Consider the following 115,343-nt stretch of genomic DNA (forward strand, 5'->3'; position numbering starts at 1 on the left):
CGACCGCATGACCATCGTTAACAATTTTCTACGTCCTATCCAAAGTTTCATTAAACCCGGATTCAGGCTGAAAGTAGTGGGTACCGACAGAAACTACTATAACGAAGCCGTTTCCTACAATAAAAAGCACGCGATAAGCGGCGAATTTCCGAATGCGCAGCTAGATTATCCTAAAGCAATGTTGAGCATGGGAACACTGTTAAAAGTAGAAAAACCACAGATCCAGCTTATAGGGACAGCAATTGAATTCAGCTGGGGAGTTCCTGCGGATCTACCCTGGCGAAATTTAAACGATCGGGCAATGGTATTGCTCTATTGGCCGGATCAGCATCAACACACCCATTGCCTGAGTGGATCACACAGAAAGGATGGAAAACACAGCATCCAGATTAGCCCTGATCTTGCCAATCAAAGAGTAGAGGCTTACATCTCCTTTATCAATGATGATGCTTCAGAAATTTCAGACAGTGTTTATGCGGGAAGTATAGCTAAGCAAGAGCTGCAACCTGTACCTGTATTAGAAATCGCTGATTCCAGTGCAAAAGAAGCTAAAACTGTGAAGAAACATCATGAAGCTGGGATAAATCAAGTACCCAAGCCAAAAACCACACCTAAAAACACAGGGAATACAAGAATAAACGCAAAATTAAAATCTCAACTACAGCCCCACTCAAAGATTAAAATCCCGGACAAACCGAATTAGTCAGATTTACCCGCTTTTATTACCCGGACTCGAATTGACTGGACTAGCAGTTACCCTGCTCTCTGGCTAAGTTATGGCAAAAATCAGCTTAGACTTATCTCCACTTTGCATCAAGATCGGTTTCGTCTCTATTCGTATGATAATGGCTCTGGCTTAGTCTTCTTTTAAATATTGACTGTAAATTCTTTCAGCAGTCTCTATATTTCTTGGGTCACCGGTAATCATTAAATCTGCATAAATAAGCAAGATGGGTGCAACCGGAAGATTTGTTGTTTCATCATCCTGCCAAAATTTCTCATAGAACTGAATATTTCCTTTTGCATCTGGTAATAATCTCCATTTTTGCATCAAAGCAGGTTTAGATTCTGTAGTATAAACAGTAAATGCTTTCGCATTTAAATAATTAATGATTAGGCCTGCGCCTGGTTCACCACCCCAGACCGTTTCGCCAGCCCTCACAGGAAAGTTAGCTAAATTCATTAAATCTGTAGGTTTATTTAGGTTCATATAGATTTTACTCATGACCACCTCATCGAGTACAACAGCATTTTTTAATGGGCTCATAGTACGAATATATCTAGTTGTTGGCTAATTTGGCTATTTATTTATCGGATAAAAAAAACAGTTCTTTTTTTCAGAAATAAACAGGTTTATCTCCTAATGATGCCGATCATCTTTTGAGGTCACAAATTGTGACCTCAAAAGATGAAAACTCCGTTTGTTTTACCATGAAAGTATTTTTTATTACGCCTGGCAAAGCAAGCCAAAACAACCAGAATGGTACCCGGGCGCCCGGGTAACTGCTGCATCATTTACAAATGGACTTAGCAAAACCAGTATTTTAACGGTAAATTTGTCTCATGGAAATGGAACACCACAATTCTACAGAACTCATACAGGCTTATACAGAAATTGATGCGGCACAATTGAGCGCACTTCAGCAAGAAGCATCAACATTAATCATAGATGTAAGAGAACGTCATGAAGTACCAATACTAAATGGGGAAATATTCAAAAAGGCACCTATGTCTGAGTTTGCTGATTTTTTAGCTACAGATATCGGGGAAAAGAACATCGTGTTCATTTGTCAGCATGGTATACGAAGCGTTGCAGCGGCAGAGGCACTACATGAAAAATATGGTCAGGAAAAACATATCTACAGCCTGAAAGGGGGCATTGCGAAATGGAGGAATTACTTTTTGTAAACCTACATCCATAAAAAAACCTGTCTCGAAAGAAACAGGTTTATATAAATTAGTCAAGGAGAAACTAAAGGTTTTTAGTGATCTCTTCGCTTAAAGGTTTCACTTTAGAACGGAAACGGTGTACCAATTCTCCTTTTTCATTGATTAAGAACTTCTCGAAATTCCAGTTGATATCACCAGTAAAATCAGGATTCGCAGCGGTAGTCAGGTATTTGAACAATGGATTTATATCATCACCTTTAACACTCACTTTTTCACTTAATAAAAAGGTAACCCCAAAATTCTTTTTACAGAAATCCTGAATCTCAGCATTGGTGGCTAACTCTTGTCCGCCGAAGTTTCCAGCTGGAAATCCAATTAACACTACATTTTTACCATATTGCTTGCTCAGTTTTTCTAGTTCTTCATATTGCGGCGTATAACCACATTTAGAAGCTGTGTTCACAATCAGGATTTTCTTTCCTTTGAATTTCGACAACTTCACCTCTTTACCATCGATGGTTTTAAAGCTGAAATCATAAATACCTTTTGCCGGCGGGGTAAAGATCAGGCTCAGTAATATTAATAATGTATTCATAGTTTGATTTTTTATAAATGTATAAACGAAGTTAAGCACAAAAAGATTGTTTGCACTAAATAATAACGTTAAAAGTAATACAAAACCCTTCTTAACGTTGAAACCTGCTGAAGAATGGAACTAATCATATCCTATTCAATTAATAAAAAAAAACACCTTACAACCGGTAAAGCCCATAAATAAGCTATATATCACCACTTTATACCACCTAAAATGAGGCTTTTTCAAATTTATTTACTATAAAAATCGTATCGGATTTTGAAATTAGCCTTATTTATAGCTTTATTTGCAGAAAAACGTTCTGAATGGCGAAGAATTTATTAATAGTTGAGTCACCTGCAAAAGCTAAAACCATTGAAGGGTATTTAGGAAAAGATTTCCTTGTTAAATCAAGTTACGGACACATCCGGGATTTGGTTAAGGGGGATATGGGCATCGATGTGGCCAATAATTTCGCACAGACCTATGAGGTCCCTGCCGATAAAAAGCATGTAGTAGCCGAACTTAAGAAGTTAGCCAAGGAAGCCGAAATGGTATGGCTAGCGTCCGATGAGGACCGTGAAGGGGAAGCAATTTCCTGGCACTTATTTGAGACATTAGGACTAAAAGAAAATAAAACCAAGCGTATTGTATTTCACGAGATCACTAAGCCTGCGATATTAAAGGCGATAGAAAATCCACGTACAATCGATTATAACCTGGTAAATGCCCAACAGGCACGCCGTGTATTAGATAGATTGGTAGGTTTTGAGCTTTCTCCGGTACTATGGAAAAAAATCAAACCATCTTTATCCGCTGGTAGAGTACAGTCGGTGGCTGTACGTTTAATTGTAGACAGAGAAAGAGAAGTCAATAAATTTAATGCAACAGCTGCATTTAAGGTATCTGCACAATTCGGAACCGGAACTGGTAAAGAAGTGGTTAAAGCAGAATTGCCACAACGTTTTGAAAAAGAAGCAGATGCGGAGAAATTCTTAAACGACTGTATCCAGGCAGGATTCAGCGTAGCTAGTCTAGAAACCAGACCTGCAAAAAGAAACCCTGCTCCTCCGTTTACTACCTCTACCTTGCAACAGGAAGCTTCCCGTAAACTGGGATATTCTGTATCGAGAACGATGCAAATCGCGCAGAGACTGTATGAAAGTGGACATATCACCTATATGCGTACCGATTCCGTGAATTTATCGGAAACCGCATTACAGGCAGCAGCAGCAGAAATTAACTCTGCATGGGGCGAGAAATACCATCACCTGAGAACTTATAAAACGAAATCAGCAGGCGCACAGGAAGCTCACGAGGCCATCCGCCCTACTTATTTCAACCACCATAGTGTTACCGGCGACAGTTCAGAACAACGTTTGTATGAATTGATCTGGAAGCGTGCCATCGCTTCGCAGATGTCTGAGGCACAGTTTGAAAAAACTACCGCACAGATTGCCATCAGTACCCGCAAAGAGCAATTAGTTGCAGAAGGTGAAGTATTGAAATTTGACGGTTTCCTGAAAGTATACCTGGAATCCAGCGATGACGATGATATCGAAGATTCAGAAGACAGCAAAATGTTGCCTCCACTGGCTAAAGGTCAGGAATTGACTTTAAGAGAAATGAATGCAACAGAGCGTTTCTCCCGTCCGCCGGCAAGATATACAGAAGCCAGCATGATCAAGAAACTGGAAGAACTGGGTATCGGTCGTCCGTCAACTTATGCACCAACAATTTCTACGATTCAAAACCGTGGTTATGTGGTCAAAGAAGATCGTGATGGTCGTCAGCGTTCTTTTACGTCAATTGTATTGGCTAACGGCGCAGTTAACAAGCAGATTAAAACAGAAATTACAGGTGCAGAGAAATCAAAACTCTTCCCAACAGATATAGGTGAAGTTGTAAACGACTTCCTGGTAGAACACTTTAAAGGTATTGTCGATTTTAACTTTACTGCGAATGTAGAGAAGGAATTTGATGAGATCGCGCAGGGTCTGCAGGAATGGACAAAAATGCTCCACTCCTTCTATACACCTTTCCATCAGGAGGTAGAAACGACTTTAGAAAACGCAGAACGTGCAAACGGAGAACGTTTATTAGGTGTTGATCCTGTTTCCGGAAAGAACGTATATGCTAAAGTGGGTAAATTTGGTCCATTGGTGCAAATCGGTCAGAATGACGATGAAGAGAAACCGCGTTATGCGAGTTTAGCTAAATCTCAGTCGGTAGGTACAGTGACACTTGAAGATGCTTTAGAGCAATTCAAACTTCCTTTCCAGCTGGAAGACTATGAAGGTAAAGAAGTTTCTGTAGGTGTAGGCCGTTTTGGTCCTTACGTGAAATGGGGAGATGCTTATATCTCTATTCCTAAAAATGAAGAGCCTTTATCGGTAGACAGAGACCGCGCAATAGAAATTATTCAGGAGAAAATTACTGCTGATGCTCCTGTTGCACATTACGATGGCTTACCTGTAACTAAAGGAAAAGGCCGTTTCGGTCCTTTCATCAAATGGAACGACTTGTTTATCAACGTACCAAAAGCCTATAACTTCGAAGAGCTTTCTACCGCAGACATCAATGAGCTGATTGGTAAAAAGGTAGAGAAAGAGGCAAACAGATTCATCCAGCAATGGAATGAGGAGAAAATTGCCATTGAAAACGGCAGATGGGGACCTTTCATCCGTTTCGGTAAAGACATGCTGAAACTAGGTAAAAACCCGGCTACAGGTGAGAAATATACACCCGAAGATCTGGCTTCCGTTTCTCTGGAAGAGGTGAAAAAATTAATCGTTGAGCAGGTTCCAAATGCGTTTGAACCTAAAGCAACGAAGAAAAAAGCAGCAGCAAAAACCACTACAAAAGCGGCGAAAGCACCTGCAAAAAAGAAACCAGTAGCAAAGAAATAGAATGTAGGTAGCCCCTACGGAGCATAGTTATGAAAAAAGATCTCCCGGAAAATATAGTAGAAGGTGTTGCCATTGCTGTAGTATTGACCAGCGAAAGTCCAGAGTTTAAAAACTGGACGGTATACCTGGTGAACCTGAAAAATGACATTTTAGAAAATGTGATGATCAGTTCCAAAGGTTACGGTGAAAAAGACGGTAAAAAAGTGCAAACTTCTGTGTTACGCCATTCTCTGGGAAATGTCCTGCCGCAATCTTTTGTAGGTGTGGAAGCAATTGCTCCGGAAGTACTAGGGCTAACCAACGAATATTGGCTGAGCTATTACCTGAACAATGTGATGTACGATAAGAAATTTATTTTTCTTCCTGAAAGCATCGTTGATGAGAATCTAATCCGTATTCCTCTGGTAAACAAGCCAGGAGTAATGATAAAATAATTTCGGTTTACTTTCCGATACCAATCCTTTTTGGTAATTTTCATGTCCATCTTTACCTATAAGAACAGATACATGAAAATTACGCGAAAAGGATTTTTTATTGGCGGAGCTACGCTCGTCATTATTGGTCTTGCCACCTTCTTTTTTCTAAAGAAGAAACCTGGAAATGAAGATAACCAGGCCTATGCTAAATACATAGAAGCCTATACTTCAGGTACCATATCCAAAAAAAGCAACCTAACCATCAGATTGGCCAGTCAGGTGAAAACCATGGGCGATATTGGTGTAGCCGATACCAGAGACCTGTTTAGCAGCTCCCCTTCCATCAAAGGAAAAACCTACTGGATTGATGCACAAACTATAGAATTCCGTCCGGATGAACCACTTAAGTCCGGTGAAAATTACGATGTTACCTTTCACCTTGATGAAGTAACCCAGACAGAGAAAGGTTTGGAAGACTTTGATTTCAACTTTAATGTGATCAATCCAGGCCTGGATCTGACACAGGAAGGATTGGTTTCCCAGAATAACACTTCACTTGATTACATGAAGCTGAATGGAGAAATCAACACTGCCGATCAGGAAGATCCGAAACTGATTGAACAGTGCTTAAAAGTTGATTTCCCGGGCGCTTTAAAAGTAAAATGGCAACATTTCCCGGCGAAAAACACCTCCAGCTTCACGATAGACAGTATTCCTAAAGCTAAATCAGAAAGACGGTTAAGCTTAGATTGGAACGGCGATCCGATTAATGCGGGTAGAATAGGACAAGAAGAATTGGTAGTACCTGCCAAAGGCGTTTTCAAGATTCTGAATATGAAAGCGGTTCAGGATATGGAGGATTTTGCCCTGGTACAGTTCTCTGAGCCAGTCAATGTTGGTCAGGATCTGAATGGACTGATTACCTTGTCGCAACTGACAAACCTTAGGTTTACCATTGATGCCAGTCAGGTGAAGGTGTACAGTCCGGATAAACTGGAAGGAAATTACCAGTTTACGGTAAATGAAGGTATAGAAAACATCAATAACGTAACACTGACTTCGGGCAAAGCCGCCAATATTGTTTTTGAAAACAAACTTCCTTCGGTAGAAATTTCAGGTAAAGGCACGATTCTTCCCAATTCAGGGAAACTGGTGTTACCATTTGATGCGGTGAACTTAAAAGCCGTAGATGTTACAATCATCAAGATTTATGAGAACAATATCCCTCAGTTTTTTCAAGCCAATGGATTTGATGGTAATCAGGAATTGCGTCGCGTAGGTAGACCGATTGTTCAGAAAACCATCCGCCTGGATGAGGACAAATCGCTGAACCTGCATAAGAAGAACCGGTTTACGCTGGATTTAGATAAGATCATCCGTACAGAGCCTGGTGCCATGTATCGGGTAACGATTGGTTTTAGAAGTGCTTACAATCTTTTCAAATGCGCTGAAGGTGAATCAAAAGAAACGAATGAAGATGAATTTGAGGGATATGGCAGGAATAATCTGGATGAATTTGATGATTTCTGGCTGAGATACGATAATTATTACCCAAGTGGTTACAGCTGGCAAGACAGAGATAACCCTTGTACCCCATCCTATTACAGAACTGAAAGATTTGCCAGTCGCAACCTGATCGCCTCTAATATCGGTCTGATTGCGAAAAGTGGTAATGATGGGAGCATGCTTATCGTTGCTACAGATCTGCTGACTGCCAAACCGCTGAGTGGTGTATCCATAGAATTACAGGATTACCAGCGACAAGTCATTGAAACGGTGAAAACTGATGGCAATGGTATGCTGAGCATCGACTTAAAAAGAAAGCCGTTTTTATTGGTGGCTAAAATGGGCGATGAACGTGGATACCTTAAAGTTAATGATGAGAATGCGCTTCCACTGAGCAGGTTTGATGTGGCAGGCGACGTGGTGCAACATGGATTAAAAGGATTCATTTATGGAGAACGCGGTGTTTGGCGTCCCGGAGACTCTCTATTCTTATCCTTCATTCTGGAAGATAAACTGAAAAAACTACCTGGTGCTTATCCGGTTACTTTTGAATTATACAACCCTAAAGGGCAATTGGTTAAACGACAGGTAAACGGGAAGCCCTTAAATGGATTTTACGCGTTTAGAACGGCTACAGAAAGCACAGCGCCAACAGGTAACTGGATGGCGAAGGTGAAAGCTGGTGGCGCGGTATTCTCTAAAGCCCTTAAAATTGAAACGGTGATGCCGAACAGGTTGAAAATCAATTTCAATTATGGGAATCGTCCCTATCTGGGTACTGGTGGTGCATCTACCGCTACATTATCAGCCAACTGGTTATTCGGTGCGCCGGGTAAACACCTGAAAGCAAAGGTAGATGTGAGTCTGAACACGATGAAGACAACTTTCAAAGGATATGAGGCGTATAGCTTCGACAATCCAACAGTAGTTTTCGAGTCGCAGGTGAAAACCATTTTTGAAGGAACTTTGAATGAAAACGGAACGGCTACCGTAAATACGAATATTAATGAGAATAACCTCGCCCCTGGTATGTTAAAAGCCAATTTCGCGATCAAGGTATTCGAAGCCGGTGGTAATTTCAGTATTGACAATTTTAGTATCCCCTACCATGTTTACTCCGATTACTATGGAATTAAAACTCCGGAAGGCGACCGTTTAACAGGAATGTTGCTGACTGGTAAAGACCATAAGATCGACATTGTCAATTTAAACCGGGACGGAAAACTACTTGCAGGCAGCAAGGATGTAGATGTAGAACTTTATAAGGTACAATGGCGCTGGTGGTGGGAACGTGAACAGGAAGATGCTTATGCAAATTTCACGCAGAACGCTTACAACAAACTGGTTACCAAAGAAAGCATTTCCCTGAATAATGGAAAAGGCAGCTGGAACTTAAGAATTGATGAGCCGGAATGGGGTCGTTACCTGATTCTGGTTAGAGATCGTAAAAGTGGTCATGTGACCGGGAAATCAGTTTATATCGACTGGCCGGGATGGGCAGAACGCGAACAAGGGCAAAACCCTACGGAAGCATCTATGTTGTCTTTTACTGCCAATAAAACCAAGTTTAAGGTGGGCGAAGAAATCGTATTAACGATACCTTCAGGCAAAGATGGCAAAGCTTTAATCTCTATAGAAAACGGTAGCAGGGTGATAAAAACCTTCTGGACGGACACTAAAGCCGGACAAACGCAGTTTAAATTCAAGGCCGAGAAAGGCATGACGCCGAATGTTTTTGCCAATATCACTTTATTACAGCCTCATGCGCAAACGGTAAATGATTTACCTATCCGCATGTATGGCGTTATTCCATTGCTGATTGAAGATCCGGAAACGATCTTAAAACCTGTGATCAAAATGGCGGATAAGCTGAAACCGGAAACGGAAAGCAGCATCACCATTAGCGAGCAGAATGGTAAAGCAATGACTTATACCATCGCTATTGTAGATGAAGGCTTACTAGACCTGACAAGGTTTAAGACACCAGATCCTCATGCGGTTTTCTATGCCAGGGAAGGATTGGGTGTAAAAACATGGGACCTTTTTGATTACGTATTAGGAGCATGGGGTGGCAATCTGGAGAGAATTCTGAGCATTGGTGGTGATGGTAGTATCAACAGAAACCTGAACCCGGCTAAAGCAAATCGCTTTGTGCCGGTGGTAAAATATATGGGGCCATTTAGTTTGCCAAAAGGCGGCAGCACTACACATAAATTCAAACTGCCTCAATATATTGGTGCGGTGAGAGCAATGGTGGTTGCCGGTCAGGATGGCGCTTATGGCAACGCTGAGAAAAGCGTACAGGTGAAAAAACCTTTGATGTTACTGGCAACGCTTCCAAGGGTCATCGGCCCTGGAGAAACCTTTACCTTGCCAGCAACAGTTTTCGCAACAGAGAAAAACCTGAAAAACGTAACACTGCAATTGCAGGCGAGCAATCTGCAGGTGATCGGAAGTAAAACCCAGCAACTGCTATTTAAACAGCCAGGTGAGCAAATGGCTTATTTTGAAATTAAGGTTCCTGAGATCACCGGTATTGCGAAAGTAAAACTGATCGCCCAAAGTGGCAGCGAAAAAATAGCTTATGATGTGGAACTGGATATTCGTAATCCAAATCCTTATGTGAGCAATGTGGTTTCGGCTATTATAGAACCTGGGAATAGCTGGGCACAGCCTTATGCGCCAATCGGCATGGTTGGAAGTAATTCCGGAAGTCTGGAATTGTCGGCTATCCCTCCCATCGACCTAAAAAAGCGCCTGGGTTATCTGATGCAATATCCACATGGTTGTGTGGAGCAAACGACCTCAGGGGTATTCCCACAGTTGTTCCTGAATAAATTAACACCACTTACAGAACAGCAGAAGACAACTACAGAACGAAATATCAAGGCGGGCATCAATAAATTGCGTGCTTTCCAAACCGGTGACGGCGGACTGGGCTACTGGCCTGGTGCAACCAGCGCTGACGAATGGGGCAGTATTTATGCTGCACACTTCCTGATCGAAGCTCAAAACGCAGGATACAGCTTGCCGGTAGGTATATTAGACGAGCTTTTACGCTATTTAAAAGGTAAAGCTTCAAATTGGGCGCCTAACAGCAGCAATTTCTATGGGGCTGATCTTACTCAGGCTTACCGCTTATATACGCTTGCATTGGCTAAAAAGCCTGAAATGGCAGCAATGAATAGACTGAAGGCATTCCAATATTTGTCTGTAGCCGGAAAATGGCGTCTTGCAGCGGCCTATCAGCTCGCCGGACAAGCAGTAGCAGCAAATGGTTTGACCAAAGGTTTGTCTATTGAGGTACAACCTTATCAGCAATTGGGTGGCACTTATGGTTCTGACTTAAGGGATGAGGCCATGATCTTAGAAACCCTGACTTTATTGGGGCGCAAAGCGGAAGGTGCTAAATTGCTGCAACCAGTAGCGTCCAAATTGGGGGCTAACGAATGGTATAGCACGCAAACGACTGCTTACAGTCTGTTGGCGATTGCTAAATTCTGCGGTGCCAATACGGCTTCTAATAACCTTAAATACAGCTATATTGTTGACGGCAAAAAAGGAAGCAAGGACTCTAAAGACTTCCTGAACAGCATTCCGTTAACCTTTAAAACCCCTTATCTGTCAGTTACCAATACTGGTAACCGCGTGTTGTTTGCCCGTTTGATCTTACAAGGCCAACCTGCTGCCGGTCAGAATACCTTCCTTCAAAATAACCCGGAAGCACTCGACATGAGCATCAGTTATAAAACCTTAAATGGCAAGCCAATTGATCCTTCGCTGTTAAAGCAAAGTACAGACTTTTACGCGGAGGTTACGATTAAGAACCCTGGTAAGATGGGTTATTATGAGCAAATGGCCCTAACACAGATTTTCCCTTCCGGATGGGAAATTATCAATACCAGAATCAGTGATACGGAAAGCGCGATTGCCTCGTCCCCTTATATTTACAGGGACATCAGAGACGACCGTGTCTTTACCTATTTCAACCTGAGGGAGAATGAAACGGTGACTTACAAAGTGTTGTTAAATGCGGCTTATATTGGTCGCTATTACTTATCTGCGGTACAGTGTGAAGCGATGTATAACAATAACATTAGCGCCACAACACCAGGCAAATGGGTACAGGTAATTAAATAGAATGTTTAAGAAAATATATGGAGAACCGAAACTACTGATCAGTGATTTGCTTTGTTTGCTTTTGCTGCTGTGGTTTTGGTTCTTCTTACCATCAAAGTTGTTTTTAAGCCCCACTTCTTATGTGGTGGAGGCGTCTAACGGGGAATTATTGAGTGCGGCTATTGCAAAGGATGGTCAGTGGCGATTTCCGGTCGCCGATACTATTCCTGTAAAGTTTCAGCAGTGTATTGTGGCTTTTGAAGACCAGCGGTTTTACCAGCATCCGGGAATAGATGTTTTGGCAATGGCCAGGGCAATGCAGCAAAATCTTAAGGCCGGTTCGGTAGTCAGTGGTGGCAGTACGCTAACCATGCAGGTGATCCGCTTGTCCAGAAGGGAAAGTAGAACCCTATGGCAAAAAATAGTTGAGGTAGCTATGGCTATCCGTCTGGAATTCAGTAATTCTAAACAAGATATTTTAAAGTTATACACAGCCAATGCGCCCTTTGGAAGTAATGTTGTTGGCCTGGATGCCGCTTCCTGGCGCTACTTTGCCAGGGCTCCGGAAAGTTTATCCTGGGGGGAAATGGCTACGCTTGCGGTGCTTCCAAACAGTCCATCTTTAGTCCACCCGGGAAAGAACTCTGTTAAGCTGATCAGGAAGAGAAATGATCTTCTGGATAAAATGGCTGCCTTAAAAATCATTGATCAGGAGACGGCTAATCTTTCTAAGTTGGAGCCGATTCCGGGGAAACCATTGCCCTTGCCACAAAATGCACCGCATTTGTTGCAGCGCTTTAAAGCAGAGCGAAGCCAGTTGAAAATCCCGGAGACGAGAATCACTTCTACCCTCGATTATAATTTACAGTTGAAGGTCAGCAATCTGTTGAAACGCTATCAAAACAGGTATCGTGCCAACGATATCAATAACATCGCAGCCCTGGTGCTGAATGTGAAAACAGGTACCGTGCAAAGTTATGTGGGCAATATTTATCAACCGGAAAACAAGGAGTTGCAAAGTCATGTAGACATGATCAAGGCCGCCAGAAGTCCCGGGAGTACGCTGAAACCTTTGTTGTATGCCAGTATGCTGAATGATGGTTTTATCCTGCCCCGTACGCTGATTCCTGATATTCCAACGCAGATTAACGGCTATTCGCCACAAAATTATGACCTGGGTTATGATGGTGCCATTCCGGCAAATCATGCCTTGAGTCGTTCCTTAAATATCCCGGCAGTTAAGATGCTGCAAAACTATAAGTATCAGCGCTTTTATGATCAGTTAAAAAAACTAGGCATCAATACGTTGAACAAGCCTGCGGATCATTATGGCTTGTCCATCATCCTTGGTGGCAGCGAAGTTACGATGTGGGATCTGGCGAAAACCTATATGGGCATGGCGAGGTCTTTAAATCATTTCAATGATTACCAGGGCCGCTATAATCCCCATGATTACGATGCACCGGTCTATGTAAAAGGTAAAATTATTCCTCGTATGCCACAAGATGATGCTCAGATTAATGGCGTATTAGATTACGCTTCCATATGGAATACCTTTAATGCCATGGAAGAAGTGATGAGACCTGGTGAAGAAGGGCTTTGGGAACAGTTTTCCTCTTCGCAAAGGGTGGCCTGGAAAACGGGTACCAGTGTGGGTTCCAGAGATGCCTGGGCTGTCGGACTAACGCCGGAATTTGTGGTTTGTGTATGGGTGGGCAATGCCGATGGCGAAGGTCGGCCCGGTTTAACGGGTGTAGATGTTGCTGCGCCGGTATTGTTTGATATTTTCAGGGAGCTCCCGAATGCCAAATGGTTTACGACGCCTAAACATCAGCTGAAAAAGATGATGGTATGTAAACAAAGTGGTTATAAGGCCGGAGAGTATTGTAAGCAAACTGTTGAAGAATTGGTGCCGCCAGCAGCCGAAAAAACAAGTATTTGTCCATATCATAAGCTGATTCACCTGGATAGAACGGCTACATATCAGGCTACAGACAATTGCGAGCCTACGGGAATGATGGTACATCAGCCCTGGTTTGTCCTTCCTCCTGCGATGGAGTACTATTATAAGGTCAAAAACAGCGATTATAAGCTCTTGCCAGCATTTATGCCGGGTTGTGGGGATGCAGGGAGTAATTTTGTGATGGAAATGATTTATCCCAAGCAGCATGCTCAGATTTATATTCCACTGGAATTAGATGGTGCCAGAGGTAAAGTGATCTTCAATGTATCCCATCGCAATAATAACGCGAAGATTTACTGGCACATTGATGAGGAGTATATCGCGACGACCAAAAACTTCCACCAGCTGGCTTTTAGTCCGGCGCCGGGAAGGCATACGCTGACTTTAGTGGATGAAGATGGCGAAAGACTTGTGCAGTCCTTCACCATCCTCAGCAAGGAAAAAGACTAATCGTTTTTAAGGAGTTTTCTTTCGATGCCGCCTATCGTGATCAGGTATTGAGCGATCATATAGGTGGCCATAATCAGGACTCCTGCAAAGTCAAATCCTTTAACAAACTTGTTATAAGCAAGTGTGGCATCGGATGCCAGGAAAAACAGGGCGCCGAAAAGGATCAGGTTAAAGCTCAGTACATTTACCCTTTGGTTTCTAAATGCAGCCATCATCATCATTAGACTGATGACAAAGGTGTAGACCATAACGGGAAGCTTCATGTCACCTAAATGTGGCCTTAAGTAAAAATAGAAGCCGATACTGAAGGTTGCACATAAGATAATGGCCAGCCTCGCTCCTTTCTTATCCAGCTCCTGCGCAGAGCGGAAATCCAGATAAAAGGCACTGATGTAAAGGATATGACCGATTAAAAATGCGACTAAACCATACATAAAGAAGCCCGGGTTTTGCCAGACAAACATCAGGAAAACGTCTCCCAGTAATGCGAAAAACAGTCCGGCAAAGAGGCGTTTATGGAAGCGGCCTGTTAAATTGGTGCTTACATAGAACATCACCATCAGGGAAATTACAATACAGGGTTTGATGAAATACCTGAGGGTAGTAAATTGTTGGAATTCCGCTACAATCTGTAAGATAAAGATCAGGGCAAATAAGAGGTTAAACTTCAGGTATTTCTTCAGCATTATTGTTGTTTTTTTGAAGGTTATAAAACCAGACTACCGAGCAGATGTTCAGGCCGGAAAATATGACCTGATATCCTACCGGAAAATCCTGCAGCAAAACTATTAAAATCCCCAATACCAGACGAGCATATTCGAGTTTTACCTGCCATTTCTTTTCTTCCAGCAGGGCTGAACAGGTAACTAAGGTTAAAATCACGTAAACCACCCCCGTTCCCAGAGCTATTGCAGGAAGTGTCGGATATAAAAACAGAATGGCTATGGCCGCAACAAGGCCGGTTACAAACTGAAACACCACATAAGGCACCAGCTTCTGCTGGTATATGGGATTGTATTTCTGATAAAGGGAAGCGTCAATTTCCGGAGCGCTTTTAAAACCACCAAGATGTGCAGGAAACCAGCCGGGAGGTTTGATAAATACATTGATTTTATCGGCCCATCGCGGACTTTGTTTCGCAGTATTCCAAAGCTCATCCCAGTAATGAACATTGGCCCATAAAGGGTTCCAGCTGGCTAGCGGCGTAGTAATACCATAGTAAACGTCTTCTTCTTCCTTTTGGAAAGTCCCGAATAAGCGGTCCCAGATAATCAGCGTTCCTGCATGGTTTTTATCAATGTATTTAGGGTTGGAGCCATGGTGTACGCGGTGATGGGATGGCGTGTTCAGGATATACTCTAAAGGCCCCATGCTTTTGATCAGTCTGGTATGTATCCAGAATTGATATAAGGTGTTAAAGGAGCTCAGCGTTAGAAACATCAATGGATCAAAGCCAAGGAAAGCCAGTGGCAAATAGAACACCCAGGAAAACCAGCCTTGAAACCAGGACTGTCTAAGCGCTACAGTGAGGTTGTATTCTTCGGATTGATGGTGTACAATATGTGCTGCCCATAAGGCGTTAACCTGGTGACTCATGCGGTGAAACCAATAGTAAAAGAAGTCGACTCCGATGAATAGTAAAATCCAGACCCAGATATTTTGTGGCAGGTCAAATAACCGCCAGTGTTCGAAGATGTACATATAGCCAAAAAACACAGCCGTTTTCATGAAGATCCCGGTGATCTGTTGCCCTATTCCCTGACTCAGGTTGGAAATAGAATCATTGAGGCGGTAGTACCCGAGCTTTTTATAGAAAGACCAGGCCAGTTCGATTCCTATAAGGATAAAAAACACAGGGACAGACAATGCTATATAATCGACTTTCATACAACTAATTTAATAAAATACACGATAAATTCTTTACCGTTAAAGTATTATGTTAGAAACAAATTCTAAACTGAGGCGTTATTTACCCGATAGATTATCGCTAAATGTGTTCCTTTAAAAAACATGCCCATGAAAAATGAAGTGCCAAAACAGGAAGAAGGGTCCGAAATGGATGTTTTCGAGAAAGTCTCTTTTAAAGATGAGGCAAAGGCAAAGGCTTTTTACCCGGTGGTTCGTGGGCGCTTGCTGGAAGTCTACAACTGGGATAAATGGTGTGGATTCCCTTCGGCTACTTTTATCCTCACAGATCCTTTTGGAAAAGAGATCAGGCGGCAGGTAATGGAAGGTGATTATTTTAAAATCAATATTCCGGGTCCGGGTACTACCAAAGGCGATGGATTTGATTGGGTGCTGGTGGAATGGATCAGGGAGGAACAATCCCCGACTGAGCAAGTGATTGCCATCAGGGTGAGACCGGCGCCAAATCCTTTGCATCCAGATACGGAAACTGCTCATTTTTTCAAAGATAAAGCCACTTCTACTTTTAAAGTTTATAGAAAAGGAATGGAGGTTCATGCGGAAGTGCATGGCAGAAATGAGATTCCGAATTCGGAAAGTGCGGTATTAGTGAACAACGTTAGAAACGTGCTGGTTGGCTGGATGGCGAAGATTGGATTCTCTTATCCGCAGTGGAAAAGCCTGGTTACCGGACTGTTAGACATAAAAAAGCAGGGAATATAATTCGCATTATATTCCCTGCCCTATATGGATCTACTCTAAAAGCAGAGTTAATTGTCTGTAAAAAGAAAAAAGCTATTAATAGCTTTTCTCTGTACGGTTATTGCGTTTAAAGCCACCACCGCCTCCAGCGCCACCAGTACCTGGTTTCTCTTGAGCTTCAGCAACTTTAATTCTATTACCGTTGTAATCGCCACCGTTCATGCGTTTGATTGCTTCTTTTGCCTCTTCTTCTACCGGCATTTCCACAAAACCAAACCCACGACTCTGACCAGTTTCGCGATCTTTGATAATTCTAAGTGATTTTACTTGACCGAAATCACCAAAAACGGCTGTTAATTCATCTTCCCCTACTTCTAACGGAAGGCCTGTAATAAATATCTTCATTAATGTTTAAAAATTTGCACAAAGTTAAGCATTTTTAGCTTAAATTCCAATGCTAGTGTCAGTTATAAGTATAATTATCTAATTACTTTTCAAACAGCCGGCGGTTATTTTTTGTTTTAAAGCCAGAAAATATTTTAATTAAATAACCGTTTTTAAGCGTCAGGTAGACCTTAAATGAAGATCAATAAAAAGTCAACCCACTCATTATGTGTAGACAACAGGGCTTTTCTGAACGCAGAAAAAAAAACAAAGAATTTTTGATTGTTAAATACTTTAAGTATTCTTAGCGCCTAAATTGTGGCCGATTTCTTTTCCATGACAGGGGATTTTATGCGATTGCAGTCACTGGTTTTCCTTAATTTTAAGCGTTTTTGCCACTTTCTCCCCTGCTTATGTTCAGATTTCGGCTCAAAAAGCTCAGATTTCTATCTGGAATAGATAGCGTATAAAGATCATATCAGCATTTTATGGAAGATACCGGAAAAGGAACAGACGATAGCTGATCTATTCCTTTTCTGGTATCGGTTTAGAGAATATCTCTGAAAAATTCTTTTAACTTAAGTCTTTCTTAAATAACCATATTGTTCTCTCCCAGGCCAGTTTTGCAGCTGCTTCATTGTACCTGGTAGGCGATGTATCGTTGTTAAAGGCATGGTTTACGCCTTCGTAAATGAAGAGTTGATAAGGAATCTGGTTTTGTTTCAGCGCTGCTTCGAATTCAGGAATCCCTGCATTGATTCTTTCATCTAAGCCTGCGTAATGGAGCATGAGGTCTGCTTTGATCATCGGTACATCCGCTGCTTTAACCTGTGCACCGTAATAAGCGACAGCCGCTTGTAAGGTAGGATCATTTACTGCCAGTTTATTGGCCATCCCTCCTCCCCAGCAGAAACCGACACAGCCTACTTTTCCATTTCCATCCGGATGTTTTCGTAAGTAATCCAGTCCGCGGAGGTAATTTTGCAGGGTTTCGTCCGGATTCAACTGCCCGATCAGCTCCCTTGCTTTATCTTCATCTGCGGGAGTGCCCCCAAAAGGAGACAATCCGTCTACTCCAAGTGCTAAAAAGCCTTCAGCAGCGACCCTTTTAGTAACCGCTATGGTGTGCGGGTTGAGTCCGCGGTTTTCATGAATAACCAGGACAGCTCCTAAGTTCTTCTTCCCTTTTGGTTTAGCCAAAAAGCCTTTCATTTCACCATTAACACCTTTATAAGTGATGTTTTCTGTACTAAGCTCCTCTTCATTTATGGTAGCCGCAGAAGCGTAGTTGTTTTCCAGCAAAGGCAGTACCGTTAATGCCATAGCCGTACTGCCGGTTAAAAGTGCCAGTTTTTTAAGGAAATCTTTCCTGTTTATGTTGCTATGGGTGTACTGATCGTAAAGATTGATAATTCTTTGATCCATGTTGATAAATTTTAAACCGTTAAAACTGATTCCAATATAAGGTTTTTTAGCATTTAAAATCGGTTTTATACCCGCTAAAAAAGGCCTTATCCTGCTGAACAGAAGAAAATTAAAGAAAAATATCCGGGGGTTTTGATAGATTTCCCTGCTTAAATATTAAATTGGTTTAATGTTTGTATTCCTCTGAGGATCAATCTTAATTATAAACCGCGTATCAAAAAAGAAAACCATGAAAAAAGTACTTTCACTATTCACCATGCTGTGCTTCTTTGTAAGTTTAAGCATGGCCCAGACTGTGGTGCCAACTACAGCCAGTAAACAAAAAGCTAAAGCTAAGAAAGAAGTGAGTCAGGCGGCGGCTGATGCAAAAAAAGAAGCAGCGGCGGCTAAGAAAGAGGCAGCAGCTAAGAAAAAGGAAGCGACGGCAGCTAAGAAAGCAGCAAAAGCTGATGCGGATAAAGCAGCGGCATCGGGGGCTAAATTGAAAAAGGATGGCACACCGGATAAGCGCTACGCTGCAGGAGCCAAAGAAACCAAGGCAGCAGCGGCAACTAAAAAAGACGCGACGGTAAAAGCAGCAGCGGCAGCGAACACACCGGGTCTTAAAAAAGATGGTACCCCTGACAAACGTTACAAAGCGGCAGCGGCACCAGCAACAACCACGACGACTACAACCACTACAAAGGCAACGACTGCTAAAAAAGCAGCAGCTACTACTACTGTAAAAGACTACAAACCTACTGTGGACAGAAGTCTTAAAGGACCAAACGGGGAAGAGATATTAACCGGCCCGAGAGGTGGTAAATACTATATCAACAAAAACGGCAATAAGACTTATATTAAAAGAGAAGGCTAATAAACGGATAAGCTGTAAAATATAAAGGCGACAGGAATAAATCCTGTCGCCTTTTCTATGTCTTTGTAAGATCGTTTTAAATTAACCTACACGGTAAACGTTAAATTTATCGTTTCTAACTGGTTGTCCTTTGATGCACAATGCTTCGCCTTTGTTGTTTCTTGTTGCTTTGATCACGAAAGGCTCGTCTGATTGTTGGGCAGCTTCATAAGCCAGTTTCAATCTGTCAATATAAGTATCTGCGTCTACTCTCCATTTTTTATCCTGATACATGAAGTAGGCAAAAACGTTCCTTGTTTTTCCTTTTAGTTTTCCATCTAATCTGATGTGAGCCACATTGGCTTGCTTTAAAGGTTCCACAACCTGCTTATAAAAATCAGTGAAATTTTCGAACGTTGGTATCGTATTAATAGTGCTCATGTAATCTTTTTTCTTCAAAAATACATAAAATCTTTTGATCAGGCAGAAAGCCGTCGATTTATCCGGGATATTATTCGCTCCCAACGCTTAAATCTGGATTTTATGATGCATAACAATAAGTAAGTTTTGTTTTTTGATATCTAAATTGTATCCTTGCTTGCAAATCATAAAGCAGTAGACAGTTTATTTGTGGTCGAAAATCAAAGAATTTATAAGAAAATTGTAATTTTTGTTTTAAAAAGTAATATATTCAAACTTGTAGGACCTCAAGTTTTGTTTTCTGTGTTTATGATCTTAGCTTTGGGAAGTTTTTGATGATTTGACAAATTTGTCAAATAGAATAAACGATTTAACGGGAGAAATTATACAATACAGAGCTAATGATTTTTCGATCAAACCGACAAACATCAACAAATAGCTCCGTGATCTAAACATACAGTACTAGCATGCGCAAAAAATTACACGATAGGATAGCCGCTTTTAAAGACGCTACAGCAATCAAGGAAAGAGGCTTATACCCTTATTTCCGAGCCATTGAATCAGGACAGGATACAGAAGTGGTTATTGATGGGAAAAAGGTGTTGATGTTTGGCTCCAACTCCTATCTGGGACTAACTAATCACCCGAAAATCAAGGAGGCTTCAAAGGCTGCAATTGATAAATATGGAACGGGTTGTGCCGGCTCAAGATTCTTAAATGGTACATTAGACATACACATCGAACTGGAAAGAAGACTTGCTGCTTATGTTGGCAAGGAAGCTGCAGTACTTTTTAGTACTGGATTTCAGGTGAACCTGGGTGTGATCTCTTGTCTTTTAGACAGAAATGATTACCTGATTCTGGACGAATATGACCACGCTTCTATCATTGATGGTAGCCGTCTTTCGTTTTCAAGATCTATTAAATACGCCCATAATGACATGGAGGATCTTCGTAAGAAATTAAGTCGCTTACCGGAAGATGCCGCTAAACTTATTGTTGCGGACGGTATTTTCAGTATGGAAGGTGATTTAGTAAAATTACCGGAAATTGTTAAACTAGCCGAAGAATTCGGTGCTAACATCATGATGGATGATGCGCACAGTTTAGGTGTAATCGGTGTGAATGGTTCAGGAACTGCTTCGCATTTCGGTTTAACTGATCAGGTTGACTTAATCATGGGTACTTTCAGTAAATCTTTAGCTTCTCTTGGTGGTTTCATCGCCGGTACAGAAGAAACTATTGAATATGTGAAACACAGAGCACGTTCATTGATGTTCAGCGCAAGTATGCCTCCTTCGGCTGTTGCCAGTGTAATCGCAGCTTTAGACATTATTGAAGCAGAACCAGAACGTATTGACCAGTTATGGGCAAATACCAATTACGCGAAGAAACTATTATTAGAAGCTGGATTTGACATCGGTCATACCGATAGTCCAATCATTCCGGTATACATCAGAGACAACGACAAAACTTTCCTGATCACCAATATTTTAAGTAATAACGGTATTTTCGTGAACCCTGTAGTTTCTCCTGCGGTACCTTCGGATGCTTCATTACTCAGATTCTCATTGATGGCAACACATACATTTGCACAGATCGAAGAAGCGGTAGAAAAAATGGCACTTGCCGCTAAAGAAGTGGAATTAACTCCATCTCAGGTCGCAATATGAAAAACATCGTTGCTGTAAACGACAAGAAACAGCTGGCATCTTTTATTGATTTCCCGCACGATTTGTATAAAAACGACTCGAACTATGTTCCTGAACTTTTTATCGCGCAACAGGATATGCTTACCCCTGGTAAGCATCCTTTTCATGAGCATTCTACTTTACAGCTTTATCTGGCTTATGAAGGGGATAAAATCATTGGAAGGATTGCCGCTATTCAGAATAATAACCACAATAACATCAATAAAACAACTGAAGGTCATTTTGGCTTTTTCGATTGCATCAATGATCAGCAAACGGCGCAGCTATTGGTCGATACCGCTGCAAAATGGTTAAAAGAAAGAAACATGACCAGCATGATTGGTCCGGTGAATTTCTCTACCAATGACATTTGTGCCTTGTTAATTGAAGGTTTTGATGGTCCTCCGGTAGCCATGATGCCTTATAATGCACCTTATTATCAGCAATTGCTGGAGAATACAGGTTTAGCAAAAAAGGTAGATTTAAGGGCTTATAAATTCATTGCCGGTGATTATAATGACCGCTCTTTAAAGCTGACCGAAGCCATTCGTGAACGCTTGAAACGCAATAACATCATCATCAGAAAGATCAACATGAATGATTTCTGGAATGAGGTGGTGAAAGTACGCGAAGTATATAATGGCGCATGGGACCACAATACAGGTTTCGTTCCGGCAACAGATAAGGAGTTTCATTATCTGGCAAAGGATTTGAAAATGATTGTTGACCCCGACTTTATCTATGTAGCGGAGCAGGATGGTAAAATGGTAGGTATTTCTTTATCTATTCCTGATATCAACCAGGCTTTGATTAAGATCAAAAGAGGCCGTTTACTGCCTTTCGGTATTTTCAAATTGTTGTGGTACAAGCGCAAAATCAAGGGCTTACGGATCATGGCTTTAGGCGTGTTAGACGGTTACCGTAAAATGGGCATTGAAGCTTGTCTTTATGGATTAACCATTAAAACATTCCAGGAAAAGAAGTTTGATTACGCAGAAGCTTCCTGGACTTTAGAACACAATACGATGGTAAACAGCGCTATTGAGCAAATCAATGGTAAACTTTACAGAAAATATAGAATTTTCGAGAAATCAATATGATAAAAAAGGTATTAATTACCGGTGCAACAGGATTTGTGGGTTATCATTTGATCGAGAAAGCATTAGGAGCCGGACTGGAAGTGCATGCAGCAGTCCGTCCGGGTACTGATAAGTCTCATTTGAAAGATTTTGACATCCAATACACTACGTTGGATTACACTTCCGTAGATCGTCTTAAAAGCGCTCTGGAAGCCCGGCAATACCATTACATCATCCATGCCGCAGGAATTACCAAAGCAAAGACCAAAGCTGCTTACAATAAGGTCAATGCAGAGTTTTCCAAAAATCTGGCAATAGCCGCAAGTACGGCTAATATTGAACTGCATAAGTTTGTATTTGTGAGTAGTCTGGCGGCAATAGGTCCTTTAACAGATTTATCTGCCGAGATTCAGGACGATACTCCGGGGCATCCGGTCACCAATTATGGTGCAAGCAAGCTATTAGCAGAGCAATATTTATCAGCGATACCTAACCTTCCTTTACTGGTTATCCGCCCAACAGCGGTGTACGGGCCAAGGGAAAAGGATTTATTCATCTTGTTTAACACAATTAATAAAGGGTTAGAGCCTCATATTGGTCGTTTCCAGCAACAGCTGAGCTTCATTTATGTCAGAGATCTGGCTTCGGTGATTGTCAAAGCGCTCTCTTCTCCCCTTGCCGGGAAAAGTTATAATGTTTCTGACGGCCATATTTATAGTCGCTATGCCCTGGCAGATGTGATTAAAAAGGCGCTGAATAAGAAAACCATTAAGTTTCATTTACCGGTAGCGGTGGTGAGTTTTATGGCGACCATGATGGATGTTTTCTATGCAAAAAGTAAGCATACCCCAACATTGAACAAAGAAAAAATGGCCGAGCTTACTGCCATTAACTGGGCATGTAATATCGGCCATTTAAAAGCTGATTTAGGTTTTGAACCTGGTTATAACCTTGAAAAAGGGTTAATAGAAACCGTCAGCTGGTATAAAGATAATAACTGGTTATAGTTTTATGATTTGGTACCCGATTCGAGTTCCACTTTAGATGCTAAAAATGTAAGGTATTTTTTATCATCTTCAAATAAGTCTTTACCTTCTAACTTATAAGCATGATGCAGGTAATCTGTAGCATGCTTTTCTTCACCTAGCTCCAGGTAACTTTGTCCCATACGCAATAACACGAATGCATTCGGATCTTCCTCACCATAAATCTGATAAGCACGGTGTAAATGGTCTAATGCCTCTTTGTACTTTTTCTCCGCAAAGTAAGCATCACCAATAGAAGCTGAAATCCATGCAGTAGCTTCCCAATCGTCTTTTGGTGCTGGTAAAACTTCTAAAGCTTTAGTGAATGCAGCAATTGCTCCTTCATAGTTTTCCTTGTCCATCTCGGCATTTCCTTCTTCACAGTACTTGTCTAAAAGCTCATGCTCTTCTTCAGTAAGCTCCAGTTGCTCTTCGTCTTCATTAGGAACAAATGTTTCCTTGAAAGCGATAAACTCCGGATCATCCATTAAAGCGATCTTCAGGTAGTCCGTGTTTTCATCGATAAAAATCTTGCTACCTTCTTTCTCATAAGCGATCAGAAAGTTTGCTCTTGCATTGTCCAGATCTTTTAAAGCATAATAAATTGCTCCGGTCGTCAGGAAGTGACGTGTTGAATTGATCTTTTCATGGGCCATCTTTTCTTTCAGATACTCGGTTTCTTCAAGGAAGAAAGGCAAGGCCTTTTCTAAAGCTCCCGTTTGCTCATAAAAAGAATAAATGCTGTCGAGCACTACTCCTCCTATACTACTGTTTTCCTTAGGTCCTGCTATTGACCCATTGATCTCCATTAACAATTGTTCCGCGGCATCAAAGTTTGAAGCCTCCGTTAAATCATAAACCTGGTCAATCTTATTGAAAAACTCTTCCTCTTGTTCGGCGTTAAAATTCCCTTGTGTAGACATATTGTTTAAACTTAAATGGTTTACGAATGTGACTAATATACTACTTTTGCTGTTCCATTTGTTTAATGATTTTATTTACTTCAGTCTCTGTTGCGCGCAACTTGTTCTGGCAGAATTCAATGAGTTCTGATGCACGCTTTACCTTTTCTGCCAAAACATCTACAGAAACAGACTCTGTCTCTATTTCTTGCGCGATTTCTGCCAGTTCTTTATAAGCTAACTCATAAGTTAAATTCGTTTTCATCGTATGCTGATTTTGATTTTACTGTTGTTTTGATTTCTGAATTGGCCAATCTGACGGTCAATTCCTCCCCTATACCTATCTGATCGGCATTACTAACGATTTTCCCGTTTACCTTTAAGATCGCAAATCCTTTGTTCAGGATGTTTTGCGGACTCATGATTCTCATAACAGATTGGAAATGGGCAATGTTTCCTGCTTTATTCAGAAAATACATTCTGCTGTAGGATTGCATGTTCTGCGCGAGGTTGCTCAGGTCTTTTCTTTTATTGGAAATGAGTATCCTGGGATTGGTCAGGATGAACCCTGACAATTGCAAAATGCGGTTATGGTGGCCATGCAGGAGATTTCGGCTGGTATTGATGGTGGATTGATTGAGTTGCACCAGCCGGTCTTTATGGTGATTGATCATTTGATATGTTTTGATCAGGATCATTTTCTGGATTCCGGTTAACCGGTCTTCAAAGTTGCGGTTATGGGAAATGATAAACTCTGCCGCTTTAGTAGGCGTTTTCGTTGAGGTATGTGCCATTAAATCCGCAATCGTCTCGTTTTTCTGGTGCCCGATACCAGTGATCACGGGAATGGGGAATTTGGCAATCGCACGGTTTAATTCGTAGTTGTCATAGAGCAGGAAATCGGTCTGTGAACCTCCACCTCTGATGATGATTAAAGCATCATACGGTTTTTTAGATTCGTATACCGCGATGATCCGGGCCAGAAACTGTTTTGCATTCCCATCACCCTGCACGAGTGCAAAGTAATCGTCAATATCGAATTTGTAGCCAAAAGGATTGTGCTCCAGACTGTGTCTGAAATCCTGAAATCCCGCTGAGGTATCAGAAGAAATGACCGCAATCCGCTGTATTACCGGGCTTAGTATTAAGCTATTGTTTCTGGTCAGGTAACGGTCTCCGTCTTTTTGAATGAAACCCGGGTTATCACGAAGTAATCTTTCCAGTGTTTCTTTTCGCTGCTGCTCAAATAAGCCGAGCGTGAAATTGGTATCAATGTCGAGCAGGTTCAGTTGCAATCCAAAAGCCGGATTATATTGAACAGATACCTGTACGAGTACGTTGATGTCGTTTTTAAACTTCTGTCCGGTCGCTTTTTCGAAATTGGCGATGTTGACAGAAGCATTCCCCCAGGCCCTTCCTGCTACTTTAGCAAGGATTCTTGCCGCAGTCTTGTCTTTTTCGACCAGTTCAAAATAGTGGTAATTACTTTGTGGTTTATAGGTGTAATTGGTGATGTCGGCGATGATCCAAAAGGTTTGCTGTCCAAAAACACCATCAATTGCCATTTGAATCTGGCGGGTTAATTCGGATAGTTTTATGGAGGGGATGGTGCTCAATGGTTCGATATATCTGTGATTATGGTCTAAAGTTAGGAAATCTAAAAACAAATCAACTCTTTGATAGTTTATAATGCAGTAACGACGCTATAAATACGGATATGAACGAGGATACGAAAATAATACTGGGCATTTTTGCAGGTTTAGCAGCAGGTGCTGCTTTAGGTTTATTATTAGCCCCTGAAAAAAAAGACGGGCATTTGGATGGCCATGACGTTGCTTTGGCAACCCCCGGGCATCAGGACCACACCACAGAACAATTACAACACCTGAAGGATATTAAAGATCGCTTGATGAATACCTTTGAAAAAGATGACTTCAATGATCATGTAGAGCATGTATAAGCTCTTTTCTATTTGCGGCAAAGTATCTGGCCGGGAAAGTATGGTGTTAAGGATCGAAAAACAGGGATGATGGTAAAAAGGTACAATTACAAAGAGATTAACGGTCTGAAAGATTTAAAGCAGAAACAAGCTGAATTGTTGTTGGATCAGGAACATTACGAGGAAAGACTCAAAGATGGTGTGAAGACCTATATCCATCAATTTAGCCCGGGATATATTGCGAAGAAGTATACCCGGAAACCAAAAGAAAAGGCGGTTTCTTTATTTAATAAAGTAAAATCCTGGTTTGGTAAAAAACCAAAAAACCTAATCGAGCGCACGTAGGCGACTTCCATTAGCGTTTACCTCTAAACTATGTTTTACCCCACATTTCAGGGCGAAATTGTTCTTTTGATGTCCGACAGGAAAATCATAGGCCACAGGATATCCGTAATGACCCACTTTCTCCTGTACGATATCATAGATCGTTTTTCCAAACTCCTCACCGGGATCATCGGGTTTTGCTTTGAATCCGCCAATAATTAAGCCGGCTAAACGGTCCAGCTTTCCTGTTCTTTTCAGGTTCCAGAACATGCGGTCCAGGCGGTAAAGGTATTCTCCGGTATCCTCCACAAACAGGATTTTGCCATCGGTATTCAGGTCGGATTTTGTGCCGGCCATGGTTTCTATGATACTTAAATTTCCACCCACCAGAATTCCCTCAGTTTTGCCGGGTTTATTGATCCCAATAATGGGTCCCTGGTATTGAAGGTGCTCTCCTTTTAGTGTTTTTTTGATCGACATGATGGTTTCCAGCTGCACAGCATCTGCGAAAGCGGGATCCGTAGGAAAAGAATTGCACATCTTTGAATGTATGGAAGCAATTCCAAACTGGCGGTTTAAATGGCAGTGTAAAACGGTTATATCGCTAAAACCAATGATCCATTTGGGCAATTTCACAAAGGTATTGAAGTTCAAAAGGTCTATAATCCTAACCATGCCATAACCTCCCCTTGCACACATGATGGCCTTAATTTGTGGATCATCCATCATTTCCTGAAGATCAGCCGCCCGCTCCTGATCCGTTCCGCCCATGGCAAAATCTCTTTTATCGATGGCCTTACCGATTTTAATCTTAAAGCCCCAGCTTTCTATCATGGCAATTGCCGGTAGAATTTCTGCTGTGGTAATAAATCCCGCCGGACTGGTGATTCCAATCGTATCTCCTGCTTTTAAATAAGGTGGTTGTTTTACCGGAGGCTCCTCAAAAGATTTGGTTTTCGATCCAAAGGAAGCATTAACAGGGAGGGTTAATCCTGCGCTCAGCATAAAAGAGAGAAAATGTTTCCTTTTCATATGGGGTGTTACTTTAACTTTTTCCAGAAAGAATTGCTGAATTGGGTATTGCAATGATAAGGCTATTTCAGGAAATACCGAATATCTACTCCATCGTTTTCGTAATTTTTCTATGTTATTAAGTTCTTAATTAAAGCGGTTTTGAAGTAAGAAAAGTATATTAGCTTATTGCAACCCGCCTGTTTAACAGGTTTAGCCAAATAAAACCTAACCAAGTATGAATAAATATCTGATCCTTGCCTTTTGTGGGTTTAGCCTGCAATTAAATGCGCAGACTAAACAAGTCAGTTTCCAGCCACAAAAAAAAGGGAAACAGGTAGACGTTATTGTCGACGGGAAGTTTTTTACCAGCTTCATGTATCCGGATAGCCTGGAAAAACCGATTTTATACCCGCTTCAAACTGCAAGCGGCCTTACCCTGACCAGAGGATTTCCTTTAAACACCAGAGATCAGGAGCGCACAGATCATCCACACCATGTGGGATTATGGCTTAATTATGAAAGCGTAAACGGCCTGGACTTCTGGAACAATTCCTATAACATTCCTGAGGCGAAAAAAAGTAAGTATGGCTGGATCAGAGCGGTTCAGCTGAAGGATGTTAAATCCGGCAGTAAAAAAGGAGCACTGAGCTATACCGCAAATTGGGAAAGACAGGATCGCAAGGTTTTACTGAAAGAGAAGACGACGTTTATCTTTTCCGGCGATGAACATACACGGACAATTGACCGGGTAACCACGCTTACTGCTGTAAAAGATTCGGTAAAATTCAAAGATGTTAAAGATGGTATGATTGCCCTCAGGGTGACCAAAGAGTTGGAAATGCCTTCCAGTCAAACGGCCGAATTTACCGATAGCCAGGGCAACCGGACAAAAGTTTCTGCTTCTGGTAATGGTGCAAACGGCGATTACCTGACCAGCGCAGGAAAAAAAGGAAATGATGCCTGGGGAACCAGAGCAAACTGGTGCTTACTTGCCGGCGTTAAAGACCAGCAGGAAGTTTCCATTGCAATCATTGATCACCCGAAAAATCCCGGATACCCAACTTACTGGCATGCCAGAGATTACGGTCTGTTTGCCGCAAATCCTTTAGGCCAACAGGTATTTAGCAATGGTAAAGAAAATTTAAACCTTAGCCTTGCCCCCGGCGAATCCATTACTTTTCGCTATCGTGTATTCATCAGCTCCGGAGAAAAGCCAAAGGCCGAGGTGTTAAACCAACAGGCATTACAGTTCAGTAAAACCGCTATTTAGCAATAACCTTAACCACCTTACCCCGGTATACTTCCTGCCGGATAAAAACCTAAACCACACAAATGAAAACTAAACCAGTACTACTTTTAGCTGCCTTGCTATGGGCAGGGAGCCCGAATGGCTTACAGGCACAAACTCAAAAATGGCAAAACTTATTCAACGGAAAAGACTTGCAGGGATGGAAACAACTCAACGGACAGGCAAAATATGAAGTTGTTAACGGAGAAATTGTGGGCACCACAGTTTCCAATCAGCCAAATTCGTTCTTAACTACTGAAAAGAATTACGGGGATTTTATCATGGAACTGGAACTGTTTGTAGACGATTCTATGAACTCCGGTGTGCAGATCCGAAGCGAAAGCAAGTCGGATTACCAAAATGGCAGAGTACATGGCTATCAGATTGAAATCGATCCATCCGACAGGAAATTCAGCGGCGGGATTTATGATGAGTCCAGAAGAGGATGGTTATATCCAATGGACATCAATCCAAAAGGAAAAATGGCCTTTAAAAATCAACAGTGGAACAAATACCGTGTAGAATGTATTGGCAATTCGATCCGTACCTGGGTAAATGGTATTCCTGCTGCTAATGTGGTGGATGCAATGACCCCTACCGGCTTCATCGCCTTACAGGTTCATGGTATCGGTAAAAATGATGCACCAGGGAAACAAATCCGCTGGAAAAATATCCGAATTCAGACGGAAAACCTAAAACCATCTAAAACGGATCAGATATTTGTCGTTAATCTGGTACCAAACGACCTTTCTAGTCAGGAGAAGGCTGAAGGATACTCGTTATTATGGGACGGTAAAACGAGTAAAGGATGGAAAGGCGCGTATAAACCCGGCTTCCCACAAAGTGGATGGTCGATTAATAATGGAGAATTGAGCGTACAAAAATCTAATGGCGCAGAATCTACCAATGGCGGTGATATCGTAACAGAAAAACAATACGGAGCTTTTGAGCTTAAATTCGACTTTAAACTTTCTGAAGGCGCGAACAGTGGTGTGAAGTACTTTGTAACCTTAACAGAAGGAAATAAAGGCTCAGCTATTGGTCCGGAATATCAGATTCTTGACGATGTGAGACATCCGGATGCGAAACTTGGAAAAAATGGCAACCGTACATTAGGTTCGTTATATGACCTGATGACCAGCAAAAAAGTGCCAAATGCACAACGTAAAATCGGCGACTGGAACAGAGGACTGATCCGTGTTTTTCCGGATAACAAGATTGAATATTGGTTAAATGGTTACAAAATTCTGGAGTATACCAGAGGATCGTCAGAATTCCTTGCCCTGGTAGCAGACAGCAAGTATAAAGACTGGAAGGATTTCGGAATGGCCGCCAAAGGACATATCCTATTGCAGGATCATGGTGATCAGGTATCTTTCAGAAGCATCAAATTGAAACAACTTTAATCCCCCTATTTTATGTTATCTTCAAGAAGAAAATTCATTAAACAGTCTGCGATTGCAGCCGCCGGAACCTATATGGGAACCATGGGTTTAAGTGCGAAAAGCTACGGAAATATCATTGGTGCCAATGATCGTGTCAGAGTTGGTGTGGTCGGTTTTTCCGATCGCTTTGCCAGTTCCCTCCTGCCGGGTTTCCTGAATCATCATAAAGAGCTCAATTTCGATATTGCCGCGGTGTCAGATTTATGGAATTACCGCCGGGGTTTAGGTCAGGATCTACTTAAATCAAAGCTGGGTCATGACATTACCGCTTGTCGTAATAATGAAGAATTATACAATTTAAAAGATATTGATGCAGTCATTGTTAGTACAGCCGATTTCCAACACGCTGTACACACCATGGAAGCTATTAAAGCCAAATGTGATGTATATTGTGAGAAACCTTTCGCTGAAACGATGGAGGATGCCAGAGCTGCTTTAAAAGCCGTTAAAGGTTCTCAGCAAATCGTTCAGATCGGTTCTCAAAGGAGAAGTGGCGGGAATTATAAAGCCGCTTCAAAGTTTATTCAGGATGGCAAGTTTGGCGATATCACCATGGTGGAGCTCAGCTGGAATGTAAATCAACCCGGAAGATGGCGCAGACCTGATTTAGTAGCCAAACTGAAACAGGAAGATACCGATTGGAAACGCTTCCTGATTAACCGGCCTTTTGAAGAATGGGATCCGAGAAAATACCTGGAGTATCGTTTATTCTGGCCTTATTCTTCCGGAATGCCGGGACAATGGATGTCGCACCAGATTGATACGGTTCACTGGTTTACAGGTTTAAAACACCCACGTAGCGTAGTGGCCAATGGGGGCATTTACCAATGGAAAGACGGACGTAGAAACTGGGATACCACTACGGCGGTGTTTGATTATGGACCGGATAATAATGCAGAGAAAGGTTTTCAGGTGGTCTTTACTTCCAGAATGCACAATGGTGATGAAAACCCAGCAGAAATCTATTATGCGAATGGTGGTGAATTAAACCTAAATACCAATACGGTTTCTCCAAAAGGTGGACTAAAAGCTGGTCCGGCTAATGCCATGAAAATGCAACCTAACCTGCTACCGGAATTAAAGTTGTCGGATATGGTAGAAAAAGTAGCGGTATCTGCGAATACCGGTGGTGATAAGCTGACTTCCGCACACATGCGAAACTGGATGGAATGTATCCGTAGCAGACAGCAAACGAATGCGCCGGTAGAAGCTGGTTATTACCACTCTATAGCAAACATCATGACCAATGCTGCCGCCAGAACAGGTAAAAAAGCGGTGTTTGATGAAGCAACACAAGAGGTAATGGTAGATGGTAAGCCTTTCAAATATTAATGATGTTCAGAAGGAAATTTATACAGAATAGCGGCATTCTGGGCGCCGGGCTATTATTACCTGGTGAGCTTATTGCTGCAGCCGGATATGATCACGCTGCTCCTGAAAACAGGATTAAAATAGGTGTAATCGGTTGCGGGGACCGTGGAAAAGGATTAATCCATATCGCTAAACAGTTGCCCGAAGAATTTGAGCTGGTCGCTATTGCAGATGTGCTTGATTTTAGAATCAATGAAACATTAAAGCAACCAGGTGCTGTGGGTGTGAAATCTTATGCCGATTACCGGGATTTGCTGAATGACCCGAAGATTACCGCAGTGTTCATCTCCACTCCTTTGAACATGCACTTTCCTATTGCTTCGGCGGCTTTAAAGGCGGGAAAGCATGTTTATCTGGAAAAAACCATGACTTACGATATTCCGGAAGCCTTTGCGCTGGTGGAGCTGGTAAAAAAACACCCGGAACAAACCCTCCAGGTGGGCCATCAATATCGCTATGCGCCTATCTATTATAAGGTTAAGGAGATGATCGACAATGGGTATCTGGGAAAAGTAACACAGATTGAAAGCCGCTGGGACCGCAACAACAACTGGAGACGACCTATTGCAAACCCTGCACTGGAACGAAAGGTGAACTGGCGGATGTATAAGGAATATTCCGGTGGACTGATGGCTGAACTGCTCTCCCACCAAATGGATTTCATCAACTGGGCTTTTAATACCCATCCTCAGGAAATCATGGCCACAGGTGGCATTGATACCTATAAAGATGGCAGGGAAACCTACGATAATGTTCAGGTGATGTTTCGTTATGAGGGTATGATTGGTAATTTCGGGACTACATTGGGTAATGAACGCGATGGTTACCTGTTTAAGCTGAAAGGTACCAAAGGAACCATTTCTTTACTGGTCAATGAAGCTATATTTTATCCGGAAAAAAGCCATAAGAAGGAGTTGGAAACTGTTGACGGCGTAACCGGGGCAACCAAAATAGTCTGGGATAAAAACGGTGGGGTTCCCATTAAAACGGATCTGCCAGCCAAAGACGGCACCTATTACTCCCTTAAAGATTTCCATAAATCTATTCTGGAAAAGAAACAGCCAGATTCTAATGTCATTACCGGTGCTACCACAGCATTTTGTGTGCATCTGGCGAATAAAGCACTTTATGGCCAGCAAATTGAGCGCTGGGAACCAAAATACAATCTATAACCGGATGCCTGACTTTCCCACTCAGGCATTTTTTTATGTTTTCTGCTCCTGCTGGCTTACCTGTTTTTCTGTGGGCTGCGATGATCGCAGCTGCATCATTGAAACGATAACTTCCCCTTAATCAGAACTTAGCTCTAAATGCAAAAAGCGGCTTCTTTTATGGAAAGAAGCCGCTTTTTTACTTTTAAATAGTTGATCTACCAGAAGGCAGAATATAAAGCCACCAACATGGCAAAGATGATTAAGGCACCCACTGCAAATGAAGTAGAAACTTTAAACATTTTAGCATCGATCTCTAATCCTTTGGTTACAACACCTTTTTTACCTTCATAAATACTAATCAGGTACATTCCCAGAATACAAACCGCGAAAACGATCAGCATTCTATCCATGAATGGAATCTCAAATACACCGCTTGAATTGGCAATTGCCCATCCGTATTCATGTAATGAAGAAAGGTCAACCCATCCTGGTAAGAATTTAAGGAGTACTGAAACCACAAAACCACCTACAGTAGCGAACATTGCCGCATTTGAAGTTGTTTTCTTCCAGAAGAATCCAAGGATAAACATCGCAAAGATACCTGGCGATACGAATCCGGTATACTCCTGAATGTATTGGAAACCTTGTTTTCCTTCTCCCATTAATGCATCACCTACAATCAGAGAAAGTACTACTGCCATCAACATAGAAACCACTACAGTGATTTTACCTACGTTCACCATAGTACGTTCGCCTGCATTTGGGTTAAAAGCTTTTTTATAAATATCAAGGGTAAAGATGGTTGCGATACTATTGGCTTTTCCGGCAAGGGAGGCTACAATCGCTGCGGTCAATGCTGCAAAAGACAATCCTTTTAAACCGATTGGCAACAGTCCTAGTAATGCAGGATACGCCTTGTTTGGGTCTTCCACACCTGAAGCAGTCAATAAATCTGCTGCTTTGATACCACCCATGTTCTCTTTAACAATAAAATATACTGCGATACCTGGAATCACGACGATTACCGGCATCAGCATTTTAAGGAATGCGGCGAATAAAAGTCCGGCTCTCGCAACTGGTAAAGAAGCTCCAAGCGCTCTTTGTGTGATGTACTGATTACATCCCCAGTAACTTAAATTTGCAATCCACATACCACCAATTAATACACTTAAACCCGGAAGGTCCATGTAATTGGGATTGTCTTTTTTGAAAATCAGGTGAAAATGTTCCGAAGCACCGGTTCTTAGAATACCAAAACCTTTCAAAATCCCCTCGCCGCCTGAAATCAGGTTTAAAGCAAGATAGGTAGCCACTAAGCCGCCCAGAATCAAGAAGAACACCTGGATCACATCCGTATATCCAATTACTTTCATACCACCAAGGGTGATGAAAATAGCGAAGATTGCCAATGCAAGGATACAAGCGGTTAGGTCTAGTCCGGATATACCGCTGATGGCCAGGGCCCCAAGGTAAAGGATGGACATCAGGTTAACTACTATATATAACATCAACCAGAATACCGCCATAATCATCGCTACTTTTTCATTGTAACGCTGACTTAAAAACTGGGGCATGGTAAAGATCTTATTCTTTAGGTAAACCGGCATAAAGAACACTGCTACAATGATTAACGTTGCAGAAGCCATCCATTCATATGCAGAAATAGCCAGTCCGAGTTTAAACCCTGAACCACTCATTCCAATCATTTGTTCTGCCGAGATATTTGAGGCGATAAGTGAAGCTCCGATGGCCCACCAGGTTAAAGAGCCCTCTGCTAAAAAGTAATCTTTGGAATCTGCTGATGCAGTTTTCTTTTTGTAATAAATCCAGAAACCGTAAGAAGATACGATAATGAAGTAAATAAAAAATACGATGTAATCGTATTTGTGAAGTCCGCTCATTGTGGTTTAAATGTTGATTAGCTGGCTAAAATATAAATTTATTTGCCATAACTTTTCAGAAAACAACAGAAAATAGAAAATAATTAAAGGCCATCCATGAGAAGCCACTTACTTTATAAGCTGTCCCTGCTTTAAACCTGCTGGTTTATAGATGAATTGCAAATAAACCAGGGCAATCAGCGTAATTCCTGTACAGGCATAAAAAGTAACAGGTATCATGGCCAGATCATCAATAAACAACCAGCCGGCTAGTAGAGCACCCAAACCAATTCCGGCTTCGAGGGCGATATACATGGTGGCCATAGCTTTTCCGCGGTGATGCGGATCGCTGAGGTCAACTGTCCATGCAGTTGCTGTTGGAGACAACATTCCTGTTGCCACACCGTACAGTGCAGAAGCCGACATGAGCATGAAAGAGGTGTCTGCCAACGCGATCCATAAGGTTGAAGCCGCAAGGAGTACTAAGGAGAACTTTAAGATTACTGGTCTGCCGTAATTGTCGGAAGCCTTGCCTGCTACAAAGCGTATCAAAAGAGATGTTAAAGTGAACACCATAAAGAACATCCCTTTATTACTGGTGCCCAGGGCTTTACTCCAATCAGAAATAACCGTTAGGATAGCGCCATAACTGATATACGTCATGAAAATGATAATCACGGAAGGGATCACTCTCCATTCAATAATGTCTTTCCTGTTGATCTTTAAATGACTAAACCTGAATCTCTCTTTATTGGGAAGGGTTTCTTTCATATTCGCCAGGATCACAATAGACAATAAGGCGAAAAGAGAAGAACAATAGAAAAGGATATTGATATCGAAATGATCAGTGATTAAACTCCCGATTGCAGGGCCTATAGCTAGTCCGGTGCTAAAACAAACACCGTGTACACCCATGGCTTCTCCCCATCGGTTAACCGGCACCAGATCTGCTACATAAGCTGCGGTAGCTGTAGGTTTAAATCCGGTAGAAAAGCCATGAATTAATCTTAAGAAAAGGAAACCTGCAACGGTGGTTAGCATCGGGTAAAGGAATCCGCACAGGAAGCAAACCAGAGAGCCTACAGCCATTACCGGGACTCTTCCAATGGTATCCGTTAGTTTACCGCTAAAAGGTCTGGAAATCCCTGCAGTAAGCGTAAACAGGGCAATAATAAAACCTTTGTACTCCGCGCCACCCATCGACGTTAAGTAAGCGGGCAGCTCGGGGATCAGCATATTAAAGCTGGCAGAAAAAAGAAAGGAGCTTAAGCAAACCAGACCAAATTGAAAGGTATATATAGAACCGGAAGATTGTTGCATTGAAAAAGGATGAATAAAGGGCCAAAGATAAGAGAAAAACTGTTTTAGTACCCGGTTTGTTTTTAAACCGGGAAGAAGTACCGTAAATGTAGTTCAGCTCGCTAAACCCGCCCCTCAGTAACACCTGAGAGACCAGACAAAAAAACACCAATACTTCTATTTTTATTAGTAATACCCACTGTTAAACTAAAATATTTAGTATAATTGTATCCTCATCGATATCTGGTTGATTAATTATTAAATGGAATCTAATTCAAAAAGACATGGTAATTGTAAATGATTTGCTGCACGGAAATGTAGAACTTCCTGAAGTTTTTGCTGATCTATTGGCTAGTCCGGCTTTAAAAAGGCTGGCTGGGGTACATCAAAGTGGTGCGATATTTCTGGTTAATCCGGAGATCAGCCATACCCGCCTGGAACATTCAATTGGCGTGATGTTGCTGATCAGGAAGCTTGGCGGTACGGAACTGGAACAGATTGCCGGTTTACTTCATGATATCTCCCATACGGCCTTTTCACATGTAGGCGATTATGTTTTTAAAAATAAGGAAGAGGATTATCATGAGGAAATGTTTGCAGAGGTTCTGATGAACTCAGAGATCCCTGCTGTGCTCCGCAAACATGGTTATCATCTGGATCAGCTATTAGATGGCGGGTTCCCGCTTCTGGAGCAACCTTTACCACATCTTTGTGCCGACAGGCTGGATTATACCCTGAGGGACTCCCTGCATGCCGGATTGATCAACAGACCGGCAGCGAAATTATTCCTGGAGCATATCACCATACAGCGGGGCTACATCGTGGTGACCAATGAGGAACAGGTCACCTGGATCAATACACTTTATGAGCGTCTAAAGAAAGAGGTCTTCCAGCTTCCACTTCACCTTTATGCCAATCAGCAGATGGCCGTCTTAATCAGGGATTTTCTGAGAAATGGATTTCTTCAGGAAGCAGACTTATTTAAGGATGATACTTTTCTCTTGAACAAAATCAGGAGTATCGCTCTGGGATATGAGGCAATTAAAGCGATTAAGACCTTAAAGGGTTATCCGGCTTTCCTAAAAAATGGAAGCAATCTAACGACCAAACTGAGAAACCTGAAAGCCATGCTTTCTATATAAAACCCCTTTTATTTTACAACGGCTTTCTTTCCACCCAGATTAACTACTGCACCAATGGTGAAGATAGAATTTCCTGCGGTCATAAATTTCCGGTCTTTTAACCCGAAGTTACCACTGGAGGTATATTGTAGCTGTACGGCGTCACTCAACCTCATACGGGTAAAGAATACCGGTTCAATAAACATATTGTCTTCTTTGGGCTGTCCGATGTTATTACTCAGAAAGGTATTCATACCCACATGGCTGATTCTGATCGCAGTTCCATAGTTCAGCGCGTACCTGTTTCCGAATAGCTTTAGGTATTTGTTCTTTTTAGAACTGTAGTTGACCTGGATAAATGTTTTTGTAAAGGAAACCTCCTCCTTCACACTACTAATTAATACATTATCATCGTACTCCCTGAAATTACGATCAGCTCTTCCACCGCCATATCCTGCATAAATTTCAATAATCTGATCATTGTCTGGTCCAAAAGTATCGATATACCCCCCACCGAACTCTACTAATTTATGACGAAAGTCTTTGCTGGTTCGTTCATTCTTCATATAAGAACCGCTAAATAACACCCCGAAATGATTTGATACTGCATAAGCACCATTGATACTTGCATTTCCTTTCGGCGAGATGTGTAGCCCCGCACTCAGCTCCCCTTTTTCGCTCAACATAGGTGTATTAGGGACGTTAGGCATATATACTGAGGAGCAGGAACTCCACATAGCAGCAGCAAAAAACAGAGGGACTATCAGGTATTTATTCATAGATTCCGGCATTAACAGACAAATAATCAAACGTGATTTTTACTTGTAAATTTCCTAAAAGTAGGGATTTGGGGTCGAATTTCATCGAATAATACGGCCACTACAACCGAACAACCTACTGTACCGAAGAGCATTAGCTACATAAACACCAGAGTAACAGAGCTGTTACAGTGCTCATTTACACTGCTCTTTTTGGCTGTTTTTTTTCCTGAAAAAGTTAAGATAAACAGAAATAGATATGGATATCAGGAATAAACCAAGTGTTAACCCATCAATAAAGTCCGGATTGATATCGAAACCGGTCAGGCGATCCGCATAATATTTAACAAAAGAATTGGGCAAATTCTGTTCTCCCAGCTGTTCCTTAACCTGCCATTGCCAGTCTGTAACCGGGCAATACCCAATTCCGTACCAGATTCCTAAAATCAACCAGCAAGCTAAGGTGACAGCTACACCGTATAAATGTAGCCGTCTGGTCGCCGGAAATGCCCATGCAAAGAGATTAAACCCAATTATTAATAAATGGATCAGGGTATAAAAGTAATCGAGGGCAATTAAACTCATTTATGAATCTTTCTGTTTTAGATGAATTGATTTATGATTCTTTTCTTAGAATCTCCAAAGGTGGCTGATTTAACACGCTCCTGCTGCTGTAGAGACCGGTTAGCATCACTAATAATGGAATCGCAATCAGGAATGCCAGTAAAGGTAAAATCTCAGGCGCATAATTACTTTTAAGCGCAAATACAGCGAGCGCCCAGCTGCCCAATATGGCCAGAATGATCCCTGCGGCTGTGGCAATGAATCCGAGGAAGAGGTATTCCAGACCGGTAATGGTCAGAATCTGTCTCCTGCTTGCCCCCATTGTCCTTAGCAAAACACTCTCTTTCAGGCGCTGTCCTTTACTGCTCATGACCGATGACAACAGTACAATCCATCCGGTAGCCATGCTAAAACCAGCCATAAACCGGATCACGAAATTTATCTTATCAAACAGACTATCAATGGTTTTAATAATCATATCTAAATTAACAATTGAAACGTTTGGAAACTGCTTCAAGACCTTGGCCTGCAAGTCAGCAGAACGTTTTGCAGCAGCAACATGGGTCATAAATACATAAAACTGTGGTGCTTGCTCCAGCACGCCCGTTGGAAATACCACCCTGAAATTAGGCTGCACTGTGTTCCAGTCGACCGTCCTGAAACTGCCCACTTTTGTCTTAACCGGCAACCCCTGAACATCAAACACAATTGAATCGCCAATGCGTACTTTAATTCTATCTGCATAAGCTTTTTCTAAAGAAATTAAAACTGTGCCATCCACCGGGGTCACACCAACCCATTTGCCCTCGCCAAGCACTTCTGTCGCTCTTAAATCCGCCTGATAGGACGCCCTGATTTCCCCGCTAAACGCTCTGGAAGGTTTATTTCTACCGTTCTTATCTGTGGTGCTATCCCCATACTGTTCAGCATTCTTACCATTAATTTCGATGATCCTCATGGTGACAATGGGCACCTCAGCTAAAACAGGCAAATTCTCCCTTTTCAATAGCTTTGCAAGTGGCTCTTTTTGTGCGGGCTGAATATCAAAAAGCACCATATTAGATTTTGTACCATTACCAGACACCGCCACCTTGTTTAAAAGCACACCCTGAACCAGATACAATGTGACAATAAAAAGCGTAGATAAACCAATCGCTACACTAAGGATCATCGTTTGATTGTTCGGACGGTAAAGATTGGCAAAGCCCTGACGCCAGACATAGGCCATACGTTCAGGAATCATTTTTCTCAACACCAGCATCAGGAGTTTAGACTGGCCAATCAGTAGTAAAAAGGCCAGTAAAATTCCGATAACGAATGCCAAAGCCTGCATACTGTCCTTCATCTGCAAATAAGTAAAGCCATAAACGAAGCCAATAACCAACAGGTAAACCAACCATTTTAGCGGGTCCCTTGCAGGTTTAACACCCTCAAAAGAAGCTCTAATGGCATTTAAAGGGGAAATACTCCGGACAGAAATCAGGGATGGCAATGCAAATAGTACAGAGATGATCAACCCTGTAGCAAGTCCTTGTCCAATTGCCGACCAGGAAATCCCCATAGACAATTCAACAGGTATAAAATCTTTTAAGACCAATGGAAGTAAAAACTGCAATGCCGTGCCCAGAAAGGCACCGGTAATAGCGCCCAACAGTCCGATCGCTCCCACCTGAATCAGATAAATCAGAAAAGCTTCTTTTGCATTTAAACCCAGGCATCTTAAGGTGGCAATAGCAGCTAGTTTTTCTTTGATGTAGACCTGAATTGAAGTTCCTACTCCGATACAGCCTAGCAGCAAAGCAATAAAGCCAGATAATGCAAGAAACTGATTCAGGTTTTTAAAAGCCCTGCCGGTACTTTCTTTCTTTGTCGCCACCGTTTCATAACTCAATTGTGCTTTATCCAGTGATTGCTGATGACGCTTTAAATCTCTGTTTACAGTAAGAACATCTTTATATTTATAAAAATAACGGGATTGAATCCTGCTGCCAAGTTGTGTTAAGCCTGTTTGCTCCAGGTATTCCAGTGGAATATAGACTACAGGAGTCACTGTACTGGCAATACCGGTTTGTCCGGGAACACTTTCCAGGCTACCTTCAATGACGAAACTCAGGTTGCCGATTTTGATAGAATCGCCGGGTGTTGCCTGATATTGCAGCATTAAGGTATGGTCTACTAAAGCCTTTCTACCAGTTTTAAAAGTACTTGCTGCATTAGATGGCAGCGTTTCTATATTCCCATAAAAAGGATAATCTCCTGATAAGGCCCTGATTTGAACCAGGCGTGAACCTTCCCCTTTCATGAAATAAACCATGGATACAAAGTTTCGTTCCTTCGCACGCGCAGTTCCCAGTGTATCCAGTAAGGCCGTAACAGCCGGACTCAAAGGCCTGCGACTTTCAATGATCAGATCGGCGCCGGTCAGTGTCTTTGCCTGCTCATCAATGTCTCTTTGTAAATTGGCTTTGAAAGAATAAACAGCCACAAGTGCCGCAATCCCCAGAATAATGGAGGACATGAACAGCAAGAGCCTGGAACGGTTCTTCCTGGAATCCCGCCAGGCCATTTTTAGTAACCAGGAATAATTAATACTCCTTTTGATGTTTAAATTATGATCAGGCATGGTTCAATACTAAATCAGCAACAACTACACCTCCTTTTAATTTGATCATTCTATTGGTTTTTGCAGCCAGATCCAGATCATGGGTTACAATCACAAGCGTGGTCCCCGCCTCCCTGTTCAGATCAAACATCAACTTAATCACCTTATCACTGGTTTCAGCATCCAGGTTTCCTGTTGGTTCATCCGCAAACAATATAGCCGGCTGATTTGAAAATGCTCTGGCCAAAGACACCCTTTGCTGCTCTCCGCCGGAAAGCTGCACCGGATAATGCCCGGATCTGTCAGCGAGTCCAACCTTATCCAACAAATCCAGCGCGTGTTTCTTTATGTTCTTTTCCCCTCTCAATTCTAAAGGGACCATCACATTTTCCAATGCAGTAAGCGTAGGTAAAAGCTGAAAGTTCTGAAAGATAAAACCGACATAACGGTTCCTTACAGCAGCCCTTTCATCTTCCGTTAAATGGTCTAAATCAATACCACTTAAAGATACTTTACCTGAACTTGAACGATCCAGACCAGCACATAAACCCAATAAGGTAGTTTTTCCACTTCCCGAGGGCCCTGTAATTGCAACAGTACTACCGGTTTGAATGGAAAAGTTGATCTGATCGAGTACCGTCAGTTTGTGACCTGCATTTTCGTAAATTTTACTTACGTTTTGAATGTTAAGGATATGTTCCAAAGCTTTGAGATTAAGATCTTGTGATGTATTAATTAATCAGGATTGTAAAATTCTATATTTCGGCAATGCAAAAAGGCATTCCAGAGACAATACGGCTAAATATACTTAGTTTTAAGTGTTTTTGCTATCTCTTAAATGGATGAAAAATGTCGTAAACCTGCTTACCAATTATTTCCATATATCACCTGAATATATCCTGATCCCTGAAATGAGATTAATATGAAATAAACAGGTGTTTTTATTGCTAAAAAGTTGGTAACATTAGATTTAAACAGTATTAGAAATATGATAACATTGTAGATATTTGCTTAGACAAGTACTCAGGATATTTTAATAAATAATTATATATGTTACAGTTCAATCTTAAAGGTTCTTTTGTTAAAATGTTTATATTTTCTGCAATGGCCTTAATGGCTTCCTGCACAGGAAATCAGGAATCTGGTGATACAGCAGGGAAAGCGAAACAAGACGCTGAAAAATCTGCTAAAAATGGAGCGGATCAGCAGGGCAACACGAATACTGCTGTAGGAAAAGAGAAAGACCAGACAGATCATGGTCGGGCGAAGGAAAAAACCATATTATTCTTTGGAACCAGCCTTACTGCCGGCTATGGTTTACAAGTAACCGAAGCATTTCCGGCTTTAATACAAGAGAAAATAATAGAATCGAAACTTCCTTACAAGGTGATTAATGCAGGGTTAAGCGGTGAAACCTCTGCCGCTGGTAACAATAGAATAGACTGGTTGTTAAAGCAACCCATAGACATTTTGGTGTTGGAACTAGGCGCTAACGATGGATTAAGAGGAATCCCTTTATCTGATACTAAAAACAACCTTCAGCAGATCACTGATAAAGTAAGAAAGAAATATCCGGAGGTAAAAATTGTGCTGGCGGGGATGCAGATTCCACCGAGTATGGGTGCGAAATATGCTAATGAATTCAAATCGCTTTTCCCGGAACTTGCCAGGAAAAACGATATGATATTGGTTCCTTTCTTGCTTCAGGGCGTTGGTGGTGTACCAGAGCTGAACCAGAAAGACGGGATTCACCCTACAGCAGCCGGACAGAAAATCCTGGCAGAAAATGTATGGAAGAAATTAAAACCCATTTTATAATGATTAATCTGCGGAAACGAAAGTAAACATCCACTTCTGCGGATTTTTCCAGTCTGCACCTTTAAAGCTGGCGATAGGCAACTTGATCAGCACCTCATTCCAGCCTTGTTTTAAGGCTATTTTTGTAGGTGCTCTGAACTCATAACCCTCGTCTATCAAAGGGATTTCCATGTTTCCAGGTAAACCCGCCTGTTTCCATGCCGGTGGATCAATCAGCCTTCCATTTACATGGACATTGCTTCTACGGTTGTCCCATGTGCCTTTTTCCGGAGAACCGGAGGCATAAGACCGGGACATATTGTTGAACCCGATCCAGAAATCGCGGATCTCATCGTCGTCACTCCATATTTTTCGGTAAGCATACCAGGTGGTGTTTTCCTGCGGTTTTTCCAATATCCCGGTCACCTGAGGTGTCCACCAATGTCTGAGCACAATTGTGCCGCCAACAACTTCCATAGCTACCGGCAGACTGTCTTTATTTACAGAAAGAGACTCCGGATCAAATGATGCCGTTAAATCTCCGCCATTAGCAAAAGGACCGATCAACTTCCAGGTAACGTCCGACTGTGCTGCATAGGGAAAAGGCAAACGTGTAAAATAACGTTGTTTATGTTGCATCAAACGATTTTCAAACTCCGAAAAATCTACTGCTTCCGCAGATTCAACTTTCCCGATTTTGGCCATCCATCCGGGTATTCCGCCACCTCTCCAACTCCGTTCCGAGAAAGCAAGGATTGCCGGATAAACCGGATTTTGAGTCAGTGCATCTTCCTGGTTCGTTACATTACGATCCGGCCAGTTGCAAATTACCCCACCTAAAGCATTTTGATTGCCCTTATCTAAGTTCGAAATCTTCCTGTTGAAAATGGTTACCACGCTTTCCAGCGGATCCATATGATTCAGGTAAAGGTGTCTGGAATCTATGTATTGTATGTTGTTATTCTTACTTACTTTAGTTGCGCCTTCCATCCACAATTGTCGGATGGTACTCTCGGTAAAATTCCCCCCGGGCTCCCATCCGATTACTTTTTTACCTAGCTGTTCAATCAGTTTCGTTACTTCCGGAAGGAAGTTCACATTGGTAATTTTCACTTCATCAGCACCAATATGTACATAAGGAAGGTTGTAGGTTTTTATAAATTCCCTCAGGAGGTTTTTAACGATATTCAGACCGGTATCGCTTTGCATTTCCGTTTTCATAGCCCTTTTGAAAGCGTCACTATGTCCGGGCATATCAATTTCCGGCACCAGGGTGATGTGACGTTCTTTACAATAAGCAATCAGGTCTTTCATTTGGGCTACCGAATAGAAATCACCTTTATTGCGCAGCATCGTTTCCGGAGCTGTTAACTGCGGATAAAGCTTACTTTCCAATCTCCAGGCGATATCTTCTGTTGCGTGAAAATGAAAAATATTCAGCTTATAAGCAGCCATCACATCTATTTGTTGCTTCAGCAGATCGACAGACTGGAAATTACGCCCTACATCTACCATATAGCCCCGCCATGAAAATGCCGGCCAATCTACAATATCACAGGATACCGCCTTTTTATCTGAAGAAATCAACTGTTTTAAAGTTTGAATACCATAAAAAATACCTTTCTTATTGAGGCCTTTAATCGATATTTTACCTGGGCTTACAGAAAGTCGGTAAGCCTCCTCCTTAAACTCTGCGTCCAGCATGTCATCCTTAGCCAATACCAGATATGGTCTGCCTTCGGTTGGTAGTTTTCCTATTTTAACTTCTATACCCTGACTTTTAAGTGCTTTTTGCAGTAGCCTGGCTTCAGGAATGAAGTCATCATCATCTACTACAATTACCTGGCAATGTTTAAAATCAAAGAGCCCCGTTTTCTTTTCCAGACGTTGAGGAAGCGGCATTAAAGCAGGCATTGCCCGTTGGTCCTCTTTCAGAGTCGGGACCCGGGCAGATAACATATCGATGGAGAGCAGCAAAATGATAATTGTTAAAAGGTTACGGTTAAACATAGTTATAATTCAGGAAGAATAAAATTTATTTCTTTAGATGTTCTGTCAACAAAGCCGCACAGTACCATTCTTGTCTTGGTAAATGAAAAGGCCCTTTAAAGAGATTTCCCTTGGCTGTTTGTGCCAGACTACCATCTCTATGCAGGTATCCAAACCATTCTCCGTTCTTTTTATCATGAAAATGACCATACGCATAATCGTGAACCATTTTATGCCATTTTGCATACTTTTCATCACCAGTAATGGTATAAGCTAGTAAAGTGGCAATAATCACCTCATTATGCGGCCACCAGAACTTCATATCCTGCCAATATTCCTGCACAGGTTTATCGTATACATCTTTGAAATACATAATCCCGCCATGTTCTTTATCCCATCCGCGTTCCCACATATAATCTAACATTTTACAACCCAGTGCAATTAGCTTAGGGTCATTATTTCTGTATTTAGCTTCATGAAGAATAAACCAGGCGCCTTCTATCGCATGACCAGGATTAAGGGTTCTGCCATCAATATGATCCACAATACTGCCATCCGGAGCCACCTGTTCCATCACACATTTTAGGTCATCTTTAACAAAATAGGTCTCAATTTCGGCAATCCATTTATCGATCCATTCATCACAACGCGGATCACCGATGGTCTCCCTGAGTTGCTGCGCGGTATTCATCATAATCATAGGTACCCCAATTCCTTTTGTTGGTCTGGTTCCGGTAAATTTAGGCGCCAATAAACCCGGAGTGGTTGAATACTCGATACATTTACCAAACAGATATCTGGCCATCTCAGCGGCTGCAGGATCGCCACTCGCTTTTGCATAGGCTGCATTAGCAATCACCGCAAAGGTTTCTGAGAAATAATACCTGCGTTTCCGGATCGGCTGACCGTCGCGTGTCACATGGAAAAACATCTGTCCATCGTCGTCAAAGCAATATTTGTTCAGGAAATCTATACCTGATTTTGCTGCTGACAACCATTCTTCTTTCGGCTCTATCGTATTGTACAAGGTAGAAAGCAACCACGCTGCCCTCCCTTGTATCCAAACCGCCTTATCATCATCAATGAGTGTCCCGTCCTGATCTCTCATTAAAAGATAACCGCCAAATTCGGTATCTACTGATCTTGGGAACCAAAAAGGAACCGTATCATTTAAGAGTTGATCGTTATAAAATTTTTGTAATCCGCTTAGGTCTTCCTGAGTGTAATTCATGTCTTTAATGTTCTTAATTTATGGGTAAAGAGAAGGTTGAGGCCGGTAATCCTTGTTGATTAACCAGGTTTGCGCGACTAAAAGGCGCATAGCTATACCTTACTTTTCTTATTTTTTCTGTCTTTATTTGTGAGGGAATCTGGAGCTGAACCTTATTATTTAGCACAGTAGCGGCTACGGGCAGGACCATTCCTTTTTCTAAAACCAATTCAAATCCCTGTAAAGGCTGTCCGGATTTTACCATTGGAAAACTACCGTCAGCAAAAGAAATCTCTATAACATGACCTTTTACCAAAGCGCTTTTCGCAACAGGACCTACGGCAACGATGTCTCTATGGTAGCTGTGTTTCAGCGCCTGCAAAGCCAGACGTTGACCAATTTCTTTCTTTTTCGTCGGATGCACATCCAGTGAATCGCCAAGGTCTGAGCTAACAGCCATGTAGGTGTTGGGTACCTGATATTGAACTTCGCGTTGCATATCCCTGAAATAAGGCCATGACGGGCGGTTAATTCCGGAAAGCTGAACATAATAAAATGGAAAATCAATCCCCCATTTTTCCCGCCAGCTTTTGATGAGCAGCGGAAAGCTGTGTGCATAAAGTTCCGGGTTTTGAGTATTGCTTTCCCCCTGATACCAGATCACTCCTTTTATTGGCGATCCGATAAGTTTTGCAATACCAGCTTCATAATTATAGGCAGGCTCATAAGGGTGGCGTTGTCTGGAATTCACTGCGTTTTTAAGGTTCAGATTTGCGCGACCACGTGCCCATTCCTGGACAAAATCCGACTTACGCCAATTGCTCAGTGCATCTACCAGTTGAGGATCATGTTCCATCGTATAGCGGTCTATCCAGGATTCCAGTGTAGAACCACCAACGGCCATCTGGATCAAACCGATTGGCACCCCTTCCTCATGTACCAATTGCTGGCCAAAATAATAACCAATCGCAGAAAAACCTGCAGCACTTGCTACTGTTGCCGGGGCCCAGTTTCCAGAGAAATATTCCAGCTGATTGAGTTTAGTTAAAGTGGTGCTGTCCCAGGACACTGCATCGGTTTCCGCAACAGGGTTGAATTTCATCAACCTCAACTTCGGCTGCGAAGGAAATTGCTTTAACTCTGCTGCCCCTGTAGCCGATTGTTTCAGCTGGAAATACATATTCGATTGTCCGGAGCAAAGCCAGACATCACCCAACAACAGGTCATTTAAAATGATCTTCTTTTTTTTATCCTGAACAACCATTTGATAAGGACCTCCATGAGGCATTGCAGGAAACACTACCTTCCATTTACCATCTTTTCCGGTGATCGTTGTTTTCTTTTGATGGTTAAAAGTAACTGTAACCGGTTCATCAGCATTCGCAGTTCCATAAACAGGAATGGCCTGATCACGTTGTAAAACCATGTGATCTGTAAACAATACCGGCAACTTTAAACCGCTATAATTGCCGGTTAAATTTTCATAAACTGTACGGGCGATAATTGCTGCACCTTCCTGATCAGGATGCAGGTTATCCGGAAATAAATCCGTGCGACTGTTTAACGGGCTATTCAAATCAATCAGCGAAGCCTGGTTGTCTTTAGCAATCAAAGGAATCTCTTTCTGAATCTGCCAATACCAGTCGCGTGTTCCTGATTTAAACCTTGGGTGTTCGCTAAAAATTGGTGTTAAGCGGCAAACATATAATTTGATTTTGGGATTGTTCTTCTTTAAAGTATCGAGTAACCAGGCATAATCGCGTTGAAATTCATCGCGGTATTCCGGCCAGTTTCTTGGATCTGTGTCATTTAGCCCCAGGTGTACTATGGCAATATCCGCCTGAAAATTAAGGGCATTTGTAAATTCTTTGGTTTTATAATAGGGTCTGTGTCCTTTTTTTAATAGCGTTGCACCGCTCAGGCCAAAGTTCCCTACTTCAAAGGTCTCTCCCAACAGCCCTTGTAGCACTGATGGGTAAGCTTCATGTGCCGGGTCTTTAAGCAAATAACCTGCGGTAACAGAATTCCCGATGCAGGCTACTTTGATCTTTTTAGCCTGTGCAAACAGGTCAGCCTGCAAAGAAAGCGACAATAACCAAACGACCAGGATGATGTTTTTTGTGGTTCTCATTCCGTTTTGTTGATTTTCTTCAGCTGATTCAACAGCTTGATTTAGTGTTTTTAGCTTGATTTTTCCATTATAGCCTGAGCAATAAAAATCTTAAGCCTGCAATAACAAAAATCCCTGTAGCTAATTTTTCAGCCACAGGGATTCATTTAAATAATTATTTAATAAGCTCTTTTACCGGGATGCGTACAAAATATAAATCACGTACCCCTTCATATAATAAGCCCAAAGTCTGGTCATCAATTTTTGTAAGCGCTGAATATCCAAAAGAATGTCTGTCATCAACCAACAAACTTGCGTCTTGCCAGGTCTCTCCAAGATCAAGGCTAACCTTTATCGTCAGGTCTTTTCTATCTTTTGAAGAGTTAGGATTACTGAAGAATAACACCTCTTTCATTTTTCCTTTTACTTTCACGCGGGCTTTGATCAAACTAGCCATACACACCGGATCTATCAGTGTTTTATAGGAAGTAGGATGTGTTTCCCAGCTCAGTCCCATATCTGTAGTGGTTGCCACACTTCTGAATTTCCCACGATTATCGCGCATGTTCAGCATAATTTTTCCAGGCGTAGTTTCTACCAGCTGACTTTCCGTGGTATTAGATTTAGCGCCTACTCCTGCTTTCCAGGATTTTCCATGATCATCACTATAAATCAACGTAGAATGCGGCATCTTGTTCTCATCCCAATATTGTGCAGGGAATACAATTTTACCATCGGCCATTGCAATTCCATTTCCAGGGCCAGGGAAAAACAATCTCCATACCGGATTTTTAACCTGAGCGGTTATGCTGTATGGCTTCGACCAGGTCAGGCCATCATCGGTACTGCTAACTAAAGCAAATTGTCCGGTTTCCTCTTCAGAAAGTCCAGGCCCGGAACCCGCAATAGAACGGTTTCCTTTACTCCATAATGCCGCTACCCAAATGGTTTTTGTTACCGGATCGAATAGAATCGAAGGATCACCAACGCCATTATTTTCATGGGGAGCACCCATATCCATAATAATTTTCATCGGTTCCCAGGTTTTCCCCCCATCGGTACTTCTGTTCATGCCCACATCGATATTGCCTGGCAAATCACCGCTATTCTTATAACGCACGTCATAAACAGAGATTAACGTACCTTTATCCGTATCTACAATTCCTGGAATACGGTAAGAATTAACGTCGTCATCATTAGGATTTCTCAATGCAATTCCTAATCTGCTTGCTGCAACTGGTCCCTGAATACTAACTTTATGCTTTCCAGAAGCGGCATCCGTTAAATTTGATACCTTCAATTCGATACGATCATCGATATTGGCTTCCGGCTTTACAGTAGCACTGATCCAGATCACATGCTTGCCTGCTGCTAATTTAGCATCCAAAGGAATGCTGAATTTTTTACCGGAAACTGCCGAAGAACCAATCTTTTTCTTCGCATCCAGCACCTGCTCCTTTTCTTTATTCTCCGTACTCAAATAAGCTTCTAAAGAATTAAGGTCGGTGAGTCCGGCTTTATTTATAGTGCCGGATAATGCTTTAAATTCCAATCCTCCCGCCGGAACTTCGATCTCTAAACGCCATATCGGGTTGACCGCTTTCCTTTTCAGGATTGGGTTTACAGTTTGTTGAGCTGTGATGGTTAAACCAGCAGCATTAGATTGAACCTTTTGACTACTGGCGGTAAATCCGGTGGCCAATAAGAAGAGAGAGAGCGTAGCATATTTATAGTGTTTTGAAATCATCATGTTTAGTTTTTTTCGTAAATTAATAGGTATCGGCAAGTAGATATCAACAATTAGCATCAGAATATAAGATTAGCAGCGATGATATTAAGCATCGGCAAAATCGTTTACGACTGGTTTAAGGAAGTAAAGCTGGACAAACAAAGCCAGGCAAACAATTCCCGCCAGCATGGCAAAATCCTGCCCAAGGTTACCGGCGTCAGAAGATTTGCCCAATAAATCAGTAATAAAAGCACCAAAAAACACCCCTGTCATGTTCATCAAACCGTAGGCTGTTGCCCGGTATTTTGAAGAAACAAACTGACAAAGGATCGGCATGTTATTGGCATCAAACATTCCAAAGCCCAGACCAAAGCACAAAGCTGCGCCCATCACATGAAACAAAGAATGTCCGAAACCTAGTAATAGTAATGAAGGAATGGTTAATGCCAGGCCAATAGCGCTGGTATAAATTCTTCCTTTAATGTTTTTCTGCACCCATCGATCCGAAAGAATCCCTCCGAAAATCACCCCTACAAAAGAAGAGAAAGCGATGGTGATGGTGGATAAAGGACCAGCAGTAGACATCGGAATGTTCAGATTCTGCGCAAAAAGTGTAGGCAACCAGTTTTTTGCAGCCCAACCTGGTAAGCTTGGGATGGCAAAATAGAACAGGATAATCCAGAAAGAAATATTGGTAAACAGAATGGCAAAACCTTTAAAGATCGAAGGCTTTACTTTTATTTTAATCTCATCATCCATTTCCACTCCTTCAGAAGCCTTTTTCTCCCGCAGGAAGAACACCAATACCAGCGCATAAATCACCCCCACTATTCCAAAAGAATGGAAAGTAGCCTGCCAGGAAAATTTATCGGCAATTGTTGCACCGAAACCACCTAAAGCCTGGCCCATGTAAAGCCCTGTCATGTGGATTCCGATGGCTAGTGATCTGGTTTTCGAAGAGTGAAAATCAGCAATCAGCGATAATCCCGCAGGGATATATAAAGCCTCACTTACGCCCATCAATGCCCTAAGCCAGTAAATCTGGTTAAAAGTAGTCGCGTATCCCATTAAATAAGTGACCAAAGACCAGACGAACAAACTGCCGACGATCAGCCATTTCCGATTAAATTTATCGGCAATAATTCCGGAAACCGGACTCATAAACCCATAGATCCATAAGAAAATAGCCATCAGGTAACCAAAGTTTGTGGCCGACTGCAATTCATGAATATCGATTTGCATTGCCGGCTTCATGGTAGACAACATTTGTCTGTCCATATAATTTAATAGCGCCACCACCCACAATAATCCAACCACCACCCAGGCATATCTGTTTGTGTTTTTCATTTCTAGTCTTTTATTTTTCCCAACATGATGTTTGGTGTCCTGACGCCAGGTTTCACTTCACCGCTGGAAATGATGATATCATTGTTCCATTTTGTAGCCATAGCCGTTACCTGTGCGAGGAAAGGTAATTCGCCTGATTTTGACCAGGTATTCCGCTGAACATCGTAACGCAAAATACTTTTGTAAAAGCCTTTATGATGAATATTCAGCTGATTCTTTTCTGCCGTTAATCTGGCTTTTTCCTCCGGATCAGCTGTTTTAGCGATCCTTGAGATATACGTTTCTATCTGGTGAAAAGTCTTTCCATTGTCGCCACCAAAAATCAGAATCTGGTTTTTACCAAAAGCGACACCAGTTCCGGCGGAGAAATTCGTCACTTTAATACCATCACTGATTGCCGCCCCTTCTTTCCATTCCTGTTTTTCCGGATGGTAAATGAATACCGTAGCATGTAGGTCACTAATGCCTACCGGCGTTTTAGTACGTCCACCGATCACATAAATTAAAGCTTGTTTTTCCGGACTTTGCACTACTACAACAGAATTAGCCAATGGAATCGGGAGCTCTGGCAATACCTTCCATGTGGCTGCAGGCAGACTCAAATCCAGACTGAATACAGCGTTGGATGTAGATTTTTCCTGATCACCACCAATGGCATAAACCAGATTTCCAATATTGGTTAAGGCAACATTTGTCAATGCGATGGGTAAGCTGGCCAAAGGTTTCGCCTGTATATTATGTTTCAGTTCATCCCATGTCAACAGGAAAACCTGTTTAGATAATCCCTTGTCATTTTCCCCGCCTGCGTAAACAATTCCAAATTTCGTACTGGTATTTCCGCAATAGGCAATCGCCTCCGGCAAAAATGCCTTTTCTTTACTCCAGGAAAATGCATTTCCTTTTTTCTCTAAAATGTGGATCTCGTTTGAGTAATGTTTTTTACCACCTTCCCAGGGTTTTTTATCCGGAAAATTGGCACCACCAGCCACGATCAGGCGGTTTTGAAGCACCGCATTCATCGCACCTGCAAAGCCAATAGAAGTTTGCCCGTCGGGTGTTTGTAATTGAGCTGCAACAGACCATTTGATCTGTTCAGCAGGAGTTTTCTGTGCGAAAACAGCTGTCGTTGTTGTTGTCAACATAAGTGGAACTGAAAGATAAAATAAGTACTTACTCATCGCATTCATTATTAAGGTTAATGAGCTGCTTTTGATTTAAAATTATCGAAACCAACAGCGGCTACATCTTGTTTAAAACTCTCAAATTGTGCTGCACTCATGTTTTTCACAGGTAATCTAAACTCACCGCAATCTACGCCAACCAATTTTAAATATGCTTTACCAGTAGCAATACCCCCGTATTTCCCTAAAAGTCTGATCATATCAATAGATTGTTGTTGTAAAAGCTGTGCTTTTTTCAAATCATTCTGCTCAAAAGCGGCGATCATATCATAGTATAAAGGAGCAGCATAATTGAAAGTACTACCTACCGCACCTTTAGTTCCTAAAACTAATGCCGAAAGCATATTTTCATCACGTCCCCAAAGCATATCATATTTACCGTTCTGGAAATGGATACAAGATAAGAAATCCATGAAATCTTCATGGGTATATTTCACTCCGGCAAAATTAGGAATCTTACCGTCGATAGCCTGTAACAGGTCATACATAGCAAAACCTACCCCTGTTAATACTGGAATATGGTAATAGTAGAAAGGCATATCTGGTGCAACGGCAGCAATTTCTGCGCATATGCTGGCCAACACCTCTACATTTGCAGGTTTAAAGTAAAACGGAGCAGTGAATGAAATGGCATAAAGGCCTATTTGTTTAGAAAATAAGGCCAGATCTTTGCAATCGGCAACACTAGTTCCACCAAGGAACATCATTACCTTAAAATCATTGTCGCCACGTGTGCAGTCTGCCCATGCTTGTGCAACTTCTTTTTTCTCTGCATTGGTTAAGGATACGCCTTCTCCGGTTGATCCGCAAATGAATGCGCCCGTAACTTTGTTAGATTTTAAAAACTGGTAGTAGCTCGGAATCAAGGATACATTTAACTGTCCATTTTCATCCATTGGAGTAAATGGCGCAGCAATCAGGCCTTGTAAGTGTTGAATAGTCATTTTATATGTGTTTTAAAGAATGCAGGTAAAAGGTAGGAGTGTCGACCATTACGGTCTCCACTCCTACACCAAAAATTTAGAATTGCGGATATCCGGTGGTTTGAACCAGAGCTCTGTTATTGGTTAAAGAAGTACGGTCAATTGGCCAGAGTAATTTATAGGCATCGGCAGCAGCTAAAGTCGTGTTGGCAAAGACATAGCTGTCTCCCATACGTCTCAGATCATACCAGCGCTTTCCTTCTCCGACAAACTCAAACAAGCGTTCCTTTAAAATGGCTTGCTTAATATCTCCGTCACCAGGCATGTTCGGGAATCCCTGAACTGCAGGGTTATAGTTTGCACCGTAGGCTCTTGCCCTTACTGCGTTAATTTCGGCAGCCGGACTTTCTCCTAATACTTCTTTCGCTTCTGCAAGTAATAATAGCAGGTCAGCATAACGGTAAATTGGAAAATCGTTGGTGTATTTTCTTGTTGCGGCATCTTGTTGTCCCTGGTATTTTTTCAGGAAAGCACCTGCAATTACATAAGTTCCCGGAGTTGGCCTTCTATAACCAGCCTGAATGGAACCTTCTCTTCGGGTATCCTTTGCATCAAATTTTCTGTAAGTAGCAATTTTCACTGGTGCACGTAACAAACCAGCGTAATTGTCAGTGGTAACATTAAATTGTCTGTTAGCCAAAGAGTCGAAATAATTTGCAATTAAGCCTGTCTGGGGTGTAAATGAGCCTGGTATAAATGTCATTTCGGCTTCATTCAATCCGTTTCTACTTGCCAGAATGATCTCTTTATTTCCCCTGTTTGTAGTAGAGAAAAGATCCGCAAAAGGAGTATTCAATGCATTGGCAGAGGTTGTTAATAAGCCTAATGCAGGAACACTGGTTTGAATATCTGTTAAAGCATTTTTAGCTATTGTCGCATCTGCAGGGCCACCAGTTCTATGGGCAGTCCACAGGTAAGTATCCGCTTTTAGCATTAAGGTTGCAGATTTAGACCAATAGCCTTTATTGCGTTTAATGGAATAATCAGCACCAAAGTTCTCCAGTGACAATTCGATATCCGCTCTAACCAGTTTCAGTACATCTGCTGCTGGCGAAGCCGCTTTAGAAAGGTTAAACAGGTCCAGGTTACCAGCATCGATAAAATCTGTGATGATTACCACATTTCCCCAACTGCGGTACAATTGGTAGTAATAAAATGCACGCATTCCATAAGCTATCCCCAACTCATACTTTTTAGTAGCCTCAGAAACTACGCTTCCGGTATTGAGTTTATAGATTAACAGATTCAACTGGTTGATATTACTATAAAAAGTACCAAAAGAATTTACACCTGCAGCATCTAAAGTCATCGTTTGCAGCCACATACGCTCCAATCCCTGAGAAGCTTCGCCGGTAAAAGAAGCGGAGGTACCCGGATCATTTCCGTAAATATCAGATCTCAACTCCCCCAGGAACATAAAATTACTATTATGACCACGGAATTTATTGTGAATTGCAGCTACAAAAGCATCGTACTGATCATTTGTTTTCCAGAAATTATCATCACTCAGGTTACTGATTGGTTGTAATTCCAGACTTTTTTTGCAGGCGCCAAGGCTCAATACCATTAAGGCTGCTGCGATTATATTTTTATAATTATTTTTCATGATGTTTAATCTTATAAGTGATTAAAAGGAAACTTCTAAACCAAAAACAAAGGATCTTGCAGTAGGATATGCACCTAAATACACACCGGTAAGCCTGTTGTTGGCATCTAAAGGTGCTTCCGGAGAAGATCCACTAAACTTTGTGATATAGAACAGGTTACTTCCTGTTGCATAGATCCTTGAGTTAGATAAGAATTTGGTTTTTGCCATTAATGATTTAGGCAAAGTATAAGAAAGTGTTACCTCTCTTAATGCCAGGTAATCCCCTTTTTCATAAAGATTTGAGTTGTTTCCATTCACTACAGTACCGGCATTATTTGCTCTGGTATAATTTTGCTTAGAACCTTGTACCTGATCCGCAAAATATACTTTTGGAATATCAGTCACTGTGTTATCCGGAGTCCATGATTTAAGCATCAGATCCGTATAGTTGAAAGTTCCCTGATAATTTCCAAGGGTACGCGCCAATAAATCATTGTAAACGGTGTGACCTAAAGCAAACTCAAATCTGGTATATAGATTGAAGCCCTTGTAATTTGCATTGGCATTAAAACCACCAGTCCATTTTGGGGCCATATTACCCAGATATACCTGATCTCTTGAATCAATAATATCGTCGCCATTTACATCTAACCAGTTCACGTCACCAGGGGTGATTCTACCAGCATCTGCTCCAGGTCCCGGTGCAGTACCTTTAGGTAAATTTGGTCCGGTTACATTGGCGATCGCATCTCTTCTATTCCCTGCAATTCTCAGCACTTCTGCAGCATCCTGAAAAATTGACACTTGTTTGAAGCCATAAATATCACCGATGGTCTGGCCTTCCTGATATCCACCAACCCATTTTAACTGGCCTGATGCAGCATCAAACACCTGTATTCCGCCTTGTCTGTTGTTCTCATTACCATTGAAAGGAAGTTTCAACACTTTGTTTTTCACAAAACTTGCATTTGCACCCAGGTTTAAAGTAAAACCACCATCAGTGCTCAATACTTTTGCATTAACTGCAAACTCATACCCTTTATTCTGCAGTGTACCTGAGTTGGTTGTGATTGGAGGATAACCGATATAATCCGGTAACGGCAGATCTGTTAACAAGTCTGATGTTCTGCGATCATAATAATCAAATAACACAGTAATTCTGTCTTGTAATAAACCTAAGTCTAAACCAGCACCGAAAGTTTTGCTACGTTCCCATCTTAAATCCTGATTTGCCAGTTTATCATGGAAGAAACCACCAGCGCCATCATAATTATTTGCAGGAGATGAATATACCCCTTGAACTACATATCTGCCCAAACCTGCGATGTTACCATTAACACCATAGCTCAATCTAGGTTTTACGGTCGAAACATATTTATTAAGTCCGGAATTCACATAGAAATTCTCTTTTTGAAGATTCCATCCTGCAGATACCCCCGGGAAATAACCCCATTTATGTTGGTCTGGTAAGTTGGAAGCACCATCAGCACGAAATACTGCGGTAAATAGATATTTCTGATCAAAATCATAAGTAAATCTTCCGAAAAGTGAATTGATACGGTATTCCGATTTTTCGCTAAAATTAGCTTTTGCACCATTTAAGGTTGCAGGGAAAACTGTAGAAGCATTGATCGTAGGAATCTCATCTGTAGGTGCATTCTGACCATACAATTGTGAGTTTAACGTTTTAATCTGGAAAGTTTCCGCACCAACCATCGCCCCAAAATTATGCAGGTTTAGTGATTTGTTATAATTCACAATCCCGTTAAACTGCGTTTGAAAATCTCTTCTTGACAAGAGAATAGCATCTCTGCTGGCAGAGCCTATCGATTGTGGCGTAGCAAAAATATTGGCGTATGTCTGTGTTGATTTTTGAAAAGACTCATCTTTTCTATCTAATAAATAAGCATTGGCAGTCGCTTTAAAGTATAAGCCAGGTAACAAATCCCATTTTACGGCACCATTAACCACAACTTTATTCACTTCATTCTGACGGTTCAATCTGCTTAACCAGTATAATGGGTTACCATCACTTGCACTATTTCCTGGATTTGGTGCTGTTTTAGCTTCATCAATCCAGGGGTTAAATGTTGGCCATATCGCCAAACTTCTATACAAGGAGTTCACCTCACCACCAACGGTACCTAACTGGGAAGAAGTAGAAAGCGTAGTCCCACCGGAAACTTCAATGTTAGATCTCACTTTGTAAGAACCATTAAGGTCTGCAGTATAACGTTTATAGTTAGAACCTACAATCACACCATCCTCATTATAGGAATCAAATGCGGCAAAGAATTTACCTTTATCATTACCACCTGAAGCACTAACATAATGGTCTTTAGTATAGGTATTTCTGAAAACCAGGTTTTCAATTTCACCACCATGATCTTTGTACATCATCTGACCTCCGTAAGGATCATCAACGATACCCCATCCTGATGGCAATACTGTAGTTCCCTCTACATACTTCCTGATGTCAAAACTTGCAAGGTTGGCTGCGTCAGTGAGCAGGCCTAATCCTCTTGAATTATTAGCATCAGTTATTGGTTTACCTGAATTCAGGTAGCCCAAACGGGTATAATAGATATAATCTTTGGCACCTAAATAGTTATAACCATCTCGTCTTACATTGTACCCTCCGGTAAACTTATAATTGATTTGGGCAACACCTGCTGCGCCTGTTTTGGTGGTAATTAAAATTACCCCGTTGTTGGCTCTTGCACCGTAGATGGCAGTTGATGCAGCATCTTTAAGCACTTCTATCGATTGGATATTTTCAGAAGAGATGTCATTGTAATCTCTGATTACGCCATCTACGATCACCAATGGTCCGCCGGGATTATTGATGGATGCCCCTCCCCTTAAAAATACAGTCGGGCCAACGCCAGGTTGTCCACTTTTACTAATGGCCTGAATACCAGCAATTGTTCCTTGCAAAGCACTCCCCACGTTGGCACGTGGTGCATTTGCCAACACCTCTTTATCCAGTTTTGCGATCGAGTTGGTTACTGTACGTCGGTTTTGCGTACCATAACCTACTACCACGATCTCATCAAGATTAGCGGTTGCGGGTTTCATGACTACTTTTAAATTGGTGTTATTGCCTACTTTCTGTTCCTGGGTCAGGTACCCAACATATGTAAACACGAGTATGTCGTTTGAACTGGCATCAATCATGAACCTTCCGTTCATATCTGTTTGTGTGCCCGACTTTATTCCTTTAATTGAAATGCTGACGCTTGGAATCCCCTGTCCGTCATCTTCGCCAGTAACCATCCCGGTTACCTTTTTGTTTTGTGCAAACGCGCCTATAAAGGAGGATAGGCAACACACTAAAACAATCGTTTTTAGGTAAAACTGTTTCATACTATTAGAATTTTGGTTAGCATTATGTTATACATAATACTACTAAGTTGAGATAAATATTATTCGAAAGCAAGAATTATTTATATTTTTTTTTATCCGTTTTTGATAAATCGCTTTATTAGTGTTAATTTAGACGTATACTCTCAATTAGTTATTATTATACATAATATGGAAAGCAGCACAGATAATACATTTGTCCAGATGGATACCAGCAGTTTGGTCGATAAAGTGGAGGCCAATCTCGTACAACTACTGGTAGACAGGAAGTTGAAAATCGGAGATGTCATTCCTACAGAAATAGATTTATCAAAAAATCTTGGCGTTAGCCGCACCGTAACACGTGAAGCACTGTTAAGGTTAAGAATGAGAGGTCTGATAGAGACGAAAAAGAAAAAAGGCTCTGTCATCACCAGTCCTGATATTTTTAGCATCATTGGAAAATCTCTTGACCCCCATTTACTGGATCAGGAAACTTTAAAAGAAATCTTTGAAATGCGTCTTGTCTTAGAAATAGGTATGGCCGATTTTCTATTTCAGAACATCACAGCAGAGCACATTAAGGAATTAAAAGAAATCATTAAAAATGAACCTGACACTTCTGAAAACTATGTTTTTCATATCGATCATGAGATTGCTTTTCATGGAAAACTTTATGAAATCACAGGAAATCAGACTTTAAAGAAGTTCCAGAAATTACTTCTTCCGGTATTTGATTACGTTCATAATAGTGGTTTGTTAAAGAAACAGGCAACTATTAAAAAGTTTGTCTCTCATAAAGGCCTCGTAGACATCCTCGAGAACGGTTCTCCGGAATTGTTTAGGAATGCAATGAGAAATCACCTGGAGAATCACTTTTTAAGAATTTTTAGTTAAATTCCCGAAAGGGACTTACGATGGAGCAACAAAAAAATCAGGATTGGCGGGCTAAGCTCCATGAAATTATTTATGAGTCCAACACTTATGCCGGTAAAGCATTTGATGTGGCCTTACTGATTGCCATTTTTACCAGCATCCTCATTGTGATGCTGGACAGCGTGCAGAGTGTCCATCAAAAATATGGGGACTTGTTTTCTATTATAGAATGGGTATTCACCGGTCTGTTTACCATAGAATATATCCTCAGACTGGTCATCATCAAACACCCTGTCAGTTACATCAAAAGTCCCCTGGGCATTGTCGATTTACTGGCCCTTATCCCTTCTTATCTGAGTGTGATTTTTATTGGCGGCCAATCCTTGCTTGCCCTGCGCGCATTGAGGTTACTTCGGGTATTCCGGATTTTCAAACTGGGGCATTACCTTTCAGAAATGAAATTCCTGACAGTCGCGTTAAAAGGAAGCATGCGTAAAATCAGCATCTTCATGCTCACTGTTCTTGCTTTAGTGATTGTTTTAGGCTCTATAATGTATCTGGTAGAAAACCGCGAAAATGGCTTTTCCAATATTCCGGAAAGCATCTATTGGGCGATCGTGACCATTACTACCGTTGGTTATGGAGATATCTCGCCGGTAACCCCATTAGGTAAATTTATAGCCTCCTTAATTATGCTGATAGGTTATGCCATTATTGCTGTTCCAACCGGCATCATTACCACCGAAATGGCTGTTGCGGCCAGAAAGAAAGGTTTCCACCATCAGGTTTGCCCGGGTTGTGGCCGCGAAGGCCACGATGACGACGCTAAATTCTGTAAATATTGTGCAACAAAACTCTAGAAATCCATTCCGGAAAACCACTTATTATACAGGATATCGTAAGTTCCGTTCTCTCTGATGAGTTTCAATGCCTCATTAAACTGATCTTTCAATTCCAGATCTCCCTTTTTCATAGCAATTGCATATTGAGAATCGGTACCTGGTAGAAACATCCCTATTTTTAACTTATCGTTATTTTGCAAAAAGCCATTGGCAATCGGAGAATCGTCAATCAAAACATCAATCTCTCCCAACTCTAATTGACGGTACAATTCTTTGTTGGTATCTGCATGCACCATATTGGCTTCAGGGAATTTGGTATGCACATGACGTTCTGCTTCTGCGGCAATCCTTACACCCACTCTTTTTTCCTTTAAATCTTTTACCTCGTGAATCAGCATGTCACTGCTGGCTACCACCGCGCAAAGTCGGAAATGTAAATAAGGTTCTGTAAATTCAAGGATATGTCTACGTGTAGAAGTCATGGTTACCGCAGAACAAATCAGGTCCAGCTCACCTTTAAATAATTTCCCAAGAATTTTCTTCCATAAAGAAACTTCATATTGTATTTCAAAGTCAAGGTGCTTCGCAATTTCAGTCAATAAATCTACTTCAAAACCTTCAAAACGTTCAGAATTATAGTCTGAGTGCATTGGGAAGGGGGCGGCAGAGTCTAAGCCAACTTTTAATACTCTCTTTAAGGCCATATTCAATTAGGGATTAAGGGTCTGGGCGCGGCTAATTTACGATTGTAAAAGCAATTTACGTCTATATCCTGCATAAAGAACATCCGCTTTCCTTCAATTCAGGCCGTAAAGTCAGGATAAAACAATGGGAAAGAGTGGGTTATTTCGAATGTAAAAAAACAGTAACGATATCAGGGCTGTCTAAAAAAGAATCATTACCTTCATACCATAATTATTTATCAACTTTAAATATCAATACATATGTTAGTTTCCTTACTTTCTCTTGTAGTTATCATCATGGTGTCTGCATACTACCTGTCTTTTATTAAATCACCAGTAGATACCAACGACCACCACTAGTTATATTGTATCATACATCGCTTTCTGCGGATATACTCAGAAAGTGGTGTCTTCTTTATATAGTCCTCCCACTTTCCAGCCATCGCTGGTTTTAGCGGTAAGAATGATTTGCTCTGTAACTCCCCCGTGTGGAAAAGTTATAGATTCTGTAATGAGCCAGGCTACCTCACTAATTTTCTGACTTCTGGAAAATGCGCGTCTGAGACCAGATATGTCTGGCATACCTTCTTCTTCCAGCTGTTCAATAAAAGCTGCTTTCAGAATTTCACTGGTTTCCTCCATGGCGGCTTCATCAATTTTCCCCACATTCAAATGCATCAATAATCTCCTGGCTTTACCCTCAAAATCCATACAGGCCAACGCTTTTTCCAGGTCCTTCTCCTGATAAGCTAACTCTAAAGCAGTGATCGCTCCTTCCGGTGTGTTAAAATCAGGAAGAAAATGGTCCGCACCAGCATCGATAACAATCCCGATGGACTCATCAAAAGCCTGCTTTTCTATTTCCGAAAGTTCGTCACGAACCGCCCGAATGGTGTAGCCACCAAGTAACAGCCCATCTTCTACAATCATCCAGTCAGTAATCAACGACCTCCCCACACCTATCGTCTGACCTGCTTTCAGGTTCTTTACCAGAATTGGTTCATCACACACCTTCCCATAGAGATTTCCTTCTTCATCAAAATCCGGTGCCGTTAACCAAAGGTGTTCCACCTGAGTCTGATCTTTAACCATTACTTTGATCGAAAAGTAGTTCCGCCCGGGAGTCGGGCCTTTCAGCTGCTCCTCAAAATACCATAAGGTTAACCGCGCTTTCTTTATCGCCCAATCCATTTGGTCATCATCTTTTGGACTATAATCCGAACTGAATCCTGTTGTTCCATGCTCAAAACTGATTCTTTTAAGTAATCTAGATAACAAACTCATGAGCGTATAATTAATGGTTATCTAAATATAATAATTATTTCTATAATTAATAAAACTAATTTTCCATATGCCCGGAGAAGAATATTTAATCGCAGTTTCTTTTCTCCTTATAATGCGTAAGTTTGAGGAACACAAACCTGAAACTAAAAATCATGAACACCAATACATGGGTCGCAGCCCTATCTTTTGCAGCAACTTTATATTTAACACCACAAATTACCATTGCACAGGATTCTTTATTTATCATTCCAAAACCAAGAATTCAGATCGCCAAAACGGGACATTATATATATACTACCAAAACAGATGTTTTTGCCAGTGCCGGTTTTAAGGATGCGACAGCGCTACTCCATGAACATCCTTATCTGAAATTCGATCAGGTAAAAACACTTAAAAACGCCAGACACCTGCCTAAACAAGGCCTCATGCTGGTAAAGGCTGCTAAAGACGACACCCTTGCTCAGGATGCCTACCGACTGGAAATCAACAAAGACAGAATTGTGATTACGGCCCATCAGCCACAGGCGATATTGCATGGCATTTCAACACTACGTCAAATCGCTTATACGAGGAAAGATACCAAATCGCTACCGGCGGTATGGATCGAAGATCAACCGGCTTTTGGTTACCGGGGATTGATGCTGGATGTATCCCGTCACTTTTTACCCATAACTTTTCTAAAAAAATACATAGATCTTTTATCCTTATATAAGTTAAACACCTTCCACTGGCACCTTACTGATGGTGCAGGATGGCGATTAGAGATTAAAAAATACCCGGAACTGACTCAATTTGCAGCCTGGAGAACTGATGCCAGCTGGAAAAACTGGTGGAACAATGGCCGTAAATATTCGGAAATGGGAAGCTCAAATGCTTTTGGCGGCTTCTACACTGCAGAACAGGCAAAAGAACTGATCAGCTATGCTGCTCAAAGAGGCATTACCGTGATTCCTGAAATTGAAATGCCTGCACATAGTGAAGAAGTGCTGGCCGCCTACCCTAACCTATCTTGTTATGGCCTGCCTTATAAAAATTCAGAATTCTGTATCGGTAATGAAGATACCTTTACCTTTCTTCAAAACGTGCTGGACGAGGTACTAGAGATCTTCCCTTCTAAATACATCCACATTGGCGGCGATGAGGCCGATAAAACGGCATGGAAACAATGCCCGAAGTGCCAGAAAGTAATCAAAGACCATGACCTGAAAGATGAGCATGGGTTACAAAGCTACGCGATCAAAAGAATGGAGGCTTACCTAACCAGTAAAGGCAGGAAATTGATTGGCTGGGATGAGATTCTCGAAGGCGGACTAGCCCCGGATGCAACCGTAATGAGCTGGCGAGGGGAAAACGGAGGTATTGAAGCAGCCAATACCGGGCATGATGTGATCATGACGCCGGGTTCACACCTTTACCTGGATTCGTATCAAACGAACCCAATCGGACAGCCTGAGGCCATTGGTGGTTATCTGCCCTTAAAAAAAGTATACAGTTATCAACCGGTTCCAGCGGAAATTGATCCTGCAAAGAAAAAACACGTATTAGGCGTTCAGGCCAATGTATGGGCAGAATATATGCCCACCTCCAATCAGGTTGATTATATGGTTTTTCCAAGAGCAATTGCACTTTCAGAAGTTGCCTGGACTCCGGTAGCCCACAAAAACTGGGATGATTTTCAGTCCCGTTTACAAAAGCACTACCGCCTGTTACAGCAGTTTAATGTAAATTATTATCCGCCATCCAGGGACCTGAGCATTCTCTCTGGTTACGATATGGCCAATAAAGTGGCACAGGTCACGATAAACTCTGAGCAATTTCAACCAGAAATCAGGTATACCCTGGATGGAAGCACGCCAACGGCTAGCTCACCTTTGTATAAAGAGGGAATTTCTTTGGCCCAAAGTGGAACAGTTAAGGCCATAATTTTCGAGAATCAGCTTCCGGCAGGAAAAATACAGGAGCTGGAAGTCGACCTGCATAAAGCAATCGGTAAAAAAGTAACCTATAATAAAAAATACAGCACTAATTACCCTGCACAAAAAGAATTAACATTGGTAAACGGACAAAGCGGCGACCTTACTTATGGAGACGGACAATGGCAAGGTTTCCTTGGTGATCTGGATGTGACCATCGACCTGGAAAATCCACAAGCATTGCAACAATTGAAAATGAGGTATATGCAGTTAACCGGTCCCGGTGTATATATGCCGGCTTATGTTAAAGTGGAGTTTTCTACTGATGGAATCAATTTCAAAATGCTGCCACAGGTAGACAACGACGTCCCTTATACCGATGCTTCTTTAAGGTTTAAAACTTTCGTTTTTGACCTCAAAGGGAATACCGCGCGTTACCTGAGGATTACCGCAAAAAACGAGAAAAAAGGGTTCATGTTTAGTGATGAGATAGTCGTTTATTAGCAATTAGCTCGTTTGTGATGTGACGCCGGTCATTTTACTTCCGGCGTTATTTCAGTTATTTTGCATTAAGAACAGGTTTTATGAATGTAGGAATCATCGGTCTGGGCGATATGGGTAAAATGTATGCCAAAGGCTTTGCCAGGGCAGGTTATACCGTTTATGGCTCAGATCTCCCGGCAAGACGGGCACAGCTGGAAGAAGAATTGAGCCCTTTGGGCATATCCATCCTCTATGATGGTAAAGAAGTATCGCGCATTTGCGATGTGATCTTTTATGCCGTAGAATCTGAACGTATTGAAGAAGTTTTGGAACGTTATGGCAGCTCCACCAAATATGGGGCTATTGTAGGCGGGCAAACTTCCGTGAAGCATCCTGAAATTATGGCTTTTGAAAAACACCTGCCAAAGGATGTGCACATCATTACCTGCCACTCTCTTCATGGCCCCGGTTTTGATCCTGCGGGTCAGACCATGATCGTGATCCCACATAGAACAAATGCGGAAGCTTATCAGCGCATGACAGATCTTCTCTCCTGTCTGGGCTCTGAAATGGTCGAAATGAAGGATTATAAAGACCACGACCGCATTGTTGCCGATACACAGGCCGCAACTCATGTGGGCTTTGAAAGTATGGGCACCGCCTGGGCCTCCGCTGGTTTCTTCCCATGGGAAAACGCCTCCTACCTGGGTGGGATAGACAATGTGAAAATCCTGACTACTTTGAGGATTTTCAGTTATAAAGCACATATTTATGCGGGTCTGGCCATATTAAACCCCTTTGCCCGCCAGCAGGTAAAGCGCTATGCCCAGTCAGAATCTGAACTTTTCAAGATGATGATCATGGAAGAAGAGCAAGCCTTCAGAACCCGCCTTTATAAAGTACGGGATTTCGTTTTCAATGAGCGCAGGAAGCCTTTATTACTGGACGATCAGATTATGCAGGAATTTTCTCTGTCTGCCAGTCCAGGCGTTAGAAAAGCAAATTCCCACCTGAGTTTATTGAGCATGGCGGATTCCTGGTATCACTTACAAACCAATCCTTACGACAACCTGATTTGTCAGACGCCTCCCTTCCGTTTGCGACTGGGGATTGTGGAATACCTGTTTCGCAATGAAGAGCTGCTGGAAGAATCTATCACAGCAGCCTTGTTCGACAAAAGTATCCGCGCCGACGACCTTGAGTTTCATTCCGCAGTACGGGAATGGACTTCAATTATTGGCTATGGGGATATGGAGGGCTATAAACAACATTTCGATCAAACAAAACTGTTCTTCAAAGACCGGTTAGCACAGGGACGCGAACAAAGCTCTGCAATGATCAAAAGGTTGTCAGACCAGACTTATCTGCCTTAATTAGTTTTGCGGAGGTAAATGATCAGGTCTTCAATAGAAATGATTTTCAACTGATGTTTTGCGGCAATCCTGATTAAATCGGGTAAGCGGGCCATTTCGCCATCTTCCTTCAGGATTTCTACCAATACGCCGGCAGATGACATCCCTGCCAGGCGTGCCAGGTCTACGGTTGCTTCCGTATGGCCAGGTCTGGCCAATACACCACCTTCATGAGCGCGCAATGGAAAGATATGGCCAGGTTTACCAAGATCAAAGGCTTTGGTTTCCCGATTTATTAAGGAGCGGATAGTTTTTGAACGGTCGGAAGCTGAAATCCCGGTGCTACAGCCACTACCGAGTAAATCTACTGAGACAGTGAAACTGGTTTCATAAGCCGCAGTATTCTGTTGTACCATTTGATGGAGTTGAAGTTCTTCACACCGCTGAGCCGTTAGTGGCGCACAAACCAGCCCTCTGCCATGCGTAATCATAAAATTGATGACTTCCGGACTTGCAGCTTCAGCTGTAGTGATAAAATCACCTTCATTTTCCCGGTTTTCATTGTCTACCACAATAATGACTTTCCCATTTTTTAAGGCTTCAATCGCCTCAGGAATGGTGTTCAGTTTAATTTGCATGTTATCTTATCGCTTAAATTTCCAAACTGCAAAGTTATCTGGAATGGATTTTTAATTTTAGGATAAAGCAGGGCTTTATTGGTACTTTAAATGAAACTAGTCAATTTTCATTTTGCGAAAGGTAGCCGGGCTCATTCCCTCCTGCTTTTTAAACTGTCTGGAGAAATACGAGAAATCAGCAAACCCAAGCTCGGCAGCGATTTGTCCAACTGTTAAATGGCCATGAATCAGCATTCTTTTGGCTTCCAGTAATAACCTTTCCCTGATGGTCTCTCCTGCCGTTTTACCTGTAATCGCTTTTACCACTTCATTGAGGTGTGCAGGTGTCATAAACAAAGCTTCTGCAAAAAAGGAAAGCCTCGTTTCTTGTTTAAAATGATTTTCCACCAGCTTTTTGAACTTTTTAACCGTCATGACCTGGAGGTTGTCTTGTCGGAAGGCCGGTACTTCGGCTACCATTCTTTTCACCTGGAAGAGAAAGGCCAAAAGCAAATGCCTGATGATATTTACAGAGCGATCCGTTCTGCCGGTTTCTGCATGCAGCATGTTTAAGGAAGCAAGAAGTCCATCCCGTTCTTTTAGAGGTAAGCTTAAAGCAGGATTCTCATAAGTATTCTCCATGAACGACAATTGCGCAGGCATATCTGGAGGTCTGTCCCCAAGCGCCAGAAATTGTGCCGTAAACATAATGCTATATCCTCTTAGTTCTTCGGCTTTCTCCAACTCATGAATTTGTCCGGGCGCAATAAAAAAGATAGAGTCCAGCGATAACTCAAAAGAATGTTGGTCTATGGTATGCATGGAAGGCCCCTTTTCCAACCATAAAATCTCATAAAAATTGTGTTTATGAGGCCATACCATATTTGCCGGCCGGCCAATATTTTCAAATCTATCCATGACGAACTGACCTCGAATGGCGCAGGGAGAACTGAAATCTTCAAGCTGATAACTCACAATCATATAATAAAAGGCTAATATTTAAAGGCAGTCCAATGAATCAGTTTTCCCTTAAAATCGCCATTAAAATAGGCATACAACGCTTCAATATCCTGAAAACCATCATTTACTGCAAATTGATGAAGTTCTGCCGTAGGTAAAAGCCGACCATCAATGCTAGCCTGAACCGGCCTGTTTTCTACTTTACTTATTGAAATGGTCTGGATATGCTGACAAGACAAAACAGGTGCAAACTGAAACTCTCCGGGAGTATCCTTATCAATTACCATCATAATTTCCATGCCCTGACGCCATAAATTATCGGCATCTTTACGGATGGTATGTATTTTTGGCTCCAGAAATTCAGTGTATTGATCACCATCCCAACTGCGGTTAAATTTCTCCAGATGGCGCTGTAAATATTGGTAATAGTCCTTTTCTAAATGCGCTGAAAGGTTTGTTAATCCCTTCCAGATCTTTTCAATAAAGTAATTAGGCTGGTCATCAATGACCGTTCCGAATGATAATTTCATTTAAATATAATTTCTCTGCAACCACCAAAGGTAGTAAGATATTTTGCGAAGCCCATTATGGGGGCCTTAAACCTTCAAATGAGTCCTGTCATCTGACCTGATCACCCCAGTCAGGAGGCGCTAACCCATTAAGGGCTAATAGTTTTAAAAAACCAAACCAGAGATAATTTGTTACCTTATTACATTTAAATCCTACAAGATGAAAAAATTATGCTTAACAATTAGTTTAAGTATCGGCATGCTTTATGGAGCCAATGCTCAGATACAAAAAGGGAATGTGATGATGGGTGCCAACATATCCAACATCCAGTTTGGCTTAGATAAGCCCAACGTATTCAGTTTAAATATCAATCCTAAAGCCGCCTGGTTTGTACAGGATGGTTTGGCACTGGGTGGCGATGTTAATTTTGGACTTGCCACTGCAAAAGGTGCAGGAACCAGTATTTCTTATGGCATTGGGGCTTTAGGAAGGTACTATGGCATGACAGGTGCCGATGAAGTGGTTAAAAACTCCAGATTTTTTGGAGAGGCTACTGTAGGGATCAACGGAATTAATCCGGCAGGATCAGGAGGTTCTACCAATGGTCTTGGATTTAGTTTCGGTCCTGGTTTTACCTATTTCGTGACCCGCTCCATCGGATTAGAAGCACTGCTGAAATACAATGGAATTGTGGGCTTTGGAAGCAGTGCCTATAGCCATACCCTGAGTCTTGGCGTAGGTTTCCAAATTTATCTTCCTGGTCAAAGCACAGCTAAAAAGGTGGAAAAAGATATGAACTAAACGCTACTTTTTTTAATTATTCATTGCGACAAGAGGTTGTATCATCTGTAAAAGAAGGGCAACCTCTTTTTTTATCCTGTTATACCCCGACTTAGCATCGGTTTTAACACGGACCTTTACCCTGTAGCACAGGACATCGCGCAAAAATGAATCTTTACATTTGTGATTTTTAAGCGGATATTATGAGGAGGTTGCTAGGGCTTTAGTTGGTTAAATTGCCTTTCAAGGCAGAATTAACACTGTTTTAATCCACTAAATTGTTAGTAGAAAATATAACTTCATCACAGAATAACCCTAAATTACCTCACTGTTAATCAGTATCTTAGTTTCTGTTAACTCAGACAAATTAACCTCTTAATCATGGCAAAATGTACTATAGGCCCTTTTGGGCCCCTTTCTGGAAAAATAGGAAATATGGTTTTTTATATGTTAAATGGACAACTGATCTGCCGCCTGGTTGGTAAACAGGGAAAACCGAGTATAAAACAACTGAGCAATCGCCAGGCGATGACGGTAACCATGGAATTGCTGAAACCTCTGAAGGAATTTATCAATACCAGTTTTAGGCTGGAGGCAGAAGGAACACTTAAAAACCCGCATAATCTGGCTACTTCTTATAATAAAAAACAGGCTTTGACCGGCGAATATCCTAATATAAAGATTGATTATGACAAAGTGACCCTGAGTTCCGGATCACTGGAAGTGGCCAGGGATCTGAAAATCAGTAAAGGAGAAGATGGCCTCAATTTAAGCTGGGATACCGGTATTTCCAATAATGCTTCCAGTGATGACATCCTGATGGTAGCGATCAGTCACCCAACGAAAAAACAAGCAAGTACCTTCCTGAATGCGGCAAAAAGAGCAGATGGAACCTGTTTTATCCCTTTAAAATCATGGAAGATGACCGCGCAGATGGAAGTTTATATATGCTTTAGATCTTCAAATGAAAAACTAATCTCCGACAGTATTTATGTGGGAAACCTAAACGGTGTAGCGGAAAGCGAGGCTGAAAAAGCAAAGTACAAGGACACTAAAGCCCGTTATGACCTGGTAGCTGCTGATTATGAGCAGAAAAAAATGGATTACGCGGAAGGAGTCATCAAAGCCAAACCTTTCCGGCACCTGGAAAAAGAATACCTGGTTTTGAAGGAAAAACTGGCACACCTGCCGGGGAAACCCTCCTAAAACAGGGATTTTAAACGAATTTTAGTCCTGACCTGATTAAATCCCCCACAAACTGTGGAATAATGCTACACTCTAAAAGCGCAGCAAAAACGTTAACCTATTGTATTTCAGTGCAGTAATAAATTAATTCATTTGCGGCACCATTATTAAACATACCCTAAACGTAATTAATTAGAATATTAACTGAAACACAAGAGATATGAAAAAGATCATTTTATCAGCAGCATTTTTAGCTTTCGCAGGATTAACAGCAGCAAACGCAACAGAAGTAAAATCACCTTTAGCAATTACAGTTAAACAAGATAGTACCACTAAAGTACCTGTAGAATTGGCTGACCTGCCAGAGCCAGTGAAAGCAACATTACAAACAGAACCTGTAAAACAGTGGACACCAACAGCAGCATTTTTAGTGACAAATGCAGACAAAACCACCTATTATCACATTGATATTAAAAAAGGTGATGAAACAGCTGCAGTGAAATTAGGCGCAGACGGTAAACCCGTTACACAATAAGACCTTGGTGGTAAATCATCATACCACCGGTTTGAATAATAATTGAAGCAGTATTTTTACAGGAAGAAGCCGGAGCAATCCGGCTTTTTCTTGTCTTCATTTTTTTAACGACCACCGGGACTTACATTGTTTCCTCCCTGCTTTCCCTAATCTGTTCCCTTTTATGATATATTTGAAGATCAAACACTCAGGGAAAGCTTAGATACAAGACAGATGATACGCAACTTTTTAACTTCCTTTCAACTATTCAGCCCGGCAGAAATCAATGAAGTCATCGGGATGATGAAACCTAAAAAACTACAAAAAGGAGAATTCTTTATAGCCGAAGGGAAAACCTGCAAAGAAGTCGCCTTTCTGAACACAGGGATCCTGAGAACATTTTTTCGTGCTGAAACAGGAATAGAAACAACGTATTGTATTACTTTCCCCGGCGCATTGATGACCGCCTACGCTTCCTTTATCACCGGTAATCCAACCATAGAAAACATACAGGCTCTAGTACCCACAGAATTGCTATTGATTCAAAAAATTGATTTGGATCATTTAGCAGATACTAATCCCAACTGGAACAAATTTCTAAAGATCATCGCCGAGCAGCAATACCTGGAACTGGAAAAAAGAGTTTTTCAATTTCAACAGGAGAAAGCAAAAAAGCGATATCTTGATTTGTTGGAAAACCAGCCGGTTTATGTTCAGCAAATTCCTTTGCAATACCTCGCTTCCTATTTAGGGATTACAGCCCGACACCTCAGCCGACTGAGAAATGAGCTTTCTTTTTAGACATTTGTCCTAAAGCAGCATCCTGGTCTCTCCTATTTTTGTGCCATACCATCTCACAAAGTAGAAAATGAGCAGAATACTTATTATAAACGGACATCCAAACAAGGATAGTTTCAATCACGCGCTTGCAGAGTCTTATCACAGTGGTGCGCAAAAAACAGGCGCCCAAATCAGTCAGATCAATATCTCAGCACTCCATTTTAATCCCAATCTGGCCTATGGTTATAATCGAAGAATGGAATTAGAACCTGATCTCCTGGCTAGTTTAGAAATGATCAAAGCAGCAGATCACCTCGTTTGGATCCATCCGGTTTGGTGGGGAGGCATGCCCGCCATCATGAAAGGTTTTATCGACCGCTTGTTTCTGCCGGGCCTCACTTATCAGTACAGGGAAAATTCCATTTTCTGGGATAAGCTATTAACGGGTAAAACGGCGAGAATTATCACCACCATGGATCAACCGGCCTGGTATTACCGTTTCATTTATGGGAACCCCAGCATCCACCAATTGAAAAAAAGCACCCTGGAATTTTGTGGAGTAAAGCCCGTTAAGTTGAGTACCGTTGGAATTGTGAAGACTGCCAGTGCAAAACAGCGGCAAAAATGGCTCGATAAAATCCATCTTTTGGGGCAGCAACAAAAATAATCCGGCCAAACCAATTTTAAACCGCTTCATTAAGCCACAAAGTGTGGAGCATCTCTACAGTTAAAATCTGACACAATTACATAAACAGTTGTTTTTCAGCAAGATACTAATAATAAATACTCCTGGCATCATTATGAACCTTAGTCTAATCAGAATTAACAAGAATATTTAACAGAAACACAATAGATATGAAAAAGATCATTTTATCAGCAGCATTTTTAGCTTTCGCAGGAATTTCAGCAGTAAACGCATCAGAAGTAAAAAACACAGTAGCTATTACAGTAAAACAAGATAGTACTACAAAAGTTCCTGTAGAATTGAAAGATTTACCTGAAGCAGTAACTACAACATTACAATCAGAACCAGTTAAAGCATGGACGCCAACAGCAGCATTCCTTGTAACTAATGCTGACAAAACTACATACTACCTGGTAGAGGTGAAGAAAGACGCAGAAACTGCGGCTATCAAAATTGGAGCTGACGGTAAAGTAATTCAATAATCAGTATAAAAAATAATAGTGTATGTTTAAAAAGGGCTGGAGAAATCCGGCCCTTTTTCCGTTATCTCCTTAAATGTATCTTTTAAATTGTAGCTTTACCTCAAAATCACTATGGCGGCAGAATTACAACAATTGACCACAGGAAAGTATTTGTTTTTTGGAAAGCCTGCCCGTGTGGAGGGGCAAAACATTATGGTTGTTGAATTTAGCGGTACTGCATTAGGCATCACTAACAGTGAATCCGTTCTCCATGCTGCCGTTCAGGAATTTGACATCAGTCCCCTGCTCTCTAAAACATCTACCCATATTCTCGAAGAAAAACCTATTGAGGCCCATAAATTGTATACCTGGCCGGCCAACCTTGGCGATCCGAAAGCCTGGGCATCCAGTAAACAGTTGTTTTTTGAACAACATTTAATGAATCAGCCAATAGAAGTCCTAAATGTGCAGGAAAACCAACAAATCACCTGGAGATTTATACCTGTCACAGTATTCCGTGCCTTAGCAGAAGAAGCTCAGGCAGTTACACTCCTCTCCGGTATTTCTACCATTTTTTAGCTTTTCTGAGTTTGACAGAAATGTTAAATTAATGCCATTTAACGGTTATAGGAATGCCATAACGCCATATTAGATGTTTAAACTCTTTGTTTAAGTTTAGTTTTGTGGAAATATTAGAATTTTCCATGAACAAAATTATACTAGCGGGGCTTTTTTTAAGCATCGGTTTGCTGAGCTGTAACCAATTTGAATATAGCCCAAACCAGGTTTTCGACAGGAATTCCCCTAAAGATGTCAATGCAACCAGCTTGAGTCGCCTTGGCGACGGCAAGAACGACGACACCGTTCGCTTCGTGCTAAGTGGTGATCCCCAAAGGTCACGCGATGAAACCATTACTTTTGTTGAAAAGGTGAATTCACTACCAGGTGTTGACTTTGTACTTATTGCCGGTGATTTCACGGAGTTCGGCGTATTAAAGGAAATGGAATGGATCAGCAGAGCTTTAAGAAAACTAAATGTCCCTTATATGGGTGTTATTGGTAACCATGACCTGACCAATCGTGGCAGGGAAGTCTTTCAAAGGATGTTCGGTGCTTTGAATTATACATTCGTCTATGGCGGAACGAAATTTATCTGTCATGATACCAATAGCAGGGAGTACAGTTTCAATGGTCAGGTACCTGATATCTCCTGGTTAAAAACGGAGCTACAACCACAGGATGGAGTCAGCAATTATCTGGCTGTTTCACATGTACCTACTATTTCGCCAGACTTTGACCCCAAATTAGTGAAAGATTATACCGGAACTTTTGCAGAAACACCAGGATTTCTAGCCTCATTACATGGCCATAACCATACTTATGACCTTTATTTCCCTGATGATTCCGGAATCCCTTATGTCATCACCAGTTCTATTGGAAATGAAGAGTTTTTATTAGTTGAAATCATTAATCATAAAATAAGTTTTGAACGGATATCATTTTAAGCGCGTATATATATTATTAGCAGTACTTTTCCTGTTTTCGGGAAAGGCCTCAGCTCAGAAGTTAAACTTCCTGGTTCCCGACAATGCGATTGTGCAGTTTGCCGGCAGCATCGGCTATTTCAGTGTAGGTGCCGGCTATGATCTTTTTAAAAATAAAAAAGGAATACTGGATTTCAATTATGGTTATGTTCCGGTAAATAAAGGGGGCGAACTGCACATTGTTACTGCAAAATTCGCGTATAAATTTTATGAAATAAAGTTAAAAGACTGGGGAAAGATCTATCCCTTTAATCCGGGATTCTTTGCGAGTTATACTTTTCACCCTGACCTCTCTTTTAGTTTCGACAAAGATCTTTATCCGGATAATTACTATTACTGGTCTGAAGCCTTAAGGCCCAATCTCTCGATTGGAAGTGAGATTGAATTCGACATGAAAAAGATCTGGAAAGATTCAGGTGTTAAAGCCATCAGCTTATATTCTGAATTCAATACCAATGATTATTATATCATTAATTACTTTCAAAACACCTCTTCCTTAACCCTGACAGATGTATTCCAGTTGGGAATAGGTATGCGTGTTAAGTTTTAACAGGTTCCATTTCTAAATACATAGTAAGGATATTTCTTAATTTCAGTTTTTTTAAAGATCGGCTAAACATTTTGTGAACTTTTATTGTATTAGTATTATTAGGTTAACAAGAACCGGCACCCTGGAAACATTGAGTCGAAATTAACCTTTAATAAAACAACATTAAAAGTTTACCCTACTCTAAAAAACGTTTACCATGAAAAAACAACTATTATTATTACTCCTGGCAACAGGGATGCTGTCGGCCTGTTCACCTTACAACTACTATGCAGTAGGTAGTAAGCCAGTTGGAACCGACTTTAAAACTTATGCCTGGCTTCCTCCTGAAGACGGACAGACCAATAACATTTACAACAACGATATCGTTACCGATAAAATTGTACAAACAACCGAGACGGAGCTGACTAAAAAGGGTTTGGTACTGGATAACAAAAACCCGGATCTTTTGATTCGTTACTCTGCCATTGTAAACAATAGCATGAAAGTTTATGATGAGCCAATCTATTATAATCAGCCTCCAATGTTGAGTCCAAGGGTAGCCTATTATAAAGGTCGCGCAAGGTTCTTTTATGTATATGACAATCCATTCCCGGTATATGTCGGTAGCAGAGAGCGTAAAATGCCTATTAAAGAAGGAAATATCATGATCGATATCATTGAACGCAGCAGCTCCAAAGTAATCTGGAGGGGTTGGGCCGAAGGAGAATTGACAGATCCACAAAAAGCAATCAATGAAATACCTAAAGTAGTAGAAAACATTTTCAAACAACTACCTTAATATTTCGCAAACACTTGATAAAAAACAAATAGCCTCCAATTTGAAGTGCCCCCAAAAAGTTAGACACTTATTGGGGGCATTTTGTTTTTTATCAAAATAATGTATCGGATTTTAAAAAATTGTCTATATTATCCTTTACCTACATATAAAAACGACTTTAACTAATGAGAAACATTCTGAGAATCCTTATTTTGGGAGATCCAGCTAATGATAGTAATTTAATAACCAGCACCTTAGACCAATCAGACCTCACTTTTCAACAGCTGAATGTAACAGCGCTTTCTGATTTTGATTTCAGCCTGAAAAGCTTTGCTCCCGATGTAGTACTTGCATTTTGCGGGGATAAAAATTCCATCGGACACCAGGCCTTGCTGTTACTACAGCGCACTGGCTATCAGCTGCCTTTTATCTGTATCAGCAGACCTGAATTTGAAGAAGAAGCCCTTAAAATGTTGTCCGGTGGTGCTGCCGATTACCTTTTAGAAGACCGTCTGCGTAGGTTGCCCGGCGCCATTTTACAGGCCGTAGCAGGTCCTGCTTCAACTGATCAGCCGAAAAACTTTGCTTTGCTTCAGGAAATTCCTTTGGCTATTGCAATCCTTATGGGTAAGCAACATACTTTTACTTTTGTCAATACTTTTTTTCAAAATATTATTGGAAATAAACCAATTATAAATGAGTCCTTAAAAACCATATACGAGGGTACTGCGCTCGCTTTTCTGAATGAAAAAGCAACACTGGTGTATGAAACGGGAACAACCTATACCGTTAAAGAGATCAGCACTACCCTATCCAACGGCCCGTATTTTAATTTCAGCATTCAGGCTTTACGTGATGCAACAGGAATGATTGAGGGCCTGCTCCTCTCCGGGCTGGAAGTAACGGAGCAGGTGCAATACAGAAAAGAAAAAGAGCAGGTAAGTAATGAAATTGAAAAATTACTGGATGCCGTAAACGAGGGCTTTTACCTGAAGGATATCCGAAATAACCGGTACCTGAAATTGTCGGCAGGCTGTTCAAGGATTTATGGTTATAATTTAGAAGAATTTCATGAGAATCCTAATCTATGGTATGATGTGATTCACCCGGAAGACCGCCACATTGCAGAACGTGATGGAGTTCTGCTGGAAAAAGGAGAACAAACAAATAGTCAATACCGGATTATAGGTAAAGATAAAAGCATCCGCTGGATTGAGATAAAAGCCGTTCCACATTTTTTAAACGATGAAATTGAGACCGTAGACGGTGTAATAAGTGACATTACACAATGGAAAGAAACGGAAGAGCAGATCAAACAGGCAGAGGCTGTCCTTTCTGAAGCACAAAAAATGGCACAGATGGGCAACTGGAACTTCGACCTGCTCAAACAGGAGCTGACCTGGTCTGACGGGCTGAAAGAAATCTATTGGGCAGATGAAACACTGATTCCTGAAAATGAATATTTTGACAGCTTGATTCATCCGGACGACAAGCTCCGCGTAGAATATGAGGTCGATAAGTTGATCCGCCTTGGAAAAAATATGAAAACCAGCTTCCGCATTAGAAACACCGAAGGAGAAGTGAAAATATTGCAGGGAGAAAACCGGATTGAATTTGATAAGGAAGGCATCACTACCCGTCTTTATGGAACTTTGCAAGATGTGACTTCTATAAAAGCTGCCGAGGATACGCTTAAAAAATCGGAAGCCAATCTCCGTACCTTACTGGATCATACGGATGCGGCCTACATCCTCGTTGATCAGCAACTGAATATCATTTCTTATAGCCAAATGGCAAAAGAAATTGCAGAATTCAGGGGCCACTATAAAGAACTGGAAGGGAATAGCATTTTCGATTATTTCGCTAAAAATAAACGGGCAAGACTTCAAAAGATCATTGATGATGTGATTAATGGGAAAAACATGTCTTATGAAACGAATGTGATTGAAAAAGACGGTTCAGAAAAATGGTTCGCTTTAAAGTGGATTGGTGTAAATGACAATGAAAATCAATATTGGGGATTCATCTTGTCCATGAAAGACATCACCGAACAAAAAAACATTGCCAAAGCCCAGAATGAGACGACTTCCGAGCTGATCCGCAGAAATAAAGACCTGGAACAATTCACGTATGTAGTTTCCCATAACCTACGCGCACCAGTAGCCAATATCATGGGAATCAGCGATTTGTTAAGCGAAATGGAATCCGATCCTTCTTCTGCTGCTGAACTGATGCTTGGACTCCGCACTTCCATTAAAAATCTGGATACCGTGATCAAAGATTTGAATTATGTACTGACGGTGAAAAAAGATGCGCCGGACCGCATGAAAGAACTGGTAGAAATACAAATTCTGGTTGCTGAAATCAAGGACAGTATAAATAATCTGATTGTCAGTGAAAATATGACTTTTGAGTATCAGCTGGAAGAAGAAAAGTTTTATACGGTGCGTGGTTACCTATACAGCATCTTCTATAACCTGATCCTGAACAGTATCAAATACAGAAAGCCTGATATCTATCCCAGGATGATCATTAAAACTTACCTGACCGGAAAGCATTTGAATATTGTATTTGAAGACAACGGAAAAGGCATTGACCTGAAAAAACATGGAAGTCAGCTGTTTGGCCTATATAAGCGCTTTGATGTAGCTGTTGAAGGAAAAGGAATGGGTCTTTTCATGGTTAAAACACAGGTGGAAGACCTCGGTGGTACGATTCAGGTAACCAGTGAACCGGGAAAAGGTAGTATTTTCCACATCCTTCTCCCGATAAATGATCCACCTACTGCTCTCACCTTAAGGTAGGTTAGCCAGTGGGGAAATTATTTGATGATTTCCCCTGTATAATATTTAGCCAGAAAAAAGGCCAGATCTTCTTTATATCCTCTCCCCGAAGCTTCGAACTTCCAGCTGCCATTTCTTTTATAAAGCCTGCCGAATTCAATGGCCGTTTCAATGGAGAAATCTTCATCTAATTCGTATTTAGCCACTTCATCACCATTGGTATCGTCTACAATTCTGATGTAAGAACTGCGCACTTGTCCGAAGTTTTGTCTTCTGGCCTGTGCCTCATGAATGGTCACCACAAACAGGATTTCCTGAATGCGCTCATCAACCAGGGAAAGGTCTACTTTAACGATTTCATCGTCGCCCGTAGCACTATTACCACCTGTAGGGTCATCACCAGTATGAAATAATGCGCCATCAGGCGATTTATCATTCCCATAAAAAACGAAATATTCCTCGGCAGGAATCATCCTGGCCCCATCCACCATAAACGCAGAAGCATCTAAGTCAAAGTCCTGCCCCGTTCCTTCATTCGGATCCCAACCTAAGCCAACACTGATTTTGGTGAGACCAATGTTAATCTTTTCGCCTTTACGTAAGTTAATTGCCATAATTTCTTCATTTGAACTTTTTAAAGTTAGTATGTTTTGCCTGATTGGCAATTCTATTTTGATATCTTGGCACAAATATTACATGAATCATGACAGAGGATTATTCAGCTAAGGCAAGCAATCAGGAAATCGAGCGAAGATTTGATCAGGATGTAGAACGGTTTTCCAATCTGGATACCGGACAACTGACTACGCTTGATGCTGCGCTGACCATGGAATTGTGTACTGAAGCTGCAAAACATGTAACTCCGCAGGCGATAGAATTGCTGGACATTGGTTGTGGTGCAGGAAATTATACGTTGAAAATGCTGGGTAAAATCAAGGATTTAAACTGCACTTTAAACGACCTGAGCCTTCCTATGTTAAAAAGAGCGGAAGAACGGGTAAACGCGGTGACCAGCGGACAGGTAAAAACTATTCAGCTGGACATGCGGGAGCTGGACCTGGAAGACGATAAATATGATATTGTCTTTGCCGCGGCTACTTTACATCACCTTCGCGGTGATGAGGACTGGAAACAGATGTTCCAGAAAATTTACCGGGCATTGAAACCTGGTGGATGCTTTTGGATCTCAGACCTGATCACGCATGATTCACCACACCTGAATTGGCTTTTTACCCAGAGATATGCAGATTATTTAGAGGAATTGGGCGGGCCGGAATATTGCCTGAAAGTACTGGATTATATCGATCACGAAGACACGCCAAGATCCATTAATTATCAACTGAACCTGATGCAGGAAGTCGGTTTTAAACACGTAGAAGTATTGCACAAAAACCTTTGTTTTGCTGCTTTCGGAGGAATAAAATAAATCATGTCACTACTTCAAGATATTGCGGGGAACTACAAGCGATCGTTCTCCGGTCTGAGCAGGGAAACCTGGATTTTAAGCATTGTTATGCTCATTAACCGCAGTGGTTATATGGCTGTACCCTTTATGGGCCTTTATGTTACCCAGGCTTTACACCGTTCTGCTTCTGATGCCGGACTGATCATTACCCTGTTTGGTGTAGGTTCAATTATGGGTTCTGCAGCGGGAGGTAAACTAACCGATGTGATCGGTTTCAGGCCTGTTCAGATCATCTCTGCCATTGTAGGTGGTAGTTTTTTCTTGTTTTTCGCGAGTATTACCCATTTCCATACGCTTTGCATTCTGGCCGTGGTGATCAGTTTCTTTGCTGAAGCATTCCGTCCGGCTAATTTCGCGGCAATTGCAGCTTATGCCAAACCTGGCCTGGAAACCAGGTCCTATTCCTTAAACCGTCTGGCCACAAATATAGGCTGGGCTTTTGGGGTCAGTATGGGCGGATTAATTGCATCCTATAATTACAGGCTTTTGTTTTATGTTGATGGTGCAGTGAGCATCTTTGCAGGACTGGCCATTTTATGGTTCCTGCCAAAAATCAAAGGTTACAGAAAGACGATTAAAGAAAAGGTAAAAGGCATTGTGGTTCGTAAACCATGGGAAGATGTGCTGTTTATCAAATTTCTGCTGCTGAGTACCATTTTTATCATTTGCTTTTTCCTGATGTTTAGGGTCGTACCCGTATTTTTTAAAGAGACCTGGAAGATTGACGAATTTATGATCGGTCTGATTTTAGGCCTTAACGGGGTGATTATCGCGCTTTTTGAAATGGTAATGATCCATAAAATTGAGGGGAAGAGATCATCAGTGTTTTTCATCACGATTGGCGTACTCTTAATTGCAGCTTCCTTTCTGGTACTGATGCTGCCATTTGGCTCTCCACTAGTCCTGGGTGTAGTCTGTATCGTGTTTTTCACCTTTGGTGAAATGTTTGCCCTCCCCTTTGTGAACACTTTCGTGATGAGCAGGGCAAACGAGTTTAACAGGGGCCAATATGCCGCCGGTTATATGTTAGTATGGTCTGTTGCGCAGGTAGTAGGTCCTTCAGCCGGATTTTACATCGCTGAACATCATGGGTACAATACCCTTTGGTTCATCCTGACCTGTTTATTACTGGCTTGTGCTTATTTATATAAATTCATGAAGGCCGTAGATACGCCTACTTCAAAAAGTCCTCACGGGCTGGAGTAAAGGCATCAATCAATGTTCCTGCCGCGATACATACACAACCATGGATGGTATGCGGTGGGACATAAAAGCCGTCTCCTTTATTAAGGATCTTTTTTTCGTTTCCAATGGTCATTTCAAAGCTACCACTGTCTACATATGTCACCTGGGTATGGTGATGCTCGTGTAACGTTCCGATAGCACCGGCTTCAAATTTAGCTTTAACCAGCATAATGTGGTCGTTATGGCCAAACACCTGTCTTTGTATTCCATCGCCAAGGTCTTCCCAGGGCATTTCCGCTTCGATTTGAAACAATTCGCTTTGCATATCCATAGTTCAAATATAGCAAAAACGACAAATTAGCCGCGGCTGAGTTGTCGTTTGATAAAAGCAGAGATTAGTATATAGAATTGAGGGTTGATTAAAAGAGGAATTAAACTGAGTATAAAGGGGAATGACCCCCTTTTGGTATGATTTGAGTGCGTATGAATGTCTTTTAAATTAAAATCCCTGATGCACCTCCATGCACCAGGAATCTTGTTTTATAGGGGGGATGCCTTAAAAGTAAACAAGGTATTCTAATCCAGGAATTCTTTTACACCAAATGCAGCTCCTGCGTGGTGAATGATCAGATATATGTGGTTAATGAAATATTGGCCCTTTATTGCAATTCAGCCCCATTCCCGAGGTCAGAATGTTCATAATCCTTCGCTCCTACACTGAAAATCTAGTTTTATCACCAAATTTGATTTACCTTTACAGATCCTTAATAAATTTCATGTAACAAAAAAATGTATTACGTCAAATGTAGTTTTTACGTTGCGAATATAATTTTTGATTAGATTTATTAAAAGTATTCGAATTATAGGAGGAGATCAATGGATAAAAAATTAAACTGCGTCATTATTGACGACGAGAAGCATGCTGTAGAACTCCTGGCAGACTATATTGAGGCTATGCCCAATTTGCACCTGCTCAAGTATTTTACGGATCCATTACAGGCATTAATGGAGATTTCTGAAGAAGACAACATTGACATTGTCTTTATGGACATGGATATGCCTGGTATTTCCGGATTAGATCTTTCTGTAGCCATCAGGGCAAAAACGAAATACCTGATCATCACGACTGGTCATTCCAAATACGCCTATGAAGCTTTCGGGGTACAGGCTAACGAATATTTATTGAAACCGATCTCAATGAGCAAGTTTGCATTGATGATCAAGAGGCTGCTCAGTCTGGAAGCCATTAGTAAAGCACCTGCTCCTGTGGATGATTTTTTCTTTATCAAAACAGACCAGGTTCAGAAATACACGAAAATCAATATTAAAGACATTATTACCATTGAAGGTCTGAACAATTATGTAAAGATCCATACCTGTTCAGAAACACATGTGGCTTATTTAACCATGAAGGAACTGGAGAGCAAGTTACAGGACATCAATAATTTTGTGCGGGTACAACGCTCATTTATTGTTGCGGTAAATTACATCCAGAAAGTGGAAGGGAATACGATTGTATTGAGCAATAAGATGGAAATCCCTTTGGGGACTACTTATAAAAAGCAATTCCTGACGTTCCTTGCTGAGAAAACGATGAAATCTAACCGAAGTATCTCCGAATAGACTTCATCGCCTGGTGCTGATTTATATAGCATCAAAAATGATTATACTACAAGTATGAGTTATTGCAGTTCCATTTGTTGGATCTGTAAGTGTTGGAAAAAGCCTTGATTTGTTTTTTCTTGATTTGAATACAAATAATGTGCTTTTTTTTAATTCGAATGAGATGATTTCTTTTTTCATAATAATAAGTTTTTATGAAAATTAGAGCAGAGCAGTGCTCCTTCGAAAAGTATTACGTTAACGCCTTTTTTTTTTACACAAAATGAATATTATCCCTCCGATCCTGATTAACTTTCTACGTAAATACAAGATCCACTTCATTGGTTGGTTCATCTTTATTCTCTATGAGGTAGTTATCATGGGATTAATAAAAAAACAATTTTCCCCAATTGGAAATTACGTTATCTTTTATCTTTTCAATGTTATTTTGTTTTATGTTCATGCGCATTTCGTAATGCCTGCCGCAAAGATGAAGACGGTCCAGGCACTCTGGAGGCTACCTTTATTCATTTCATTCGAGGTTATCGTTTACATCTGTGTCACACTTAATATCACAGATTTCCTTCACCGACATGGTTATGTTGTTTTCTTAAATCCACCTAAATTTAGTTTAGATATTTACCTGGGGACATCCTACCGCGTTATCTATTTTATTCTGTTCTCCTGTGCCTATTATTATATCCTCCGCTATTTTGAAGAAAGAAAACGCGCGGAAGAAAAGGAAAAAGAAAGGCTCCTGGTCATCATTGAGAACCAAAGGATTTATGCCGATCTGATTAAATCACAACACGCACACCTGAAAGCACAGATCAATCCACACTTTCTCTTCAATATTTTGAATTTTATTTATACGAGCACCAGAAAAACTGCCCCGGAAGCGGCTGAAGCTATCCTTGCTTTATCGGAAATGATGAGGTATTCTATTGAGGAAGTAGGCCATGTCGACACACCTCTGATCGGAGAACTGGAACAGGTGGAAAATCTGATTAAGCTACACAAAATTAAATCACATAAAAACCTCTACATCACACTGAAATATGATGAAGAGGTGGAAGAGCTGAAAATCATTCCGCTTCTGATTATGACCCTTGCGGAAAACATGTTCAAGCATGGGGATTTAACACAGGAAGACCAGCCTGCATACCTCCGCCTGAAGTATAGAGAAGATGTATTACAAGTCGAGACCAACAACCTTATCGCCAAAAACCAGTTGCATCCAAGTCACCATATTGGCCTCGACAATGTAAAAAAACGTTTAAAAGCAGCGTATGGAAACCGCGCAACACTCCAAACGTCAGTGGACGATCAACGTTTTAAAGTGTTGCTGGAAATCAATCTGACTACTACTGCGCAAAAAACCGCCTTAAACTATCGTTAACCTTTGCTGTTCCATTTGCAATTGCTTGTAAAAGAAACTATAAATGAGCAGCTCATGAGCCCTTTGGTGATCAGAAAACAGCCGGTTTATATGCATGTGAAATAAGCTACAGAACAAGGCCCGCCTTTGTGCTGTAGCAGTAGCCATCAGCGTACTCAGGAAGGACTCCTGTAGTTGATCTAATGATAACCCCTTTCCGGTTTCAATTTGCTGTAAGCGGCCCTTAAAATCAGTCCATTCACGGTTCACCAGTTTGAAATCATCACTTTTAAGATGGTGTTCCTGTTCAAAGGCCCGTTGTACCCCGCGGATAAATTCCAACAGCGCTTTGTTTTCCAGTTGCAGTACCGGAAGTGCAGCTTTCATCAGGTTGATGCAATTCGCATAAATGGAGAAATCATCCAGATCATTGGCCAGCACTTCCAGTGCATAATCACTATCCTTGCTAAAATGCTGTTCTGTAAGTTCCATCTGCAGGGCTCCATAACGGGCAATCTCCCGGTAGTAAGTTTTCATTTGCAGGTCTTTGATCAGCCCATCCCGCAGGTCTGCGCCAAGCAGTTCATTCAACTGGGTCATGTAATCATATCCCGCCTGCTGATCCTTCATCCGGATCCGCAACCGGAGGTGTGGACGGGGGTCATAATACCGGATAAAAAACCAGGTTTTGAAAGCTTCCTGATGCTGGTTGATGAATCCCATAATCCGCTCAGTTAACAGGAAATTACTCCTTTCCGGATGACTGTAAATCTCATAACTCAGCCAATCTTTTCCAGGCATGATGACCGGTTCAATGCTCTGCTGCTGAACAAAATCACTGGAAATGTAACCCGGATAGATTTGTTCCCGGTGACTAACAGCCAGCAAAGCCTGCGTAAAGTAAGACTTCTTATATTCATCCGTAAACAACTGACAATCTGAACAAATAACCTCTGTTAGAACGAAATCGTCATATTGATTTGCATACCATTTCAGGAAGAAAAGATCTTCAGGATTCGCTTTATCAAAACACAAAGTCTGATCACCTACTCCAACAGAAAAGTAAGCACTCATTCCCATTTTATCCAGTATAGTTAAGTTATCGTTGTTTTTCAGCTCCACTCCTTTTACCCGCCATTTTGCGGGAGACAGCACCAGATTTTCGTATTGAATTCTTGGGTAATAATCCAATCCGGGCAGCAGCTGCTGGACGTCAAAAAGGAACTGAGTCTGAATTCCCTGGTGCTGCAGGTCGCATAAAAACCGGTATACAGTGAGGTCTGATCTGCTGTAATTATATGCAGAAGCAAGTCTGGGGATTAGTCTTTTTCCATATTTTTTTGAGTATAAAATGACTTCCTCCCCCTGAACAGTGACCATAATATCATGAAGGCCTATTAAATGTTCCGTACAAGAGTAATTGAGAATGGGTAATTCGTGTTCATAAATCTGCGCTCTGCGATTGACATTGTCCACTCTTCCTTCTGCCATGTAAGCCAGATCGAAGAAAATCACTTCCGGATTCGCCTCCGATTCCACTGCGGCAATCGCTTTACAGTGCCTGGCAAAGGATTCATTGGCCAGTGTAAAGCGCCCCGACAATGAATTTGCGGTGCAACCACCAACAGCATCCAATACCACGAGATCCCCTGCAAACCTCGCCAACACGCTAAAGCTATTTCCAGGCTTTAACACCCGTTCCTCCTGTACATCGCCCATCAAATCTTTCAGTTGCAGGACTTCACATTTACTCCCGTTTCCTTTGAGCATCGCTTTAACCAGTCCATTGACAAGTCCCGTCCAGGGGATTAAAGCAGGGCCTTTCCTTCCGGGATGTCCGCTTAGTTCCTCTGCCAAACCGGATTCTCCGGCAGCAGAAGCAAAAGCTCCGTAGCCAATTCCCAACTCCGGATCAAGAATAGTCATCAAAGAAACCTCCTGTCCTTCATAATGTTTATTAAAGTCTCTAATGAAACGATTAAGCCCCTCATTAACTTTAGATTGATTCAATCTTAGTAAAGAATTTATGCAGAAAGGTAAGTGCTTGAGATTAGCCCCCGGAAGGTCGCCGGAAATCATTTTCCTTTCTGCAATCAGGTAATCCCCCTGGCTTGCTTCCGCAACATACCCCGTACGTCCGAAGTACTCAGGTCCGATGATATTTGCATTTAAATCGGTAAACAAGAGCTGGGAATCCACCATGGCTTTCAGCATCCCCAACAACACTTCTTCGGCAATTGCGTTTGCCGCTGCAAACTCAAGTATCTGCGGATAAGCAGCTCTTTCCGCGCAAAAAATCAATAGTTCCAGAATCACTTCACTGGAAGCAATCTCTGACAATTCGAACACTTTCCCACCTAACGAAATGAAACGAATATGATCAGCGGCGATATAATAGCTGGAATTTGAGAAATAGAAGCGATCTGCGGCGCTCAATTGCGTTTCAGTCAACTCTGAGGCCCGGCATTGCGACCAGTCCTTAAAACGATTCAAATGCTGTGCTTTGGAGAACACCGGGCGCGCTTTACCTTCGCCCAAAGCTGCCACAGCGAAGCCGGCAAAACTACCAAAGGGCGTGCCCCGGTATTTGGAGCGGTTGAAATACTTCCAGATGGTATACTGCATCTTCGGATCAAGACCTACGATATCAACAGCCCTTAAATCCTTTATTTTATCATAGAATTCATTGGATGAATGACCGATAGCCTCCTTTAGATCTTCCCATACTTCAGCTAACTCATCTGTCATTGAAAAAGCCGGAATCCTCAACAGGACCACAGGACTGATGTTTAATTTTATATTCATAACGAGCGATTAATATCTTTTCCTGCTACAATTTCCTTTACATTTAGGAATGATCCTAATTTATTACACCAAATGATTCAGGGCTTACGTAAAAAAAACTGAGGCCAAAAGATTTAAACATTTTGCCAGCCCAATGGCCGGTTAAGTACTAAAAGTAGTACACCTGACGTTTTGGAATGTGTAGTGAAAAGGTCATTTTAAAACAAGAAATTAAAATAAATTCAGCTAACCGCCAACTAATCAATACCTTTGTAAAAAAAAGAAAAGCTTATAGGAACAACCCGACTTAAATAACAGATTAATTATTCATAGCACTAAAACCCAATTCTATGATGAAATACCTTTTTGGTGGAGCAAGCTTGATTACCATTTCTTTAGCCTTCACCATGGTTGACCGAGAGTCGGTAAGTACCCCAATTGCCCCGGCAACATCAGTGGTAAAACTAACTCCGGATAGTATTTACAACAGACATGTAACTGAGTTGTACAAATCAGCACACCTTGCTGAAAGCGGATTACCAGAATCCGTATTCGAAAAAGCAGTCACAGGCTTTTATAACCTTAAAAAATCCGGACAGCTTTCCGCACACAAAGACATTTTAACGATCGCAGATTTCGACCAGAGTAGTACTAAAAAGCGCTTATGGATCATTGATCTGGACCAGAAAAAGCTTGTACTCAATACCTGGGTTGCTCATGGTCAGCGCAGTGGAAATGATAAAGCGACCCGTTTTTCAAATACAAATGAATCCTTTCAAAGTAGCATTGGCTTCTATTTAACTGCAGAAGTTTACCGCGGACAACATGGCAAATCATTGCGCTTAGATGGAATGGATGAAGGATTTAACTCTAATGCCCGTAAACGTTCCATTGTGGTTCATGGTGCGGATTATGTGAGCCAGGGCACAATTAATGCCCTTGGAAGATTAGGACGTAGTCAGGGATGCCCTGCTGTACCACCCGAACTAGCCAATCAGGTGATCAATTCTATTGAAGGTGGAACGGTTTTATTCATCAATGTAAGCGATCCATACTACACTTCCAGATACCTGAATACGCATGTTGCAGCAATGTATGCAACCAATGATATCGGGAGCGTTCCCCAGACTGAGCTAGCAGACACTGCTTTAAGCATTTAACATACAGCACTATAAGAAACGGCAGGTAAAATAACAATTACCTGCCGTTTTTTATAGTATCTTTTCTGGGATTGCTATCTTTACCTTCCTATTCCGGGCCTATGTATACTGCACTACTTAAACACATTCAACACTATATCCCTTTAAATGAAGCGGAGGAAAAAGAAATTACCCGGAATTTCAAGGTCCTTCAGCTGAAAAAGAAAACCGTAATTTTAGAAGCAGGCCAGACTTGCAAAGGCAATTATTTTGTCGCCAAAGGTTGTTTAAGGATGTACTTTTTTGACGATAAGGGTGTAGAACAAACCACTCAATTTGCAATTGAGAACTGGTGGATCAGTGATTATACCAGTCTGGCGCTAAAGAAAACTTCCGAATTTTACCTGCAGACAGTAGAAGACAGCACGATCATAGTATTGGAAACCGCAGTTGAAGATGCACTTCTTGAACAGGTTCCAAAATTAGAGCGCTACTTCCGTCTCATGTTTCAACGCGCTTATGGCACTAGTCAGCACTTGGCGAAATACAACCATACCTTATCAAGGGAAGCGCATTACCGCCATTTCAACAAATCCTTCCCGGATTTCGTGCAACGCATCCCCCAATACATGCTGGCCTCCTTTCTAGGCTTTACCCCTGAGTTTCTCAGCAAAATCCGCGCAAAGAAAGATCAACCCATTTCTTAAACCAGATTAAGTTTTTTAGGATTTTAGATTTGCAAATTTGAATCAGAAATTAAAACCATAAATACATGAAAGATCCTATCAATATGCAGGAAATCAACCCTAAAGCCTATAAAGCAATGTACGCCTTAGAAGGTTTTCTGGCAGAAAGCTCCCTTAGCAAAACCCATAAAGAGCTGATAAAAATCCGTGCTTCACAAATCAATGGATGTGCATTTTGTTTGGATATGCACATTAAAGACGCCCTAAAAAATGGCGAAAGTCCACAAAGAATTTACACGTTAAGTGCCTGGAGGGAAACCTCTTTCTTTACTGAAGAAGAAATGGCTATACTTGCTTTTACTGAGGAGGTTACATTAATACCTTCCGGTGTTTCTGTGGCAACGCATGAACGTGCAGCGGCATTATTTACGGAACTTCAGCTGACGGAAATCATCATGGCCATTGTGACGATCAATGCCTGGAACAGGATCGCAATCAGTACACACCTGAAACCTGTACTGGATCCTAAATAAAAACACCCTTAACTAAAAGAGGCCATCCCCGGACTTGCTATTACAGCAGCAGGGATGGCCTTTTTAATCACCCCGATCCGGGGGTTAAGACATAGAATCCTTAAGACTTTGGATTCAATACATTATTTACCCGAACCAAAAGGTCTTGTAAATGGTATTTACTCAATCCTGTAGCCGTAGGAATAGCCGCACGGATGTCTTTAGCTAAAGTCATCATGTTGGCGCGACCGATACTCGATACATCAGAACTGGTAGGATCCAGTACTCTCATCCCCGGGGCGCCAGCAGCACTTGCCGGAGCAACCATCAGCTTACTTAAATAATCTATATAAGCTTTCTGAAGGTTTCTTCTGTATACATCAATTGGCTTATGGCTGTATAATTCAGACCAGACACCGGTTTTAAGGTCAGCAAAAAGAAGGTCCGCAGTATAAGCTTTAGTACCACTCATTACTTCGGCATTGATCAGTTTGCTAATTGTAGCAGCGTTCAATAACCTGCTCAATGTGGTTTTTTGAACACCTTGAAACACATTAACAGCATTAAAACCAGTGCGCTCTATCAATTCTTTGTTGATTAACCAGGTTGGACTGTTAAATAACTGGGCATTTAAGAAAGCCATTGCTTCCTTTTGTGTTGCCAATGGAACGGCAACATATACTGCACCAGCTTGTTCTACTTTTTTTGGAGTGGTATAAATACCACCTACATTTTTAGTCACATGACCCATGTAACGGCCATATTGTGAAATAAGCTCACTGTAAAATGTACTTGCATTCTCGTAACCTTCATTAGGCTCTTTAGTCCAGGTTAACAGGTTAGGAAGAATCCGTTTTAAGTTTTTAATACCGTAAGTAGAAGCAAGCATGGCATTATCACCCAAATCTTCATTCTGGTTACGCGGATCATTAGGGTCAGATTCCGTACCGAAAACTAAACGATTGTTTGCCATGATTCTGTTCATGATCTCCTTATTAGAAGCAGAAAGTTCTTCTTCCGGACCTTTAAATTCTGACTTCCATTTATAACCCCATTCGATTGCCCAAAGGTCATAATCACCAATTCTTGGGAAAATTCCTTTAGAACTGATGTTATCTTCCGGTTGCGCAACATAGTTGAAACGGGCATAATCCATAATAGATGGTGTATGACCGTTTTTCTCTACCCATTGTTTGTTTCTCAGGTTCTCTACCGGTACTGTTGCAGAAGAACCGAAGTTGTGGCGTAATCCAAGCGTATGTCCGATCTCATGAGAAGAAACGAAGCGGATCAACTCACCCATCAGCTTGTCATCAAACTTCATTTTACGGGCTTCCGGATCAACTGCTGCAGCCTGAATCAGGTACCAGTTTCTCAGAATTAACATCACATTGTGATACCAGTTGACATGCGTTTCCAGAATTTCTCCGGTTCTTGGGTCATGAACATGTGGTCCACTGGCATTAGGAATATCAGAAGGCTTGTAAATAATTACGTTGTGTCTGGCATCTTCAATGCTCCATGATGGATCTGAAGGGGCTTCTTTGGCGACAATCGCATTTGAGAAACCTGCTTTCTCGAAAGCAATCTGCCAGTCGTTTACGCCTTGCATCAGATATGGTACCCATTTCTTCGGTGTTGCCGGATCGATATAGTAAACGATCTGCTTTTTAGGCTCTACCAGTTCACCTCTTTTGTATTTCTCAATATCTTCTTCTTTTGGTTCTAATCTCCACCTGGTAATCAAAGCAAGGTTTTTAACACCTTGTGAATTCGAATCAAAATCTACATAACCAGTGGCAAAATAACCTACACGAGGGTCAAAATACCTGGCTTTCATTTGATTTTCGGGTAACAATACCATCGAACTGTTCAGTTCGTAAGTTGCAGGTGTAGCACTTGGCGGACCCGTCATTCCTGGAAATGCCGCGCCTGTTTTCATATAAGTTTTCAAGGTACGGATCTCAATATTCATTGGATAAGCCTTGATTTCTTTGATATAGCTTCTGTCTGGCATCAAACTAGTTAAGTTTAAAGCTTTCTTCACACCTGGATCGAAGAAGAAAATCTCATTGTCGCCATTCATGTATTCAGTTACATCAATCACAACGCCTTTAGCACCGGAAACGGAATCCTTAGCCAGGGCTTTAACGTCAAATGAAGCCACTAAAGGCTGCAAATTTGAGTTCATCACAGATTTATATAAACCAGTTGTATCCTGCGAACGCTCCCCATATGAAATACTCTTCAGAAACAATTTGTTACCCGGGCCTTTCTGAAAGGAAATCACATTGTCACCAATCTGATCACCACCATATCCCATCATTTGAGAACGGTTTCCCGCTGCGGCCTTGCTGATTCTGTTGACAACTAAAATATCTCTATCTAGTAATGAATCAGGGATTTCGAAGAAATAACGATCTTCTATCGTATGTACTTTAAAAAGTCCCTTGTCCGTTTTCGCTTTGGCAGTAATCACTTCTGCATAAGGCTTAGGGCCGGTAGATGCTGGTCGGCTAACCGGGGTCGGTGTCCCTGGAGGTACAACCGCACCTTTTTTAGGGTTTTTCTGTTGGGAGAAGCCCTGAACTCCGGCACCTAAAAGCACCAGCGTAATTAAACTTAATTGTTTCATTATTAGTAATTGGTTTATATTTTTCTAAATTATCTATTTTACAGATTTTCTTTTCATAAAAGCAGGAGAATAACAGCAATATTACCATCAAAACTAAATGTCCGTTTACTAAAATGATGACCTGCATCCACAGGCCATCATTTACGACTATTAACTATTAAACCTAAAGTTTCAATTATTCATTGAAACTATTTAAGCCATTATTGAGGAATTTAAGGTATTCCTCTGCATTATAATTTGCACCTGTAGGCTGCACCAGCAACTTTTCGTCGTGCCCAAGGAGCACATAATAAGGTTGTGAGTTGGAATTGAATTTTGCGGCCTGGAAGTCGCTCCATTTATTTCCTATCGTGTTTACGGCTTTACCGCTAAATGTTGAAGTGAATTTCTCATTGGCTCCCAATTCCGTTTTGTCATCTACGTACAACTGGATGATCACAAAATCATTGCTCAACTTACTGTAAACCGCTTTATCTGGCCATACATTGGCTTCCATTTTCCGGCAGTTCACACAAGCATGACCTGTAAAATCGATCATGACCGGCTTGTTTACCTTTTTAGCATAGGCCATTCCCTCTTCATAATCAAAGAAAACGTTCAGGTTTAATGGCGCATGAAAAATATCCGCATATTTATGAGGTCCTTCTTCGTGTTTTACCGCGGTAGCAGTTGTACCACCGGTTAAAGTTGGTGTGTACAGGTCAAAGTCCTGGGTACCTTGTGGAGGCAGAAATGCCGATATCGACTTTAAGGGTGCACCCCATAACCCTGGAATCATATAAACAGTAAAGGAAAGTACCACTACTGAGATCATTAACCTCGGAACAGAGATGAAATTTACCGGGCTGTCATGAGAAAACTTCAGTTTCCCCAACAGGTATAAACCCATTAATCCGAAGATCACAATCCATAATACCAGAAATACCTCCCTGTCGAACCAGTTCCAGTGGTAAGCAAGGTCTACATTGCTCAGGAATTTCATTGCCAAAGCCAGTTCCAGGAAGCCTAATACGACTTTCACACTGTTCAACCAGCCACCGGATTTAGGCAAAGCGCTTAACCATGACGGAAACAAAGCAAATAAGGCAAAAGGAATCGCCAGGGCAAAAGAGAAGCCAAACATTCCGATTGCTGGTCCTAATAAAGCGCCGCTGGTAGCTGCCTGAACCAATAAGGTACCGATAATCGGACCTGTACAAGAGAAAGAAACCAGAGCAAGCGTACCTGCCATGAAAAACAAGCCGGCAAGGCCGCCTTTATCGGAATTGGCATCCATCTTATTAACCCATGAAGAAGGTAATGTGATTTCAAATGCGCCTAAAAAGGAAACTGCAAAGATCAATAGTAAAATGAAGAACAGGAAGTTAAAAACCCCATTGGTAGAAAGGCTATTCAAGGCATCGGCACCAAAGATGACCGTCACCAATAGCCCCAGTACTACATAAATCACTATGATAGACAAGCCATAAAACATGGCGCGGCTTACTGCTTTTCCTTTAGTCTGGCTCCCTTTGGTAAAGAAACTCACCGTTAGCGGCAACATTGGAAAAATACAAGGCATTAACAAGGCGGCTAAGCCACCGATAAAACCGGCTATAAAAATCCCAGTCAGCCCTTGCTTTTCTTCCTGCTCAGGAGTAACAAGTGCAGTATTACCAGCCTTAACGCTATCTTTAGACGCGGGCACAATGGTTGCAGTAATGCTGTCTTTTACAGGGACCTCCTCCTTAATTTCCGTAAACTCAAGGTCGTCTATAGCGGTGTCTGCCTGTTGTGAAAAAGCGGCAGTTACCGAACAAAAAAGCAATAAGAGTCCCAGGACGAGCGTTTTAAGGCTCGTCTGATCGTATTTAAAAGTCATATTTAGCTTATTTTACCGGGATAGAAAATTGAACAGTTTCCGGAGGCAGACATTGTGAATCATCACAAACCATATATTCCAAAGTTCCTTTAACGATAGCATTTGTGCCTGTTAACTTGATCTTTTGTTGGAAAATCGCAGCGTTTTCGAAGTAACCAACATTCATATCAAATGCTTTCTCAAACTTAACAATAGGCTTTGGCTCTGTCGTTTTTCCTACCAGCTTGTAAGTGCTTGCCGGAGCGAAAGTAAAAGAGGTTTTTACCGGTCCGCCTTCAGGGATGTTTTGTGAATAGAGGTGCCATCCTTCATCAACTGTAGCTTTTATGTATAAGATCGCTTCTGTTTTAGAGGTTCTTTTTGCAGCATAACTCCATTTCACAGGTCTTAGAATCTGGCTGCTAGCTGTCATGCTGAAAAGCAAGGCAACCGCAAATAAGAATAGGTTTTTCATATTGTTTTTTTATGTGTTTACGAACTTATGTATTAACAGGTATTCGGTGGTTATTTAATTAAAATAATTTATTAAAGGCGGCAAATCGGATGATATCCTGTAAATTCTACATCTGTAGAGATATAGGCATCCTTGATTGGCTCCTCTTTCACCAGGTCTGTACTCAAATATTTCTTATTACTATCGCAAAGCAAAGTCACTACCACGGCATCAGTACCCATCTTTTCTTTCAGTTTAATCGCCCCAATCACATTTGCTCCGGAAGAAATCCCTACGGCAAGTCCGAGCTCTTTCGCCAGTTTCTGCGCCATAATGATAGAATCACCGTCATTTGCCTGAATCACCTCATCCAACTCGTTCAAACGAACAATTTCAGGAATAAACTCATCAGAAATACCTTGAATTCTATGGCTCCCTACTTTATATCCGGTGGTTAAAGTTGGACTTTCGGCAGGCTCCAGGGGATGAATTTTAATGGCTGGTTGTTTTGCTTTCAGGCATTTACCAACGCCCATTACGGTGCCACCAGTTCCTACACCAGCCACAAAAGCATCAGGTGTTAAGCCACTCTGTTTTAACTGTTCCCAGATCTCCATTCCCGTTGTTTTCTCGTGCGCCTCTTCATTGTAACGGTTCTCAAACTGTCTTGGCAGGAATACATCTCCCTTTTTTGCCAGTTCTTCGCACATCCTGATGCTTCCTAAAAAGCCACCTTCTTCTTTGCTGACTAATACCACTTCCGCACCCATGCTTCTAATGATATCAATGCGCTCTTTGCTTAACCAATTTGGCATGATAATTTTCACCGGGTGACCTAAAGTACGACCGATAGCTGCAAAAGCAATCCCTGTATTACCACTGGTGGCCTCCACAATGGTATCGCCCGGCTTAATTGCGCAAGAATTATAGGCCTCATACATGATGTTCAAAGCCATTCTATCCTTGATACTGCCAGTCAGATTGTAATGTTCACACTTTACATAGATCTTACCCGGCTTACCTTTATACTGGTAATGGAGTTCCAACATAGGCGTATTGCCTACCAGGTGCCATAAATGTTGGAATTTACTGGCCAGGTCGGTAGATAAACATTGGTTGGTTGTTACTTCTGCTGTTATCATTAGTTTTTTTATTTTGTCTGGTTTTGAGTCGATAGCTCATAGGGCATCACAATGATCTTATTGCCTTCCACTTTAAATTGAATGGATTTCGTAAGCTCCATAATCCGGAGTACCTGTGCTAAATTCTTCATGCGGGAAACCTGTCCGCCAAAACGAACATTACGCACATCTCCCCTATATTCTACCTCTATATTATACCATCGCGAAAACTGACGCATAATACTATATATACTTTCATCATTAAACCAGAACAGCCCTTGCTTCCAGTCTATAGCCGAATTCGCATCGACCTGATTCACTTTAATATCATTCAGGACCACCGATTGCTGGCCAGGTTTCAGCACTGCTGATTTGTTGGAAGGCAATTTCACCTTCACACTGCCTTCAATCAGGGTCGTTTTGACCACTTCCTCATCATCATAAGCATTGATGTTGAAATGTGTACCCAAAACCTCCACTTCCTGTTGTTCCGTTTTTACCTTAAAAGGTCTCTTTTTATCCTTGGCGACTTCAAAATAAGCCTCACCTGTCAGGGCCACTAGCCTATCTTTACCGGTAAAGGAAGAAGGGTATTTTAGGGAGGAAGCAGCATTCAGCCAGACCATTGTTCCATCAGGAAGCGCCACCTGATATTGTCCGCCTCTAGGTGTAGAAATGGTATTAAAAGCCGGTTTTACGTGTGCTAAACCTTCACGTACGGTATATAACAATCTGCCATCCGCAGTTTTTGTAATCTTTACGCCTGATTCTTTAGCGATCTCCCCATTGGCCATATCATCCAGCTCAATCTGAGAACCGTCAGACAGGGTAAGCACCGCTTTATTTCCTCCCGGGAGAATGTGCTCTCCTTTTTGTTCCACATTACTGATTGCATCGCCATTCAGCTTCGCAGGCATAGAACTCAGGTAATAGCCTCCGATTCCGATAGCCAAAACGGCTACAGCTGCAGCAGCCCAGCGCATTGGCCGGAAAGTGAGCAATTTAGCTTCAGCGGTTTGTAATTTAACTTGTTCATAAACCAGGTCTAACTCCTCCTTGCCGGCATTAACCGGGAATTCTGTAGCAGACAGGTCTTCCGTAAATAAGCTTTCCAGTTGTTCCCGCCAGGCCGGATCATGCAACAAAGCCATGAGCTGTTGTTGCTCCGCCGGACTTAAACTGCCCGTTCGGTAACCTGATAGAAGTGATTTAAATGTTTCTGGTGTCATTACAATAATATAGACAGTGAAAATGAAATGTTGTGGGGGGTGTTATTTTATTTTTTTTAATTATACCTGGAAAATAGCCACAGAAGCAGCAAATGGGTATAATGATTTTCAAGAAACTTACGAAGATTTTTCAAGGCATTGCTCATGTGTTCTCTCACCATATCGTAGGAGATATTGAGTTGGGAGGCGATTTGTTTATGGCTTAAGCCCTCTTCCCTGCTCAGCATATAGATCTGCTGCTGCCTTGGAGAAAAGGAGCTGATGCCGATTTTAATGACTTTTTCCAGTTCGCGATAGTCTACCTCATTGCCTGTAGTGGCTTGATGATGCTGGTCATCCGGAGAAATGGAGTCCAGAGAATCCATAGGAAACTGACGCTGAAGGTCATTGATCAATTGATTTCTGGAAATGGTAGTCAGCCATGCAGGAAAACTGTTCAGACTAGCCAACTGCTCCCGGTTTTTCCAAACCTTCACAAAGACCTCCTGAACAGCATCCTGGGCCAAAAAGGGGGATTTTAGATAGTTCATACCCATGGTATACACCTTCCCTGCATACTTTTCGTATAGCAGTCTGAACGCGGATTCGTTGCCCCCCGCAACTTCTTCCAGCAATTCTTGTTCGGTGTAACCTCCGGGTTTATTAGGAAACATAGCCTTTATAAAAGATGATAATAAGGGCCAATGTTAAATAATTAAAACATTAATTTTATCATTAAGGGGATAAAAAATTACAGTTTATCCCCTTTCATCGCTTAAAAACCACCCCCTAAAGCACGGTAAAGTGCCACGGTAGCATGGAGTTCGGCCGTTTTAATACTGGCCAATTCTAATTCGCTTTGCAGGGCGTTACTTTGGGCGGTAATCACCTCTAAATAATTCGCCATGCCGTTATTGAACAGTAAACCGGCATTTTTAACTGCCTGTTTTAAGGTATTTACCCGACGCAGGGCAATAGCCTCCTGCTGTTTTAGCTTTTCAATGCGCATCAGTTCGTCCGAGACTTCCCCAACAGCGTTTAAAACAGATTGCCTGAATTGAAGCACCGCTTTTTCTCTTTCAATCTTCGCTATTTCAAATTGGGTTTTCAATTGCTTGCGTTGAAATAAGGGCTGGGTTACTCCTCCTGCTACTACGCCAAATAAAGAAGCAGGGATATTGAACCAGTTACTGGCTTTAAAGGCATTTAAACCCGCAGTTGCCGTAATGTTTAACGAAGGATACATGCTGGCTTTAGCAACACCTACCTGTGCATTAGCCAAATCCAGAGCAAGTTCCGCAGAACGTACATCTGGTCTTTGAGCCAATAATGCCGAAGGAATCCCGGCTGATAATTGCGCAGGGAAACCAGCCTGATCCAGACTTCCCTGGCGTCTAATCGCCGCAGGAAGCTGTCCCGCCAGTATGCTCAGTGCATTTTCCTGGATATTGATTTCCTGTTCCAATGCCGGAACCAACTGAGTGGCAACCAGTTGTTGCGCCTCTGCCTGCTGAATAGCCAATGAGCTAACCTGACCGGCATCAAACTGCATCTTAATCATTGTTAAAGTACTGTCGTTCAGTGCTACATTTCTTTTGGCAATGGACATTTGCGTGTCTAACATCAATAAGCGATAATACCCATGGGCAACATTAGCGATAAGTCGCATTTGAACAGCTTTTCTAGCTTCTGCGCTTTGCAGATAGCTGGCTAATGCTGCTTTTTTCTGGCTTCCAATCTTTCCCCAGATGTCGGCCTCCCAGCTCAATCCCAGATTTGCATTGAAATCTTCGATGTGCTTAGTGCCCAGAAACTGCCCGGCACTCAGACCGTTTAAGCTATTGTCCGACGGTCTGCTGCTATTCGCAGCAATGTTCAGGTTAATGGCTGGCAGGTTTCCCAATTTCGATTGTCTGAACAGTAATTCAGCCGCAGTCATGTTCTTCATTGCGATTTGCAGATCGTAATTTCTCAGCAAGGCTGTATCTATCAGTTCACGTAAGGTAATGTCCGTAAAAAACTGTTGTACTGATAGTTTAGAAATATTATTCGCACTGTCTGCCGGGGCATTTCTGAAAGTTTCAGGAACGCTTGCAACAGGTAAAATGATGTCTTTTGAAACTTTACAGCCTCCCAAAAATATCAGGAGCATCAGTGCTGTAAGTTTATTTATAGGTGTTTTCATTTGAATTGTATTAAGAATAAATGATCGTTGCATCTGGTTTAACACTTACCCCCGACTTCATTTCTTCTGCCAATGGAGGTTTGCCACTTACCTTTTCCTGTAGGTATTGGAAGATGACAAACAATACCGGAATGATGAACAATCCTAGTATTACGCCGGAAATCATTCCTCCGGCAGCGCCGATACTGATCGAATGGTTACCCATTGCAGATGGACCTGTGGCACTCATCATAGGAATCAATCCTACAATAAAGGCCAGGGAAGTCATAATAATCGGGCGTAAACGCAATTTAGCAGCCTCTAAAGCAGCTGAAACCAGGGTTTTTCCTGCTTTCCTGCGCTGAACGGCATATTCTACAATCAGAATTGCATTCTTTGCTAAAAGCCCAATCAGCATCACCAAAGCTACCTGAACATAAATGTTGTTCTCAATTCCAGTAAGGCCAATGGCAACAAATACCCCAAATACACCGGCAGGAATAGAAAGCACCACTGCTAAAGGAAGGATATAACTCTCATATTGAGCGGCTAACAGGAAGTAAACGAAGATCAGACACAACATAAAGATGATGGTCGATTGTCCGCCGGAAGAAATCTCTTCTTTTGTTAAACCTGAAAACTCAAATGAATATCCGGAAGGAAGGTGTTTTTTTGCCACTTCTTCTACCGCTTTAATTGCATCACCAGAACTATAACCAGGTTTAGCAATGGCATTTACGCCAATTGAGTTAAATAGATTGTACCTTGATGCAGTTTCCGCACCATACACTCTGGATAAAGTAGCCACCGTATTAATCGGCACCATCTCCCCTTGTTTATTCTTAACATATACCGCGTCCATTGCAGAAGCGTCCGCACGATCAGCGATATCTGCCTGCACCATTACCCGGTAATATTTACCAAAACGGTTGAAATCCGAAGCCTGTGCACTACCAAAATATGCTTGCATCGTTTGCAAAATATCTTTCACATTGATACCCAGCTGCTCTGCTTTCTCCTCATCAATTTTCAATTCCAATTGTGGGTAATCTGCTTTAAACGTAGTAAAGGCTACCGCAATCTCCTTGCGCTTCATCAACTCCCCAATGAAGTTATAGCCGATACCCGCAAATTTATCCAGCTTTCCACCGGTTTTATCCTGTAATACCAGGTCTAATCCGTCCACATTACTGAAACCCGGAACGGTTGGAAAAGTAAAGACAAAGAAGTTGGCGCCTTTTACGCTACCCAGTTTGGCTCTGATATCATTCATGATATCGTTGATGTTTTTCAATTTACCCCGCTCCTCTGTTGGTTTAAGCAGCACGAAGGCCACACCTGCCGAAGGACTGGTACTTTGAGTCATGATATTGAAACCCGAAAGCACATTCAGCAATCGGTTAGATTCTAATGGCATCAGGATTTTTTCCGCCTCCTTTAAGGCTTCTGTTGTACGTTCTAAGGAAGCACCTGCTGGCATCGACAAAGCAATTGCGATAAAGCCCTGATCTTCCGAAGGAATAAATCCAGTCGGTGTCCTCTTCACCATCCATACCGTAGAAAGCGTGATCAGCAGGAGTCCAAGCAGTCCAACCCACTTAAAGCGAATCAAGAACCTCAGGCTACCAATATACTTATTAGTCAGGCTGTTAAAACCTGTATTGAATCCCATAAAGAAACGTTCGGAAAAGTTTTTCTTAGTTGCTCCATTTTGATTGGAATGGTTGTCTTTTAAAAACAAAGCACATAAAGCCGGACTTAAAGTCAAAGCATTAACCGCAGAAATTACGATGGCAATGGCCAGGGTAAAAGCGAATTGCCGGTAAAACACACCCGTTGATCCTTCCATAAAACCTACCGGTAAAAACACGGCCGACATCACCAGCGTGATCGAAATAATGGCCCCTGTAATTTCCTGCATGGCCGAAGCTGTCGCTTCTTTTGGCGGCAAATGCTGTTGCTCCATTTTCGCATGGACAGCCTCCACCACTACAATAGCATCATCTACCACAATACCAATAGCGAGAATCAATGCAAATAAAGTCAGTAAGTTGATCGAGAAACCAAATAACTGCATAAAGAAAAACGTTCCGATAATCGCCACCGGAACAGCAATCGCAGGAATCAAAGTAGAGCGAAAATCTTGTAAGAAGATGAACACCACGATAAATACCAGGATAAAAGCTTCAATCAAAGTATGAATCACCTGGTCAATAGACTGATCTAAAGATACTTTTGTACTATAAAGCACATCATATTTCACACCTTTCGGGAAATCTTTCTCTGCTTTTTTCATGAAATCCTGAATCTTGATCTGAATTTCATTGGCATTAGAACCGGCCAATTGCAAAATGCCGACATCAATTCCTGGCTTTCCATTGATACGGGTTAAACTACCATAGGTATAAGCGCCAAATTCAACCCTTGCTACGTCTTTTAGCCTCAGAATAGAACCGTCAGCATTGGAACGGATCACCATGTTTTCATAATCTTTAGGCTGATTCAGTTTACCTTTATACTTGATGACATATTCAAAGGCATTTTTACTGCTTTCGCCGAATTTCCCCGGAGCAGCTTCTACGTTTTTATTCTGGATAGCAGCCATCACTTCATTAGGCATCAGGTTGTAACTGGCCATTTGCGAAGGATTTAACCAAATCCGCATAGAATAATCTTTGTTTCCACCGAAAATACTGGCAGAACCTACACCAGGTATCCTTTTGATCTCTGGAATTAAGTTAATCTGCGCATAATTGGCCAGGAAAGTCTGATCGTATTCTGTTTCATTTTCAGTGTACATATCGAGTACCATGATCAGACTGTTCTGTTGTTTTGCAGTAGAAACACCTGCCTGAACCACCTCTGCGGGCAGCTGACTGGTGGCTTGAGCTACCCTGTTCTGCACATTTACTGCAGCCTGATCCGGGTCTGTACCCAGCTTAAAGTAAACAGTGATCACTAATGATCCATCATTACTGGCAGTAGAACTCATGTAACTCATGCCCTCCACCCCGTTGATAGACTCTTCCAGCGATGGCGCTACAGCCCTCAATACGGTCTCCGCATTTGCCCCCGGATATAGGGCGGTTACCTGAACTGCGGGCGGCGCAATGTCAGGAAACTGTTGTAATGGTAATTTTGAAAGTCCAAGGAGCCCGAAAATCACTAATAAGATAGAGATTACTGTAGCAAGGACCGGTCTTTGTATGAATATCTTAAACATGACTGATGTTAGTTAGCGGCAATTTTTGGTGTTTTTTCATTTGATGCTTCCGGAACAATGGCATCCCCGTCTTTCAGAATTTCAAATCCTTTGGAAACGATACGGTCACCGGATTTCAATCCTTCTTTGATCAGGTAATTTGTACCACTGGTTCCGATGACTTTAATCGGTTGCTTCGCTACTTTATTGTGCTGATCAACCGTATATACGAAAACCTTATCCTGTACTTCTACCGTAGCAGATTGTGGAACCAGCATCGCATCACTATGTTCCAGGCTTAACCTTACTTTTCCGGTATTTCCAGATCTCAATAGACCGGAAGCATTGGGAAAGCTTGCCCTAAGCGTGATTGAGCCTGTATTTTTATCAAACTGCCCGTCAATCATATCAATCTTACCCTGTTGCGCATATACGCTGTTGTCAGATAAAACCAGGGATACCGGCGCCAGGTCTTTAAGTTTTCCGGCAGTAGTAGCCGATGGATATTTCGCTTTGAAATTGATGAAATCTGCTTCGCCCAGAGAAAAGTAAACGCGTATTTCATGTACATCAGACAAATTGGTTAATGGCATTGGATCTGATGGTGATACTAAACTACCTTGTTTTTTAGGTAAACGTCCAATATATCCGCTCACAGGTGCTTTAATCAGGGTGTATCCCATGTTGATTTGTGCAGTTCCAACGCTGGCTTTTGCCTGTGCTACGTTTGCAAGAGCAATCTGGTGGGCCGTTTTGGCGGTTTTCAATTGAAAATCAGAAACCACTTTGTTCTGTACCAAAGGAATCAGCTTGTCGACTTCCAATTGTGCATTTAATACCGCTGCTTCTGCGGCACGCTGATTTGCTTTAGCATTGTTAAGCTGTTCCAAAAAGGGAAGCGCATTGATTTTAAATAAAGGTTGTCCGGCATGAACAAGGGCGCCTTCATTTACCAATACCTGCTCTAAGGCGCCCGATACTTGTGGGCGAATTTCTAAATCTACTGCCCCTTGTAGCGATGCAGGGTATTCCAGGAACGTAGTTTCCGCAGACTGGCTAATAGAAACCACAGGTAGTGACGGCGCAGGAGCGGCAATTTCAGTTGCAGGCTCACTGGCGCATCCGAATAGAAACAGGGCTGTTGAAAGTAAAAATATTGATTTCATAATGGTAATTGAGGGGTTATTATTTAGAGATCGATTATTGTTTCCGGACTTGCTGCCGGATGGAGGGTAATATTTCATGGTGTATTTGATTTAGAGTTTGAAAAACAGTTGTAAGTAATTTAACAGTGTTAGATAATATTGGGTAACAGGTAGATTTTTCATATAATTCTTAAGTTTACGTAAGACAGATAACGGGTATAAGTCATTTAACAGTGTTAAGTCAATAAAAACAGCCGACGACTCTTCCATAATGAGCCCTTTTAAGGGCTAGATAACAGGTGTAAGTGATTTAACAGTGTTAAGTAGTACTGGATAAAAAAACGGATTGAATTTAATCCGTCAGGTATGCTTGAATATTGATGTTTTATTGTTGGTGTATTAATGCTAATGATATTTTCATTGCACAGGTATTAATCATTGATATATTTTATAATTCCTTTGAGTGCGTCTCTAAGAATATGTTGATTTGTCATATTATCTGTTCCCTTGCGCACAAAGTTGATAGAAATCAAGCCATGAACAACAGACCAAAAGGTGAAGTATTTTCTACAAACCAGATCATCATTGATCGGATCAGCAGTCATAAGTTCTTTAATGGTATCACAAATGATATTGGTAGTCGCTTCTGCTTCCGGGAATGCTTTCATCACCTCACAACAGCTCATATCTACACCGTACATCAATTGATACAGTTCTTTATATTTAAAAGCAAAGTCCCAATAAGCCATCCACATAGCCTCTAATTGATCCTGAGGCAATTCATGTTGAATTTTGGCTGCTTTTAGTTCCTGAAATAGAATGATATATCCTTTCCTGGTTAATTCCAGTAATATCCCCTCTTTATTCGCAAAATACTCATAAATGATCGGTGCGGTATATTCAATCTTATCGGCAATCTTTCTCATGCTGAGTGACTGCCAACCATCTTCTTTCACGATTTCCAGTGCAGCATCCAATATATTGAGTCTTGTGTCCTCTTTTAACCGTTGTATGCGTTCCTTACTGCCCATGTTTTAGAAAATAAAATAGTGTAAATAATTTAACACTGTTAAGCAAATGTAAATAGTTGTCCTGATATTCCCATCATTAATTTGTCAAATACTAATAATCCGGCTTTAACGATAGTTAAAAGCCGGATTATTTTGATGGATCCTGATCAACCATATAATTTCGTTTTGAAAATTCTTACGATTAAGTAGATCCCTCCAACATTAAATTCTACTTACTGTATCATTTGAATAAAAGCATTGATGTTTTTATCTTCAAATTCCAACGTACCATTTAACCTGGCAGTTCCGTTATCTATTTTGGCAGCTGTAATTTTCAAATGAGAAAACGGCTTTAGCCACTTGTTCAATAATGGAAACACTTGTTGGGCTTTAATACCTCTTAAATCAGCCGTTAAAGCAAAGAAATCCGGGTTCGTTTTGGATGTATTCCGGATTGCCTCAGTCTCGTTTACAGGATCATTTTCCAGCGTACTCAATTGCCAGATATTATTCTTAGTACGACTAAATACCTGATATAAGGGGAACAGTTCTTTATTTAACCTGTCTTCTGTACTGATCACCTGGTTTTCTTTCAGATAAGCCAGTAGGCCCGCTGTTCTGGCTCCTATGCTTAGTTTTAGCTTCGGTACCCTTACTTTTTTCAATTGAACAGTAGCCACTTTTTCAAAGTCATCATTGTATTCATAAGCAATCAGGGAATCCATTTGTGTAATAGCAGGGCCCATTTCCAGTGCGGCAAAGCCCAGATAGGATTTTAACAAGGTATCTGTTTGAACTGAGATCCCTTTTAAAGAAAGGTCTTTGGGCATCCCGGATGTTTTAAACCCTGCATTTACCCGGATCTTTATTAAAGCATGATCTGCAAATTCAACCATTGACCGGGGCTGATCAGGAATATCCAGGCCTTCTGTAGGAAAACTACCTTCAATTTCAGCAAGCCCATCTTTGAAATTCAGCTGGCCGCCACCTGCTGCTGCTGTCCAGCTCAAATGGCCTTTTGCCTTTTTCAAAGCAATCATCAGCGGAGTGCCACCTTCCATCCTGTTTTTTTTACCGAGGATATCATTCAGCTCTTCCAATACTGCTTCTCTTTTGAAAGAGTAAGCAATGGCGAAGGTCTTTCCAGCATTAAGAACGGTGATTTTACGATCAGAAGAAGTCCCAACGCGATTCCCTGCTCCTTGTACAGCAAAGTCTGTGATTTTCAGCACCCGCTTTAACCAGGCGTTTAAGCCCGTCGTATCTGATAAAGCCAGTTCTGTGAAAAAAGTCCCCGGAGCCTTTGTTTTCAATGAATAGACAAATACGTTGGCAGGCAAAGAGAAGTCTGGTTTCTGTCCCCCTTTTTCTTTAGTTTTCAAATAATAACCCGGATTACCAATAAAATCAACAGCCATGGTTTTCAGTAAACCGTCCACATTCAGTTTATAAACCACGCTGGCATCTTTGGCGACTTGCTGATCATAAGAACGCGATTCGCGGAAGTATAAATACCCATAAACAGAAATCAGCAACAATAGAACTATTGTTGCTGATATTTTTAAAGTCAATTTCATGTAGATGCCCTTACTTTTGAAGGTCCTCAGTGATAGAGAACAGGTATTTCAATGCGTTTTTCTGACCGGCAGGAATATCCATACTGATTTCCGCAGAAAATGTGTTGCCAGTCATAGGGAACGATCTGATATAGATATCACCCAATGAACTTAGCGTTTTATTCGTTTTCTCCACTTTTGCCAGTCCCCCTAACTCTTCTGCCGGGATTTTACCCACTAGTTTTTTAGGACTGAAATAAGCTGCGTAATTATTTCCCAATAAGGCTTTCTTATGTTTAGCGCTAACTTTTGTGTTAAAAGTATTGTTCACAATCTGCTGCATCTCCTGCGCATTGCTACTCAAAAAGATCACCCCATCCTTAATGGTAAAATAAAATGCCATCGGACTTTTAGGAATAGAAATCTCATAATAGCTATTGTTATTTTTCACCAGTTCTTTTTTCACGCCATAAGCGATTAATTTGTCTATCAAACGGGTATCTTCTGTAGAAATCATCATCAGGAAGTCAGGCAAAGTTTCTTTCTTTGTCTTCATCACCTCTTTGGTTTCGAAGTTTTCCTCATTATAATCATAAGATTTATAAGAAACTTCTTTTTGTGATAAGCCGTTGAAAACAAACATACCGTCTCCTTTGATCACTTTTCCAATGGCTTCTTCATCCAATAACAGGGAAAACAAGTCAGTAGCCATACCTATTTCATCAGCATATACGGAGCCATAAATTTTAGAAACCAGTTTAGGGTATTCCTGCAAGTACGCTTTCGTATCCATCGCATAAGCCATATAACCGATCATTTGATCTTCATTTACATATTTCAGGAATTTCTTATTCAGCTTTCTTTTATGGACTTTTCTCATTACACTGCCCATATCCTCATTAAAAGTTATTGCCGAACTCATCTTAATTGATTGTTCTTCCAGGAATAGTTTAGCATTGGCAGTACCATAACCACCCATAAAATTAACCCCTTTAAAGTAATCTAAAGGCAGATAAGCGCTACTCAACTGCTCTACACCGGAAATCCAGATGGTAGCTTCAGCCTTATGGTCAACACTTTTTGTGAAGTCCGGATTACTTAAAATAGAACCCTGATTCTTTCCTGCGAAAAAATCATCGCTCATTTTCGCGGTCCATTTTGCCAGTATTCCCGTTTTCAGTCTTCTATCCTGAAAGAAAGGGCTAATCCCTTCATCGCTAGCGCTGCTTTCCGAATAGGCAGTATCTACCGGGACCATGCTGCTATCAGTCGCAAAAGCCTCTGTTGCCTCAACAGCAGTTGACACTTCCATTTCTTCTGCTGCTACCGGATCTGCTTTCAGTGTTTCCAGACGTCTTTTTACCGGTTTCTTCTTATAGTTTTTTACCGCTGTTTTCTTTCCTTTCAGCTTTGATTTTTTTGATCTGTTCTTAGCAGGTACTGATTTTTTCTTCTTAACCGGTTCCTGAACTGTGGCATCGTCTTCAATACCCATACTGATCTTCTGGTTTCCTTCCCCTGCTACCTGAACGGCAACTGAATCCGTCATCAAAGGATAGTCACTTTCCGCTGACTCTTTTGAAAGCGAGAGACCAATCTCCTCCTGCTTTGATAAACCTAAACGCTCACGAACTTCCGGGCGATTGAAATAAGCCGCTTTTGCAGTAGGAAGTACAGCCAGTAACATCTCGCCATTCCAGTGAACTATCTCCGTAGAGTCTATATTAAAATAAGACCTGACCTGGTCTTTAAGGGTAAATTGCTTGCCACGTTTTGTAAAGAACAGGTCTATTTTAGCTGCATCTTTAACAGGCATCAGGAAACAGTTATAACTTACACTGTCGTTGGTTTGATTATAATAATAGAAATCCGAAGATAGGTTGAAACCGAAATCTTCCATTCCCTGGAAATCGGCCTTATAATCTTTAGCAAGCGCTTCTAAGATCTTTTTACCCGGAAAACTCTGGTTAAATTCGCTTACAGACATCAACTGCGTTAAATTCCCTCCTTTAACAGTGGCCACAGCAAGTGCATCAGCAGGGATTTTACGGGAAAGATCCTGGGCATTTACTGCAAGTGTGCTTAACAGGAAAGATCCGGCAATTGCAGATTTAAAATAGTAATTCATGTTTTGTATCGTGTTTTAAATAGGTATTATATATAATTAGATAGTAGGTGCAATTTTTAAAAGAATTATTTCACAAGCGTTATTTGATTAGAAATATTAGTTTTTCCGTTGATCAAGCCCATGATCCCGGCGTTTAACATCACTGCTTTCTTTGTTTTTGATACTTTCGCCGATGGATTCGAACTTGTAGCTACGGTTTTTTCAAAGCGATAAATGCTCGTGTAACTCGCCTCCTTAAACACGTTTTTAACTTCCGGTTTCAGCTTATTATATTCTACTAAGGCCTCTTTTGTATGGATGTAACGACGTTGAAAAACCCCGTTCTCCGGGTTAAAGCTAAAAGAAGAATTGTTGATTGCTTTGATTTTCATCTTCTTCAACACATTCTGACTGACATTATTAATATTAGAGATGTTTTTGAAAGCAAAGCTTACTGTAGCGATATAATTCTCAAAATCAAGTGTTTTCTTCACATTGCTAATCCCTGGAGAATTTTTCAGATAGCTTACAACTTCTTCCATTTCCTGCTGGATTTTCTGTTTACCGGGTACTTTATACCCATTTACACTATCCAAAAGCATTAGGGAAGCGACCTTCGTTTTGCTGGCACTTAAATTCACAGTTAGATTAACCGTTCCTGAGCCATTGTTAGCCACATTTATCTCTTCTATAATCTGAAAACAGGAGGAAAAAACACATAAAACCAGTATTAATAAAAAGTATCGCGCGTTTCTCTTTAGCATATCCCCTGCAAGCATAATTAAATATATAATTTCCCAAAGATATAATTTACTATCAATAATCCGGAGAATTACTCAGGAATGGAACCGGCAAACATCCTGGGTTTAAATTAAAAGATTTTTCATTTGAATGACCTGATCACTTCATTTAACAGGTATTCTTTGGGGTCAGAGGCATATTCCCAAAACATAACACCTCCCATGCCATTGTCTTTCACGTATTTACACTTCTCCCTCACCGACCATTCATCGTCATAAGTGATTAAGGTTTGAGTGTCTGGATTGTACAGATAAGAAGCTCTGGCATCAGGGTCTTTATAGGCAACAAAGCCTTTTTTATTTACCAGGCTATCTTTTATCTTAGTATAACCACTTCCAAATTCTCCTTTAATATAGGTAGCACCCAATCCAGTTGCGCTTCCCGGCTCCACTTTGCTATTTCTACCATAAAAGGCGATGCCCATCACTAATTTTGAAATAGGAACACCGGCCTCAACATAGGCTTTAATTGCGTTGTCGGCTGAATTATGCGGGGGATAAAGCTTTGAAGGATATAAATTGGTATGGTGCCCGGCAATTTTACCAGAATAGTAATCATAAGTCATCAGGTTTACATAGTCCAGGTATTTCGCCGCTTTGTCCATTTCGGTATGCAATAAGAAGTCTGAAAAGCCACCTACAGCAGTGGTCAGCAGTTTCTTTTGAGCAGTTTCCTTTTCCAGTATGTCCAATTCTTTCCTTAGCGCTTCAAACATTAATGTGAAATTGTGCTGATCTTCTGGCCGGTAAACATTGCCAACCTCTCCCGGGCGGCCGGGGTATTCCCAATCTATATCTACCCCATCTAAGCTATATTTTCTAATGATATCTACAGCACTTGAAGCAAAAGCCGCTCTTGAAGTATCTGTCAACACTGCATCAGAAAAGTTTTTGCTCCATGCCCATCCGCCAATAGAAATCAGAATTTTAAGCGAGGGATTCTTCCTTTTTAACAGCAGCAGCTTTCTGAAATTTACCGTATCTGTTTTTTCATTGGTTAAAAAGGCCCGGTTTCCCTGAACATCCACAAAAGCATAATTGATATGAGTTAACTTTTCCGGCGCTATCGCATCCGTATTAACCAGGCCTCTGAATCCGCCTACATAACCGATCACGACCTTCCCCGAACCGTTCGCTCCCTTTCCCCGGTGCTCATTTTTCATGGACCCAAACAACAAAACCAATAAGATTAAACCGGACGCTTTTTTCATTTGGATAGGATTAGATATTTCTTCTCCTAAAGATATTAAAGATCAGGCGAAAACAAAATGGCATTGTAACCCCCTGAAAAGAATAGACATCGCGCTTATAAATAAAAAAAGATTCCCTTATCTCCCCTAATAATTGCATTTTAGCCCATATATATAAAACCGGTATGAACAACAGTATCACATTAAGGGATATTGCAAAGGCCCTGAACCTGTCTACTTCTACTATTTCCAAAGCTTTAAACGACAGCTATGAAATCGGGGAAGAGACTAAAAAGAAGGTAATTGCCTATGCAACGGAGCACCATTACGTTCCGAATCGGATGGCAAAAGGCTTAAAGCAAGGAAGAAGCAGATCTATTGGTGTGGTGGTTTGCTCCTTAGATAATAACTTTGTAGCGCAAATGCTGGATGGGATCGACAAGATCAGTACGGATAAATCCTACCAGATCATTATCATGCAAAGCAAGGAATCTCAAAAACAAGAAATGGCTTGTATTGACTTGTTATATTCCGGCGGAATAGATGGCTTACTCATTTCCCCTGCTTGTGAAACTACCGACTTTAGCTACCTTAAAAACCTACAGGAATCAGGTCTGCCAATGGTATTATTTGACCGTTTAACCGACCAGATAGATACCCACAAAGTAGGCGCAGACAACTTTAAAGGCGCTTACGACGCCACCATGCACCTGATCAGGAATGGCTTTAAACGCATTGCACACCTCAATACCAATACCAGACTCAGTATTTCTACCGATAGATTAAACGGCTATAAACAAGCGCTTTCAGATCAAAAAATAGCCTTCAACCCTGCTTATCTCCGCTCTTGCGACTATACCGATACCCATAAGTTAAATGAAGATCTGGAAGAAGCGATTCAATATTACATGGCCTTGCCAGAGCCGCCAGATGCGATTTTCACGGCTACAGATCAGATTACAACCCGATGCCTTTCTTTGTTAAACAAATTAGGTTATAAAATACCTAACGACATCGCCTTAATTGGTTTCACCAATACAGAACTGGCCGATGCGATGAACCCTGCGTTGAGTACCATACATCAGCCAGCCTTTGAAATCGGACAGCTTGCTGCCGAAAAGTTAATCTCATTAATCGAACGGAAGCACCATGAAGTAGATTTTGAAACCATAAAACTGGATACCAGGATCATGGTTCGCTCTTCTACCCTCTCTAAAGATTAGTAATTTCCGCTAATCCCCAATTCCAGTCCACGCAATTCTGCCAGTCCGCGTAAGCGGCCAATTGCGGAATAACCCGGATTTGTATGCTTAGCCAGGTCGTCCAACATCTGGTGACCATGGTCCGGGCGAAATGGAATCGGCAATTTTCTCGAAACATTCTCTGCCACAATCGCCTTCATCACTTCATACATATTTACATCACCTCCCAGGTGATCTGCTTCATAGAAATTACCTTCTTCATCTTTGGTTACATTTCTCAGGTGCAGGAAATTTACCCTTGATTTCACCGCTTCGAAAATCTCCGGAAGGTTATTGTTTAAGCCTGCGCCTAAAGAACCGGTACAAAAACATATGCCATTGAAATCCAGATTTACACTATTAATAATATATAGCAAATCTTCCTTTGTACTGGCGATACGTGGCAAGCCCAGAATCGGATATGGTGGGTCATCCGGATGAATCGTCATCTTGATACCTTCCGACTCACATACTTCGGAAATCCCGTTCAGGAACCAGATCAGATTCTCTTTCAGGCCGGCAGTACCAATCTCTTTATACTCATCAATACTATTTTGTAAAGCTTCAAGCTCGATTTCTTTCTCATTAGGGATGCCCATCAGGACATTAATCCTCAATAAATCTAACTCAGCAGCCGTCATTTCCGAATGCCTTAGACCAGCTCTTTCTCTTATTTTTTCCGGGTAGTCTGCAGCAGCACCTTCCCTTTTCAAAATGAAAAGATCAAATACAGCCAGGTCAGTCCAGTTAAAATAAAGTGCTTTTGAACCGTCCGTCATCGTCAGGTCTAACTGCGTACGCGTCCAGTCCAATACCGGCATAAAATTGTAACATACCGTTTTAATCCCACAAGAAGCCAGATTTTTCAAGGTTTCGTTGTAGTTAGCGAGGTATACATCCGCATCCTTACGTCTTGTTTTAATCGCCTCATGAACGGGGACACTCTCTACCACTGCCCAATGTAGCCCTGAAGCTTCGATAATTGATTTTCTTTCCAGAATATCCGCCACCGGCCAGACTGCACCATGAGGAATATGGTGTAAGGCAGTGACGATTCCTGTGGCTCCCGCTTGTTTTACATCGGATAAGCTCACCGGATCTGATGGCCCATACCAGCGCCATGTTTGCAATAATTTATGATTCTTTTTATCCATAGTTTTATACGCCGCTATAGGCATTAAATCCACCGTCTACTAATATCGTTTCTCCGTTTACAAAGGCAGAAGCATCACTCAATAAATAGATCAATGTTCCGTTTAATTCTTCCGGGTTCCCTAATCTACCAAAAGGGGTATGATTTACAAAACGTTGTGCACGATCTGTGTAAGAGCCATCGGGATTGGTGAGCAGGGAACGGTTTTGCTCCGTCAAAAATACTCCTGGTGCAAGCGCATTCACCCGGACACGGTCGCCGTAACGTTGTGCCAGCTCTACCGCCATCCATTTCGTGTATCCTTCTATCGCATTTTTCCCTAAGGTATACCCTAAAACCCTGGTTAAAGGGCGTTGAGCCGCCAAAGAAGAAATATTCACAATAGAACCTTTTCCTTTTTCTGCGATCACCCTACCAAACACATGTGTAGGTAATACGGTACCGAAAAGGTTTAGCTCTACTGCTTTCTGAGTATCCGCGATGTTGATATCAAATATATTCTGATCCGGACCGATGGTTGCTCCCGGAATGTTACCTCCGGCTGCGTTTACCAACCCATCAATGGTTCCCCAGGCGTTTAGAATTTGTGTTCTTGCAGAGATCAATGCTTTTTCATCCAGCACATCGGTGATGACAGCCATCGCTTCTCCACCGTTTATTGTGATCGCTTTAACGCGTTCATTTGCTTTTTCTTCGTTTCTACCCAGAATGGCAACTTTAGCTCCGGCAGCAGCCACAGCAAGCGCAAACGACTCGCCTAAAACACCGGTTGCCCCGGTAATTACAATCACCTTGTTTTCTAATGAAAACAGATCTTTGCCCTTCATAGTTTATGATTATATAGGTTAAATACTAGAATCAATGTTAAGGAAATTAAACATTGAATACGGCCGGATAACCTGAAATATTTACGATAACGATTGCGTTTTTACCCGATCAGCCCGGGAATATGAGCAATTCGCCGCTCCTGCCCAAAGCAAGGTCCGGGTTCTGTCCTGGCAATGCTTAAAAATTAACAGAGAATGTATGCAGACCAGCTTCATAACTATAGGTCATGGAAAAGCCGTAATGGTTGCAAATTTGCCGGGAGATAGCCAGGCCTAAGCCCATCCCTTCTGAAGCTGCTGTTTTATTAAACCGTTCGAAAGTTCTGCCTCCATCCAAAGCCATTTCGATGCCTGTATTTCTAAAAATCAATTGATCGGAGGTTAATAAAACGAGCATCCGCCCGGCTTTAACATTGTGACGAATGGCATTGCTGATCAGGTTATTCAGTAAAATATCCGCGAGATACTTACTCATTAACACCTCTTTATCCGCCAGCTGTGTGGAAACCGTAATCTCCGCAGATTGCAACAACTCCTGAAACTGTCTCAGTTTCTGTTCGATCAAAGGTTTCAAATGAATCGGTTCTTCATTCTTGATCATATTGTTTTCAATCTTCGCCAGTAACAATAAGGAATGATTTAAACGGGATAGCCGGCCTACAGCCAGGTAAATATCTTCTATCAATTCTCCTTGTTTATCGCTGAAACCTTCGGTTTGCAGTAATGTATCCAGCTTAGAATTGATCACAGCTAAAGGTGTCATCATCTCATGCGCCGCATTGTCTGTAAAAGATTTCAACTCTGTATAGTCCTCCTTCACACGGTTAGACATTAACAGTACCGCCTGATTCAATTCTACAAATTCATCAATATTACTCTGCGCTACTTTAACCTCATTTTTACCCGTCAGGTTGAAAGCTTTCATTTGATCAAGAATATGATAAAATGGTTGCCATAAACTATTCAATAAAAACCTGTTTACCAGAAAAAGTGTCAGCAACAGCAGGACGATAATCAGCAAACTGATCAAAAAGATAATACGGACCAGGTCTTCAGCTTCCAGTCTGGATTTCACCACACTGACCTCATACACCTGATCGTTCACTTTCATGAAGGTGGTCAGGCGTCTTCCCGGTTCCTTTTCATGTTCTTTTTCATTCAGATAAATGCTATTGCTATAGCTCCTGCCCAGGGTATCCGAAGGACTAACCATCCTGTAAATTACCTTTTGATCATGGAAATCAGCGGGCAGCGGCAGCTTATGGTATTTTTGTACATAGGCACGAATTTCCTCTTCTTCAATCCGCAGGTCCCGGTCCAGTTTCTCCGTCAGTATAAAATGGATGACTACATAATAAATCACCCCGGTCGATAACAAGACCAGAAGAGATACCAATATATTTACCCGGTTATACCGACTGGAAAGTTTCATATGTTCTCAAACTTATAGCCCACACCATACATGGATTTGATGTAATCTTTACTCCCTGCTTCGATCAGTTTCTTACGCAGATTTTTGATGTGCGTATAGATAAAGTCGAAATCGTCCGACAAATCTATTTCATCGCCCCATAAATGTTCCGCAATCGCATTCTTTGTCACCACTTTCCGTTGGTTAGCGGTAAAATAAACCAGCAAATCAAACTCCTTACGCGTCAGGTTCAACACCCGGTCATTCACCATCACCTTCATCCCGATAGTATCAATACTAATTTCATTAAAGATAATTGTGCTGTTGCCGTCAAAACTTTTTCTGCGGACAATCGCAGTAACTCTGGCTTGCAGTTCAGATAAATGGAAAGGTTTCACCAGATAATCATCGGCACCCAGGTTTAAACCATCTACTTTATCATCCAGAGAATGTCTGGCAGAAATGATCAAAACCCCGTCTTTCTTATTCAATTTCTTTAGTGCACGCAGGATTTCCATTCCCTCACCACCAGGTAAAGTCAGGTCCAGTAAGATACAATCATATTGGTAAAGGTTGATTTTCTCCATTGCAGATTGAAAGTCGACAGCCAGTTCACAGATATTTCCTTCCGCGCTAAAATAAGCAAGGATACTTTCGCGGAGCGACTGCTCATCTTCAATTAATAGTAGTTTCATCAAATCAGATATGCCAGATGGCTTTTAAGTTAATAATTATTATTGATGTAGACCACCGTTCTTGAAAAGATCATAAGCTGTCTGGTAATTTGCAATTGCTTCTTTAACCACATGTCCGGAGAATTTGCGGGGAAGCTGCTCGTTTTTAAGCGGGTCATAAAGGAAAGTCTCCACCTTTTGTTGTGGACTCAACACGACCAGACTATCGTTTTTAAGGTAAGCCAGCTTTTGATAAGTGCCAAGGAAAGTTCTGGGTACAAAAGATTTCGCCAGCACATCTTTGCCAAAAAGGTTACTTTCATAGCTCCAGCCCAATAGATTGAACAACGTTGGATACAAGTCTATCTGGGAACACAAAGGAGTAATTTGTTTATTTTTCCCTGTCAGATTCATTACACCGGCTGGCAAATTCAATACGATACAGGGAATATGGTATTTACTGATGTCAATTTCATTTTTTCCGGCGCTACTGGCACAATGGTCTGCTACAATAATCACCACCGTATTTTTGAACCATGGCCTGGTAGCCGCTTCACGTAAAAACCTGCCAATAGCATAATCTGTATACCTCAAAGCGCCATTTCTACCCGTTCCTGAAGGAATGTCAATTTCTCCTTCCGGATAAGTAAAAGGACGGTGATTTGAAGTCGTCATGACAAAGCTGTAAAATGGCTTCCCCGCTTCGAACTGGCGGTCAGAGCCATTGATCACTGCGGTATACAAATCTTCATCACTAATGCCCCAGGCATTTTCAAAATGAACTTGTTCATCCGTAATAATGGTTCGTTTGGTCAGGTAATGATCACCGGCCATCACCTTTCTGCCACGATCAACAATATCATAGCCATTGCTACCAAAATACTGGTTCATATTGTCGAAATACCCATCACCGCCATAATAGAAGCTGCGGTGATAACCCGCCTTTTCAAAAACATTCCCAATGGTGGTCAGGCTGTCATTACCCGGACGCCTCACAATGCTGCTCCCCGGTGTTGGTGGAATTGCCAGCGAAAGCGCTTCCATCCCCCTAACCGTTCTTGTTCC

At 41.5% G+C, this 115,343-nt stretch carries 95 protein-coding genes and 1 pseudogene (1 of these 96 running past the window's edge); 42 read left to right on the forward strand and 54 right to left on the reverse strand.

The genetic code is table 11. The features are described 5' to 3' along the window. Window positions 1-703: DUF6266 family protein (locus OQX61_RS21525; protein WP_265843881.1), on the forward strand; the 703-nt coding region annotated here is incomplete at its 5' end. 153 nt (window positions 704-856) lie between these two features. Here the strand turns inward: OQX61_RS21525 and OQX61_RS21530 are convergent. Beyond that, on the reverse strand, window positions 857-1,267 hold the full coding sequence (locus OQX61_RS21530; RefSeq protein ID WP_265843882.1) for a type IV toxin-antitoxin system AbiEi family antitoxin: 411 nt from the start codon (window positions 1,265-1,267) through the stop codon (window positions 857-859). Window positions 1,268-1,563: 296 nt separating this feature from the next. Between OQX61_RS21530 and OQX61_RS21535 the strand changes: the two genes are divergently transcribed. Then, on the forward strand, window positions 1,564-1,908 hold the full coding sequence (locus OQX61_RS21535; protein ID WP_265843883.1) for a rhodanese-like domain-containing protein: 345 nt from the start codon (window positions 1,564-1,566) through the stop codon (window positions 1,906-1,908). Between the two features lie 64 nt (window positions 1,909-1,972). Here the strand turns inward: OQX61_RS21535 and OQX61_RS21540 are convergent, their stop codons facing one another. Next, window positions 1,973-2,485 (reverse strand): glutathione peroxidase, encoded by a 513-nt coding sequence (locus OQX61_RS21540; RefSeq protein ID WP_265843884.1) that lies wholly within the window; start codon window positions 2,483-2,485, stop codon window positions 1,973-1,975. A 305-nt stretch (window positions 2,486-2,790) separates the two neighbouring features. On the opposite strand from OQX61_RS21540, the gene topA reads away from it, so the two are divergent. From topA to pbpC, 4 genes are all read left to right on the forward strand, one after another. Continuing rightward, window positions 2,791-5,373: a type I DNA topoisomerase gene (topA, locus tag OQX61_RS21545; RefSeq protein ID WP_265843885.1), complete on the forward strand. Its 2,583-nt coding sequence runs from the start codon at window positions 2,791-2,793 to the stop codon at window positions 5,371-5,373. A 29-nt stretch (window positions 5,374-5,402) separates the two neighbouring features. Then, window positions 5,403-5,807 carry a hypothetical protein gene (locus tag OQX61_RS21550; RefSeq protein WP_265843886.1) on the forward strand — a complete coding sequence of 135 codons (405 nt, stop codon included), beginning with the start codon at window positions 5,403-5,405 and terminating at the stop codon, window positions 5,805-5,807. A gap of 72 nt (window positions 5,808-5,879) precedes the next feature. After that, window positions 5,880-11,435: an MG2 domain-containing protein gene (locus OQX61_RS21555; RefSeq protein ID WP_265843887.1), complete on the forward strand. Its 5,556-nt coding sequence runs from the start codon at window positions 5,880-5,882 to the stop codon at window positions 11,433-11,435. 1 nt (window position 11,436) lies between these two features. After that, a complete protein-coding gene (gene pbpC, locus OQX61_RS21560) occupies window positions 11,437-13,827 on the forward strand; it encodes a penicillin-binding protein 1C (RefSeq protein WP_265843888.1) in 2,391 nt (796 codons plus the stop codon). Here pbpC and OQX61_RS21565 read toward each other — a convergent pair. After that, window positions 13,824-14,513 carry a lysoplasmalogenase gene (locus tag OQX61_RS21565; RefSeq protein WP_265843890.1) on the reverse strand — a complete coding sequence of 230 codons (690 nt, stop codon included), beginning with the start codon at window positions 14,511-14,513 and terminating at the stop codon, window positions 13,824-13,826. The genes pbpC and OQX61_RS21565 overlap by 4 nt on opposite strands. Continuing rightward, on the reverse strand, window positions 14,488-15,714 hold the full coding sequence (locus OQX61_RS21570) for a sterol desaturase family protein (protein ID WP_265843891.1): 1,227 nt from the start codon (window positions 15,712-15,714) through the stop codon (window positions 14,488-14,490). The genes OQX61_RS21565 and OQX61_RS21570 overlap by 26 nt, the downstream gene beginning before the upstream one ends. Window positions 15,715-15,843: 129 nt before the next feature. On the opposite strand from OQX61_RS21570, the gene OQX61_RS21575 reads away from it, so the two are divergent. Next, window positions 15,844-16,455 carry a hypothetical protein gene (locus OQX61_RS21575; protein ID WP_265843892.1) on the forward strand — a complete coding sequence of 204 codons (612 nt, stop codon included), beginning with the start codon at window positions 15,844-15,846 and terminating at the stop codon, window positions 16,453-16,455. A 75-nt stretch (window positions 16,456-16,530) separates the two neighbouring features. Here OQX61_RS21575 and OQX61_RS21580 read toward each other — a convergent pair whose 3' ends face one another. Both OQX61_RS21580 and OQX61_RS21585 read right to left on the reverse strand, forming a co-directional pair. Further along, on the reverse strand, window positions 16,531-16,839 hold the full coding sequence (locus OQX61_RS21580) for an RNA-binding protein (RefSeq protein WP_062548794.1): 309 nt from the start codon (window positions 16,837-16,839) through the stop codon (window positions 16,531-16,533). 552 nt (window positions 16,840-17,391) lie between these two features. Next, window positions 17,392-18,243 (reverse strand): dienelactone hydrolase family protein, encoded by an 852-nt coding sequence (locus tag OQX61_RS21585; RefSeq protein WP_265843894.1) that lies wholly within the window; start codon window positions 18,241-18,243, stop codon window positions 17,392-17,394. A gap of 229 nt (window positions 18,244-18,472) precedes the next feature. Between OQX61_RS21585 and OQX61_RS21590 the strand changes: the two genes are divergently transcribed. Next, a complete protein-coding gene (locus OQX61_RS21590) occupies window positions 18,473-19,099 on the forward strand; it encodes a hypothetical protein (protein ID WP_265843895.1) in 627 nt (208 codons plus the stop codon). An 81-nt stretch (window positions 19,100-19,180) separates the two neighbouring features. Here the strand turns inward: OQX61_RS21590 and OQX61_RS21595 are convergent, their stop codons facing one another. Continuing rightward, a complete protein-coding gene (locus OQX61_RS21595) occupies window positions 19,181-19,519 on the reverse strand; it encodes a hypothetical protein (RefSeq protein ID WP_265843896.1) in 339 nt (112 codons plus the stop codon). 446 nt (window positions 19,520-19,965) lie between these two features. Here OQX61_RS21595 and OQX61_RS21600 point away from each other — a divergent pair, with 446 nt between their 5' ends. Genes OQX61_RS21600 through OQX61_RS21610 form a run of 3 tightly spaced genes read left to right on the forward strand, consistent with a single transcriptional unit; the run spans window position 19,966 to window position 23,275 of the window. Then, on the forward strand, window positions 19,966-21,171 hold the full coding sequence (locus OQX61_RS21600; protein WP_265843897.1) for a pyridoxal phosphate-dependent aminotransferase family protein: 1,206 nt from the start codon (window positions 19,966-19,968) through the stop codon (window positions 21,169-21,171). Beyond that, complete coding sequence (locus OQX61_RS21605) at window positions 21,168-22,289, forward strand: hypothetical protein (RefSeq protein ID WP_265843898.1); 1,122 nt, start codon at window positions 21,168-21,170, stop codon at window positions 22,287-22,289. Before OQX61_RS21600 ends, OQX61_RS21605 begins: the two co-directional genes overlap by 4 nt. Continuing rightward, window positions 22,286-23,275, forward strand: a complete 990-nt coding sequence (locus OQX61_RS21610) for an NAD-dependent epimerase/dehydratase family protein (RefSeq protein ID WP_265843899.1) — start codon at window positions 22,286-22,288, stop codon at window positions 23,273-23,275. The genes OQX61_RS21605 and OQX61_RS21610 overlap by 4 nt, the downstream gene beginning before the upstream one ends. Before the next feature lie 2 nt (window positions 23,276-23,277). Here the strand turns inward: OQX61_RS21610 and OQX61_RS21615 are convergent, their stop codons facing one another. From OQX61_RS21615 to xseA, 3 genes are read right to left on the reverse strand one after another with little or no spacing between them, the layout of a single operon-like run. Continuing rightward, a complete protein-coding gene (locus OQX61_RS21615) occupies window positions 23,278-24,216 on the reverse strand; it encodes a tetratricopeptide repeat protein (protein WP_265843900.1) in 939 nt (312 codons plus the stop codon). 40 nt (window positions 24,217-24,256) lie between these two features. Further along, the gene (gene xseB, locus OQX61_RS21620; protein ID WP_062548805.1) at window positions 24,257-24,460 is read right to left on the reverse strand and encodes an exodeoxyribonuclease VII small subunit; all 204 of its coding nucleotides are present in this window, start codon (window positions 24,458-24,460) and stop codon (window positions 24,257-24,259) included. Continuing rightward, the gene (xseA, locus tag OQX61_RS21625) at window positions 24,438-25,811 is read right to left on the reverse strand and encodes an exodeoxyribonuclease VII large subunit (protein ID WP_265843901.1); all 1,374 of its coding nucleotides are present in this window, start codon (window positions 25,809-25,811) and stop codon (window positions 24,438-24,440) included. Before xseA ends, xseB begins: the two co-directional genes overlap by 23 nt. Window positions 25,812-25,912: 101 nt before the next feature. Between xseA and OQX61_RS21630 the strand changes: the two genes are divergently transcribed. Both OQX61_RS21630 and OQX61_RS21635 read left to right on the forward strand, forming a co-directional pair. After that, window positions 25,913-26,155, forward strand: a complete 243-nt coding sequence (locus OQX61_RS21630) for a YtxH domain-containing protein (RefSeq protein ID WP_265843902.1) — start codon at window positions 25,913-25,915, stop codon at window positions 26,153-26,155. Window positions 26,156-26,221: 66 nt separating this feature from the next. Beyond that, the gene (locus tag OQX61_RS21635) at window positions 26,222-26,479 is read left to right on the forward strand and encodes a hypothetical protein (protein ID WP_265843903.1); all 258 of its coding nucleotides are present in this window, start codon (window positions 26,222-26,224) and stop codon (window positions 26,477-26,479) included. Here the strand turns inward: OQX61_RS21635 and OQX61_RS21640 are convergent. Beyond that, entirely contained in the window at window positions 26,462-27,490 is a 1,029-nt protein-coding gene (locus tag OQX61_RS21640; RefSeq protein WP_265843904.1) for an LD-carboxypeptidase, read from the reverse strand. The two genes, OQX61_RS21635 and OQX61_RS21640, sit on opposite strands and share 18 nt — an antisense overlap. Before the next feature lie 217 nt (window positions 27,491-27,707). On the opposite strand from OQX61_RS21640, the gene OQX61_RS21645 reads away from it, so the two are divergent. The 4 genes from OQX61_RS21645 (at window position 27,708) to OQX61_RS21660 (ending at window position 32,748) form a co-directional block, all read left to right on the forward strand. Beyond that, window positions 27,708-28,742, forward strand: coding sequence for a PmoA family protein (locus OQX61_RS21645; protein ID WP_265843905.1), 1,035 nt, complete (start codon window positions 27,708-27,710; stop codon window positions 28,740-28,742). Between the two features lie 62 nt (window positions 28,743-28,804). Beyond that, the gene (locus tag OQX61_RS21650; RefSeq protein ID WP_265843906.1) at window positions 28,805-30,166 is read left to right on the forward strand and encodes a DUF1080 domain-containing protein; all 1,362 of its coding nucleotides are present in this window, start codon (window positions 28,805-28,807) and stop codon (window positions 30,164-30,166) included. Between the two features lie 12 nt (window positions 30,167-30,178). Then, complete coding sequence (locus OQX61_RS21655; protein WP_265843908.1) at window positions 30,179-31,537, forward strand: Gfo/Idh/MocA family oxidoreductase; 1,359 nt, start codon at window positions 30,179-30,181, stop codon at window positions 31,535-31,537. Beyond that, window positions 31,537-32,748, forward strand: coding sequence for a Gfo/Idh/MocA family oxidoreductase (locus tag OQX61_RS21660; protein WP_265843909.1), 1,212 nt, complete (start codon window positions 31,537-31,539; stop codon window positions 32,746-32,748). Before OQX61_RS21655 ends, OQX61_RS21660 begins: the two co-directional genes overlap by 1 nt. A gap of 197 nt (window positions 32,749-32,945) precedes the next feature. Here OQX61_RS21660 and OQX61_RS21665 read toward each other — a convergent pair whose 3' ends face one another. Both OQX61_RS21665 and OQX61_RS21670 read right to left on the reverse strand, forming a co-directional pair. Next, window positions 32,946-34,631: a sodium/sugar symporter gene (locus OQX61_RS21665; RefSeq protein WP_265843910.1), complete on the reverse strand. Its 1,686-nt coding sequence runs from the start codon at window positions 34,629-34,631 to the stop codon at window positions 32,946-32,948. Window positions 34,632-34,739: 108 nt separating this feature from the next. Beyond that, complete coding sequence (locus tag OQX61_RS21670; RefSeq protein WP_265843911.1) at window positions 34,740-35,930, reverse strand: MFS transporter; 1,191 nt, start codon at window positions 35,928-35,930, stop codon at window positions 34,740-34,742. Between the two features lie 263 nt (window positions 35,931-36,193). Between OQX61_RS21670 and OQX61_RS21675 the strand changes: the two genes are divergently transcribed. Further along, a complete protein-coding gene (locus OQX61_RS21675) occupies window positions 36,194-37,051 on the forward strand; it encodes an HD domain-containing protein (protein ID WP_265843912.1) in 858 nt (285 codons plus the stop codon). Window positions 37,052-37,059: 8 nt separating this feature from the next. Here OQX61_RS21675 and OQX61_RS21680 read toward each other — a convergent pair whose 3' ends face one another. From OQX61_RS21680 to OQX61_RS21695, 4 genes are all read right to left on the reverse strand, one after another. Further along, complete coding sequence (locus OQX61_RS21680) at window positions 37,060-37,809, reverse strand: hypothetical protein (RefSeq protein WP_265843913.1); 750 nt, start codon at window positions 37,807-37,809, stop codon at window positions 37,060-37,062. 174 nt (window positions 37,810-37,983) lie between these two features. After that, a complete protein-coding gene (locus OQX61_RS21685; RefSeq protein ID WP_265843914.1) occupies window positions 37,984-38,373 on the reverse strand; it encodes a DUF2784 domain-containing protein in 390 nt (129 codons plus the stop codon). 31 nt (window positions 38,374-38,404) lie between these two features. After that, window positions 38,405-40,975, reverse strand: coding sequence for an FtsX-like permease family protein (locus OQX61_RS21690; protein ID WP_265843915.1), 2,571 nt, complete (start codon window positions 40,973-40,975; stop codon window positions 38,405-38,407). After that, window positions 40,968-41,657: an ABC transporter ATP-binding protein gene (locus OQX61_RS21695; RefSeq protein ID WP_265843916.1), complete on the reverse strand. Its 690-nt coding sequence runs from the start codon at window positions 41,655-41,657 to the stop codon at window positions 40,968-40,970. Before OQX61_RS21695 ends, OQX61_RS21690 begins: the two co-directional genes overlap by 8 nt. Window positions 41,658-42,004: 347 nt before the next feature. On the opposite strand from OQX61_RS21695, the gene OQX61_RS21700 reads away from it, so the two are divergent. After that, entirely contained in the window at window positions 42,005-42,772 is a 768-nt protein-coding gene (locus OQX61_RS21700; protein ID WP_265843917.1) for an arylesterase, read from the forward strand. Window positions 42,773-42,775: 3 nt separating this feature from the next. Here OQX61_RS21700 and OQX61_RS21705 read toward each other — a convergent pair whose 3' ends face one another. The 9 genes from OQX61_RS21705 to OQX61_RS21745 all read right to left on the reverse strand — a co-directional run bounded on the left by OQX61_RS21705 (window position 42,776) and on the right by OQX61_RS21745 (window position 58,254). Next, complete coding sequence (locus OQX61_RS21705) at window positions 42,776-44,761, reverse strand: beta-N-acetylhexosaminidase (RefSeq protein ID WP_265843919.1); 1,986 nt, start codon at window positions 44,759-44,761, stop codon at window positions 42,776-42,778. A 25-nt stretch (window positions 44,762-44,786) separates the two neighbouring features. Further along, a complete protein-coding gene (locus OQX61_RS21710) occupies window positions 44,787-45,971 on the reverse strand; it encodes an AGE family epimerase/isomerase (protein ID WP_265843920.1) in 1,185 nt (394 codons plus the stop codon). A gap of 13 nt (window positions 45,972-45,984) precedes the next feature. After that, window positions 45,985-48,081 carry a GDSL-type esterase/lipase family protein gene (locus OQX61_RS21715; RefSeq protein WP_265843921.1) on the reverse strand — a complete coding sequence of 699 codons (2,097 nt, stop codon included), beginning with the start codon at window positions 48,079-48,081 and terminating at the stop codon, window positions 45,985-45,987. 154 nt (window positions 48,082-48,235) lie between these two features. Then, window positions 48,236-49,810 carry a sialidase family protein gene (locus tag OQX61_RS21720; RefSeq protein ID WP_265843922.1) on the reverse strand — a complete coding sequence of 525 codons (1,575 nt, stop codon included), beginning with the start codon at window positions 49,808-49,810 and terminating at the stop codon, window positions 48,236-48,238. A gap of 84 nt (window positions 49,811-49,894) precedes the next feature. Further along, entirely contained in the window at window positions 49,895-51,136 is a 1,242-nt protein-coding gene (locus tag OQX61_RS21725) for an MFS transporter (RefSeq protein ID WP_265843923.1), read from the reverse strand. 2 nt (window positions 51,137-51,138) lie between these two features. Then, window positions 51,139-52,314: a galactose oxidase gene (locus OQX61_RS21730; protein WP_265843924.1), complete on the reverse strand. Its 1,176-nt coding sequence runs from the start codon at window positions 52,312-52,314 to the stop codon at window positions 51,139-51,141. A 17-nt stretch (window positions 52,315-52,331) separates the two neighbouring features. After that, on the reverse strand, window positions 52,332-53,261 hold the full coding sequence (locus tag OQX61_RS21735; RefSeq protein ID WP_265843925.1) for a dihydrodipicolinate synthase family protein: 930 nt from the start codon (window positions 53,259-53,261) through the stop codon (window positions 52,332-52,334). Between the two features lie 76 nt (window positions 53,262-53,337). Further along, the gene (gene nanU, locus OQX61_RS21740; RefSeq protein WP_265843926.1) at window positions 53,338-54,906 is read right to left on the reverse strand and encodes a SusD family outer membrane lipoprotein NanU; all 1,569 of its coding nucleotides are present in this window, start codon (window positions 54,904-54,906) and stop codon (window positions 53,338-53,340) included. Window positions 54,907-54,927: 21 nt separating this feature from the next. Continuing rightward, on the reverse strand, window positions 54,928-58,254 hold the full coding sequence (locus OQX61_RS21745; protein WP_265843927.1) for a TonB-dependent receptor: 3,327 nt from the start codon (window positions 58,252-58,254) through the stop codon (window positions 54,928-54,930). A gap of 168 nt (window positions 58,255-58,422) precedes the next feature. Between OQX61_RS21745 and OQX61_RS21750 the strand changes: the two genes are divergently transcribed. Together OQX61_RS21750 and OQX61_RS21755 are read left to right on the forward strand one after the other, a co-directional pair. Further along, on the forward strand, window positions 58,423-59,127 hold the full coding sequence (locus OQX61_RS21750) for a FadR/GntR family transcriptional regulator (protein WP_265843928.1): 705 nt from the start codon (window positions 58,423-58,425) through the stop codon (window positions 59,125-59,127). A 20-nt stretch (window positions 59,128-59,147) separates the two neighbouring features. Next, a complete protein-coding gene (locus OQX61_RS21755) occupies window positions 59,148-59,966 on the forward strand; it encodes an ion transporter (RefSeq protein ID WP_265843929.1) in 819 nt (272 codons plus the stop codon). Here the strand turns inward: OQX61_RS21755 and OQX61_RS21760 are convergent. Further along, the gene (locus OQX61_RS21760) at window positions 59,963-60,652 is read right to left on the reverse strand and encodes a transporter substrate-binding domain-containing protein (RefSeq protein ID WP_265843930.1); all 690 of its coding nucleotides are present in this window, start codon (window positions 60,650-60,652) and stop codon (window positions 59,963-59,965) included. The two genes, OQX61_RS21755 and OQX61_RS21760, sit on opposite strands and share 4 nt — an antisense overlap. Window positions 60,653-61,027: 375 nt before the next feature. After that, window positions 61,028-61,915, reverse strand: coding sequence for a DUF2314 domain-containing protein (locus OQX61_RS21765; protein ID WP_265843931.1), 888 nt, complete (start codon window positions 61,913-61,915; stop codon window positions 61,028-61,030). 152 nt (window positions 61,916-62,067) lie between these two features. Between OQX61_RS21765 and OQX61_RS21770 the strand changes: the two genes are divergently transcribed. Both OQX61_RS21770 and OQX61_RS21775 read left to right on the forward strand, forming a co-directional pair. Beyond that, on the forward strand, window positions 62,068-64,332 hold the full coding sequence (locus tag OQX61_RS21770) for a family 20 glycosylhydrolase (RefSeq protein ID WP_265843932.1): 2,265 nt from the start codon (window positions 62,068-62,070) through the stop codon (window positions 64,330-64,332). An 80-nt stretch (window positions 64,333-64,412) separates the two neighbouring features. Then, on the forward strand, window positions 64,413-65,684 hold the full coding sequence (locus OQX61_RS21775) for a prephenate dehydrogenase (RefSeq protein ID WP_265843933.1): 1,272 nt from the start codon (window positions 64,413-64,415) through the stop codon (window positions 65,682-65,684). A gap of 14 nt (window positions 65,685-65,698) precedes the next feature. On the opposite strand, the pseudogene ribB reads toward OQX61_RS21775, so the two are convergent. The 3 genes and pseudogenes from ribB to OQX61_RS21790 all read right to left on the reverse strand — a co-directional run. Beyond that, window positions 65,699-66,301 (reverse strand): annotated as a pseudogene (ribB, locus tag OQX61_RS21780) (3,4-dihydroxy-2-butanone-4-phosphate synthase); the annotation flags it as partial. Window positions 66,302-66,397: 96 nt separating this feature from the next. After that, window positions 66,398-67,198, reverse strand: coding sequence for a helix-turn-helix transcriptional regulator (locus tag OQX61_RS21785; protein WP_265843934.1), 801 nt, complete (start codon window positions 67,196-67,198; stop codon window positions 66,398-66,400). A gap of 74 nt (window positions 67,199-67,272) precedes the next feature. After that, entirely contained in the window at window positions 67,273-67,770 is a 498-nt protein-coding gene (locus OQX61_RS21790) for a hypothetical protein (RefSeq protein WP_265843935.1), read from the reverse strand. Window positions 67,771-67,969: 199 nt separating this feature from the next. Here OQX61_RS21790 and OQX61_RS21795 point away from each other — a divergent pair, with 199 nt between their 5' ends. From OQX61_RS21795 to OQX61_RS21845, 11 genes are all read left to right on the forward strand, one after another. Beyond that, on the forward strand, window positions 67,970-68,551 hold the full coding sequence (locus OQX61_RS21795) for a hypothetical protein (protein ID WP_265843936.1): 582 nt from the start codon (window positions 67,970-67,972) through the stop codon (window positions 68,549-68,551). Between the two features lie 360 nt (window positions 68,552-68,911). Beyond that, window positions 68,912-69,736 carry a DUF6266 family protein gene (locus OQX61_RS21800; RefSeq protein ID WP_265843937.1) on the forward strand — a complete coding sequence of 275 codons (825 nt, stop codon included), beginning with the start codon at window positions 68,912-68,914 and terminating at the stop codon, window positions 69,734-69,736. 199 nt (window positions 69,737-69,935) lie between these two features. Beyond that, window positions 69,936-70,250 carry a hypothetical protein gene (locus OQX61_RS21805; RefSeq protein WP_265843938.1) on the forward strand — a complete coding sequence of 105 codons (315 nt, stop codon included), beginning with the start codon at window positions 69,936-69,938 and terminating at the stop codon, window positions 70,248-70,250. 213 nt (window positions 70,251-70,463) lie between these two features. Beyond that, entirely contained in the window at window positions 70,464-71,030 is a 567-nt protein-coding gene (locus OQX61_RS21810) for a Crp/Fnr family transcriptional regulator (RefSeq protein ID WP_265843939.1), read from the forward strand. Between the two features lie 67 nt (window positions 71,031-71,097). Beyond that, window positions 71,098-71,676: an NAD(P)H-dependent oxidoreductase gene (locus OQX61_RS21815; RefSeq protein WP_265843940.1), complete on the forward strand. Its 579-nt coding sequence runs from the start codon at window positions 71,098-71,100 to the stop codon at window positions 71,674-71,676. A gap of 188 nt (window positions 71,677-71,864) precedes the next feature. Beyond that, window positions 71,865-72,176, forward strand: coding sequence for a hypothetical protein (locus OQX61_RS21820; protein WP_265843941.1), 312 nt, complete (start codon window positions 71,865-71,867; stop codon window positions 72,174-72,176). A gap of 111 nt (window positions 72,177-72,287) precedes the next feature. After that, window positions 72,288-72,734, forward strand: a complete 447-nt coding sequence (locus OQX61_RS21825) for a hypothetical protein (RefSeq protein ID WP_265843942.1) — start codon at window positions 72,288-72,290, stop codon at window positions 72,732-72,734. 125 nt (window positions 72,735-72,859) lie between these two features. Then, window positions 72,860-73,660: a metallophosphoesterase gene (locus OQX61_RS21830; RefSeq protein ID WP_265843943.1), complete on the forward strand. Its 801-nt coding sequence runs from the start codon at window positions 72,860-72,862 to the stop codon at window positions 73,658-73,660. Then, on the forward strand, window positions 73,641-74,249 hold the full coding sequence (locus tag OQX61_RS21835) for a hypothetical protein (RefSeq protein ID WP_265843944.1): 609 nt from the start codon (window positions 73,641-73,643) through the stop codon (window positions 74,247-74,249). The genes OQX61_RS21830 and OQX61_RS21835 overlap by 20 nt, the downstream gene beginning before the upstream one ends. A gap of 196 nt (window positions 74,250-74,445) precedes the next feature. After that, on the forward strand, window positions 74,446-75,027 hold the full coding sequence (locus tag OQX61_RS21840; protein ID WP_265843945.1) for a DUF4136 domain-containing protein: 582 nt from the start codon (window positions 74,446-74,448) through the stop codon (window positions 75,025-75,027). Between the two features lie 164 nt (window positions 75,028-75,191). Then, entirely contained in the window at window positions 75,192-77,810 is a 2,619-nt protein-coding gene (locus OQX61_RS21845; RefSeq protein ID WP_265843946.1) for a PAS domain-containing protein, read from the forward strand. 17 nt (window positions 77,811-77,827) lie between these two features. On the opposite strand, the gene OQX61_RS21850 is transcribed toward OQX61_RS21845, so the two are convergent. Next, window positions 77,828-78,406, reverse strand: coding sequence for a TerD family protein (locus OQX61_RS21850; protein WP_347343842.1), 579 nt, complete (start codon window positions 78,404-78,406; stop codon window positions 77,828-77,830). A gap of 86 nt (window positions 78,407-78,492) precedes the next feature. Here OQX61_RS21850 and OQX61_RS21855 point away from each other — a divergent pair, with 86 nt between their 5' ends. Then, the gene (locus tag OQX61_RS21855) at window positions 78,493-79,215 is read left to right on the forward strand and encodes a class I SAM-dependent methyltransferase (protein ID WP_265843948.1); all 723 of its coding nucleotides are present in this window, start codon (window positions 78,493-78,495) and stop codon (window positions 79,213-79,215) included. Window positions 79,216-79,218: 3 nt separating this feature from the next. Further along, window positions 79,219-80,460 carry an MFS transporter gene (locus OQX61_RS21860; protein WP_265843949.1) on the forward strand — a complete coding sequence of 414 codons (1,242 nt, stop codon included), beginning with the start codon at window positions 79,219-79,221 and terminating at the stop codon, window positions 80,458-80,460. Here OQX61_RS21860 and OQX61_RS21865 read toward each other — a convergent pair. Beyond that, window positions 80,429-80,764 (reverse strand): cupin domain-containing protein, encoded by a 336-nt coding sequence (locus tag OQX61_RS21865; RefSeq protein ID WP_265844050.1) that lies wholly within the window; start codon window positions 80,762-80,764, stop codon window positions 80,429-80,431. The two genes, OQX61_RS21860 and OQX61_RS21865, sit on opposite strands and share 32 nt — an antisense overlap. Before the next feature lie 551 nt (window positions 80,765-81,315). Between OQX61_RS21865 and OQX61_RS21870 the strand changes: the two genes are divergently transcribed. After that, entirely contained in the window at window positions 81,316-82,062 is a 747-nt protein-coding gene (locus OQX61_RS21870; protein WP_265843950.1) for a LytTR family DNA-binding domain-containing protein, read from the forward strand. Window positions 82,063-82,083: 21 nt separating this feature from the next. On the opposite strand, the gene OQX61_RS21875 is transcribed toward OQX61_RS21870, so the two are convergent. Beyond that, entirely contained in the window at window positions 82,084-82,242 is a 159-nt protein-coding gene (locus OQX61_RS21875) for a hypothetical protein (protein ID WP_265843952.1), read from the reverse strand. A gap of 289 nt (window positions 82,243-82,531) precedes the next feature. Here OQX61_RS21875 and OQX61_RS21880 point away from each other — a divergent pair, with 289 nt between their 5' ends. Further along, a complete protein-coding gene (locus OQX61_RS21880; protein ID WP_265843953.1) occupies window positions 82,532-83,440 on the forward strand; it encodes a histidine kinase in 909 nt (302 codons plus the stop codon). Here OQX61_RS21880 and OQX61_RS21885 read toward each other — a convergent pair. Beyond that, on the reverse strand, window positions 83,426-86,224 hold the full coding sequence (locus OQX61_RS21885; protein ID WP_265843954.1) for a lantibiotic dehydratase: 2,799 nt from the start codon (window positions 86,222-86,224) through the stop codon (window positions 83,426-83,428). The two genes, OQX61_RS21880 and OQX61_RS21885, sit on opposite strands and share 15 nt — an antisense overlap. 329 nt (window positions 86,225-86,553) lie before the next feature. Between OQX61_RS21885 and OQX61_RS21890 the strand changes: the two genes are divergently transcribed. From OQX61_RS21890 to OQX61_RS21900, 3 genes are all read left to right on the forward strand, one after another. Then, complete coding sequence (locus tag OQX61_RS21890; RefSeq protein WP_265843955.1) at window positions 86,554-87,363, forward strand: murein L,D-transpeptidase catalytic domain family protein; 810 nt, start codon at window positions 86,554-86,556, stop codon at window positions 87,361-87,363. A 101-nt stretch (window positions 87,364-87,464) separates the two neighbouring features. Continuing rightward, window positions 87,465-88,049, forward strand: a complete 585-nt coding sequence (locus OQX61_RS21895; protein ID WP_265843956.1) for a Crp/Fnr family transcriptional regulator — start codon at window positions 87,465-87,467, stop codon at window positions 88,047-88,049. Between the two features lie 65 nt (window positions 88,050-88,114). After that, window positions 88,115-88,561 (forward strand): carboxymuconolactone decarboxylase family protein, encoded by a 447-nt coding sequence (locus OQX61_RS21900; RefSeq protein ID WP_265843957.1) that lies wholly within the window; start codon window positions 88,115-88,117, stop codon window positions 88,559-88,561. A gap of 100 nt (window positions 88,562-88,661) precedes the next feature. Here the strand turns inward: OQX61_RS21900 and OQX61_RS21905 are convergent, their stop codons facing one another. The 14 genes from OQX61_RS21905 to OQX61_RS21970 form a co-directional block, all read right to left on the reverse strand. After that, window positions 88,662-91,175, reverse strand: coding sequence for a zinc-dependent metalloprotease (locus OQX61_RS21905; protein ID WP_265843958.1), 2,514 nt, complete (start codon window positions 91,173-91,175; stop codon window positions 88,662-88,664). 175 nt (window positions 91,176-91,350) lie between these two features. Beyond that, window positions 91,351-93,036, reverse strand: a complete 1,686-nt coding sequence (locus tag OQX61_RS21910; RefSeq protein ID WP_265843959.1) for a thioredoxin family protein — start codon at window positions 93,034-93,036, stop codon at window positions 91,351-91,353. Window positions 93,037-93,043: 7 nt separating this feature from the next. Continuing rightward, on the reverse strand, window positions 93,044-93,490 hold the full coding sequence (locus OQX61_RS21915) for a protein-disulfide reductase DsbD N-terminal domain-containing protein (RefSeq protein WP_265843960.1): 447 nt from the start codon (window positions 93,488-93,490) through the stop codon (window positions 93,044-93,046). Window positions 93,491-93,561: 71 nt separating this feature from the next. Next, entirely contained in the window at window positions 93,562-94,611 is a 1,050-nt protein-coding gene (locus OQX61_RS21920) for a PLP-dependent cysteine synthase family protein (protein WP_265843961.1), read from the reverse strand. 8 nt (window positions 94,612-94,619) lie between these two features. Continuing rightward, the gene (locus OQX61_RS21925) at window positions 94,620-95,819 is read right to left on the reverse strand and encodes a FecR family protein (RefSeq protein ID WP_265843962.1); all 1,200 of its coding nucleotides are present in this window, start codon (window positions 95,817-95,819) and stop codon (window positions 94,620-94,622) included. A gap of 56 nt (window positions 95,820-95,875) precedes the next feature. Beyond that, a complete protein-coding gene (locus OQX61_RS21930) occupies window positions 95,876-96,472 on the reverse strand; it encodes an RNA polymerase sigma-70 factor (protein ID WP_265843963.1) in 597 nt (198 codons plus the stop codon). Between the two features lie 101 nt (window positions 96,473-96,573). Beyond that, window positions 96,574-97,983 (reverse strand): efflux transporter outer membrane subunit, encoded by a 1,410-nt coding sequence (locus OQX61_RS21935; protein WP_265843964.1) that lies wholly within the window; start codon window positions 97,981-97,983, stop codon window positions 96,574-96,576. 10 nt (window positions 97,984-97,993) lie between these two features. Then, window positions 97,994-101,185, reverse strand: coding sequence for an efflux RND transporter permease subunit (locus OQX61_RS21940; RefSeq protein ID WP_265843965.1), 3,192 nt, complete (start codon window positions 101,183-101,185; stop codon window positions 97,994-97,996). Window positions 101,186-101,193: 8 nt separating this feature from the next. Further along, on the reverse strand, window positions 101,194-102,330 hold the full coding sequence (locus tag OQX61_RS21945) for an efflux RND transporter periplasmic adaptor subunit (RefSeq protein WP_265843966.1): 1,137 nt from the start codon (window positions 102,328-102,330) through the stop codon (window positions 101,194-101,196). Between the two features lie 410 nt (window positions 102,331-102,740). After that, the gene (locus tag OQX61_RS21950) at window positions 102,741-103,340 is read right to left on the reverse strand and encodes a TetR/AcrR family transcriptional regulator (RefSeq protein WP_265843967.1); all 600 of its coding nucleotides are present in this window, start codon (window positions 103,338-103,340) and stop codon (window positions 102,741-102,743) included. A gap of 212 nt (window positions 103,341-103,552) precedes the next feature. Then, on the reverse strand, window positions 103,553-104,896 hold the full coding sequence (locus tag OQX61_RS21955) for a hypothetical protein (protein ID WP_265843968.1): 1,344 nt from the start codon (window positions 104,894-104,896) through the stop codon (window positions 103,553-103,555). 10 nt (window positions 104,897-104,906) lie between these two features. Beyond that, window positions 104,907-107,003: a hypothetical protein gene (locus tag OQX61_RS21960; RefSeq protein WP_265843969.1), complete on the reverse strand. Its 2,097-nt coding sequence runs from the start codon at window positions 107,001-107,003 to the stop codon at window positions 104,907-104,909. Window positions 107,004-107,068: 65 nt separating this feature from the next. Next, window positions 107,069-107,746, reverse strand: coding sequence for a hypothetical protein (locus tag OQX61_RS21965; RefSeq protein WP_265843970.1), 678 nt, complete (start codon window positions 107,744-107,746; stop codon window positions 107,069-107,071). A 119-nt stretch (window positions 107,747-107,865) separates the two neighbouring features. After that, window positions 107,866-108,993 carry a glycoside hydrolase family 18 protein gene (locus tag OQX61_RS21970; protein ID WP_265843971.1) on the reverse strand — a complete coding sequence of 376 codons (1,128 nt, stop codon included), beginning with the start codon at window positions 108,991-108,993 and terminating at the stop codon, window positions 107,866-107,868. A 164-nt stretch (window positions 108,994-109,157) separates the two neighbouring features. Here OQX61_RS21970 and OQX61_RS21975 point away from each other — a divergent pair, with 164 nt between their 5' ends. Beyond that, on the forward strand, window positions 109,158-110,195 hold the full coding sequence (locus OQX61_RS21975; protein WP_265843972.1) for a LacI family DNA-binding transcriptional regulator: 1,038 nt from the start codon (window positions 109,158-109,160) through the stop codon (window positions 110,193-110,195). Here OQX61_RS21975 and uxuA read toward each other — a convergent pair. From uxuA to OQX61_RS22000, 5 genes are all read right to left on the reverse strand, one after another. Further along, window positions 110,192-111,367: a mannonate dehydratase gene (gene uxuA, locus OQX61_RS21980; RefSeq protein ID WP_265843973.1), complete on the reverse strand. Its 1,176-nt coding sequence runs from the start codon at window positions 111,365-111,367 to the stop codon at window positions 110,192-110,194. The two genes, OQX61_RS21975 and uxuA, sit on opposite strands and share 4 nt — an antisense overlap. 4 nt (window positions 111,368-111,371) lie before the next feature. Beyond that, entirely contained in the window at window positions 111,372-112,193 is an 822-nt protein-coding gene (locus tag OQX61_RS21985; protein WP_265843974.1) for an SDR family oxidoreductase, read from the reverse strand. A gap of 178 nt (window positions 112,194-112,371) precedes the next feature. Next, window positions 112,372-113,625 (reverse strand): HAMP domain-containing sensor histidine kinase, encoded by a 1,254-nt coding sequence (locus OQX61_RS21990; RefSeq protein ID WP_265843975.1) that lies wholly within the window; start codon window positions 113,623-113,625, stop codon window positions 112,372-112,374. Continuing rightward, entirely contained in the window at window positions 113,622-114,299 is a 678-nt protein-coding gene (locus OQX61_RS21995) for a response regulator transcription factor (protein WP_265843976.1), read from the reverse strand. The genes OQX61_RS21990 and OQX61_RS21995 overlap by 4 nt, the downstream gene beginning before the upstream one ends. Window positions 114,300-114,338: 39 nt before the next feature. After that, window positions 114,339-115,343 carry the 3' portion of an alkaline phosphatase family protein gene (locus tag OQX61_RS22000; protein ID WP_265843977.1) on the reverse strand. Its footprint extends 936 nt past the window's final position, so the window shows 1,005 of its 1,941 coding nt (coding positions 937-1,941); its start codon lies beyond the right edge, outside the window — the gene reads right to left on this strand; its stop codon occupies window positions 114,339-114,341.

The organism is Pedobacter sp. PLR, assembly GCF_026239675.1.
Classification (GTDB): domain Bacteria; phylum Bacteroidota; class Bacteroidia; order Sphingobacteriales; family Sphingobacteriaceae; genus Pedobacter.

What these genes read in the sequence shown, in the direction of transcription:
- OQX61_RS21530 (WP_265843882.1), bottom strand. Translation starts at nt 1,267, where the DNA reads ATGAGCCCATTAAAAAATGCTGTTGTACTCGATGAGGTGGTCATGAGT.
- OQX61_RS21535 (WP_265843883.1), top strand. Translation starts at nt 1,564, where the DNA reads ATGGAAATGGAACACCACAATTCTACAGAACTCATACAGGCTTATACA.
- OQX61_RS21540 (WP_265843884.1), bottom strand. Translation starts at nt 2,485, where the DNA reads ATGAATACATTATTAATATTACTGAGCCTGATCTTTACCCCGCCGGCA.
- topA (WP_265843885.1), top strand. Translation starts at nt 2,791, where the DNA reads ATGGCGAAGAATTTATTAATAGTTGAGTCACCTGCAAAAGCTAAAACC.
- OQX61_RS21550 (WP_265843886.1), top strand. Translation starts at nt 5,403, where the DNA reads ATGAAAAAAGATCTCCCGGAAAATATAGTAGAAGGTGTTGCCATTGCT.
- OQX61_RS21555 (WP_265843887.1), top strand. Translation starts at nt 5,880, where the DNA reads ATGAAAATTACGCGAAAAGGATTTTTTATTGGCGGAGCTACGCTCGTC.
- pbpC (WP_265843888.1), top strand. Translation starts at nt 11,437, where the DNA reads ATGTTTAAGAAAATATATGGAGAACCGAAACTACTGATCAGTGATTTG.
- OQX61_RS21565 (WP_265843890.1), bottom strand. Translation starts at nt 14,513, where the DNA reads ATGCTGAAGAAATACCTGAAGTTTAACCTCTTATTTGCCCTGATCTTT.
- OQX61_RS21570 (WP_265843891.1), bottom strand. Translation starts at nt 15,714, where the DNA reads ATGAAAGTCGATTATATAGCATTGTCTGTCCCTGTGTTTTTTATCCTT.
- OQX61_RS21575 (WP_265843892.1), top strand. Translation starts at nt 15,844, where the DNA reads ATGAAAAATGAAGTGCCAAAACAGGAAGAAGGGTCCGAAATGGATGTT.
- OQX61_RS21580 (WP_062548794.1), bottom strand. Translation starts at nt 16,839, where the DNA reads ATGAAGATATTTATTACAGGCCTTCCGTTAGAAGTAGGGGAAGATGAA.
- OQX61_RS21585 (WP_265843894.1), bottom strand. Translation starts at nt 18,243, where the DNA reads ATGGATCAAAGAATTATCAATCTTTACGATCAGTACACCCATAGCAAC.
- OQX61_RS21590 (WP_265843895.1), top strand. Translation starts at nt 18,473, where the DNA reads ATGAAAAAAGTACTTTCACTATTCACCATGCTGTGCTTCTTTGTAAGT.
- OQX61_RS21595 (WP_265843896.1), bottom strand. Translation starts at nt 19,519, where the DNA reads ATGAGCACTATTAATACGATACCAACGTTCGAAAATTTCACTGATTTT.
- OQX61_RS21600 (WP_265843897.1), top strand. Translation starts at nt 19,966, where the DNA reads ATGCGCAAAAAATTACACGATAGGATAGCCGCTTTTAAAGACGCTACA.
- OQX61_RS21605 (WP_265843898.1), top strand. Translation starts at nt 21,168, where the DNA reads ATGAAAAACATCGTTGCTGTAAACGACAAGAAACAGCTGGCATCTTTT.
- OQX61_RS21610 (WP_265843899.1), top strand. Translation starts at nt 22,286, where the DNA reads ATGATAAAAAAGGTATTAATTACCGGTGCAACAGGATTTGTGGGTTAT.
- OQX61_RS21615 (WP_265843900.1), bottom strand. Translation starts at nt 24,216, where the DNA reads ATGTCTACACAAGGGAATTTTAACGCCGAACAAGAGGAAGAGTTTTTC.
- xseB (WP_062548805.1), bottom strand. Translation starts at nt 24,460, where the DNA reads ATGAAAACGAATTTAACTTATGAGTTAGCTTATAAAGAACTGGCAGAA.
- OQX61_RS21630 (WP_265843902.1), top strand. Translation starts at nt 25,913, where the DNA reads ATGAACGAGGATACGAAAATAATACTGGGCATTTTTGCAGGTTTAGCA.
- OQX61_RS21635 (WP_265843903.1), top strand. Translation starts at nt 26,222, where the DNA reads ATGATGGTAAAAAGGTACAATTACAAAGAGATTAACGGTCTGAAAGAT.
- OQX61_RS21640 (WP_265843904.1), bottom strand. Translation starts at nt 27,490, where the DNA reads ATGAAAAGGAAACATTTTCTCTCTTTTATGCTGAGCGCAGGATTAACC.
- OQX61_RS21645 (WP_265843905.1), top strand. Translation starts at nt 27,708, where the DNA reads ATGAATAAATATCTGATCCTTGCCTTTTGTGGGTTTAGCCTGCAATTA.
- OQX61_RS21650 (WP_265843906.1), top strand. Translation starts at nt 28,805, where the DNA reads ATGAAAACTAAACCAGTACTACTTTTAGCTGCCTTGCTATGGGCAGGG.
- OQX61_RS21655 (WP_265843908.1), top strand. Translation starts at nt 30,179, where the DNA reads ATGTTATCTTCAAGAAGAAAATTCATTAAACAGTCTGCGATTGCAGCC.
- OQX61_RS21660 (WP_265843909.1), top strand. Translation starts at nt 31,537, where the DNA reads ATGATGTTCAGAAGGAAATTTATACAGAATAGCGGCATTCTGGGCGCC.
- OQX61_RS21665 (WP_265843910.1), bottom strand. Translation starts at nt 34,631, where the DNA reads ATGAGCGGACTTCACAAATACGATTACATCGTATTTTTTATTTACTTC.
- OQX61_RS21670 (WP_265843911.1), bottom strand. Translation starts at nt 35,930, where the DNA reads ATGCAACAATCTTCCGGTTCTATATATACCTTTCAATTTGGTCTGGTT.
- OQX61_RS21675 (WP_265843912.1), top strand. Translation starts at nt 36,194, where the DNA reads ATGGTAATTGTAAATGATTTGCTGCACGGAAATGTAGAACTTCCTGAA.
- OQX61_RS21680 (WP_265843913.1), bottom strand. Translation starts at nt 37,809, where the DNA reads ATGAATAAATACCTGATAGTCCCTCTGTTTTTTGCTGCTGCTATGTGG.
- OQX61_RS21685 (WP_265843914.1), bottom strand. Translation starts at nt 38,373, where the DNA reads ATGAGTTTAATTGCCCTCGATTACTTTTATACCCTGATCCATTTATTA.
- OQX61_RS21690 (WP_265843915.1), bottom strand. Translation starts at nt 40,975, where the DNA reads ATGCCTGATCATAATTTAAACATCAAAAGGAGTATTAATTATTCCTGG.
- OQX61_RS21700 (WP_265843917.1), top strand. Translation starts at nt 42,005, where the DNA reads ATGTTACAGTTCAATCTTAAAGGTTCTTTTGTTAAAATGTTTATATTT.
- OQX61_RS21705 (WP_265843919.1), bottom strand. Translation starts at nt 44,761, where the DNA reads ATGTTTAACCGTAACCTTTTAACAATTATCATTTTGCTGCTCTCCATC.
- OQX61_RS21710 (WP_265843920.1), bottom strand. Translation starts at nt 45,971, where the DNA reads ATGAATTACACTCAGGAAGACCTAAGCGGATTACAAAAATTTTATAAC.
- OQX61_RS21715 (WP_265843921.1), bottom strand. Translation starts at nt 48,081, where the DNA reads ATGAGAACCACAAAAAACATCATCCTGGTCGTTTGGTTATTGTCGCTT.
- OQX61_RS21720 (WP_265843922.1), bottom strand. Translation starts at nt 49,810, where the DNA reads ATGATGATTTCAAAACACTATAAATATGCTACGCTCTCTCTCTTCTTA.
- OQX61_RS21725 (WP_265843923.1), bottom strand. Translation starts at nt 51,136, where the DNA reads ATGAAAAACACAAACAGATATGCCTGGGTGGTGGTTGGATTATTGTGG.
- OQX61_RS21730 (WP_265843924.1), bottom strand. Translation starts at nt 52,314, where the DNA reads ATGAGTAAGTACTTATTTTATCTTTCAGTTCCACTTATGTTGACAACA.
- OQX61_RS21735 (WP_265843925.1), bottom strand. Translation starts at nt 53,261, where the DNA reads ATGACTATTCAACACTTACAAGGCCTGATTGCTGCGCCATTTACTCCA.
- nanU (WP_265843926.1), bottom strand. Translation starts at nt 54,906, where the DNA reads ATGAAAAATAATTATAAAAATATAATCGCAGCAGCCTTAATGGTATTG.
- OQX61_RS21745 (WP_265843927.1), bottom strand. Translation starts at nt 58,254, where the DNA reads ATGAAACAGTTTTACCTAAAAACGATTGTTTTAGTGTGTTGCCTATCC.
- OQX61_RS21750 (WP_265843928.1), top strand. Translation starts at nt 58,423, where the DNA reads ATGGAAAGCAGCACAGATAATACATTTGTCCAGATGGATACCAGCAGT.
- OQX61_RS21755 (WP_265843929.1), top strand. Translation starts at nt 59,148, where the DNA reads ATGGAGCAACAAAAAAATCAGGATTGGCGGGCTAAGCTCCATGAAATT.
- OQX61_RS21760 (WP_265843930.1), bottom strand. Translation starts at nt 60,652, where the DNA reads ATGGCCTTAAAGAGAGTATTAAAAGTTGGCTTAGACTCTGCCGCCCCC.
- OQX61_RS21765 (WP_265843931.1), bottom strand. Translation starts at nt 61,915, where the DNA reads ATGAGTTTGTTATCTAGATTACTTAAAAGAATCAGTTTTGAGCATGGA.
- OQX61_RS21770 (WP_265843932.1), top strand. Translation starts at nt 62,068, where the DNA reads ATGAACACCAATACATGGGTCGCAGCCCTATCTTTTGCAGCAACTTTA.
- OQX61_RS21775 (WP_265843933.1), top strand. Translation starts at nt 64,413, where the DNA reads ATGAATGTAGGAATCATCGGTCTGGGCGATATGGGTAAAATGTATGCC.
- OQX61_RS21785 (WP_265843934.1), bottom strand. Translation starts at nt 67,198, where the DNA reads ATGGATAGATTTGAAAATATTGGCCGGCCGGCAAATATGGTATGGCCT.
- OQX61_RS21790 (WP_265843935.1), bottom strand. Translation starts at nt 67,770, where the DNA reads ATGAAATTATCATTCGGAACGGTCATTGATGACCAGCCTAATTACTTT.
- OQX61_RS21795 (WP_265843936.1), top strand. Translation starts at nt 67,970, where the DNA reads ATGAAAAAATTATGCTTAACAATTAGTTTAAGTATCGGCATGCTTTAT.
- OQX61_RS21800 (WP_265843937.1), top strand. Translation starts at nt 68,912, where the DNA reads ATGGCAAAATGTACTATAGGCCCTTTTGGGCCCCTTTCTGGAAAAATA.
- OQX61_RS21805 (WP_265843938.1), top strand. Translation starts at nt 69,936, where the DNA reads ATGAAAAAGATCATTTTATCAGCAGCATTTTTAGCTTTCGCAGGATTA.
- OQX61_RS21810 (WP_265843939.1), top strand. Translation starts at nt 70,464, where the DNA reads ATGATACGCAACTTTTTAACTTCCTTTCAACTATTCAGCCCGGCAGAA.
- OQX61_RS21815 (WP_265843940.1), top strand. Translation starts at nt 71,098, where the DNA reads ATGAGCAGAATACTTATTATAAACGGACATCCAAACAAGGATAGTTTC.
- OQX61_RS21820 (WP_265843941.1), top strand. Translation starts at nt 71,865, where the DNA reads ATGAAAAAGATCATTTTATCAGCAGCATTTTTAGCTTTCGCAGGAATT.
- OQX61_RS21825 (WP_265843942.1), top strand. Translation starts at nt 72,288, where the DNA reads ATGGCGGCAGAATTACAACAATTGACCACAGGAAAGTATTTGTTTTTT.
- OQX61_RS21830 (WP_265843943.1), top strand. Translation starts at nt 72,860, where the DNA reads ATGAACAAAATTATACTAGCGGGGCTTTTTTTAAGCATCGGTTTGCTG.
- OQX61_RS21840 (WP_265843945.1), top strand. Translation starts at nt 74,446, where the DNA reads ATGAAAAAACAACTATTATTATTACTCCTGGCAACAGGGATGCTGTCG.
- OQX61_RS21845 (WP_265843946.1), top strand. Translation starts at nt 75,192, where the DNA reads ATGAGAAACATTCTGAGAATCCTTATTTTGGGAGATCCAGCTAATGAT.
- OQX61_RS21855 (WP_265843948.1), top strand. Translation starts at nt 78,493, where the DNA reads ATGACAGAGGATTATTCAGCTAAGGCAAGCAATCAGGAAATCGAGCGA.
- OQX61_RS21860 (WP_265843949.1), top strand. Translation starts at nt 79,219, where the DNA reads ATGTCACTACTTCAAGATATTGCGGGGAACTACAAGCGATCGTTCTCC.
- OQX61_RS21865 (WP_265844050.1), bottom strand. Translation starts at nt 80,764, where the DNA reads ATGCAAAGCGAATTGTTTCAAATCGAAGCGGAAATGCCCTGGGAAGAC.
- OQX61_RS21870 (WP_265843950.1), top strand. Translation starts at nt 81,316, where the DNA reads ATGGATAAAAAATTAAACTGCGTCATTATTGACGACGAGAAGCATGCT.
- OQX61_RS21875 (WP_265843952.1), bottom strand. Translation starts at nt 82,242, where the DNA reads ATGAAAAAAGAAATCATCTCATTCGAATTAAAAAAAAGCACATTATTT.
- OQX61_RS21880 (WP_265843953.1), top strand. Translation starts at nt 82,532, where the DNA reads ATGAAGACGGTCCAGGCACTCTGGAGGCTACCTTTATTCATTTCATTC.
- OQX61_RS21885 (WP_265843954.1), bottom strand. Translation starts at nt 86,224, where the DNA reads ATGAATATAAAATTAAACATCAGTCCTGTGGTCCTGTTGAGGATTCCG.
- OQX61_RS21890 (WP_265843955.1), top strand. Translation starts at nt 86,554, where the DNA reads ATGATGAAATACCTTTTTGGTGGAGCAAGCTTGATTACCATTTCTTTA.
- OQX61_RS21895 (WP_265843956.1), top strand. Translation starts at nt 87,465, where the DNA reads ATGTATACTGCACTACTTAAACACATTCAACACTATATCCCTTTAAAT.
- OQX61_RS21900 (WP_265843957.1), top strand. Translation starts at nt 88,115, where the DNA reads ATGAAAGATCCTATCAATATGCAGGAAATCAACCCTAAAGCCTATAAA.
- OQX61_RS21905 (WP_265843958.1), bottom strand. Translation starts at nt 91,175, where the DNA reads ATGAAACAATTAAGTTTAATTACGCTGGTGCTTTTAGGTGCCGGAGTT.
- OQX61_RS21910 (WP_265843959.1), bottom strand. Translation starts at nt 93,036, where the DNA reads ATGACTTTTAAATACGATCAGACGAGCCTTAAAACGCTCGTCCTGGGA.
- OQX61_RS21915 (WP_265843960.1), bottom strand. Translation starts at nt 93,490, where the DNA reads ATGAAAAACCTATTCTTATTTGCGGTTGCCTTGCTTTTCAGCATGACA.
- OQX61_RS21920 (WP_265843961.1), bottom strand. Translation starts at nt 94,611, where the DNA reads ATGATAACAGCAGAAGTAACAACCAACCAATGTTTATCTACCGACCTG.
- OQX61_RS21925 (WP_265843962.1), bottom strand. Translation starts at nt 95,819, where the DNA reads ATGACACCAGAAACATTTAAATCACTTCTATCAGGTTACCGAACGGGC.
- OQX61_RS21930 (WP_265843963.1), bottom strand. Translation starts at nt 96,472, where the DNA reads ATGTTTCCTAATAAACCCGGAGGTTACACCGAACAAGAATTGCTGGAA.
- OQX61_RS21935 (WP_265843964.1), bottom strand. Translation starts at nt 97,983, where the DNA reads ATGAAAACACCTATAAATAAACTTACAGCACTGATGCTCCTGATATTT.
- OQX61_RS21940 (WP_265843965.1), bottom strand. Translation starts at nt 101,185, where the DNA reads ATGTTTAAGATATTCATACAAAGACCGGTCCTTGCTACAGTAATCTCT.
- OQX61_RS21945 (WP_265843966.1), bottom strand. Translation starts at nt 102,330, where the DNA reads ATGAAATCAATATTTTTACTTTCAACAGCCCTGTTTCTATTCGGATGC.
- OQX61_RS21950 (WP_265843967.1), bottom strand. Translation starts at nt 103,340, where the DNA reads ATGGGCAGTAAGGAACGCATACAACGGTTAAAAGAGGACACAAGACTC.
- OQX61_RS21955 (WP_265843968.1), bottom strand. Translation starts at nt 104,896, where the DNA reads ATGAAATTGACTTTAAAAATATCAGCAACAATAGTTCTATTGTTGCTG.
- OQX61_RS21960 (WP_265843969.1), bottom strand. Translation starts at nt 107,003, where the DNA reads ATGAATTACTATTTTAAATCTGCAATTGCCGGATCTTTCCTGTTAAGC.
- OQX61_RS21965 (WP_265843970.1), bottom strand. Translation starts at nt 107,746, where the DNA reads ATGCTAAAGAGAAACGCGCGATACTTTTTATTAATACTGGTTTTATGT.
- OQX61_RS21970 (WP_265843971.1), bottom strand. Translation starts at nt 108,993, where the DNA reads ATGAAAAAAGCGTCCGGTTTAATCTTATTGGTTTTGTTGTTTGGGTCC.
- OQX61_RS21975 (WP_265843972.1), top strand. Translation starts at nt 109,158, where the DNA reads ATGAACAACAGTATCACATTAAGGGATATTGCAAAGGCCCTGAACCTG.
- uxuA (WP_265843973.1), bottom strand. Translation starts at nt 111,367, where the DNA reads ATGGATAAAAAGAATCATAAATTATTGCAAACATGGCGCTGGTATGGG.
- OQX61_RS21985 (WP_265843974.1), bottom strand. Translation starts at nt 112,193, where the DNA reads ATGAAGGGCAAAGATCTGTTTTCATTAGAAAACAAGGTGATTGTAATT.
- OQX61_RS21990 (WP_265843975.1), bottom strand. Translation starts at nt 113,625, where the DNA reads ATGAAACTTTCCAGTCGGTATAACCGGGTAAATATATTGGTATCTCTT.
- OQX61_RS21995 (WP_265843976.1), bottom strand. Translation starts at nt 114,299, where the DNA reads ATGAAACTACTATTAATTGAAGATGAGCAGTCGCTCCGCGAAAGTATC.